Annotated in this window: 100 protein-coding genes and 4 pseudogenes (2 of these 104 running past the window's edge); 54 read left to right on the top strand and 50 right to left on the bottom strand. The window is 59.6% G+C overall.

What is annotated here, in order from left to right; translation table 11 throughout:
- Window positions 1-866, top strand: the 3' portion of a protein-coding gene (locus H8F22_RS00780; protein ID WP_027923261.1) for a membrane protein. The gene continues 64 nt to the left of window position 1, outside the view; only the last 866 of its 930 coding nucleotides appear in the window; its start codon lies off the left edge, out of view; the stop codon is at window positions 864-866.
- A gap of 309 nt (window positions 867-1,175) precedes the next feature.
- Window positions 1,176-1,715 (top strand): hypothetical protein, encoded by a 540-nt coding sequence (locus tag H8F22_RS00775; protein WP_194939619.1) that lies wholly within the window; start codon window positions 1,176-1,178, stop codon window positions 1,713-1,715.
- A 131-nt stretch (window positions 1,716-1,846) separates the two neighbouring features.
- Here the strand turns inward: H8F22_RS00775 and H8F22_RS00770 are convergent, their stop codons facing one another.
- The gene (locus H8F22_RS00770; protein WP_027923263.1) at window positions 1,847-3,658 is read right to left on the bottom strand and encodes a monovalent cation:proton antiporter-2 (CPA2) family protein; all 1,812 of its coding nucleotides are present in this window, start codon (window positions 3,656-3,658) and stop codon (window positions 1,847-1,849) included.
- Window positions 3,659-4,086: 428 nt separating this feature from the next.
- Here H8F22_RS00770 and H8F22_RS00765 point away from each other — a divergent pair, with 428 nt between their 5' ends.
- On the top strand, window positions 4,087-4,395 hold the full coding sequence (locus H8F22_RS00765; protein ID WP_194939618.1) for an RcnB family protein: 309 nt from the start codon (window positions 4,087-4,089) through the stop codon (window positions 4,393-4,395).
- A gap of 3 nt (window positions 4,396-4,398) precedes the next feature.
- Here the strand turns inward: H8F22_RS00765 and H8F22_RS00760 are convergent, their stop codons facing one another.
- Window positions 4,399-5,472: a sensor domain-containing diguanylate cyclase gene (locus H8F22_RS00760; RefSeq protein WP_059181015.1), complete on the bottom strand. Its 1,074-nt coding sequence runs from the start codon at window positions 5,470-5,472 to the stop codon at window positions 4,399-4,401.
- Window positions 5,473-5,629: 157 nt separating this feature from the next.
- Between H8F22_RS00760 and H8F22_RS00755 the strand changes: the two genes are divergently transcribed.
- The 3 genes from H8F22_RS00755 (at window position 5,630) to H8F22_RS00745 (ending at window position 7,327) form a co-directional block, all read left to right on the top strand.
- On the top strand, window positions 5,630-6,364 hold the full coding sequence (locus H8F22_RS00755; protein WP_027923266.1) for a hypothetical protein: 735 nt from the start codon (window positions 5,630-5,632) through the stop codon (window positions 6,362-6,364).
- A 35-nt stretch (window positions 6,365-6,399) separates the two neighbouring features.
- Window positions 6,400-6,918, top strand: coding sequence for a hypothetical protein (locus H8F22_RS00750; RefSeq protein WP_194939617.1), 519 nt, complete (start codon window positions 6,400-6,402; stop codon window positions 6,916-6,918).
- 70 nt (window positions 6,919-6,988) lie between these two features.
- Window positions 6,989-7,327 carry an FKBP-type peptidyl-prolyl cis-trans isomerase gene (locus H8F22_RS00745; RefSeq protein WP_027923268.1) on the top strand — a complete coding sequence of 113 codons (339 nt, stop codon included), beginning with the start codon at window positions 6,989-6,991 and terminating at the stop codon, window positions 7,325-7,327.
- Window positions 7,328-7,335: 8 nt separating this feature from the next.
- Here H8F22_RS00745 and H8F22_RS00740 read toward each other — a convergent pair whose 3' ends face one another.
- The 4 genes from H8F22_RS00740 to H8F22_RS00725 all read right to left on the bottom strand — a co-directional run bounded on the left by H8F22_RS00740 (window position 7,336) and on the right by H8F22_RS00725 (window position 10,606).
- A complete protein-coding gene (locus tag H8F22_RS00740; protein ID WP_324188009.1) occupies window positions 7,336-7,680 on the bottom strand; it encodes a pyocin S6 family toxin immunity protein in 345 nt (114 codons plus the stop codon).
- A 190-nt stretch (window positions 7,681-7,870) separates the two neighbouring features.
- Window positions 7,871-8,206: a hypothetical protein gene (locus tag H8F22_RS00735; protein WP_059181013.1), complete on the bottom strand. Its 336-nt coding sequence runs from the start codon at window positions 8,204-8,206 to the stop codon at window positions 7,871-7,873.
- The gene (locus H8F22_RS00730) at window positions 8,203-9,444 is read right to left on the bottom strand and encodes an S-type pyocin domain-containing protein (RefSeq protein WP_194939616.1); all 1,242 of its coding nucleotides are present in this window, start codon (window positions 9,442-9,444) and stop codon (window positions 8,203-8,205) included. The genes H8F22_RS00735 and H8F22_RS00730 overlap by 4 nt, the downstream gene beginning before the upstream one ends.
- 130 nt (window positions 9,445-9,574) lie before the next feature.
- On the bottom strand, window positions 9,575-10,606 hold the full coding sequence (locus H8F22_RS00725; protein ID WP_027923272.1) for a D-cysteine desulfhydrase family protein: 1,032 nt from the start codon (window positions 10,604-10,606) through the stop codon (window positions 9,575-9,577).
- 117 nt (window positions 10,607-10,723) lie between these two features.
- Here H8F22_RS00725 and H8F22_RS00720 point away from each other — a divergent pair, with 117 nt between their 5' ends.
- Window positions 10,724-10,966, top strand: a complete 243-nt coding sequence (locus tag H8F22_RS00720) for a LysR family transcriptional regulator (RefSeq protein WP_324188008.1) — start codon at window positions 10,724-10,726, stop codon at window positions 10,964-10,966.
- Window positions 10,967-11,053: 87 nt separating this feature from the next.
- On the opposite strand, the gene H8F22_RS00715 is transcribed toward H8F22_RS00720, so the two are convergent.
- A complete protein-coding gene (locus tag H8F22_RS00715; protein WP_059181010.1) occupies window positions 11,054-12,160 on the bottom strand; it encodes a cytochrome P450 in 1,107 nt (368 codons plus the stop codon).
- A gap of 82 nt (window positions 12,161-12,242) precedes the next feature.
- On the opposite strand from H8F22_RS00715, the gene H8F22_RS00710 reads away from it, so the two are divergent.
- The gene (locus tag H8F22_RS00710) at window positions 12,243-12,998 is read left to right on the top strand and encodes an ArsR/SmtB family transcription factor (protein ID WP_059181009.1); all 756 of its coding nucleotides are present in this window, start codon (window positions 12,243-12,245) and stop codon (window positions 12,996-12,998) included.
- Window positions 12,999-13,098: 100 nt separating this feature from the next.
- On the opposite strand, the gene H8F22_RS00705 is transcribed toward H8F22_RS00710, so the two are convergent.
- The 5 genes from H8F22_RS00705 to H8F22_RS00685 form a co-directional block, all read right to left on the bottom strand.
- Window positions 13,099-14,118 carry a branched-chain amino acid aminotransferase gene (locus tag H8F22_RS00705; RefSeq protein ID WP_027923276.1) on the bottom strand — a complete coding sequence of 340 codons (1,020 nt, stop codon included), beginning with the start codon at window positions 14,116-14,118 and terminating at the stop codon, window positions 13,099-13,101.
- Between the two features lie 188 nt (window positions 14,119-14,306).
- Window positions 14,307-15,692: a dihydrolipoyl dehydrogenase gene (gene lpdA / locus H8F22_RS00700; protein ID WP_059181008.1), complete on the bottom strand. Its 1,386-nt coding sequence runs from the start codon at window positions 15,690-15,692 to the stop codon at window positions 14,307-14,309.
- Between the two features lie 3 nt (window positions 15,693-15,695).
- Entirely contained in the window at window positions 15,696-16,970 is a 1,275-nt protein-coding gene (locus H8F22_RS00695) for a dihydrolipoamide acetyltransferase family protein (protein ID WP_027923278.1), read from the bottom strand.
- Window positions 16,971-18,029 carry an alpha-ketoacid dehydrogenase subunit beta gene (locus H8F22_RS00690; RefSeq protein ID WP_027923279.1) on the bottom strand — a complete coding sequence of 353 codons (1,059 nt, stop codon included), beginning with the start codon at window positions 18,027-18,029 and terminating at the stop codon, window positions 16,971-16,973. It lies immediately after the preceding gene.
- A gap of 1 nt (window position 18,030) precedes the next feature.
- Entirely contained in the window at window positions 18,031-19,266 is a 1,236-nt protein-coding gene (locus tag H8F22_RS00685) for a 3-methyl-2-oxobutanoate dehydrogenase (2-methylpropanoyl-transferring) subunit alpha (protein ID WP_027923280.1), read from the bottom strand.
- A 185-nt stretch (window positions 19,267-19,451) separates the two neighbouring features.
- On the opposite strand from H8F22_RS00685, the gene bkdR reads away from it, so the two are divergent.
- On the top strand, window positions 19,452-19,940 hold the full coding sequence (bkdR, locus tag H8F22_RS00680; protein WP_027923281.1) for a Bkd operon transcriptional regulator BkdR: 489 nt from the start codon (window positions 19,452-19,454) through the stop codon (window positions 19,938-19,940).
- 174 nt (window positions 19,941-20,114) lie between these two features.
- Here bkdR and H8F22_RS00675 read toward each other — a convergent pair whose 3' ends face one another.
- A complete protein-coding gene (locus H8F22_RS00675; protein ID WP_059181006.1) occupies window positions 20,115-20,978 on the bottom strand; it encodes an MBL fold metallo-hydrolase in 864 nt (287 codons plus the stop codon).
- 162 nt (window positions 20,979-21,140) lie between these two features.
- On the opposite strand from H8F22_RS00675, the gene H8F22_RS00670 reads away from it, so the two are divergent.
- The 3 genes from H8F22_RS00670 to nahK all read left to right on the top strand — a co-directional run bounded on the left by H8F22_RS00670 (window position 21,141) and on the right by nahK (window position 25,820).
- Window positions 21,141-21,947, top strand: coding sequence for a sulfite exporter TauE/SafE family protein (locus tag H8F22_RS00670; RefSeq protein WP_059181005.1), 807 nt, complete (start codon window positions 21,141-21,143; stop codon window positions 21,945-21,947).
- Window positions 21,948-22,093: 146 nt separating this feature from the next.
- The gene (gene nosP, locus H8F22_RS00665) at window positions 22,094-23,257 is read left to right on the top strand and encodes a nitric oxide-sensing protein NosP (protein ID WP_027923284.1); all 1,164 of its coding nucleotides are present in this window, start codon (window positions 22,094-22,096) and stop codon (window positions 23,255-23,257) included.
- On the top strand, window positions 23,187-25,820 hold the full coding sequence (gene nahK, locus H8F22_RS00660) for a hybrid sensor histidine kinase/response regulator NahK/ErcS' (RefSeq protein ID WP_081743940.1): 2,634 nt from the start codon (window positions 23,187-23,189) through the stop codon (window positions 25,818-25,820). The genes nosP and nahK overlap by 71 nt, the downstream gene beginning before the upstream one ends.
- Before the next feature lie 128 nt (window positions 25,821-25,948).
- On the opposite strand, the gene H8F22_RS00655 is transcribed toward nahK, so the two are convergent.
- The 6 genes from H8F22_RS00655 to H8F22_RS00630 form a co-directional block, all read right to left on the bottom strand.
- Window positions 25,949-26,614: a response regulator transcription factor gene (locus H8F22_RS00655; protein WP_027923286.1), complete on the bottom strand. Its 666-nt coding sequence runs from the start codon at window positions 26,612-26,614 to the stop codon at window positions 25,949-25,951.
- 56 nt (window positions 26,615-26,670) lie between these two features.
- Entirely contained in the window at window positions 26,671-27,228 is a 558-nt protein-coding gene (locus tag H8F22_RS00650) for a PQQ-dependent catabolism-associated CXXCW motif protein (RefSeq protein WP_059181004.1), read from the bottom strand.
- Window positions 27,229-27,453: 225 nt separating this feature from the next.
- Window positions 27,454-28,245: an ABC transporter permease gene (locus tag H8F22_RS00645; RefSeq protein ID WP_027923288.1), complete on the bottom strand. Its 792-nt coding sequence runs from the start codon at window positions 28,243-28,245 to the stop codon at window positions 27,454-27,456.
- Complete coding sequence (locus H8F22_RS00640; RefSeq protein ID WP_027923289.1) at window positions 28,242-28,973, bottom strand: ATP-binding cassette domain-containing protein; 732 nt, start codon at window positions 28,971-28,973, stop codon at window positions 28,242-28,244. Before H8F22_RS00640 ends, H8F22_RS00645 begins: the two co-directional genes overlap by 4 nt.
- Window positions 28,970-29,944 carry a YVTN family beta-propeller repeat protein gene (locus tag H8F22_RS00635; RefSeq protein WP_027923290.1) on the bottom strand — a complete coding sequence of 325 codons (975 nt, stop codon included), beginning with the start codon at window positions 29,942-29,944 and terminating at the stop codon, window positions 28,970-28,972. The genes H8F22_RS00640 and H8F22_RS00635 overlap by 4 nt, the downstream gene beginning before the upstream one ends.
- 41 nt (window positions 29,945-29,985) lie before the next feature.
- Window positions 29,986-31,170: an ABC transporter substrate-binding protein gene (locus tag H8F22_RS00630; RefSeq protein ID WP_059181001.1), complete on the bottom strand. Its 1,185-nt coding sequence runs from the start codon at window positions 31,168-31,170 to the stop codon at window positions 29,986-29,988.
- A 405-nt stretch (window positions 31,171-31,575) separates the two neighbouring features.
- Here H8F22_RS00630 and pedF point away from each other — a divergent pair, with 405 nt between their 5' ends.
- From pedF to H8F22_RS00565, 13 genes are all read left to right on the top strand, one after another.
- Complete coding sequence (gene pedF, locus H8F22_RS00625) at window positions 31,576-32,037, top strand: cytochrome c-550 PedF (protein WP_027923292.1); 462 nt, start codon at window positions 31,576-31,578, stop codon at window positions 32,035-32,037.
- Between the two features lie 4 nt (window positions 32,038-32,041).
- A complete protein-coding gene (locus tag H8F22_RS00620) occupies window positions 32,042-32,917 on the top strand; it encodes a substrate-binding periplasmic protein (RefSeq protein ID WP_194939615.1) in 876 nt (291 codons plus the stop codon).
- Between the two features lie 9 nt (window positions 32,918-32,926).
- Window positions 32,927-33,688: a quinoprotein dehydrogenase-associated SoxYZ-like carrier gene (locus tag H8F22_RS00615; protein WP_027923294.1), complete on the top strand. Its 762-nt coding sequence runs from the start codon at window positions 32,927-32,929 to the stop codon at window positions 33,686-33,688.
- Between the two features lie 16 nt (window positions 33,689-33,704).
- Complete coding sequence (locus tag H8F22_RS00610) at window positions 33,705-34,643, top strand: quinoprotein relay system zinc metallohydrolase 1 (protein WP_194939614.1); 939 nt, start codon at window positions 33,705-33,707, stop codon at window positions 34,641-34,643.
- 143 nt (window positions 34,644-34,786) lie between these two features.
- The gene (locus tag H8F22_RS00605) at window positions 34,787-36,562 is read left to right on the top strand and encodes a PQQ-dependent methanol/ethanol family dehydrogenase (protein WP_027923296.1); all 1,776 of its coding nucleotides are present in this window, start codon (window positions 34,787-34,789) and stop codon (window positions 36,560-36,562) included.
- Between the two features lie 247 nt (window positions 36,563-36,809).
- Window positions 36,810-38,330, top strand: coding sequence for an acetaldehyde dehydrogenase ExaC (exaC, locus tag H8F22_RS00600; protein WP_194939613.1), 1,521 nt, complete (start codon window positions 36,810-36,812; stop codon window positions 38,328-38,330).
- Window positions 38,331-38,586: 256 nt separating this feature from the next.
- Window positions 38,587-38,658: a pyrroloquinoline quinone precursor peptide PqqA gene (gene pqqA / locus H8F22_RS00595; RefSeq protein ID WP_003253598.1), complete on the top strand. Its 72-nt coding sequence runs from the start codon at window positions 38,587-38,589 to the stop codon at window positions 38,656-38,658.
- Window positions 38,659-38,712: 54 nt separating this feature from the next.
- Window positions 38,713-39,627 (top strand): pyrroloquinoline quinone biosynthesis protein PqqB, encoded by a 915-nt coding sequence (gene pqqB, locus H8F22_RS00590; protein ID WP_194939612.1) that lies wholly within the window; start codon window positions 38,713-38,715, stop codon window positions 39,625-39,627.
- A gap of 117 nt (window positions 39,628-39,744) precedes the next feature.
- A complete protein-coding gene (pqqC, locus tag H8F22_RS00585) occupies window positions 39,745-40,497 on the top strand; it encodes a pyrroloquinoline-quinone synthase PqqC (protein ID WP_027923299.1) in 753 nt (250 codons plus the stop codon).
- Entirely contained in the window at window positions 40,494-40,766 is a 273-nt protein-coding gene (pqqD, locus tag H8F22_RS00580) for a pyrroloquinoline quinone biosynthesis peptide chaperone PqqD (RefSeq protein WP_027923300.1), read from the top strand. Before pqqC ends, pqqD begins: the two co-directional genes overlap by 4 nt.
- Window positions 40,744-41,886: a pyrroloquinoline quinone biosynthesis protein PqqE gene (pqqE, locus tag H8F22_RS00575; protein WP_194939611.1), complete on the top strand. Its 1,143-nt coding sequence runs from the start codon at window positions 40,744-40,746 to the stop codon at window positions 41,884-41,886. The genes pqqD and pqqE overlap by 23 nt, the downstream gene beginning before the upstream one ends.
- Window positions 41,887-42,078: 192 nt before the next feature.
- Window positions 42,079-43,242, top strand: a complete 1,164-nt coding sequence (gene ercA / locus H8F22_RS00570) for an alcohol dehydrogenase-like regulatory protein ErcA (RefSeq protein ID WP_059180994.1) — start codon at window positions 42,079-42,081, stop codon at window positions 43,240-43,242.
- The gene (locus tag H8F22_RS00565) at window positions 43,226-44,953 is read left to right on the top strand and encodes a PAS domain-containing hybrid sensor histidine kinase/response regulator (RefSeq protein ID WP_027923303.1); all 1,728 of its coding nucleotides are present in this window, start codon (window positions 43,226-43,228) and stop codon (window positions 44,951-44,953) included. The genes ercA and H8F22_RS00565 overlap by 17 nt, the downstream gene beginning before the upstream one ends.
- A 5-nt stretch (window positions 44,954-44,958) precedes the next feature.
- Here H8F22_RS00565 and H8F22_RS00560 read toward each other — a convergent pair whose 3' ends face one another.
- From H8F22_RS00560 to copC, 6 genes are all read right to left on the bottom strand, one after another.
- Window positions 44,959-45,831 carry an aldose 1-epimerase gene (locus H8F22_RS00560; RefSeq protein ID WP_059180993.1) on the bottom strand — a complete coding sequence of 291 codons (873 nt, stop codon included), beginning with the start codon at window positions 45,829-45,831 and terminating at the stop codon, window positions 44,959-44,961.
- Between the two features lie 177 nt (window positions 45,832-46,008).
- On the bottom strand, window positions 46,009-46,899 hold the full coding sequence (locus tag H8F22_RS00555; RefSeq protein ID WP_194939610.1) for an SMP-30/gluconolactonase/LRE family protein: 891 nt from the start codon (window positions 46,897-46,899) through the stop codon (window positions 46,009-46,011).
- Window positions 46,900-46,934: 35 nt separating this feature from the next.
- On the bottom strand, window positions 46,935-47,756 hold the full coding sequence (locus H8F22_RS00550) for an NAD-dependent epimerase/dehydratase family protein (RefSeq protein ID WP_027923306.1): 822 nt from the start codon (window positions 47,754-47,756) through the stop codon (window positions 46,935-46,937).
- A gap of 246 nt (window positions 47,757-48,002) precedes the next feature.
- On the bottom strand, window positions 48,003-49,301 hold the full coding sequence (locus H8F22_RS00545; protein ID WP_027923307.1) for an OprD family porin: 1,299 nt from the start codon (window positions 49,299-49,301) through the stop codon (window positions 48,003-48,005).
- Window positions 49,302-49,458: 157 nt separating this feature from the next.
- Complete coding sequence (gene copD / locus H8F22_RS00540) at window positions 49,459-50,319, bottom strand: copper homeostasis membrane protein CopD (protein WP_194939609.1); 861 nt, start codon at window positions 50,317-50,319, stop codon at window positions 49,459-49,461.
- Between the two features lie 3 nt (window positions 50,320-50,322).
- Window positions 50,323-50,685 (bottom strand): copper homeostasis periplasmic binding protein CopC, encoded by a 363-nt coding sequence (gene copC / locus H8F22_RS00535; protein ID WP_059180991.1) that lies wholly within the window; start codon window positions 50,683-50,685, stop codon window positions 50,323-50,325.
- 138 nt (window positions 50,686-50,823) lie between these two features.
- On the opposite strand from copC, the gene H8F22_RS00530 reads away from it, so the two are divergent.
- Window positions 50,824-51,444, top strand: coding sequence for a TetR/AcrR family transcriptional regulator (locus H8F22_RS00530; RefSeq protein WP_027923310.1), 621 nt, complete (start codon window positions 50,824-50,826; stop codon window positions 51,442-51,444).
- Between the two features lie 114 nt (window positions 51,445-51,558).
- On the opposite strand, the gene preA is transcribed toward H8F22_RS00530, so the two are convergent.
- From preA to hydA, 3 genes are all read right to left on the bottom strand, one after another.
- On the bottom strand, window positions 51,559-52,833 hold the full coding sequence (preA, locus tag H8F22_RS00525; protein WP_059180990.1) for an NAD-dependent dihydropyrimidine dehydrogenase subunit PreA: 1,275 nt from the start codon (window positions 52,831-52,833) through the stop codon (window positions 51,559-51,561).
- Window positions 52,834-54,201, bottom strand: coding sequence for an NAD(P)-dependent oxidoreductase (locus H8F22_RS00520; protein WP_194939608.1), 1,368 nt, complete (start codon window positions 54,199-54,201; stop codon window positions 52,834-52,836). It abuts the gene before it with no gap.
- A 155-nt stretch (window positions 54,202-54,356) separates the two neighbouring features.
- Window positions 54,357-55,796 (bottom strand): dihydropyrimidinase, encoded by a 1,440-nt coding sequence (gene hydA / locus H8F22_RS00515; RefSeq protein WP_059180988.1) that lies wholly within the window; start codon window positions 55,794-55,796, stop codon window positions 54,357-54,359.
- 541 nt (window positions 55,797-56,337) lie between these two features.
- On the opposite strand from hydA, the gene H8F22_RS00510 reads away from it, so the two are divergent.
- The 6 genes from H8F22_RS00510 (at window position 56,338) to H8F22_RS00485 (ending at window position 62,767) form a co-directional block, all read left to right on the top strand.
- Window positions 56,338-57,822: an NCS1 family nucleobase:cation symporter-1 gene (locus tag H8F22_RS00510; protein WP_027923314.1), complete on the top strand. Its 1,485-nt coding sequence runs from the start codon at window positions 56,338-56,340 to the stop codon at window positions 57,820-57,822.
- Window positions 57,823-57,973: 151 nt separating this feature from the next.
- Window positions 57,974-59,257, top strand: a complete 1,284-nt coding sequence (locus H8F22_RS00505) for a Zn-dependent hydrolase (protein WP_027923315.1) — start codon at window positions 57,974-57,976, stop codon at window positions 59,255-59,257.
- A gap of 94 nt (window positions 59,258-59,351) precedes the next feature.
- Entirely contained in the window at window positions 59,352-59,786 is a 435-nt protein-coding gene (locus tag H8F22_RS00500; RefSeq protein ID WP_194939607.1) for a carboxymuconolactone decarboxylase family protein, read from the top strand.
- A 3-nt stretch (window positions 59,787-59,789) separates the two neighbouring features.
- Window positions 59,790-60,683, top strand: coding sequence for an RNA polymerase sigma factor SigJ (sigJ, locus tag H8F22_RS00495; RefSeq protein WP_194939606.1), 894 nt, complete (start codon window positions 59,790-59,792; stop codon window positions 60,681-60,683).
- A 137-nt stretch (window positions 60,684-60,820) separates the two neighbouring features.
- Window positions 60,821-62,317 (top strand): helix-turn-helix transcriptional regulator, encoded by a 1,497-nt coding sequence (locus H8F22_RS00490; protein ID WP_027923318.1) that lies wholly within the window; start codon window positions 60,821-60,823, stop codon window positions 62,315-62,317.
- 198 nt (window positions 62,318-62,515) lie between these two features.
- Window positions 62,516-62,767 (top strand): DUF1652 domain-containing protein, encoded by a 252-nt coding sequence (locus H8F22_RS00485; protein WP_027923319.1) that lies wholly within the window; start codon window positions 62,516-62,518, stop codon window positions 62,765-62,767.
- Window positions 62,768-63,241: 474 nt separating this feature from the next.
- Here the strand turns inward: H8F22_RS00485 and H8F22_RS00480 are convergent, their stop codons facing one another.
- From H8F22_RS00480 to H8F22_RS00435, 10 genes are all read right to left on the bottom strand, one after another.
- The gene (locus tag H8F22_RS00480) at window positions 63,242-64,009 is read right to left on the bottom strand and encodes an SDR family oxidoreductase (RefSeq protein WP_027923320.1); all 768 of its coding nucleotides are present in this window, start codon (window positions 64,007-64,009) and stop codon (window positions 63,242-63,244) included.
- Window positions 64,010-64,053: 44 nt separating this feature from the next.
- Window positions 64,054-65,121, bottom strand: coding sequence for a phosphotransferase family protein (locus H8F22_RS00475; RefSeq protein WP_027923321.1), 1,068 nt, complete (start codon window positions 65,119-65,121; stop codon window positions 64,054-64,056).
- Window positions 65,122-65,265: 144 nt separating this feature from the next.
- The gene (locus H8F22_RS00470) at window positions 65,266-66,231 is read right to left on the bottom strand and encodes a 2-hydroxyacid dehydrogenase (protein ID WP_027923322.1); all 966 of its coding nucleotides are present in this window, start codon (window positions 66,229-66,231) and stop codon (window positions 65,266-65,268) included.
- A 103-nt stretch (window positions 66,232-66,334) separates the two neighbouring features.
- Window positions 66,335-66,934, bottom strand: a complete 600-nt coding sequence (locus H8F22_RS00465; RefSeq protein ID WP_194939605.1) for a TetR/AcrR family transcriptional regulator — start codon at window positions 66,932-66,934, stop codon at window positions 66,335-66,337.
- Window positions 66,935-66,964: 30 nt separating this feature from the next.
- Window positions 66,965-67,348: a tautomerase family protein gene (locus tag H8F22_RS00460; RefSeq protein ID WP_027923324.1), complete on the bottom strand. Its 384-nt coding sequence runs from the start codon at window positions 67,346-67,348 to the stop codon at window positions 66,965-66,967.
- Window positions 67,349-67,646: 298 nt separating this feature from the next.
- Complete coding sequence (locus H8F22_RS00455) at window positions 67,647-68,318, bottom strand: DUF3313 domain-containing protein (protein ID WP_194939604.1); 672 nt, start codon at window positions 68,316-68,318, stop codon at window positions 67,647-67,649.
- Window positions 68,319-68,364: 46 nt separating this feature from the next.
- Window positions 68,365-69,291, bottom strand: a complete 927-nt coding sequence (locus tag H8F22_RS00450) for a transporter (protein WP_027923326.1) — start codon at window positions 69,289-69,291, stop codon at window positions 68,365-68,367.
- A gap of 17 nt (window positions 69,292-69,308) precedes the next feature.
- Window positions 69,309-70,337 (bottom strand): DUF1254 domain-containing protein, encoded by a 1,029-nt coding sequence (locus H8F22_RS00445; protein WP_032833495.1) that lies wholly within the window; start codon window positions 70,335-70,337, stop codon window positions 69,309-69,311.
- 156 nt (window positions 70,338-70,493) lie between these two features.
- Window positions 70,494-74,042, bottom strand: a complete 3,549-nt coding sequence (locus H8F22_RS00440) for an ATP-binding protein (RefSeq protein ID WP_194939603.1) — start codon at window positions 74,040-74,042, stop codon at window positions 70,494-70,496.
- A 76-nt stretch (window positions 74,043-74,118) separates the two neighbouring features.
- Complete coding sequence (locus H8F22_RS00435; protein ID WP_194939602.1) at window positions 74,119-74,733, bottom strand: response regulator transcription factor; 615 nt, start codon at window positions 74,731-74,733, stop codon at window positions 74,119-74,121.
- Window positions 74,734-74,946: 213 nt separating this feature from the next.
- Here H8F22_RS00435 and H8F22_RS00430 point away from each other — a divergent pair, with 213 nt between their 5' ends.
- From H8F22_RS00430 to H8F22_RS00415, 4 genes are all read left to right on the top strand, one after another.
- A complete protein-coding gene (locus tag H8F22_RS00430) occupies window positions 74,947-76,158 on the top strand; it encodes an EAL domain-containing response regulator (RefSeq protein ID WP_194939601.1) in 1,212 nt (403 codons plus the stop codon).
- 198 nt (window positions 76,159-76,356) lie between these two features.
- Window positions 76,357-76,734, top strand: coding sequence for a hypothetical protein (locus H8F22_RS00425; RefSeq protein WP_194939600.1), 378 nt, complete (start codon window positions 76,357-76,359; stop codon window positions 76,732-76,734).
- Window positions 76,735-76,745: 11 nt separating this feature from the next.
- Window positions 76,746-76,883: a hypothetical protein gene (locus H8F22_RS00420; RefSeq protein WP_194939599.1), complete on the top strand. Its 138-nt coding sequence runs from the start codon at window positions 76,746-76,748 to the stop codon at window positions 76,881-76,883.
- Window positions 76,884-77,056: 173 nt separating this feature from the next.
- The gene (locus tag H8F22_RS00415; RefSeq protein WP_194939598.1) at window positions 77,057-77,557 is read left to right on the top strand and encodes an outer membrane beta-barrel protein; all 501 of its coding nucleotides are present in this window, start codon (window positions 77,057-77,059) and stop codon (window positions 77,555-77,557) included.
- A gap of 38 nt (window positions 77,558-77,595) precedes the next feature.
- Here the strand turns inward: H8F22_RS00415 and H8F22_RS00410 are convergent, their stop codons facing one another.
- Window positions 77,596-77,805, bottom strand: coding sequence for a hypothetical protein (locus H8F22_RS00410; protein ID WP_194939597.1), 210 nt, complete (start codon window positions 77,803-77,805; stop codon window positions 77,596-77,598).
- 507 nt (window positions 77,806-78,312) lie between these two features.
- On the opposite strand from H8F22_RS00410, the gene H8F22_RS00405 reads away from it, so the two are divergent.
- On the top strand, window positions 78,313-82,482 hold the full coding sequence (locus H8F22_RS00405) for a ZirU family protein (RefSeq protein ID WP_194939596.1): 4,170 nt from the start codon (window positions 78,313-78,315) through the stop codon (window positions 82,480-82,482).
- Window positions 82,483-82,826: 344 nt separating this feature from the next.
- Here H8F22_RS00405 and H8F22_RS00400 read toward each other — a convergent pair.
- Window positions 82,827-83,797: pseudogene (locus tag H8F22_RS00400) on the bottom strand (IS5 family transposase).
- A 411-nt stretch (window positions 83,798-84,208) separates the two neighbouring features.
- On the opposite strand from H8F22_RS00400, the gene H8F22_RS00395 reads away from it, so the two are divergent.
- The 5 genes and pseudogenes from H8F22_RS00395 (at window position 84,209) to H8F22_RS00375 (ending at window position 87,944) form a co-directional block, all read left to right on the top strand.
- Entirely contained in the window at window positions 84,209-84,991 is a 783-nt protein-coding gene (locus tag H8F22_RS00395) for a hypothetical protein (protein WP_194939595.1), read from the top strand.
- Window positions 84,992-85,108: 117 nt separating this feature from the next.
- Window positions 85,109-85,333: pseudogene (locus H8F22_RS32940) on the top strand (HlyD family secretion protein); the annotation flags it as partial.
- 335 nt (window positions 85,334-85,668) lie between these two features.
- Window positions 85,669-86,046 (top strand): transposase, encoded by a 378-nt coding sequence (locus tag H8F22_RS33015; RefSeq protein WP_194939594.1) that lies wholly within the window; start codon window positions 85,669-85,671, stop codon window positions 86,044-86,046.
- Window positions 86,047-86,324: 278 nt separating this feature from the next.
- Window positions 86,325-87,005: a ZirU family protein gene (locus H8F22_RS00380; RefSeq protein WP_324188007.1), complete on the top strand. Its 681-nt coding sequence runs from the start codon at window positions 86,325-86,327 to the stop codon at window positions 87,003-87,005.
- Between the two features lie 495 nt (window positions 87,006-87,500).
- Window positions 87,501-87,944 carry an FxLYD domain-containing protein gene (locus H8F22_RS00375; protein WP_194939593.1) on the top strand — a complete coding sequence of 148 codons (444 nt, stop codon included), beginning with the start codon at window positions 87,501-87,503 and terminating at the stop codon, window positions 87,942-87,944.
- 482 nt (window positions 87,945-88,426) lie between these two features.
- Here H8F22_RS00375 and H8F22_RS00370 read toward each other — a convergent pair.
- A pseudogene (locus tag H8F22_RS00370) lies at window positions 88,427-88,597 on the bottom strand (IS66 family transposase); the annotation flags it as partial.
- A gap of 301 nt (window positions 88,598-88,898) precedes the next feature.
- On the opposite strand from H8F22_RS00370, the gene tnpB reads away from it, so the two are divergent.
- Together tnpB and tnpC are read left to right on the top strand one after the other, a co-directional pair.
- A complete protein-coding gene (gene tnpB / locus H8F22_RS00365) occupies window positions 88,899-89,183 on the top strand; it encodes an IS66 family insertion sequence element accessory protein TnpB (RefSeq protein ID WP_194939592.1) in 285 nt (94 codons plus the stop codon).
- A gap of 115 nt (window positions 89,184-89,298) precedes the next feature.
- Complete coding sequence (gene tnpC, locus H8F22_RS00360; RefSeq protein ID WP_194939591.1) at window positions 89,299-90,738, top strand: IS66 family transposase; 1,440 nt, start codon at window positions 89,299-89,301, stop codon at window positions 90,736-90,738.
- A 484-nt stretch (window positions 90,739-91,222) separates the two neighbouring features.
- On the opposite strand, the gene H8F22_RS00355 is transcribed toward tnpC, so the two are convergent.
- The 4 genes from H8F22_RS00355 to H8F22_RS00340 form a co-directional block, all read right to left on the bottom strand.
- Window positions 91,223-92,446, bottom strand: coding sequence for a lipase family protein (locus tag H8F22_RS00355; protein ID WP_194939590.1), 1,224 nt, complete (start codon window positions 92,444-92,446; stop codon window positions 91,223-91,225).
- Between the two features lie 246 nt (window positions 92,447-92,692).
- Window positions 92,693-93,079, bottom strand: a complete 387-nt coding sequence (locus H8F22_RS00350; protein WP_228758646.1) for a TraR/DksA family transcriptional regulator — start codon at window positions 93,077-93,079, stop codon at window positions 92,693-92,695.
- 94 nt (window positions 93,080-93,173) lie between these two features.
- On the bottom strand, window positions 93,174-93,362 hold the full coding sequence (locus tag H8F22_RS00345) for a carbon storage regulator (protein ID WP_194939588.1): 189 nt from the start codon (window positions 93,360-93,362) through the stop codon (window positions 93,174-93,176).
- A gap of 581 nt (window positions 93,363-93,943) precedes the next feature.
- Complete coding sequence (locus tag H8F22_RS00340; RefSeq protein WP_194939587.1) at window positions 93,944-95,374, bottom strand: DUF1254 domain-containing protein; 1,431 nt, start codon at window positions 95,372-95,374, stop codon at window positions 93,944-93,946.
- 266 nt (window positions 95,375-95,640) lie between these two features.
- Between H8F22_RS00340 and H8F22_RS00335 the strand changes: the two genes are divergently transcribed.
- On the top strand, window positions 95,641-96,684 hold the full coding sequence (locus H8F22_RS00335; protein WP_081743943.1) for an AraC family transcriptional regulator: 1,044 nt from the start codon (window positions 95,641-95,643) through the stop codon (window positions 96,682-96,684).
- Window positions 96,685-96,766: 82 nt separating this feature from the next.
- On the opposite strand, the gene H8F22_RS00330 is transcribed toward H8F22_RS00335, so the two are convergent.
- Window positions 96,767-97,801 carry an AraC family transcriptional regulator gene (locus tag H8F22_RS00330; protein ID WP_194939586.1) on the bottom strand — a complete coding sequence of 345 codons (1,035 nt, stop codon included), beginning with the start codon at window positions 97,799-97,801 and terminating at the stop codon, window positions 96,767-96,769.
- A gap of 533 nt (window positions 97,802-98,334) precedes the next feature.
- On the opposite strand from H8F22_RS00330, the gene H8F22_RS00325 reads away from it, so the two are divergent.
- The 6 genes and pseudogenes from H8F22_RS00325 to H8F22_RS00300 all read left to right on the top strand — a co-directional run bounded on the left by H8F22_RS00325 (window position 98,335) and on the right by H8F22_RS00300 (window position 108,714).
- The gene (locus tag H8F22_RS00325) at window positions 98,335-100,197 is read left to right on the top strand and encodes a DUF1302 domain-containing protein (protein ID WP_194939585.1); all 1,863 of its coding nucleotides are present in this window, start codon (window positions 98,335-98,337) and stop codon (window positions 100,195-100,197) included.
- Window positions 100,197-101,543 (top strand): DUF1329 domain-containing protein, encoded by a 1,347-nt coding sequence (locus H8F22_RS00320; protein WP_027923344.1) that lies wholly within the window; start codon window positions 100,197-100,199, stop codon window positions 101,541-101,543. Before H8F22_RS00325 ends, H8F22_RS00320 begins: the two co-directional genes overlap by 1 nt.
- Before the next feature lie 1,181 nt (window positions 101,544-102,724).
- Window positions 102,725-103,549 (top strand): annotated as a pseudogene (locus H8F22_RS33010) (methyl-accepting chemotaxis protein); the annotation flags it as partial.
- 251 nt (window positions 103,550-103,800) lie between these two features.
- Window positions 103,801-105,477 (top strand): sensor domain-containing protein, encoded by a 1,677-nt coding sequence (locus tag H8F22_RS00310; protein ID WP_194939584.1) that lies wholly within the window; start codon window positions 103,801-103,803, stop codon window positions 105,475-105,477.
- A 209-nt stretch (window positions 105,478-105,686) separates the two neighbouring features.
- Entirely contained in the window at window positions 105,687-106,967 is a 1,281-nt protein-coding gene (locus H8F22_RS00305; RefSeq protein WP_027923347.1) for an HAAAP family serine/threonine permease, read from the top strand.
- Between the two features lie 94 nt (window positions 106,968-107,061).
- Window positions 107,062-108,714, top strand: a complete 1,653-nt coding sequence (locus H8F22_RS00300; protein WP_194939583.1) for a SulP family inorganic anion transporter — start codon at window positions 107,062-107,064, stop codon at window positions 108,712-108,714.
- Between the two features lie 93 nt (window positions 108,715-108,807).
- Here the strand turns inward: H8F22_RS00300 and acnB are convergent, their stop codons facing one another.
- Window positions 108,808-111,408, bottom strand: a complete 2,601-nt coding sequence (acnB, locus tag H8F22_RS00295) for a bifunctional aconitate hydratase 2/2-methylisocitrate dehydratase (RefSeq protein ID WP_027923349.1) — start codon at window positions 111,406-111,408, stop codon at window positions 108,808-108,810.
- Window positions 111,409-111,815: 407 nt separating this feature from the next.
- Between acnB and H8F22_RS00290 the strand changes: the two genes are divergently transcribed.
- Entirely contained in the window at window positions 111,816-112,286 is a 471-nt protein-coding gene (locus tag H8F22_RS00290) for a DUF1289 domain-containing protein (RefSeq protein ID WP_027923350.1), read from the top strand.
- A 119-nt stretch (window positions 112,287-112,405) separates the two neighbouring features.
- Here the strand turns inward: H8F22_RS00290 and H8F22_RS00285 are convergent, their stop codons facing one another.
- The gene (locus tag H8F22_RS00285) at window positions 112,406-113,266 is read right to left on the bottom strand and encodes a universal stress protein (RefSeq protein ID WP_194939582.1); all 861 of its coding nucleotides are present in this window, start codon (window positions 113,264-113,266) and stop codon (window positions 112,406-112,408) included.
- Window positions 113,267-113,428: 162 nt separating this feature from the next.
- On the opposite strand from H8F22_RS00285, the gene miaE reads away from it, so the two are divergent.
- Window positions 113,429-114,037: a tRNA-(ms[2]io[6]A)-hydroxylase gene (gene miaE / locus H8F22_RS00280; protein ID WP_194939581.1), complete on the top strand. Its 609-nt coding sequence runs from the start codon at window positions 113,429-113,431 to the stop codon at window positions 114,035-114,037.
- Window positions 114,038-114,055: 18 nt separating this feature from the next.
- On the opposite strand, the gene H8F22_RS00275 is transcribed toward miaE, so the two are convergent.
- Together H8F22_RS00275 and H8F22_RS00270 are read right to left on the bottom strand one after the other, a co-directional pair.
- A complete protein-coding gene (locus H8F22_RS00275) occupies window positions 114,056-114,544 on the bottom strand; it encodes a GFA family protein (protein WP_027923353.1) in 489 nt (162 codons plus the stop codon).
- A gap of 37 nt (window positions 114,545-114,581) precedes the next feature.
- Complete coding sequence (locus tag H8F22_RS00270) at window positions 114,582-115,007, bottom strand: PaaI family thioesterase (protein ID WP_228758643.1); 426 nt, start codon at window positions 115,005-115,007, stop codon at window positions 114,582-114,584.
- 230 nt (window positions 115,008-115,237) lie between these two features.
- Between H8F22_RS00270 and H8F22_RS00265 the strand changes: the two genes are divergently transcribed.
- Window positions 115,238-115,343, top strand: the 5' portion of a protein-coding gene (locus tag H8F22_RS00265; RefSeq protein ID WP_027923355.1) for a LysR substrate-binding domain-containing protein. The gene runs 779 nt beyond the window's last position; only the first 106 of its 885 coding nucleotides appear in the window; it begins with the start codon at window positions 115,238-115,240; the stop codon falls past the right edge of the window.

The raw sequence follows: 115,343 nt of genomic DNA, 5'->3' as shown, positions 1-115,343 counted from the left end.
CCTGGGGGGCGATCTTCGCCGGGGCCGCTGCGGCGGCAGCGTTGTCGCTGATTCTGGTGCTGCTCGGTTTCGGCCTGGGTTTTTCGGCGGTGTCGCCGTGGGCCAATGAAGGTGTGAGTGCCAAGGGGCTGGGCATTTCAACCATCGTGTGGCTGGCGGTGACGCAAATTCTGGCGGCCGGGGCCGGCGGTTACATTGCCGGTCGCTTGCGGGTCAAGTGGGCCTACCTGCACGGGGATGAAGTGTATTTCCGTGATACCGCCCATGGCTTCCTCGCCTGGTGCGTGGCGACGCTGGTGACCGCGACCCTGGTGGTCGGCTCGGTCAGCAGTGTTATCAGTGGCGGCCTGCAAGCTGGGGCCAATATGGTCGGCGGGGCAGCCAGTGCGGCCACTCAAGCCGCCGGCACCGCTGCTGCCAATACCAATAGCGATCAGTACGGCTATTTCGTCGACAGCCTGTTCCGTGACGATCGTCCGGCCGCCGTCAGCGATGACGCCGCGCGTGGCACCGTAACGCGCATATTTGTGCGCAGCCTGGGCAACAACGGCTTGAGTGCCGAAGACCGGACTTACCTCGCACAAATGGTCGCCCAACGCACCAACCTGACTCAGGCCGACGCCGAACGTCGTGTTGATGAAGTCTATGCCCGTACGCAAAAAGCCGTGGCCGACGCCAAACTGGCTGCCCAGCAAGCCGCTGACAAAGCCGCGAAAGTCGCCGCCTGGACGTCGCTGTGGATGTTCATCGCACTGCTGATCGGCGCGTTTTTTGCCAGCCTTGCCGCCACTTTTGGTGGTCGTCGTCGGGACGCCGTTGTGTACGTGGAAACCGATACTTACGTCACCACCACCCCTGTCCGCTAACCCGGGAGAATCATCATGCGTTCATTACTGCTGTTCTTTCTTGGCGTGCCGATCCCGATCATTATCCTGATCGCCCTGTTCATGCATTGATCCGCTGAGGCTCATGCCTCTGCCGCTTCCGCCTCTGGTGGAAGCGGCGTTTTGCTTTGTGGCCCCCAATAAAGCGAAGATGCCCAGGCCTGTAGGAGTGAGCCTGCTCGCGATAGCGATGTAACGTTCACTGTTTGCAGCGACTGACACTCCGCTATCGCGAGCAGGCTCACTCCTACAAGTTTTGATTTGGGTTGTTTTAAGAAGGGGAGACGTGCGTTGGACAAAAAGGAAATCAAGCGGCAACTGGTGGCGGCGCTCGACGCCGGGCACTCCAAAACCGCGACGTTCAAGGCGTTCTCCGGTGGCGTGGTCAAGGACCGGGTGCTGGCTTACTGGATCGGCGCCAGGCCGGATCCGGCGTTGCGGGAAAAACATTCGCTCAAGGTCAACATTCTGCTCGCACTGACCTGCCTTCAGGCCTTGTTGGGGGCCGTCACCGGATTCTATCTGGGTTCGATGATCGGCCCCGGTGCCGTGGTGTTTTTCACCCTGTTTGCGGCGCTGGTGCCGCTGGCGTTTGCCTGGGGTTTCTACAAGAACTCGGCGCAGGTCTACACCCTTTACATGATTCTGACCGTCAGCCAGATCGGGCGGATGTTTCAGGGGTATGAGGAAGATCCGGTGATGACGGTGGTGGGTGTGGTGATCACGTTGGCCATGGTGTTTTATGTTGCCTGGTTGAAGGCGCTGCTGTTCCCGGACCTGGGGTTTGTCGGGTCGAAAAAGGTTAAGGGGCAGTTTGTGTTTTCCAACTGATGCTCGGGTGGGGGCCAGGCATTGCACCGCGTTATCGTTCATCGCGGGCAAGCCACGCTCCCACAGGGGAATGCAGTTTACTGTGGGAGCGTGGCTTGCCCGCGATGGCGGCATACCTGCCGCCACACCACTTAAGCCTTGCCCGCTTCCTGCTCCTCCAACTGATCCGACTCAAACAATTTAGCCAGTTCTGCCCGCGCTTCCTGCGCCGTCTGCAACACCTTCGCCGCATCGTCATACACCGCGTGCTGCGCCTCCAACACCTGTTCATCGTGATGCTTGAACCGTTTGATCCGCGCATCGGCCTGTGCCTGGGTCAGCCCCAGGCCAATCAGCGTGCGCCGGCTCATTTCCAGGCTCGAATAATAGGTTTCACGAATCGCTTCCGCCCCCAGGTCCACCAGGCGATGCACATGCTGACGGTTACGTGCGCGAGCGATGATTTTGATGTGCGGGTACAACCGGTGCACCACCTCGGCGGTCTTGATGTTGGTGTCCGGGTCATCGGTGGCGATGATGAAGTATTCCGCCTGTTCGACCTTGGCTGCGCTGAGAATCTCCGGGCGCATCGGGTCGCCATAGAACACCGGTACGCCGCCGAAACTGCGGGACAGTTCGATGGTTTCCACCGACGTATCGAGCGCCACAAACTTGATGTTCTGCGCCCGCAGAATCCGCGCAACGATCTGACCCATCCGGCCCATGCCGGCGATCACCACGCGTGGCGCATCGGTGTCGATGTCGCGGAATTTTTCCGGCACCACGACGGGCTGCACCTTGGGTGAATACAACCGGGCGCACAGCAGCAACAACAGCGGTGTCACCGCCATGGACAGGGTGATGGTCAGCACCAGCAAATCGTACAGGTGCGGCTCGAACAGGCCTTGATCACGGCCAATCTTGAACACCACAAACGCGAACTCACCGCCGGCCGCCAGCACGATGCCCAGGCGCAGCGCACTGACTTTGCCAAGGCCGCCGGCCAATCGGCCGACCACAAAGAGCAGCGGCAATTTGATTGCGATCAGCAGCAGGGTCAGCCCCAGGACCGCAAGCGGGGCGCTGAGCAGCAGGCTGAGGTTGGCGCCCATGCCAACGCTGATGAAGAACAGCCCCAGCAGCAGGCCTTTGAACGGCTCGATCTGCGCTTCCAGTTCATGCCGGTATTCAGAGTCCGCCAGCAGCAACCCGGCGAGAAAAGCGCCGAGCGCCATGGACACGCCGACCAGGTCCATCAGCCATGCCGTGCCGATCACCACCAGCAACGCCGTGGCGGTGGACACCTCGGGCAAACGGGTTTTGGCGACGATGCGAAACACCGGACGCAACAGATAGCGTCCACCGATGACTACCACCGCAATGCTGCCCAATACCCGCAAACCGTGATTCAAATCTTCCGCGGCGGTGGAGGTGTGATCACCCCCGGCCAGCAGCGGGACCATGGCAATCAGCGGAATGGCAGCGATGTCCTGAAACAGCAGAATTGCAAACGCCAGTCGACCGTGGGGGCTGGTCAGTTCCTTGCGCTCGGCCAGGCTTTGCAAGCCAAACGCAGTGGACGACAGGGCAAGGCCAAGGCCGAGCACGATGGCGCTGTTCAGCGGCTGGCCGAAGACGAGCAGCGCCAGCACACCGATCACTGAACCGGTCAACAACACCTGCGCCAGGCCCACGCCGAACACCGATTTGCGCATCACCCACAGGCGTCGCGGCGACAGCTCCAGACCAATGATGAACAGCAGCAACACCACGCCGAGTTCAGAAATATGGCTGACGCTTTGCGGATTACCGATCAGCCCCAGCACCGACGGCCCGATGAGGACGCCGGCAAACAGATAACCCAGCACGGCTCCCAGTTGCAGGCGCTTGGCCAAGGGCACGGTGAGCACCGCTGCGAACAGAAACACGACAGCGGCTTGCAACAGGTTGCCTTCATGGGGCATGGCTTACTCCAACACTCGATACGGCGGAGCGCCAAGGATAAAGGGTGCGGCGGGATGCGTCAGCGGTGTTGGCCGACAAACCGTGAATTCCGCTATCGCGGGCAGGCTCACTCCTACAGTCGACCGCGTATTCCCTGTAGGCGTGAGCCTGCTCGCGATAGTGGTCGGTCGGGCAACCGGGCAATCCGATAAACGCCCTGATATGCCCCATCCCCCCGTAGGCGATCAGGGAATCCAGTTCGTTAAAACCGTCAAAGGTCAGATGGCAATGTGCATGGCAATAAATCCTGAGTGTCTTCACGCAGCCTACGCCGACCCGAGGCGCGCCTCCCGGTACAAGTCCGGCACAGATTCATCGCAACGGTATGGAATGATTCAGAGCGAGCACAGTCGGAGTTCAGGTGCCATAACATGACTGGAGGATCACCATGAACCGCAAAACGCTCATCGCCGCCCTGACCATTGCCGTCGGCGTTGCCGGTATCAACCCCATCGTTCAGGCGGCCGAGTCCCCTCAGAAAACCGTTCAGCCCGGCGTCAACAACTCCCGTGAACTGGTGGTCGGCGACCGCGCCCCGGACATCTACCAACGCCGCGAAAAAGCCCTCGGCAATTGGCAGGCCAAAGGCCTGAAAGCCCCGAAGGATCAGGCGCAGTGGGTGCAGATCAATGACAAGTACATGATGGTGATGATCACCAACGGGACGATTGTGGACATCACGCCGGTGGAGCGTTAGAGCCTATTGGCTGTGAGCCCGCACCGGGCTTTCGCCGCCCAACCGATACTGATTATTGCCACTGCGCTTGGCCTCATACATCGCCAGGTCCGCAATATGAATCAGCCGGTCCATGCTCGGCGCGTGGTCCGGGTACACCGCGACACCGAGGCTGGTGCCGATGTGGCGCTGGTCGTTGCCGATGGTGATGGGCGGTGACAGTTCGACGAAGATTTTCTGGCAGATGCTGCGCGCTTCATCCTGCAGGTTGATGCCTTTGGGCAACCCTTGAAGGATGACCACGAATTCGTCACCACCGATCCGGGCGACGGTGTCGGTTGAGCGCAGGATTTTCTTCAGGCGTGTGGCAGTGGTGATCAGGACGCGATCGCCGGCCGCATGGCCGTAGTGATCGTTGATGGCCTTGAAACCGTTGAGGTCGACAAACACCAACGCCACCCGGGTCGCGCCGATACGCGCCTGTTCCAATGCCTCGGACAACCGTTCCTCCAGCACCAGACGATTGGGCAGGCCGGTCAACGGGTCGTAGTGAGCCAGGTGCTGGAGGTAACTGGCGGAGGCTTTTTCCTCGGTGATGTCGCGCACCACGCCCATCATCTTGATGGTGGCGTCGTGGTCGTTCTTGACCACATTGCCGGTCTCTCGCAGCCAGTGAACACTGCCGTCGGGCCAGACGACGCGGTATTCCTCGTCATGGTTTTCGCCGGTTTCCAGGCAGCGCAGCTCCCCGGCCCGCACGCTGGCGCGGTCCTCCGGGTGAACGCAGGCGCAAAACAGGGCGTAGGAGGGCGTCACTTCGCCGATCTTGAAGCCGAACATGCCGTAGATCGCATCCGACCAGTAGAGCTTTTCGGTGTCGACGTCCCAGTCCCAGGTGCCGATGCGGGCGAAGTATTGGCTGCGTTTGAAGCGTTCGGCATCGCCGTCCTGGCGCACGGACGGTCCCTCGGCCAGGCTGGCGATCAGCGCACGACTCTCGGCCAATTGCTGTTTCAGCGAGCGCACGCGACAGATCATCGCGATGAGCAGGGCAAACATGACTGAGCCGACGGCTGCGCTGGTCCAGACCAGATTCATTCAGGGATCGTCATTGGGCATTAAACCGAGGGATACGTTGGTGCTTATGTTAGTTCACCGCGCTGTTGGGTTGCAGTCGCTTTCTGTCTAACGAGCGCTAGACTTTCTGTGCACGCCATCTGCTTCGTGATCATCCGTCAGCCAGGAGATCCTCAGCATGACTCAAGTCAACCCGTCTGGCCCGACGCCCCCACCGCCTGCGCCGGAGAGTTCACAGTTGTCGGCGCACTTTGGTGGGCCAACGCTGCTGTTTGCGGCCTATCTGTTTTTCTATTCCTGGCTGCATTTGTTTTATTACTTCAAGACGTTCGGCATACCGCTGGTATCGCTGGATATCTCGCTCTATTTCTATCTGGCGTTTGCCTGGACTGCGGTGAAACAGTTCGGGGCCTGGATCCCCCTCATTCTGGGCGGCGGTGCCATCCTCTATGTTGCGCTTAACGGCGGCTGGTCTTCGGACCACAGGCTGTTTCGGCATTTTTTGCACAAAGCGCTATTCGCACTTTTTTTGGTCTTGGGACTTTGGGCCACGTCTGTCATGGCCGAGTACCTCGGTACGTTACAGGCCCAGCAAGTCCGCGATGGCGGTGTATTGCACCCGATTCGCCTGCACTTCGAAGAAAAGCAGGCGAAGAACTTTCCGACTGAGTTGTCGACGGCCACCGTTAGCAAGGATGGCGGGATTAAAGAAGCCGTGCTGCTGATTGAAACGGACGAGACGTACTACGTGCTGATTCAAAAGGTGCTGATGAAAACCGATAAGCAGCCGCAACGTTACGATTCATTTGGCACGGTGTACCAAGTGCCGAAGCAGCAGGTGATTTACGTTGAAATGGATGTGCCCAATATGCCGCGTGTTACCAGGACATTGTTTTTAGACGAGTTCCTGTAATCACCACGCGGGACTGGACTAATGGCAGGTGCGCTATGACCAGATGGAAAATTGCCCTGACACTCGCTCTGTTTGTGAGTGCGGCGCAGGGCGAACAGATCTTGATGATGCCCAGTGGCGATCAGTACCTGGGCAACGAAACCGTGGACCATTCGGGCATTTTTGTTGATTGCGCAAAATTTCCCCATAGTTCGGCGGACGGCAAGATCCAGCCGACGAGCCAGCGGTGTGACAACAATGTCATCGTTGTCATGGCGCCCTCGTTGATCACTCGCTCACCGCTGGAGGTGGTCAGCGTGGACCCGACCGCCAAAAAAATTGAAGTGATGGAGGGCAATACGGTCCAGACCCTAGATTTGAAACAGTTCCCGGATCTGCATTGGTTTGATTTCACCAAAGGCGACCAGATCGGCATTGTGACTGACAAGAAAAGCAGTACAGGCAAGTGGATCCTTCCAGAAGCGATCTTCGGCAAAGACTTCGCGGTCGATGCGAAGCAGAAGGAAGACAAAAAAGTCGTGGAAATGTTGACCCACCCCGATAAAGGCACCTGAACGGTTGCCAACAAGTTGATTTTCTGGGAAAACCACGACCCTCGAATTCTGCAAACAGATAAACACCGTCATGAATAACGAACTGCAAATCATCGACCTCCAGCCAGGCGATGGCAAAGCCGCCGTCAAAGGCGCGCTGATCACCACTCAATACCGTGGCTGGCTGGAAGACGGCACGGAATTCGACTCTTCCTACAGCCGTGGCAAACCTTTTCAGTGTGTGATTGGCACGGGCCGGGTTATCAAAGGCTGGGATCAGGGAATCATGGGGATGCAAGTCGGCGGCAAGCGCAAGCTGCTGGTGCCTGCACATCTGGCGTATGGCGAACGTTCGATGGGAGCGATCACGCCGAATTCGAACCTGATTTTCGAGATTGAATTGCTGGAAGTGCTGACGCGGGATGATTGACTGAAAACCTACCCCCGCAACCCTATGAAAAGGTCCAACTCAGTCGGGAGCTGCTCATTGAGCGCTATGGCGATTTGTTGGACCTGCCCGGCCGTCAGTAAACAGTCCCCGTCCTCGCTTTGATCAAGGTTCTTCCAGCCCAGTACGCCCAGTATCACGACTTCTGACTCGGGCGGAACGGTGAGTTCGTATATTAGAAAGTCACCCTCCTGATCACCTTTTAAAAATCCGCTGATCCAAAAAAAATGAAAGGGCTCCTGAGTGGTTTTCGGGTGGCCGTGGTTGTTGCAGGCGCGGTACCCATCGTTGAACGGTGGATTTTGAATCTGAGACATGTCTGTTTCGCGAGCCATGGGTGGTCCTTGTTTCATCCTTTAGAAGCGATGCGAACGCTATCTCAATGGGCAATTGATAGATGTAGGACTGTTCTGAATTTATTGTCATTGTTTCAGATGAAGCTCCTCTCCATAGCTCAGCCTGTTGCGATGCTCTGAGCTCAAGTGAGGAAAACCTCAATGGTTGTCCCTTCGTTCTCCCGGTGGGTCAGGTGAATACGTCAATATCGTCAAGCGTGTCCTCAACAACCCCGTCCAGGGACGGGAACTTGTGCTTCACCTTTTCGAGTGCTGGCAACACCGTTTCTCTGTCCACTTCGCCATGACGGCGAGCAATGTGGCCGAGAGCGGTGATAGCGGATGCTGTAACTGACTCGTTTTCACTGACGAGATATTTCAGGCAAATGCTCTGAGCCCAGATTCTGTTTTCTTCGTTCAGACCGATGGAAATCAATGCCGCAATAACATTCGCGTCCACGTCGCTGGCAAGAAGTCTCACAGCTTCATCGTGGCTTACTGATGGATCTTGATAAAGAAGGCTCACTTTTTCACTCCCGGAATTTTGCCCTTGTTGTCTACCTTCCTAGCTTTCATCAGAGCATTTTTCATATCTTGATGGAGTTTATCCCATGGCCTGACGTGGCCGTGGTAGAGGTCTCCTCCTGTACGGTCAAAGACTACAAACTCATTCGCCCCTGAATCGATGCCGATTCTGCGTGGCGATGTAGGCTTTACCTGAACTGAGTTCTCCAGCGCTTCTTGTCCGTTGGAGGGACCTTTACTTTTGACCGGGGTATCCGTCTTGCCATGGTAGCTAGCTGCATCGAATTCCAGCGCCAATACAATATAGAGAGGCTTGATACCAGAATCGGCCGGGAATACGAGAATGAAATCCCTGTATTCAGGCGGATAAATCGGGTTAACGATGATGTTATCTGCCTGTTCTGTAGGCGGATAAATCCAGATGTGCGGGGCTTGTGGGGCTGCCTCTAGCGGTGGAATTGCTGATGTGTTGGACGGGTCGACGGCGGGCGTCCAAATCAGTGTTGTCCCGTCGCCAAAGTCGGCAACTTGTCGGGCGCCTTCTGCTACGAACTGTATGACAGGAATCAACTCCCAATCGCTGCGTTTCTGGGTGTTGTATCCGTATCCTTTCAGCGTGCCATCGGCTTGTTGTTCAAGATGAAGTCGAACACGTGTACGTCCTTCTTTAAGCGACTTGAGCTGTTCTTCCGTGTACAGGGAGCTGTCGCCGAGATTCGATGGCCACAGCAGTGCAACCATTCCCAGCAAGGCACCGGCTGCAACACTGCCCGTTACTGCAGCCGCACTACTAGCAGTATTTGTCACTGTAGCGACAGAACCTGCCCGACCAAGAAGAAGCGTTCCCAGTTCAGCAGGTAGTGCGCTGCCGCTGATTTTTTTGAGAGGTATGTTCCCCGCTGTATCGGTATCGCGGCCACCTAATAAGGAAAACTCTCCGTAGTCGGTCAATTTCTCAACAGGGACAAACCCGGCGGGATTGTCATGGTTGATCAAGCCGTCGGGAAGATTGCAGCTTTTGGCGAACACGCAACCTATGACGTCGGGGTGATCCTGGTGTTGGGGTTGCCTGAGGAGACGGTCTTCAAATTCCTGTTGTCGGGCCAACATGTCGTCATAAGATTTTTGCCTGGCGTCCCGCTCTGCCAGTTCGGCGGGGGTCATGTAGCGGCTGGTGACATGATGCCGGTCGCCGGACGGAGGGTTTTGAACCCGAGGGATGTCTGTTTTACGAGCCATGAGCGTCCTTGTTTCATCCTTTAAAAGCGATGCGAACGCTATAGCAATGGACACTTGATAGATGTAGGACGGGTCTGAAACTAAGGCCGTTGTAACAAGTCGGTGCTCTGTTACAAATGATGACTAACCCTCAACCCTGAAACGTCTCCCGATACGCATACAACCCTGGTGTACCGCCAGTCATCACAAACAACACATTGTCCCCGCGTTGGAAGCGCCCATGCCGGAGATCGGCCACTAATCCGGCAAATGCCTTGCCGGAATACACCGGGTCAATCAGCAACCCTTCAGCCCGAGCCATCAAGCGCACCGCCTCCTGCATGGCGGGCGTCGGCAGGCCGTAACCGTCGCCCAACTGACTGCCGTCGATAACAATATCCGAAGCCTGAACAACCGCGCTGCTCCCCAGCAACGCCAATACCTCCTGGGTCAATTGCCGGGTTCGGGCCGCTGACGACTCTCTGTCGGACAACACCGAGTACGACTTCACCAGCGAAGTCCCTCGTTCCAACAGCTCAAACCCCGCCGCAAGACCGGCGTGGGTGCCGGCGCTGCCGTTGGGCACCACGACCTGGTTGAAGGTGAGGCCGAGTTCGCGTTCCTGTTGCGCGATCTCCGCCGCGCAGCGCGCATAGCCAAGACTGCCCAAGGGTGTCGAGCCTCCCGTGGGAATCACCAGCACCTTGTGTCCTTCAAGCCGTAGCTGTTCGGCACGCTTCTCGGCTTCAGCCAGCGAATCGCTGCCGCCGGCCAACACGCGGAGGGCGGCGCCAAACAGCTGGTCGAGCAGGACGTTGCCGTTGAGTTCGTAGTCCACTTCCGTTTTGGGCACCGAACGGGTCAGGATCAGTTCGCAGGCAATCCCGAGACGAGCGCACACGGCAGCGGTCAGGCGCGCATGGTTGGATTGGAGGCCGCCGATGGTGATGATGGTGTCGACCCCGGCTGACAGCGCTGCGCCCAGATGAAATTCGAGTTTGCGCAGTTTATTGCCACCGTCGCCGATCAGCATGTGATCATCGCGCTTGAGAAACAGGCCGATGCCTTGCGCCTTCAAACCCAGTTGCTGTTCGAGGCGTTCGGCGCGCTGGATCGGTGTCGGGCTTTGCAGAAGGTCGGCGCGGGTAAAAGAACTCAGTGACGTGTCCAGTAGGGTTTGCATCAATGACGCCTCGTTGTTCAGTGTTATGACCGCGACTCTAGGGAGAAAGCCCCGACGGATAAACGCATCGCCGGTTATTACTCCTTTAACCTGATGTATTTAATGCAAGGCATGTTCATGAGCAAACTCAGGCAAATGGAAGTCTTCGTCGCGGTGGTCGAGGCGGGCAGCTTCTCCGATGCGGCCCATGCAGTCGGCATGTCGGCGGTGATGGTCGGGCGGCATATCCAGGGTCTGGAGAAAACCCTCAACACCAAGCTGATTCAGCGCACCACGCGGCGGCAATCGATCACGGCCGAGGGGCGGCTGTTTTATGAAGAGACCAAGCTTTTTAGCGAAAAACATCTCGCGAAAGCTTGACCGTGAACAGAGTATCTACAGGGGATCTCCAGTGTTCACAAATTCCTTGTAGGAGTGAGCCTGCTCGCGATGAACGATAACTTGGACTTAAGCCAGGTCACGAAACACCGGAATCCGCCCATTCAGCGAAGGCCGATACGCCCAGGCCAACCGCCCGAGCGCAGACCGGTGCAGCAGAATTTCCCGCAACGTCGCACTGGCAATCCCCAACGCCAACACTTGCCCCGGACACTGATGCCGCCCCGCGCCAAAGGTAAAACTGCGACGCTGCGGGCGATCCAGTAGAAACTCGTCTGGACGATCATTTAACTGCGGATCGCGATTGGCCGACGCCAACAGCAGCAAAATCACATCGCCCGATTGAAGGCTCACGCCCTCGATTTCACACGGTGCCGCCACAAACCGCCGTGTATTCTGTACCGACGGGTCAAAACGCTGGGTTTCGGCAATCAGATCATCCACCCGCGCCTCGTGTAGCAATGGATTTCGCATCACCGCCAACAGCGCATTGCCGATCAGCCCTGCAGTGGCCTCGAAAGTCTGGGAAAACAAGCCGATCAGATTGGCAATCAGCGTTTCGTGGTCACCGCTGAAGCGCCCGCGAATCCCGGCGAGCAGCGCGCTTTTATTGTCCGGGTCATCCAGCAATTCAACGAAGTAACCCTGTAAATGCTCAGCGGCCGCCTGTGCAGCGTCGAGTTGCGCCTGGTTGCTCAGCGGTGACAGGCACGCCACGAACTCCGCCGTCAGCGCACTGAGCATCCGCCCCTGAGCCGGGGTGAACCCCAACAACGCTGCCACCACGCACACCGGCCCGCGAAACATGGCGTTGTACAAGCCGTCGGCGTCCGGCGTGATCAATCGCGCGGCCACCAGCGCATTGGCTTCATCCCGATCAATCAACCCCAGCCCCGGCTCAATCGCCGACCTCGGGCAACGCTGCCGTTCGCCTTCATTCATCCGCATCAACTGCCCGAACACCTTGCCCGCCATGCCACCGGCAATCGCCTTGGGCACCGGTTCAGCGCAAGGGCGGACATGGCAATCAGGATGGGCCAGCACGGCGGCGACTGTTCGGGCGCTGCTGGCCACCCACAGGTTCAGTCCGGTGTGAAACATCAGACCTCCTTGGGCACGCAATTGCGCGTAATAGGGATAAGGGTCGGCATGAGTCGCAGCGATGATCGGGTCCATGGGTCGCAGCCTTGTTCGGGGTGGGGAAAGTGTTGCTACTATCTCCAGTCCCAAAGGCCCTTGATTCGTCCGGGAGCGAAATATGAACGCAGAACAACACGACATCGGCGTCTCTCAGGTCGCGGCCGCCATCGCGGAGCCGGCCCGGACGAAAATCCTCTGTTCGCTGATGGACGGCCACGCCCGCACCAGCACCGAGTTGGCGGCGATTGCCGAAGTCAGCGCCTCAACCGCCAGCGCACACTTGGCCAAGCTCAAGGAGCAGGCGCTGGTGCGGCTGCACGTGCAGGGCCGCCACCGTTATTACAGCCTGGCGGACAAGCGCGTGGCCCAGGCGCTGGAAGCGCTGATGGTGATCGGCCAGAACAGCGCGCCGGCGTACAACTCGCGCACGCCGGATCGCCTGCAATTCGCCCGGACCTGCTACGACCACATGGCCGGCACGCTGGCGGTGTTGCTGCATGACCGGATGCTGGAAAAAGGCTGGTTGCTGGAAACCGATGAGCAGGCGTATCGGCTGAGTGACAGCGGCGAGGCGCTGTTTGAAGGATTGGGTATCGAAGTCAAGGACCTGAGCACGCTGCGCCGCCGTTTCGCCTGCCCGTGTCTGGACTGGAGCATGCGTCGGCCACACCTTGGCGGCTCGCTGGGAGCTGCGTTGCTGCAATCGGCGATCAAGCGCAAATGGGTGACGCAGGATCTGGACAGTCGGGCGCTGACGTTGACGGCGGTAGGGCGCAAGGCACTTGGCGTGCAGTTCGATCTTGTGCTGCCATCTTCAAGTGGATCTACGGTTTCTATTGATAAAAAACATCAGGATATTGCTGTTAGTCATTGATTCATTAGACTGGCTGTTGCTGGCTCCAGGCGAAAAAAGCCCGGTTATCCAATCGATAACCGGGCTTTTTGCTCAAGCTCAAGCGAACAGCAGCGTCAGATCAAACCTTGACGATCCAGCCCGCTGGTGCTTCGATGTCACCCGTTTGTACACCGGTCAGCTCCTTGTAGAGCTTCTGGGTAACCGGGCCGACTTCGGTTTCGCTGTGGAACACGTGCAGGTGGTCGTTGTAGCTAATGCCACCGATCGGAGTGATCACGGCCGCGGTACCGCAAGCGCCGGCTTCCTTGAAGTCGGAGAGCTTGTCGATGAACACGTCACCTTCGATCACTTCCATGCCCAGACGCGATTTGGCCAGCTCGATCAGCGACAGGCGGGTGATGCCTGGCAGGACCGACGGCGAGTTCGGGGTGACGAACTTGTTGTCGTGGGTGATCCCGAAGAAGTTGGCCGAGCCGACTTCCTCGATTTTGCTGTGGGTCATCGGGTCCAGGTAGATGCAGTCGGCGTAGTGCGCCTTCTTGGCCTGGGAACCTGGCATCAGGCTGGCGGCGTAGTTGCCACCGACCTTGGCCGCGCCGGTGCCTTGTGGGGCTGCACGGTCGAAGCTGGAGATCAGGAAGTTGTGCGGGGTCAGGCCGCCCTTGAAGTAGGCGCCGACCGGGATGCAGAAGATCGAGAAGATGAACTCGGGGGCGGTACGCACGCCGATGTTGTCACCCACGCCGATCACGAACGGACGCAGGTACAGCGCGCCGCCGGTGCCGTAAGGCGGGATGAAACGCTCGTTGGCGCGGACCACTTCCTTGCAGGCTTCGATGAACTGTTCGGTGGACACCTGTGGCATCAGCAGACGGGCGCAGCTGCGTTGCATGCGTGCGGCGTTCTGATCCGGGCGGAACAGGTTGATCGAACCGTCCTTGCAACGATAGGCCTTCAGGCCCTCGAAGCATTGCTGGCCATAGTGAAGGGCAGTCGAGCCTTCGCTGATGTGCAGCACATTGTCTTCGGTCAGGGTGCCTTTGTCCCACTCGCCATTACGCCAGTGCGACAGATAGCGCTTGTCTGTCTTGATGTAGTCAAAACCCAACTTGTCCCAATTGATGCTTTCGTTACCCATGACACCCTCTATCACTGAACAACCGTCGAAACGGTTCAAGGCTTCTGACGTTTTTTGGATGGGGACAACAATACTTCATTCCGAGGTGGTTTCGCAGCCTGCAATTCGATCTCTGCGACCATCGATACGTCCCGTGTAGCAGCGGCCTCGCGGGGCTCGTCAGCTGCTACAGGGTTTTGTGTCCGGTCTTACAGGTGCAGCGCATGGCCCAAAGCACGCAACGCCGCTTCCTGCACAGCCTCGCCCAGCGTCGGATGCGCATGGATGGTACCGCCGATGTCTTCCAGCCGCGCGCCCATTTCCAGGCTTTGCGCGAACGCCGTGGACAGCTCGGACACCCCGACCCCGACGGCTTGCCAGCCGACAATCACGTGATTGTCCCGACGAGCGACCACTCGCACGAAGCCGCTTTTCGATTCCAGCGTCATTGCCCGGCCATTGGCCGCGAACGGGAAACTTGAAACGATGCAGTCCAGGCCGGCGGCCTTGGCCTCGTCCGGGGTCTGGCCGACCACCACCAGTTCCGGGTCGGTAAAGCACACGGCGGCGATGGCGGTAGGGTTGAACTCACGGGTTTTACCGCTGATGAGTTCGGCCACCATCTCGCCCTGAGCCATGGCCCGGTGCGCGAGCATCGGTTCGCCGCTCAGGTCGCCGATGGCGTACACGTTGCGCATGCTGGTCTGGCAGCGGTTGTCGATCTTGATCGCCGAGCCGTTCATGTCCAGGTTCAGCGCTTCGAGGTTCCAGCCCTGGGTGTTTGGCTTGCGGCCCACGGCGACCAGGACCTGATCGGTTTCCAGGTCCAGGGTGCCGCCATCCGGAGCCAATACTTGCAGGGAGTTATTCGAGGAATCAAAACCTTGAACGCTATGTTTCAAGTAAAGCTTCACGCCGAGTTTCTTCAGTTCGTCGTGGACCGGCTGAGTCAGTTCGGCATCGTAGGCCGGCAGGATGCGCTCCTGTGCCTCGACCACGCTGACATCGGCGCCGAGCTTGCGATAGGCAATCCCCAGTTCCAGGCCAATGTAGCCACCACCGACCACGGTCAGCCGCTTCGGCACGGAGGTCGGCGCCAGGGCTTCGGTGGAGGAGATGATCGGGCCGCCAATTGGCAGCATCGGCAGGTTCACGCTTTTCGAACCGGTGGCCAGCACCAGGTGCTCGCACTGAATGCGTGTGTCGCCGACGTCGACGGTTTTGCCGTCGACGACCTTGGCCCAGCCTTGAATGACCTGAACCTTGTTCTTTTTCAGCAGTGCCGCGACACCGGTGGTCAGGCGATCAACGATGCCGTCCTTCCACTCGACGCTCTTGGTGATGTCGAGGGTTGGCGCCGAAACGCTGATGCCCAAGGCCGAATGCTGGCTGTGGTGTTGCGTCTGGTGAAACTGCTCGGCCACGTGGATCAGTGCTTTCGACGGAATGCAGCCGATGTTCAGGCACGTACCACCGAGGGATTCGCCTTCCACCAGAATGGTTGCAATGCCCAGCTGACCGGCACGAATAGCCGTCACGTAACCGCCAGGGCCGCCGCCAATGATCAGCAGCGTGGTGTTCAAAGACTGTTGCATGACTTACTCCACAAACAAGGTGGCAGGTTGTTCGAGCAAGCCACGAACGGCCTGGATGAATTGCGCCGCGTCCATGCCGTCGACCACGCGGTGATCGAAGGAGCTGGAGAGGTTCATCATCTTGCGAATCACGATCTGGCCTTTGACCACCATCGGGCGTTCGACGATTTTGTTGACGCCGACAATCGCCACTTCCGGCAGGTTCAGCACCGGGGTGCTGACGATGCCGCCCAAGGCGCCGAGGCTGGTCAGGGTGATGCTCGAGCCGGACAATTCGTCGCGGCTGGCCTTGCCGTTGCGTGCAGCGGTGGCCAAACGGGAGATTTCGCTGGCGTTGTCCCACAGGCTGCGGGCTTCGGCGTGACGCACCACCGGCACCATCAAGCCGATGTCGGCCTGGGTGGCGATGCCCACATGCACCGCGCCGAGGCGGGTGATGACCTGGGCTTCGTCGTCGTAACGGGCGTTGATCTGCGGGAAATCGCGCAGTGCGACGACCAGGGCACGGACGAGGAACGGCAGCAAGGTCAGCTTGCCACGGGTGGCACCGTGTTTTTCGTTCAGGTGCGCGCGCAGTTCTTCGACGGCTGTCACGTCGATTTCTTCGACATAACTGAAGTGGGCGGCACGCTGGGTGGCGTCCTGCATGCGCTGGGCGATCTTGCGGCGCATGCCGATGACCGGGATTTGCTCTTCGTCGTTACGCTGGGCGTAAGCAGAGGACACGGTCGATGCAATCGACTGACCTTGCGCCAGATAGGCGTCGAGGTCTTCGTGCAGCACGCGACCGGCAGGGCCGCTGCCACGCACCAGACGCAATTGAATGCCGAGGTCCAGCGCGTGTTTGCGCACGGCCGGGGAAGCCAGTGGCCGTTCGTTGGCCTCGCGAGCCACCATCGGGCCCTGGCAAACAGCAGCTCGCGGCGCGGCGGCAGCTGCGACCGGTTTGCTTTCCACCACGGCTGCCACTTTAGAGGCTGCAACCGGCGCTTCTTTAACAGGAGCAGGCTGCGCGGACTCTTTAACGTTGCCCGCGCCTTCCACTTCAATGCTGATCAGGATGCTGCCCACCGCCATGACTTCGCCCGGCTCACCGCCCAGCGCAATCACCTTGCCGTGGACCGGCGAAGGGATATCGACCATCGCCTTGTCGGTCATCACATCGGCCAGCACCTGATCTTCGACGACCATGTCGCCGACCTTGACGTGCCACACCGACAATTCAACTTCTGCAATGCCTTCACCAATGTCCGGCATTTTAATAACGTGCGTGCCCATTCAGACCTCCATAACCCGATGCAAAGCCGCGCCCACTCGGGACGGACCAGGGAAATACGCCCACTCTTGTGCGTGCGGGTAGGGAGTGTCCCAACCGGTGACGCGTTCGATAGGCGCTTCCAGGTAGTGGAAGCAGTGTTCTTGCACCAAGGCGACCAGTTCGGCACCGAAGCCACACGTGCGCGTCGCTTCGTGAACGATCACGCAACGGCCGGTTTTCTTCACCGATTTGACGATGGTCTCCAGGTCCAGCGGCCACAGGCTGCGCAGGTCGATGACTTCAGCGTCGATGCCGGTTTCTTCAGCCGCCACTTGCGACACGTAAACGGTAGTGCCGTAGGTCAGGATGGTCACGTCCTTGCCCGGACGGGTGATGGCGGCGACGTCCAGCGGCACGGTGTAGTAACCGTCCGGCACTTGAGCGGCCGGGTGTTTCGACCACGGCGTTACCGGACGTTCGTGGTGACCGTCGAACGGGCCGTTGTACAGGCGTTTTGGCTCAAGGAAGATCACCGGGTCATCGTTTTCGATGGAGGCAATCAGCAAGCCTTTGGCGTCGTACGGGTTGGACGGCATGACCGTGCGCAGACCGCAGACCTGGGTGAACATCGCCTCGATGCTCTGGCTGTGGGTCTGGCCGCCATAGATGCCGCCGCCGCAAGGCATGCGCAGGGTCATCGGGGCGGTGAACTCGCCAGCCGAGCGATAACGCAGGCGGGCGGCTTCGGAAATGATCTGGTCTGACGCCGGGTACACGTAGTCGGCGAACTGGATCTCGGCGACCGGGCGCAGACCGTAGGCGCCCATGCCCACGGCGGCACCGACGATACCGCTTTCGGAGATCGGTGCGTCGAACACGCGGGAGGTGCCGTACTTCGCCTGCAGGCCTTCGGTGCAACGGAACACGCCGCCGAAGTAGCCCACGTCCTGGCCGAACACCACGACGTTGTCGTCACGCTCAAGCATCACATCCATGGCCGAGCGCAGGGCCTGGATCATGGTCATGGTGGTCGTGGTCATGGCGGTTTCCAGCTCGATATTGTTGTTGTGGTCGTTCATGTCAGATCCCCAACTCTTGACGCTGGCGCTTCAAGTGCTCCGGCATCTCTTTGTAGACGTCTTCGAACATGGTCGCGGCGCTTGGAATCTGGCCGCCAGCGAGGGTGCCGTACTGTTCGGCTTCTTTCTGCGCGGCGATGACTTCGGCTTCCAGTTCAGCGCTGACGGCGGTGTGTTCCTCTTCGGACCAGTGACCGATCTTGATCAGGTGCTGCTTGAGGCGTGCAATCGGGTCGCCCAACGGGAAGTAGCTCCAGTCGTCGGCAGGACGGTACTTGGACGGATCGTCGGAGGTGGAGTGTGGGCCGGCGCGGTAGGTGACCCATTCGATCATGGTCGGGCCGAGGTTGCGGCGCGCACGTTCGGCGGCCCAGGCAGAGGCGGCGTAGACCGCGACGAAATCATTGCCGTCGACCCGCAGGGAGGCAATGCCGCAGCCGACGCCACGACCGGCAAACGTGGTGGCTTCACCACCGGCGATGGCCTGGAAGGTGGAGATTGCCCACTGGTTGTTGACCACGTTGAGGATCACCGGCGCACGGTAAACGTGGGCGAAGGTGAGGGCGGTGTGGAAGTCCGATTCAGCGGTGGCGCCGTCGCCGATCCAGGCCGAGGCGATTTTGGTGTCGCCCTTGATCGCCGAGGCCATGCCCCAGCCTACTGCCTGGACGAACTGGGTCGCGAGGTTGCCGGAAATGGTGAAGAAGCCATAGTCCTTGACCGAATACATGATTGGCAACTGGCGACCCTTGAGCGGATCGCGCTCGTTGGACAGCAGTTGGCAGATCAGGTCGACCAGCGGAACGTCACGGGCCATCAGGATGCTTTGTTGGCGATAGGTCGGGAAGCACATGTCGTCGACGTTCAAGGCCAGGGCCTGGCCGCTACCAATGGCTTCTTCGCCGAGGCTCTGCATGTAGAAAGACATTTTTTTCTGACGCTGGGCGACCACCATGCGGTTATCGTAGATCCGCGTCTTGAGCATGGCGCGCATGCCTTTACGCAGGATCTCGACCGGTACGCCTTCAGCCCACGGACCGAGGGCATTGCCTTGGTCGTCGAGCACGCGAATCAGGCCCTTGGCCAGATCAGCCGTGTCGGCCGGTTCAACGTCGATGGAAGGTTTGCGCACCGTGCCGGCGTCGGTCAGACGCAGGTAGGAGAAGTCGGTTTTGCAGCCAGGACGGCCCGATGGTTCGGGAACGTGCAGGTGCAGCGGTTCGTACGCTTGGTTCATGGCTTCTACGCTCGATCTTGTGAATTTCTTGTAGTGAGCTGACCGTCATTCTTCTGTGGAAGAAATCTTGTCCTACAACAATCATAGGCCCGGCGAAGAAGAATATTTATCTCTGTTTCGTTGCGCTGGCGATCATTTGAGGATAAAAAATCTGCATAAACATAAAAAACAGGTGGTTTTGTCTCATGCGCAAACTGGACCGTACCGATATCGGCATTTTGAACAGCCTTCAGGAGAACGCGCGCATCACCAACGCCGACCTCGCACGCTCGGTCAACCTGTCGCCGACGCCGTGCTTCAACCGGGTCAAGGCGATGGAAGAATTGGGGCTGATTCGTGAACAAGTGACGCTGCTGGACGCTGATCTGCTGGGGCTGCACGTGAATGTGTTCATTCATGTGAGCCTGGAGAAACAGGTGGAAGAGGCATTGCAGCATTTCGAGGAAGCGATCTCGGATCGCCCGGAAGTGATGGAGTGCTATTTGATGGCCGGCGACCCGGACTATTTGATTCGGGTATTGGTGCCGACCATTCAGTCGCTGGAGCGCTTCATGATGGACTTCCTCACTAAAGTCCCCGGCGTGGCGAACATTCGCTCAAGCTTTGCGCTCAAGCAAGTGCGCTACAAAACTGCGCTGCCGTTGCCGGCCAATGGCTTGACCCTTTCCAGCTAAACCCCGAAACCCCTTTAGCAGCTGTCGAGCAACGCGAGGCAGCGTTCGGCGGCGCAGCCGTCGCAAACCTGACAATCGGGTTTTGTCAGGCAGACTGCATTCGCAGCCTCGCGGTGCTCGTCAGCTGCTACGGAGAATGATGATCGCCCCAATGTTGTGGGAACGATCGAGATCTCAGAGTTTGTTGATGGGGATTTTCAGGTAGGTCACGCCGTTACTCTCGGCGGGTGGCAGATTCCCGGCCCGCACATTCACCTGAATCGCTGGCAGCAACAGGGTTGGCATGCCCAACCCGGCATCGCGTCGGGTGCGCATGTCGACAAACGCCGCCTCATCAACGCCGTCATGCACGTGAATGTTGCTTCGGCGTTGTTCGCCGACGGTAGACATGCACCGGGATTCCCGGCCTTCAGGTGGGTAATCGTGGCAGACGTACAAACTCACACTGGCCGGGAACGCCAGCAGTTTGCGAATCGAGGCAAACAACTGATTGGCGTTGCCGCCCGGAAAATCGCAACGCGCGGTGCCCACATCAGGCAGGAACAGCGTGTCGCCCACCAGAATCTGCTCACCGTCAATCAGGTAAGCCATGTCCGCCGGCGTGTGGCCGGGCACATGCAGGGCGGTGGCCTTGAGATTGCCGATCATGAACGACTCGTCCGGTGCGAATAGATGATCGAACTGCGAACCGTCAACGCGAAACGCCGGCTCAAGGTTGAACAGGCTTTTGAACACCCCCTGAACCTTGCTGATCGACTGCCCGATCGCGATCTTGCCCCCCAGCTCGCGACGCAGATAAGGCGCGGCAGACAAGTGATCGGCATGGGCGTGGGTTTCCAGCAGCCATTGCACCTGCAACTGATGTTGGCGAACAAAGGCGATGATTTTGTCGGGCTGAACGGTGCCCGTTCTGCCGGCCGCCGGATCGTAGTCGAGCACCGGGTCGACGATGGCGCACTGGCCGCCATCGGCTTCGTAGATCACGTAGCTGTAGGTCGACGAGGCAGGGTCGAGGAAAGCTTCAATCAAGGCAGGCATGGTGAATATTTCTATCTGAACAAGCACTGAGGGTAGATTCATTCTCCCTGCATTGGCCAGCACTGCATCAATTCATTTGATGAAAAAATCTGCGCGGGCTCTATCCTGTCAGTCATCGAAACCGGGCGCTCCCGGCCTTGTTGAGCTGATTACGAGTGCTTTATGTTGCTGGCGAGTTTTTTTGGGGTGGTCATGGGCCTGGTCCTCGGGTTGACCGGGGCGGGCGGCGGGATTCTTGCGGTGCCGGCCCTGGTCCTGGGGCTGGGGTTGACCATGACCCAGGCGGCGCCCGTCGCCTTGTTTGCGGTCGGGAGTGCGGCGGCGGTCGGGGCGATTGACGGCTTGCGGCATGGGCTGGTGCGGTATCGCGCGGCGCTGTTGATCGCGCTGCTCGGCGCGGTGTTTTCACCGGTGGGCATTTATTTTGCCCATCAGTTGCCGGAAAAAATCCTGATGATTCTGTTCAGCCTGCTCATGGTCATGGTCGCCTGGCGAATGCTGCGTCGTGAGCGCCAGGACGAGGGGCCGAGCGATCACGGTCACGCCAACTGGGGGCAGAAGAACTGCATGCTCGATCAGCAGACCGGGCGCTTTTCCTGGACCGCCAAATGCACCGCGACGCTGGCGGCGCTCGGCGCGGTGACGGGCGTGGTGTCAGGGCTGCTGGGCGTGGGCGGCGGTTTTCTGATTGTCCCGGCGTTCAAGCAACTGACCGATGTGCAGATGCGCGGGATCGTCGCCACGTCCTTGATGGTGATCAGCCTGATTTCCGCGATCGGCGTGGTCGGCGCGTTTCACGCGGGCGTGCGCATCGACAGCCTTGGGGCATGCTTCATCGGCGCCAGCATTGTCGGCATGATCATCGGCCGCAAGCTGTGCGCCCACGTGCCGGCGCGAGCATTGCAAATCGGCTTTGCCAGCGTCTGCCTTGTGATTGCCGCTTATATGCTGTTCAGGGCTGGCGTCTAAAGCAACACCTGCCTGTGGGCCGGGGCGGATCCACACCACCGCTCTCATCCCATTGAAGCGTCTGACTGCTACCCAAGTAGCATTCGTTGCACGCCACGGGTTTCGTAAACTCCCTGCTCAACCATACGCACCTGCGGGAGGCGACGATGCAGCAGGTCCAGGGTGAAGGTGTCGTCAGCGCAATGTCCCAGGCCACCGATGCCCGGCAAGTGGCGCAGGAACTGGCGCGTCAATTGCTGCATCCGCATCTGGGCTTCGTGCTCTTTTTCTGTTCCGCCGAGTATGACTTGCAGGCACTGGGGCAAGCCCTGCAAGACAGTTTCGGGGGGATTCGCCTGGTGGGTTGCACCAGCGCCGGGGAAATCACCCCGTTGGGCTATGGACGCAATTGCGTGACGGCGGTGGGGTTCGATCACCGGCACTTCTCCATTGCGCTCGAGTTGATCGACGAGATGGAGCGCTTCAGCCTGATCGATGCGCAGCAGATGGTCGAGCGTCTGGTCAGTGGCTGTCGCAGTAACACCCTGGCACCGATCAAGGGCAACAGTTTTGCCCTGACCCTGCTCGATGGTTTGTCCAGCCGTGAAGAAATGGTCCTTGCAGCCTTGAGTGCGGCATTGGGCGACATTCCGCATTTCGGCGGTTCCGCTGGCGATGACAATTACCTGACCCACACCCATGTCTACTTCGACGGCGAGTTCCACAGCGGCGCGGCGGTCGTCGTGCTGGTCAATACCTGGCTGGATTTCGAAGTGTTCACCACCCACCACATGCTGCCCCGGGCCGAAAAACTGGTGGTTACCGGGGCCGACAGCGCCTCGCGCCGTGTTTATGAACTCAATGCGGAACCCGCCGCCGCCGAGTACGCGCGGCTCATCGGCGTGCCGGTGAATGAACTGGATCACCGGATTTTCGCTGCGCACCCGTTGGCCGTGAGGATCAACGAACAGTATTACGTGCGGGCCATCCAGCAGGTGCACGCGGACCTGAGCCTGAGTTTTTACTGCGCCGTGGAGAATGGCATCGTGCTCACCGCCATGACGCCGGGCCCGATGTTGCCGAACCTGAAAAGCCTGTTCGAAGGATTGGAAGAACGCTTGGGTGAACTGTTGCTGACCATCGGTTGCGACTGTTTTCTCCGGCGTCTGGAGCTGGAGGACGACGGCAGTCTCGACGAGATCGGGACGTTTTTGCGCGAGCAACGGGTGATGGGTTTCAACACCTACGGAGAACAGTTCAATGGCATGCACATCAACCAGACCTTCACCGGCGTTGCCATTGCCCGCGGCCGTGCCCCAGGACATCGCTGAGCTGCAGGCCGAACTGGCCAGCCTGCGTCACGACAACCACAAGCTGCAGCGCATCAACGCGGCGCTGATCGAGCGTATCGAGTCGGGCATCACTCGGGGCAATGACCCGTACGCGGCGTTCCAGCACTCGGTGGTGCTGGCCGAGCAGGTCCGTGAGCGCACCGATGCCTTGAACCAGGCCATGGCCGAACTCAAGGCCGGTAACCATTTGCTCAGCGAGGCCCGCCTGCGCGCCGAGACCGCGCATCGACACCTGATCGATGCCATCGAGAGCATTTCCGATGCCTTCGTATTGTTCGACGCCGAGCAGCGCATCGTCTTGTTCAACAGTCGCTTCAAGGCGTTCTGGCGCAACAGCCGGGTGCGGATCAACGCGGGCATGCGCCTGGCCGAGGTCAAGCGCCTGATGATGAGCAATGGGCTGTTCACCGAAGAACCGCGCGGGCATGCCGACGAGAGTCTGCTGTATCGCTTGCAGAACGGGCGTTGGCTGCAAGTCAGCGAGCGGCCGACCCAGGAGGGTGGGCGGGTGATTCTGTTCACCGACATTACCGAGGTCAAACTCAGTGAAACCGTACGCCGCGAACAGGCTGTGGCGCAGAAGTCGCATTTGTTACAGCGGGCGGTCGATAATCTGTCCCAGGGTGTGGCCATGGTCAATGCCGAGGGCATTCTGGAATTGTGGAACCGGCGTTTTCTCGAATTGAGCGGGTTGGCGCCCGTCGCGGCCCATCGACCGTTTGCTGAAGTGATGGTGGACAGCGAATTGAACCTGCTGACCCCGCTCAGTCACGATGGCAATGGGCGGCCAGTACAGGAATGCGAGCAACGCCTCGATGACGGACGAGTCCTGGAAATCCGCACGCACCCGTTGCCGACTGGCGGTTTCGTCAACACCTTCACTGACATCACCGAACGCTACCAGCACGCCCAGACGCTGAGTGAAAGCGAGCGCTGGATTCGCCTGATCACCGACCACGTGCCGGCATTGATCGCCTACCTCAATGCCGATCTGGTGTACGAGTTCACCAATAAGGTCTATGAGGAATGGTATTGCTGGCCCCGAGGCGTGATGCTCGGCCAAAGCCTGCGCGAAGTGCACAGCGAACAGCACTACCAGCGTCTGGAGTCTTACGTGGCGAGAGCGCTGGCCGGCGAGAGCGTCACGTTCGAGTTCGCCGAGACCAACGTCAATAACCAGGAGCGCTACATGCTGCGCTCCTACGTGCCCAATCGCCTGGCCACCGGGGAAGTGGTGGGGATTTTCGTGTTGATCCGCGACATCACCGAGCGTCGCCGCACTGCCGAGGCGCTGCATCAGGCGTATCAGAATCTTGAGCTGCGGGTGCGTGAACGCACGGCGGAATTGACCACCCTCAATGATCAATTGTTGCGTGAAATCGAAGAGCGCCGCCAGGTGGAATCACGTTTGCGCGAGGCCAAGCTCGAAGCCGAGCACGCCAATCTGTCCAAGACCAAATTTCTGGCGGCTGTCAGCCACGATTTGCTGCAACCACTGAACGCCGCCCGTTTGTTTACCAGTGCGTTGCTGGAGCGACGTGAACCGGTCTGCAACGAGGTTCTGGTGCGTAATGTCAGTAATTCCCTGGAAGATGTAGAGAACCTGCTGGGCACGCTGGTGGACATTTCCAAGCTCGATGCCGGGGTCATCAAAGCCGATGTCGCGCCGTTCGCCCTGAGCGAACTGCTGGAAAATCTCGCGGCTGAATACACCCAGGTGGCACGCAGTGAGGGCCTTGAACTGCATTTCATTGCCTGTTCCGCGCTGGTGCGCAGCGACATCCAGTTGCTGGCACGCATCCTGCGCAACCTGCTGAGCAATGCGATTCGCTACACCTACAGTGGACGGGTGGTGCTCGGGTGCCGGCGCCTGCATCAGCGCTTGTTGATCCAGGTCTGGGACACCGGCATGGGCATCGCCGACAATCGCCTGGAAGAGATTTTCCAGGAATTCAAACGCGGTGACGTACAGCGTCCGGACCAGGATCGTGGGCTGGGGTTGGGCCTGGCCATTGTCGAGAAAATCGCCGGCATCCTCGGGCATCGGATTCATGTGCGCTCATGGCCGGGAAAGGGCTCGATGTTCTCGGTCGAAGTGCCGTTGAGCGCAACGGCCCCCAAGCCGTTGCCGGCCTTGCAGATGAGCGAGCCGATGCTTGAACGCCTGCGCGGGGCAAGGGTGTGGGTGCTGGACAACGACGCCACCATTTGCGCCGGCATGCGCACCTTGCTCGAAGGCTGGGGCTGTCGGGTGGTGACGGCGCTGTCGGAAGAGGACCTGGCGCGAAAAGTGGACAACTACCACGCCGAGGTTGACCTGTTGATCGCCGATTACCATCTGGACAACGATCAGAATGGCTTGGACGCCGTGGCCCGGATCAATGCCTGTCGCACGTCACCCATCCCGGCCTTGATGATCACCGCCAACTACAGCAACGAACTCAAACAGCAGATCCGCGAACTGGGCCACACCCTGATGCATAAACCGGTGCGGCCGATGAAACTTAAAACGGCGATGAGCCATTTGCTCGGCAGGCCTTGAGGCGCATCTGCGTTAGTACCACCGTCGTCGCGGGCAAGCCCGCTCCCACAAGGGCAGCGCCGTACCTGTGGGAGCGGCGGTGCGGCGATCCGACTTGCCCGCGAAGGGGGCGCCAAAGTCTTGCTGTCTCAACGTCGCATGTAAGACCCGAAATCAATATCCCCGGCACTCAAGATCGCCTGCACTCGATTGTGCACATTGAGTTTGCGCAGGATCGCCGAGACGTGAGCCTTGACGGTGGTCTCGGCGATTTCCAGGGTGTAGGCGATCTGTTTGTTCGATTCGCCTTTGGTCATGCGTTCAAGCACCTGCAATTGCTTGCGGGTCAGGGCCTGGAGCAGTTCAGGGGGAAAGCTCGGCGTGTCGTTCATCCGGCGGGGAGTGTTGGTTCGGGTGGTGCGGATAATGTCCGGCGGCAAATACACGTTGCCATTGAGGATTTGCTGGATGGCCTCGGTCATTTGCGTGCGCGGTGACGACTTGGTAATGAAACCTACCGCGCCGTAGGTAATGGCTTGCAGGACGATCTGTTTGTCCTGCTCGGCCGAGACAATCACTACCGGAATGGTCGGGGCTTCATTGCGCAGGTTGATCAAGCCATTGAGCCCATGCATGCCGGGCATGTTCAGGTCGAGCAGGATCAGGTCCAGGTCGTCGTGTTCCTGGGTCAGGGCCAGGGCACTGTCGAGGTCGGCGGTTTCCATGACTTCGGAGCCCGGGAAACCGTCGCTGATGACGTTATGAATCGCTTCGCGAAACAGCGGGTGATCGTCGGCAATCAGAATTTTGTACATAGCCTTTCACCTCATTATTTTGTTTAGGGTGTGGCAACAACACGCCAGCGTAAAGATCAGGGGAAAGGCTCGGGCCGGGCCGGTGTCACGGCAAGCCCGGCCGCTTGCCAGGCATCAAGGCCGTCGCGATACCAATACAGTGTCTTATAGCCCATGACGGACGCTCGTTTGACGGCGTTCCAGCTCAGCCAGCAGTCGGCGCGGCAATAAAAGACCAGCGGTCGTGCCGAGTCCCCGGCGGTCAATGCCTTGAGGTTACGCGCAAAATAGCCTTGCCAGTCGGGCGTCAGGTCACCGTCACCAGTATTGGCCAGCCAGTGGCTGCCGGGCAGGTTTTCATGGGGCTGGTCTTCGATGAACTGGCCTTGCAGCCATTGGCGACGGTAGACATCGATCAGCACCGGTGGCGGCGTTTGACTGAGCAGTGTTTGCAAGGCCGGGGTGTCAACGATGGTCGCGCCTTGCAGGCTGTCCGGCGTCGGGCTGCGGTACAGGTTGATGCGATAGCCTTCCGCGGAAAACAGCGGTGATTCGGCGTGCGCAGCATTCAGCAACAGGCAGAGCGGCAGCGCTGCGAGAGAAGGGCGCAACAGACAACGTCGGGCACGCGGCATGGGTTCGATCCTTATAGTTATGGATCTATTACAGGCCAGGCGGGGTGCTTTGTGAATGCGACGATAGACAGGGAAACCAGTACTAAAGTAGTAATTTCTCCCCTGCTCATGGAGATCAATTGTAGGAGAGAGCCTGCTCGCGATAGCTATCCGTCATTCAACATCAATGTCATCTGATACACCGCTATCGCGAGCAGACTCACTCCTAGAGTTGGATTTGGGTGGTCAGGTGGATTTGCGCAGGGCTGCGTGCTGAGGGTTGAAGGTGAGTACGGCGAGTAGCGCGAACACTACGGTCAACCCTGCACACACCGCCAGCGCCAGCGGATTGAAGCGTTCATAAAGGGCGAACCGCACCAATTCCACCGCATGGGTGAACGGGTTCACCGCGCACAACCAGTACAACCACTCGCTGGCTTCATGCATTTTCCACAGCGGATACAGCGCCGAAGACAGGAAAAACAGCGGAAAGATCACGAAATTCATGACCCCGGCAAAGTTCTCCAGTTGCCGAATGGCGTTCGACAGCAACAGGCCCAACGCGCTGAGCATCAACGCCACCAACAGTAATGCCGGCAACACGATCAATAACCCCATGGCCGGCGGTTGCACGCCATAGAGCCAGGCGATCGCCAAAAACGCATACACCTGCAACAGGGAAATCAGCGACGTGGCCAACAGCTTGCTGCACAGCAGAAAAGTCCGGGGCAGCGGGCTGGTCAGCAGCACGCGCATGCTGCCCATCTCGCGGTCGTAGACCATCGACAGAGAGCCTTGCATGCCGTTGAACAGCAGGATCATGCAGGCAAGACCCGGGATGATGTAGACCTCGTAAGGAATGTAGGTGTCATAGGGTTCGATAATGGCGATCCCCAAGGCTGCCCGGAAACCGGCCGCGAACACCAACAGCCATAACAGCGGCCGCACCAGGGCACTGAGAAACCGCGTGCGCTGCAACACAAAACGTAGCCATTCGCGCAGCACGATGCCGCTGAAGCAATGCCAGTACGCATTCATCGCGCCGCTCCTGAAGTGGTCAGGTGAGTGAAGGCTGAACCCAGATCACCGCCATGTTCCAGGCTCAGTGCATCGGCCTGTCCGCTGGCCACCAGCCGACCTTGATGGAGGATCAGCAAATCGTCGCTGGACTGCACTTCATCGAGCAAATGCGTGGTCCAGAGCACGCTGATGGCGTGGTCGCTGCACAAGGTGCGCAGGTGTTGATTGAGCGCCAGGCGACTGGCGGGATCGAGGCCGACACTGGCTTCGTCAAGCAGCAACAGGCGCGGCTCATGCAGCAGGGCCCGGGCGATTTCCACCCGGCGGCGGTGGCCGCCATTGAGTTCGCGCACCCGTTCGCGGCGGCGTTCGGTCAGGGCTTGACGGGCCAGTTCGGCGTCAACCCGGACACTGCTCTGGCGCCGGGACAGACCATGCAGCGCGGCGTGATACCGCAGGTTCTGCTCGACGCTGAGGTCCAGGTCCAGGGTGCTTTGCTGGAACACTACACCCAACTGCCTGAGCGCCGGTCGGGGCGCATCGCGCAATGAACAGCCGCCGACCCGGATGTCGCCGTGCTGAAGATCATAAAGCCGGGTCAACAGGGCGATCAGGGTCGATTTGCCGGCACCATTGGGCCCCAGCAATGCGGCGAAACGCCCCGGAGCCAACTCGAAGTTCACGTGACGCAAGGCTTCCCGAGTCCCATAGGCAAAACTCAGGTCGCTGACTTCCAGGGCGTTCATGGGGTCACCACCACGCCCCAGGGGTAGCGTCCGACTTTCACCGATTTGCTCACCTTGAGGCTGTCGACATCAATCACCGACACGTCACCGCTAACGCCGTTGGTGGCGAGCAGTTGCTTTTGATCGGGGGTGAACGCCAGCTGCCAGACCCGACGTCCGACCAACAGATAGTCGAGAATCTCGAACGTCCTGGCATCGATCACCGCCACATGGTTAGCCGGGCCCAGTGCGACGAAAGCGTACTTGCCGTCGGCGCTGAGCTTGATGCCCACGGGTTGGACCTTGTCCGGGTGCACGCCTTTGATCTGGAAGTTCAGGGTCTTGAGGGTCTTGCGGCTGGCGACGTCGAGAATCGTCACCGTGCCGCCGATTTCCGCTGACGCCCAGAGCTGTGAACCGTCCTGATTGAATTCGACAAAGCGTGGCCGCTGGTCCACCAGCGTGCTGTCGGCCAGGGTCTGGGTGCTGGTGTCGATCCAGTGCAGCATGTTCGTGGTTTCGCTGGTGTTCACGGCCCACTTGCCATCGGGACTGACGGCCATGCCTTCGGGCTCGACGCCGACGTTGATCTGGCTGAGCACTTTGGAGGTTTCGGTGTCGATCACCGTGACCAGCGCATCGTCTTCGTTGGAGACGTACAGCCAGCGGTTGTTGGGGTGCAGGGCGAATTGCTCGGGGTCTTTGCCCGAGGGCAGTTCCTTGATGATCTTGCGGGTGGCCACGTCCATTACCTGGACCCGGTCCGAATCGCTGGCGCAGATGTACAGCAGCTTGTTGTCATGGGACAGCAACAAGCCGCGTGGGCGCTGGCCGACGGGCAGGGTGTCGGTGACTTGCAGGGTCTGCATGTCGATCAGGCTCAGGCTGTTGTCCTTTTCGTTGGAGACCCACGCGGTGCTGGCCGCGGCATGCCCGGCGGCGAACAGCAGGGCCCCGGAAAGCAGGGAGCGGCAGAGCAGGGTGCGGCGCATGGCAGATTCCTTTTTTGTTGTCGTTCTTGTGGACAGTTGGATCAGGGAAAGCGGCAGCTGACCTCGGGTTTGTCGTAACCCAGGCTGTCCATTTCGTTGAAGGGATGCAGAAAGCCGTCCTGCGGCGACGTGCTGACCAGGGCGCGGGGCTGGACGATGGGAATCGGTTGGCGCAACTGGCCGTTCCACGCGCGATAACTGAGCTTGCGTCCCTTGAAACCATCCAGCGGCAGTTGATCGCTGAGTTCCAGCTGACGGATCGCCATCGGCTCGGTCTGGCGCAATTTGCTCACCGCGCTGGCGACGCTGCGCACGGCCATCCAGGCCGCGAAATCGCGGTCGTTCATCCAGCGACCGGTCAGGGCTTCAAAACGCTTTTGCAATTGCGCGGCGCCGTAGGTTTCCACGGTTTTGTGCCAACCCACCGGGGTCAGCCCTTGCGTGCCGGCGACGGGGCGCGGGTACCAGGTCTGGTAGGGCACGTATTCGCCGAAGTCGCCGCGTTCATCGGCCACCAGCACCACGTCATATTCGGCGGTCTGGGTGAACAGCGGCATGTCCGCCTGAGCACTGCGACGTTGGTCGTTATCAAAGCTCCAGGCCTTTTCCGCCACCAGTTGCAGGCCGAAGCGTTTTGCCGCGCGGCGCAGGGCAGCAGCGTAGGCTTGATCGTCGGCGGTCGGGCCAACGATCAGCAGCGCGCGTTGCCATTTGCGCACCACCAGAAATTGCGCCAGCGCATCGGCGAGCATCGCGCGACTTGGCAGGGTGTGCAGCACGTTCGACAGGCAATCGGTGGTCCGCAGGCGATCGTCGGGACTGCCGGCGTTGAATATCAGGCTGTCGGGCAGGGCGGCGCTGAGCTGGCGCAAGCTGTCGGCCGGGGCGTTCACCACAAACAGCCGCAGACCCTGCGCGTGCTGGGCGTTGGCCGCATCGAGCAAGGCTTCAGGGCTGTCGACGCTGGCGCTGACCAGCGCGTAGCTGTGGTTGAGAAAACGTCCGGTGCTGTTGCTGTCGGTGATCGCCAGTTCGGCGCCGCGCAGTCCGGCATCGCTCGGTTCGGGAATCACGTTCGACAGGAGCGGCCCAGGATCGGGCCGATAACCCAGGTAGCCGATCCGCACCTCCAATGGCGCCTGCGCAGCCTGGCTCTGAGTAGCCACGCCGGCGGCGCAGGCAATCGCCAGCAGGTAGAGCAAGGCGTAAGGGGCAAGCAGGCGCATAGGGCACTCCTTTACAGGTAGCGCCAGCATAGGAAGCCTGTGGAGCAGAGGAAATATGCAGAAAGTAGCGGAGAGCCAGTACCAAGGTAGTAACCCCTGCGTACCTGCGCGGTTTTAGCATGGAGCGACAACGGTCATCGCCCCGGAGGAGAACATCCGATTTCAGCGGTAACACAATTTTTGTAGCCGCTGGTGTTATGGCTTAACTGGCCGTTACTGACGCTGCCCGCTTCGCCGGGACACCAGGCCTGTTGGCGACGTACCCGAGGTGTGCATCCATCGCCTTACTACCAAGGGACTAGAAGGCGACCACCAAAGCAGCATGGGGTGTTGGCGATGCCGTTTCTAAGATGAGTGCCATAGCCTCTGCCAAGAGGTTTTGCGTGCAATCCTGAGGGCATAACAATGACAACAAAACGCAACGCCTTGCTCGTCGTCGGTCTGCTGGCCGGCTTTATCAGTGCAGGTTCCGTGTGGGCTCATGGCAACGTGGTGCCGCAAGCGGTTGAAACCCAGGGCCTGACACCGATCAAGGACGCCGGTGTAACGGTGGATGGCGATGGCTGGGCCGCGGCCAACCCCTATCGAGCCTCCCCGGAACACGACAGAGCCCTGGAAATCGGCTCGTCGGCCTACAACCAGAACTGCGCGGCGTGTCATGGCCTGGAAGCCAAGTCCGGCGGGATCGCCCCTGACCTGCGCCTGCTTGATGTCGGCGAGGCGGGTGACGAGTGGTTCGTCGAACGCGTGCGTCATGGCGCCGTGCGTGACGGTCGGGTCTACATGCCGAAAATGGCTGATTACCTGAGCCAGGAAGCGTTGTGGGCAGTGCGCACTTACCTGGACAGCGTTCACGTCGAGGAGTGATTCCATGCGTCTGCTCGCGGTGTTGATCAGTGCGCTGTGGCTGTGTTGCCAGACGGTGCAGGCGCAGGTTCGAAACTATGACGAAATGATTGCTGCCGGGGAGCTGAAAGTGGCGGTTTACAAGGACTTCGCCCCCTACAGTTTTGAGCAGGCCGGCCAGCCCCGAGGCGTCGATGTCGAACTCGCCGAGGCGCTGGCCAAGGCGCTCGGCGTACACCTGACGCTGATCTGGGCCCCTGCCGGGGAAAAACTCGATGACGATCTGCGTGATTACATCTGGCGCGCCAGTGCCTTGCACAACCAGCAGTTGGCCGACCTGATGATGCGTGTGCCCTATGACCGTGACTACGCCCAGAAGCGCAACGAGTTTGGCGAAATGGAAAACGGGCATGTGGTGATGTTCGGGCCCTATCAGACCGAACAATGGCAGGTGGCTTACGATCAACGCCGATTGGACAAGGTCGGCAGCGTGGCCGTGTTCGACTCGCATCCGATCGGCGTCGAGGTCGACAGCGTGCCGTCGTTCTACCTGACGTCGGTGTTCAACGGCATGCTCGCGGGCAAAACCCACCACTACCCGGGCGTACCCCAGGCCTTTGCGGCGATGAAGGCCGGTGAGGTCGACGCGGTCATGGCCATGCGTGGCGAAATCGACTGGCAAGTGCATGAGGCGGCCGACCCGCAATGGGCGTTGGCGCAAAACGCCTATCCGAACATGGGCAAGCAACTCTGGGAGATCGGCATGGCCGTGCACGAAAGCAATCGGCAATTGGCGTATGCCGTGGAAGAGGCGCTGGAAGGCCTGATCCGCGAGGGTTCCGTGAAGACGATCTACAGCCATTACGGCCTGCGGTATGACGTGCCGGAGATGTACCAATAGGAGCGGGTGATGAGCTGGCGAATCAAGTGTCTGTTGGCCTGCTGGTTACCTTTGGCCGCGCACGCCGCGAGTATCGATCCGGGCAAAGACCCGGTGCCCTCGGTGATGTGGGCGTTCTATCACAAGCAAATGCTCGGCGACGCGCCTTTTGTCTTCGATGACCGGGTCAAGCTGCTGGCGCCGCCGTTCGCCGAAGATGCCCGGCAGGTGCCACTGGAAATCGATGCGCGAGCGTTCAAGGGCGAGGTGGTGAAAATCCTCGCCTGGGCCGAGCTCAATCCGCTGCCGAAGATTGTCGACTTCCAGCCGCTGGATCGCGTGTTGCCGTGGTTGTCGATCCGTATCCGGATTGAACAGGCCACCCCTTTACGCGCCGCGGTCCTGACGCGCGATGGGCTGTGGCATGTCGGTTCGACCCTGATCGATGCGGCGGGCGGTGGTTGCACCGCACCCAGTGTGGTGCGTACCCAGCCCGGCTGGGAGGAACACCTCGGCGAGGTTTTAGGCGCGCGCTATCCGCGCACTGACTTCAGCCGTTTGCGCGTGCAGGTGGCGCATCCGATGGACAACGGCATGGTCAACGGCATCCCGGAATTTTTCATCAACCATGCCGAACTGCGAAGCGCGGATGATCAGCTGTTGGCGCGGCTGGAGCTGTTTCCTGCCGTCAGTGAAAACCCCAACCTGGCCTTCGACATCGAAGGGGCAGGGCAGACGCGTCTGATTATCCGGGACAACAGCGGCAATGAATTTGATGCGTCGATTCCCTGAGCCAAAGGAGCCTTTCATGCGCTGGATATTGCTGATGGTGTTGAGCGTCAGCCTGCCGGCCATGGCCGACCTTGAGTATTCGCTCAAGCCCCGGCAGATCGCCGAAGACACCTGGCTGCTGGAAGGCAGTACGGATAATTTCGCCAAGGCCAACGGCGGCAATATCGTCAACACCGCGTTCATTGTCACCGAACGTGGCGTGGTGGTCATCGACACCGGGCCGTCGAAACGCTACGGCGAGGCGATGCACCAGGCGATTGCCGAGATCACCGATAAACCGGTGGTTCAGGTGTTCCTGACCCACCATCATCCGGACCATGTGCTGGGAAATCAGGCGTTCGCTGACGTGCCCATCGGCGCGCTGGCGGGGACGACCGAGCTGTTGCATCAACAAGGCGATGCGATGGCCGAGAACATGTATCGAATGGTGGGTGACTGGATGCGTGGCACCGAAGTGGTGTTGCCCAATCAAGTCGTGACGCCAGGCGTACGCAGTTTTGGGAATCACGATTTACGCTTGCTGGGCCTGGGTGGGCATACGGGAGCGGATCTGGCTATTCTCGACCAGCGAACCGGCGTGCTGTTTGCCGGGGACCTGGTGTTTTATCAACGGGCCTTGACCACGCCCAACAGCCACGGGCTGTCTGTGTGGCTGGCGGACATCGCGACCCTGCAGGGCTTGCCCTGGACGCTGATCGTGCCGGGTCACGGCCCCGTGTCCAGCGACCCACAACCCTTCGAACAAATGCGCGACTACCTGACCTGGCTCGACCAGTTGCTGCAAGCGGGTGCAGCGAATGGCAGCGACATGGCCGAGATGATCCGCAGTCCGATCCCCGAACGTTTCGCCGGGATCACGCTGAGCCGTTATGAATTGATCCGCAGCGTCAGTCATTTGTACCCGCGCTACGAGCGTGGGCAGATGACCCGGGTGGATTCCGGCGCAGCCAGATAATGCTTGAACCCATGCGACCCGCTACTAAGGGATTAGGAATCTCCATATTGCGGGTAATTGTTGTCGGGGCGACGGCGCCCAAGAATCTGCACTACGCCGGGAAACTCTCCCGCGAATAACAAAAAACCGCAGAGGTAGCCGTCATGACTCAACCCGCACGTCGCCAGCCCTTCGTCTTGAGCCTGCTGCTCAGTGCCATGCTGTTGTCTGGCCAGGCATTGGCCGCGGTCACCGACCAGGACATTCTCCAGGACCCGAAAAACCCGGAGCAAATTGTCACCAACGGCCTCGGCGTCCAGGGGCAACGCTACAGCCCGCTGGATATTCTCAACGTCGACAACGTGAAGGAGTTGCGACCTGCCTGGGCATTCTCCTTCGGCGGCGAAAAACAGCGTGGCCAGCAGGCACAGCCGATGATCAAGGACGGCGTGATGTACATGACCGGTTCTTACTCGCGGGTGTTCGCGGTCGATGCGCGCACCGGCAAGAAGCTCTGGCAGTACGATGCGCGCCTGCCGGATGACATCCGTCCGTGCTGCGACGTGATCAACCGTGGCGTGGCGCTGTATGGCGACCTGGTGTTCTTTGGCACGCTCGACGCCAAGCTGGTGGCCCTGAACAAAGACACCGGCAAAGTGGTGTGGAGCAAGCAGGTGGCCGACCACAAGGAAGGCTATTCGATCAGCGCCGCGCCCTTGGTGATCAACGGCAAGCTGATTACCGGCGTGGCCGGTGGCGAGTTCGGTGTGGTGGGCAAGATCTCGGCGTACGACCCGAAAAATGGCGATCTGTTGTGGGTCCGCCCAACCGTCGAAGGTCATATGGGCTACGTCTACAAGGACGGCAAGGCCATCGAGAACGGCATCTCCGGCGGTGAAGCCGGCAAGACCTGGCCGGGTGACTTGTGGAAGACCGGCGGTGCCGCCCCGTGGCTCGGCGGTTACTACGACCCGGAAACCAATCTGCTGCTGTTCGGCACCGGCAACCCGGCACCGTGGAACTCGCATTTGCGTCCTGGCGATAACCTCTACTCGTCGTCGCGCCTGGCGCTCAACCCGGACGATGGCACCATCAAATGGCACTTCCAGAGCACGCCCCACGACGGTTGGGACTATGACGGCGTGAACGAGCTGGTCTCGTTCAACTACACCGAGGGCGGCAAAGAAATCAAAGCGGCGGCCACGGCGGACCGCAACGGTTTCTTCTACGTGCTGGACCGTACCAACGGCAAGTTCATCCGCGGTTTCCCGTTTGTGGACAAGATCACCTGGGCCACCGGCCTGGATAAAGATGGCCGGCCGATCTACAACGAAGCCAGCCGCCCTGGCGCTCCGGGTTCCGAACCCAAGGGCAGTTCAGTCTTTGTAGCGCCTGCGTTCCTGGGCGCGAAAAACTGGATGCCGATGGCCTACAACCGCGACACCGGCCTGTTTTACGTGCCATCCAACGAGTGGGGCATGGACATCTGGAACGAGGGCATCGCCTACAAAAAAGGCGCGGCATTCCTCGGCGCCGGGTTCACCATCAAACCGTTGAATGAAGACTACATCGGCGTGCTGCGCGCCATCGACCCGATAACCGGCAAAGAAGTCTGGCGCCACAAGAACTATGCGCCGCTGTGGGGCGGGGTACTGACGACCAAGGGCAATCTGGTATTCACCGGCACGCCGGAAGGTTTCCTCCAGGCGTTCAATGCCAAGACCGGCGAGAAAGTCTGGGAATTCCAGACCGGTTCCGGCGTCCTCGGCTCGCCCGTGACCTGGGAAATGGACGGCGAACAGTACGTGTCTGTCCTCTCCGGCTGGGGCGGCGCCGTACCGTTGTGGGGCGGGGAAGTGGCCAAGCGCATCAAGGACTTCAACCAGGGCGGCATGCTCTGGACCTTCAAGCTGCCGAAAGACCTGGTGGCCAAGCACTAACCCCCAGTCCACCGCATAACCCCTGTGGGAGCGAGCTTGCTCGCGATAGCGGTGTCTCAGTCACAGCAGTTCTGACTGAACAGACGCCATCGCGAGCAAGCTCGCTCCCACAGTGTTTTGTGTGAAACCTACGACCAAATAACGAGAGCCCTCCTGCCAACGGCGCATTCGTCCGGCACGCGGGGCTCTCTAGTATCGGTTCATCGCTTGTCGGCCCGACAGGCATCGACCCAGACAGAGGCCCACCATGATCTACGCACAACCCGGAACCCCAGGCGCCGTTGTTTCCTTCAAACCGCGCTATGGCAACTTCATCGGCGGCGAGTTTGTCGCGCCGGTCAATGGCGAATACTTCACCAATACCTCGCCGGTGAACGGTGAGGTGATTGCCGAGTTCCCACGCTCCAGCGCCGCCGACATCGACAAGGCCCTCGACGCGGCACACGCCGCTGCGGATGCCTGGGGCAAGACCTCGGCCCAGGACCGTTCGCGGGTGCTGCTGAAAATCGCCGATCGCATCGAACAAAACCTGGAACTCCTCGCCGTCACCGAAACCTGGGACAACGGCAAGGCCGTGCGCGAAACCCTGAACGCCGACGTGCCATTGGCTGCCGACCATTTCCGCTACTTTGCCGGGTGCATTCGCGCCCAGGAAGGCGGCGCTGCGGAGATCAATGAACTGACCACCGCCTATCACTTTCACGAGCCTCTGGGCGTGGTCGGGCAAATCATTCCATGGAATTTCCCGCTGCTGATGGCGGCCTGGAAACTTGCCCCGGCCCTGGCCGCCGGTAACTGCGTCGTGCTCAAACCGGCAGAACAGACGCCACTGTCGATCATGGTCTTCGCTGAGCTGATCGCCGATTTGCTACCGGCGGGCGTGTTGAACATCGTCCAGGGCTTCGGTCGTGAAGCCGGCGAAGCGCTGGCCACCAGCAAGCGCATCGCCAAGATCGCCTTCACCGGTTCCACCCCGGTCGGCGCGCACATCATGCATTGCGCCGCCGAGAACATCATCCCGAGCACCGTCGAACTGGGCGGCAAGTCGCCGAATATCTTCTTCGAAGACATCATGAACGCCGAGCCGCAGTTCATCGAAAAAGCCGCTGAAGGCCTGGTGCTCGCATTCTTCAACCAGGGCGAAGTCTGCACCTGCCCATCGCGGGCGCTGGTGCAAGAATCGATCTACGAGCCGTTTATGGCCGAGGTGATGAAGAAGATCGTCAAGATCAAACGCGGCAACCCGCTGGACACCGAAACCATGGTCGGCGCCCAGGCGTCGGAGCAGCAATACGACAAGATCCTCTCGTACCTCAAAATCGCTCAGGAGGAGGGGGCCGAACTCCTCACCGGTGGCGCCGCCGAACGGCTTGAAGGTGACCTGTCCAGCGGCTATTACATCCAGCCGACGCTGCTCAAGGGCCACAACAAGATGCGCGTCTTCCAGGAAGAAATCTTCGGTCCGGTGGTGGGTGTCACCACCTTCAAGGACGAAGCTGAAGCGCTGGCGATTGCCAACGACAGCGAGTTCGGCCTCGGTGCCGGCCTCTGGACCCGCGACATCAACCGCGCCTACCGCATGGGCCGGGCGATCAAGGCCGGGCGCGTGTGGACCAACTGCTATCACCTGTACCCGGCGCACGCCGCGTTCGGTGGCTACAAGAAGTCCGGCGTCGGTCGGGAAAACCACAAGATGATGCTCGATCACTACCAGCAGACCAAGAACCTGCTGGTCAGCTACGACATCAATCCGCTGGGGTTCTTCTAACCCTCGAACACACCGTAACCCCTATGGGAGCGGGCTTGCCCGCGATGAGGCCTGCACATTCAACATTGATGTTGACTGTCACGCCGCCATCGCGGGCAAGCCTGCTCCCACAGGGGTACTTCGGTGAATTTGAAAGTCCCGTACACCCCCTACCAACGCACCCCGCCATCTCCTTCGAAAGTAGCATTCGGGCGCCCGATGCCCCGTGCATTAATGGCTTTACCGGAATCGCCCGGCACAAGAAGAGGATTGACCCATGTGGACTAAACCCGCGTTTACCGATCTGCGCATTGGCTTCGAAGTGACGATGTATTTCGCCAACCGTTGATTGCTCACCCGGCCAGCCGTCGGGTTGGCCGGGCCTGCCTTTGGAGCCTCATTCATGCACATTCGCATTCTCGGCTCGGCTGCTGGTGGCGGTTTCCCGCAGTGGAATTGCAATTGCCACCAATGCGCCGGGATGCGCAATGCCAGCCTGCGGTCACAACCGCGCACCCAGTCCTCGATTGTCCTGAGCGACAACGGTGTGGATTGGGTGCTGTGCAATGCTTCGCCGGACATTCGTGCGCAGCTTGCGAGTTTTCCGCTGTTGCAACCGGCTCGCCAGTTGCGTGACAGCGCCATCGCGGGTGTCGTGCTGCTCGACAGCCAGATCGATCACTGCACCGGCTTGCTGAGCCTGCGCGAAGGCTGTCCGCATGCCGTCTGGTGTACCGAACGGGTTCACCAGGACCTGAGCAGCGGCTTCCCGCTGTTCAACATGCTGCGCCACTGGAACGGCGGGCTGCAGTGGCAACCGATCGGCCTGGATCGTCAGCCGTTCAGCATTCCTGCCTGCCAGCACTTGCGCTGGCGGGCGATTCCCTTGGTGAGCAACGCACCGCCGTATTCACCCAATCGCGGCCATCCGCAACCGGGCGATACGATCGGCTTGTTCATTGAAGACCGACGCAGCGGTGCATCGCTGTTTTATGCGCCGGGGCTGGGGCAAGTCGATGACGAAGTGCTGGGCTGGATGCAGCGTGCCGATTGCCTGCTGCTGGACGGCACTTTGTGGCGTGACGACGAAATGCGCGTCTGCGAAGTCGGCCAAAGTCTGGGCAGCGAAATGGGCCACCTGTCGCAAAGCGGCCCCGGCGGCATGCTTGAGGTGCTTGAAGGTTTTACCCGCCAGCGCAAGGTGCTGATTCACATCAACAACACCAATCCGATCCTCGATGAAGACTCGGCCGAGCGGGCCTTGCTGGAACGGCGTGGAATCGAAGTGGCTTATGACGGCATGAGTATTGAGCTGTAGCGGATGGCCCCATTGCGGGCAAGCCACGCTCCCACAGTTGATCGCGTGAACCTGTGGGAGCGTGGCTTGCCCGCGATGAGGCCAGACCCGGCAGCACAAATCCATCGGAGAACCGCAATGACCGGCACTGCAATGACCCCCACCGAATTCGAAGCCGCCCTGCGCGCCAAAGGCGCCTACTACCACATCCATCACCCGTTTCACCAAGCCATGTACGCCGGCCGCGCGAGCCGCGAGCAGATTCAGGGTTGGGTCGCCAATCGCTTCTATTACCAGGTGAACATTCCGCTCAAGGATGCTGCGATCCTCGCCAACTGCCCGGACCGCGACGTGCGCCGTGAGTGGTTGCAACGGATTCTCGACCATGACGGCGTGCCCGGCAGTGAAGGCGGCATCGAAGCCTGGCTGCGTCTGGGCGAAGCGGTGGGGCTGGATCGCGAACAGATTCTGTCCCAGGAACGGGTGCTGCCTGGCGTGAGGTTCGCCGTCGATGCCTATGTCAATTTCGCCCGTCGCGCCTGCTGGCAGGAAGCGGCGAGCAGTTCGCTGACCGAGCTGTTCGCCCCGCAGATCCATCAGTCCCGACTCGACGCCTGGCCGACGCATTACCCGTGGATCGACGTTGCCGGTTATGACTATTTTCGCAACCGTTTGAGTCAGGCCCGACGCGATGTGGAGCACGGCTTGCGCATTACCTTGGCGCACTACGTCACACGCGAGGCGCAGCAACGCATGCTCGAGATCCTGCAATTCAAACTCGATGTGCTGTGGAGCATGCTCGACGCCATGAGCATGGCCTACGAGCTGGAGCGTCCGCCTTATCACACCGTCACGGCCGATAAAGTCTGGCACCGGGGGATTGCCCTGTGAGCCTGATCCAACGCGGGTGGTTGCCGTCGTTGCGCCAGGGCTTTCGTTTGCAATGGGAGCCCCGCCAGGACTGTCACGTGCTGCTGTACCCCGAAGGCATGATCAAACTCAACGCCAGCGCCGGGCAGATCCTCGATCTGGTGAATGGCCGGCGCAGTGTCTCGGCGATCATAGAGCGACTGACCGCGAATTTTCCCGGCGTACCGGGGATTGATGAGGATGTGCTGGCATTCCTGGAGGTGGCCCATGCGCAATTCTGGATTGAATGATTCACCCGTCGGCCCACCGCTGTGGCTGTTGGCCGAGCTGACCTACCGTTGCCCGCTGCAATGCCCGTATTGTTCCAACCCGCTGGATTTTGCCCGGCATGGCGAGGAGCTGAGCACCGAGGAGTGGATTCGGGTGTTTCGTGAGGCCCGCGAAATGGGGGCTGCGCAATTGGGGTTTTCCGGCGGTGAGCCATTGGTGCGACAGGACCTGGCCGAACTGATCAAAGCCGCGCGAGACATGGGCTACTACACCAACCTGATCACCTCGGGCATCGGCCTGACCGAGCAGAAAGTCCGCGACTTCAAGGTGGCCGGGCTGGACCATATCCAGATCAGCTTTCAGGCGGCTGACGAAGCGGTCAATAACATGCTCGCCGGCTCCCGCAAGGCCTTCGCCCAGAAACTGGCCATGGCCCGCGCGGTGAAAGCCCAGGGGTATCCCATGGTGCTGAACTTCGTCACCCATCGGCACAACATTGATCAGATCGCGCAGATCATCGACTTGTGTCTTGAGCTGGAAGCGGATTTTGTCGAGTTGGCCACGTGCCAATTCTACGGCTGGGCCGAACTCAATCGCGTCGGCCTGCTGCCCACCCGCGAGCAACTACAGCGCGCCGAGCGCATCACCAACGAGTATCGCGCGCGGCTTGAGGCCCAGGGCCATCCGTGCAAGCTGATCTTCGTCACCCCGGACTATTACGAAGAGCGCCCCAAAACCTGCATGAACGGTTGGGCCAATCTGTTTCTCGACATCACCCCGGACGGTACCGCGCTGCCTTGCCACAGCGCCCGTCAGTTGCCGGTGCAGTTTCCCAATGTGCGAGAGCACAGCATTGAGCACATCTGGACTGATTCGTTTGGCTTCAACCGTTTTCGTGGCGATGACTGGATGAAGGAGCCGTGCCGCTCGTGTGATGAAAAGCACAAGGACCTGGGCGGCTGCCGTTGCCAGGCGTTCATGCTCACCGGCGATGCCGCCAATGCCGACCCGGTGTGCAGCAAGTCGCCGCACCATGGCGTGATCCTCAAGGCCCGGGAAGAAGCCGAAGCCGTGGGGCAGGGCATGGAACACCTGACGTTGCGCAACGAAAAGGCTTCGCAGCTGATCTACCGCGGATGAATCTGGCAACACCAATCCCTTGTAGCAGTGAGCCTGCTCGCGATAGCGGTTTAACATTCAGCATCTTTGTTGGCTGACACTCCGTCATCGCGAGCAAGCTCGCTCCCACAGTGTTCTTTGGTCTGATTGCATTCGCAGCCGGATGGTTTAGTGTGGGTTCTATCTTCCAAAACAATAAAAACAGGCTTTCCAATGAGCCAGAGTCTCAGCCAGCTGCGTAAGTTCGTGTCTCCAGAAATCATCTTCGGTGCCGGCTGTCGGCACAATGTCGGTAACTACGCCAAGACCTTCGGTGCCCGCAAAGTCCTGGTGGTCAGCGACCCCGGGGTGATTGCCGCCGGTTGGGTCGCCGACGTCGAGGCCAGCCTGCAAGCGTTGGGTATCGATTACTTCCTGTACGCCGATGTCTCCCCCAATCCGCGGGTCGAAGAAGTGATGCTCGGCGCCGAGCTGTACCGGGAAAACCATTGCGATGTGATCGTCGCCGTCGGCGGTGGCAGCCCGATGGATTGCGGCAAAGGCATCGGCATTGTCGTTGCTCACGGACGCAGCATTCTCGAATTCGAAGGCGTGGACACCATCCGCGTGCCCAGCCCGCCCCTGATCCTGATTCCGACCACCGCCGGCACGTCGGCTGATGTGTCGCAGTTCGTGATCATTTCCAACCAGCAAGAACGCATGAAGTTCTCCATCGTCAGCAAAGCGGTGGTGCCGGACGTCTCGTTGATCGACCCGGAAACGACCCTGAGCATGGACCCGTTCCTGTCGGCGTGTACCGGCATCGATGCGTTGGTGCACGCCATCGAAGCCTTTGTCTCCACGGGCCACGGGCCACTGACCGATCCCCATGCGCTGGAAGCGATGCGGTTGATCAACGGCAACCTGGTGCAAATGATTGCCAACCCGACAGACATCGCCCTGCGCGAGAAGATCATGCTCGGCAGCATGCAAGCCGGGCTGGCGTTCTCCAACGCGATTCTCGGCGCTGTGCACGCGATGTCCCACAGCCTGGGCGGGTTCCTCGATCTGCCCCATGGCCTGTGCAACGCGGTGTTGGTGGAACATGTGGTGGCGTTCAATTACAGCTCGGCGCCGGATCGCTTCAAGGTAATCGCCGAGACCTTCGGCATCGATTGCCGTGGCCTGAACCACCGTCAGATCTGCGCGCGACTGGTGGAGCATCTGATTGCGCTCAAACACGCAATCGGCTTCCACGAGACCCTTGGCTTGCACGGGGTCAGTACGGCGGACATTCCGTTCCTGTCGCAACACGCCATGCACGACCCGTGCATCCTGACCAATCCGCGCGAATCCAGTCAGCGTGATGTCGAGGTCGTCTATGGCGAAGCCCTCTGACGATCAGCAACGGGCACTGGCGGGGTTACTCGGGTTAGGCAGCCATTCGGCGCGCAAGAGCCATTACCCGGAACTGGCCGCGCGGCTCGACGAGCTGGAAGCCGAGCGCAATCGCTACAAATGGTTGTTCGAAAACGCGGTCCAGGGGATTTTCCAGGCCAGCCTGCACGAAGGCATGCGGGCCGCCAACCCGGCGTTGGCGCACATGCTCGGCTATCAGGACCCGCAAGAGGTGCTGTTTTCCCTGGCGGACCTGGCGAGCAACCTGTTTGTCGGCGGGGCCAGTGAGCTGGAAAACATCGGCGAAATCCTTAAGCATCAACGCAGCCTGCACGGCTATGAAACCCAGTTGCGGCGCAAGGACGGCAGCAGCCTCGATGTCTTGATGAACCTGTTGCTCAAGCCCGATCAGGAAGGCCTGGTTGAGGGGTTCGTCGCCGACATCACCGAACGCAAACAAGCCCAGCAGCGTTTACAACAACTCAACGATGAGCTGGAGCAACGGGTCGCCGCGCGCACCGATGAGTTATTGGAAGCCAACCGCAACCTGCAACAGCAGATCACCCAGCGCAAGCAGATCGCCGAGGCTTTGCGCGATGCCCGCGACGCCGCTGAGGCCGCCAATCGCAGCAAGGACAAATACCTCGCGGCGGCCAGTCACGACCTGCTGCAACCGCTTAACGCTGCGCGCTTGCTGATCTCGACGCTGCGTGAACGAAAGCTGCCTGACGTTGAACAGGTCCTGGTCGAGCGTACTCATCAGGCGCTGGAGGGGGCCGAAGATTTGCTCACTGATTTGCTGGATATATCCCGGCTCGATCAGGCGGCGGTCAAACCCGACGTTGCCCTTTATCGTCTCGACGAATTGCTCGGGCCGCTGGTGTCCGAATTTCAGTCGGTCGCCGAAGCGGCAGGGTTGAACCTGCGCGTGCAGGTGGGCGAGTACGCCATCAGCACCGACCTGCGCCTGATGACGCGCATCCTGCGTAACTTCCTCAGTAACGCCTGCCGCTACACCGACGAGGGCAGCATCCTGCTGGGCGCAAGGCGTCGCGGCGAGATGCTGCGCCTGGAGGTCTGGGACACCGGGCGTGGCATCGCCGCGGACCGACTGGATTCGATTTTCCTGGAGTTCAACCAACTCGACGTCGGACGCGCCGCCGACCGCAAAGGTGTGGGGTTGGGGCTGGCCATTGTTGAGCGCATCGGCAAGATTCTCGGTTATCGGATTGGGGTTAAATCGGTGCCGGGACGAGGGTCGATGTTCAGCATCGACGTACCGATTTCCCATGAGGTGCCGCTGCCGATCAGTCAGGCTGCGCCTCAGTTGACCACGGGCAATCCCTTGCCGGGCCGACGCCTGCTGGTGCTGGACAACGAAGTCAGCATTCTCGAGAGCATGAGCGCGCTGCTTGGGCAGTGGGGGTGCGAGGTGGTCACGGCCACGGATGAATCCTCGGCGCTGGCGGCGCTGCGTGGGCAAGCGCCGGAACTGATCCTGGCGGACTATCACCTCGATCATGGCGTAGTGGGCTGCGATGTGGTCAGGCATTTGCGTGAGCATTACGGCCAGGTGATTCCGGCGGTAATCATCACGGCGGACCGCACGGATCAGTGTCGACGCTCATTGCAGCGACTCGGCGCGCCGCTGCTGAACAAGCCGGTGAAACCCGGCAAGCTGCGTGCGGCGCTGAGTCAGATGCTCGGGTAATGGCGTTATCCGAGCGCGCGATACTGCAGGCTGAACCCAAGCTCCGCCGACTGACCTTGCTCCAGCAACCGTAACCCTGGCCGGCCGGGCAGGTGATGCGCGTTGACGGGGTGGCTCACCGGTTCGATGCAGAAAAACTCCAGACCGACCGGGCAGTAGAGCAGGTAATAATCGCTGCCGGTGGCCTGGCATTCCAGCGCATAACCGAGGTCGGGTTGCTGGATCAGGCAATGGCCGTCCCAGTGGCAGAAACCGTTGTCGACCAGGGAGGCGGGTAAGGCGCGCGGTTGACGGAAATCCCAGTCAGCGGGCAACTCGATCAACTCGGTTGGCAGTTTCGAACCATCGCATAACCAGACTTTCTCGGCCTTGGCCTGTAGCTGCGTGTTCGACGTGCGCGGACAGTAGGGGTGCAAACCGAGGCCATGCCACGCGGCGCGGTCGGCCAGGTGGGTGACCTGTAATTCGATGCTCAACTGGCCCTTGCACAGATGAAACCGCTGCCGGGCGCGATAGGCGAACGGCGTGCTGCTGTCGAGTTGCAGGACCACTTCGTTGGCCGATTGCGACACCACTTGCCACGGTTGCTGCCAGGCGCTGCCGTGAATGGGCAGCGGATCGGTGAGGCTATTGGGCGTCAACGCCAGCCAGCCCTCGGGGCAATCGAAACCACCCTCGGCGATGCGGTTGGACCACGGCACCAGGGGATAGCAGCCGAGTTTGCCCGGCAGGCCGGTGTTCAGCGCATGGGCGTCAGTGTGACGGAGCAGCGGTTGGCCGGTGCTGCGAACCGTCCAGTTGACGAGGCTGCCGCCGAGCTCGGGGGCGAGGGTGAGGTGGGTCAGTTCGTCTTCGAGTTCGAGAAGCGTCATTGTCATTGTGAAATGCCTGGCTCAATGGGGACATTGTGGCGAGGGAGCTTGCTCCCGCTCGGCTGCGAAGCAGTCGCCAATACAGCTGCCTCGATACAAATGAAAGATTGTCGGGGCCGCTGCGCGACCCAGCGGGAGCAAGCTCCCTCGCCACATGGGAAGGCGCTTATTTTCTTCATTCAGTCAGGGAACATTGAACAGCGGTTCCGGCAACCCGGTAACACCCGGATCGAGGGCAAACACGCCACCGGCCAGGGACTGCTCATCTTGGTCGTCACCGGGGCGAATCGAGGTCACAAACAGCGTGTCCAGGCGGCTGCCACCGAAGGCGCACATGCTGGGTTTCTTCACCGGGACGGCGAGGGAGCGATCCAGTCGGCCGTCAGGGGTAAAGCGGTGAATCAACCCGGCGTCATTACCGCAGATCCAGTAGCAACCGTCGGCATCCACCGCCGCACCGTCAGGGCGACCGGGGAACTGGTTCATGTCGACAAACAGCCGCCGATTGGACGGCGTGCCGCTGTCGATGTCGTAGTCAAAGGCCCAGATTTTCTGAACGTGGGGATGCGAGTCGGACAGGTACATCGTCCGCCCATCCGGGCTGAAACCCAGGCCGTTTGGAACGATAAACCCGCCGAGTTGTGCCTCCAGCGGCCCTCGTTGACCGGCGCTGTAGCGGTAAAGCGTGCCGTCAGCCGCGTTGGCGCCCATGTTCAACACCATGCTGCCCGCCCAGAAACGCCCCTGACGGTCGCAACGACCATCGTTCAGGCGCATGTCCGTGCGGGCGTGGTCGACGTGGGCGAGCAATTGACTGTCGAGGCTGCCGTCGGTGTGCGGGTGCAGATGGAAAAAGCCGCTTTCCATCCCGGCTACCCAGCCACCGTCACGGTGGCGGGTGATGCACGCGAGCATTTCCGGCGCGGTCCACGCATCGACGTGTCCGCTGGCGGCACTCCAGCGTTGCAGGGCGCCGGCAGGAATATCGACCCAGTACAGGGCGTTTTCCTCGGGGACCCACACCGGGCATTCACCGACAGCGTTTCGGGCATCGACAATCAATTCGGCTTGCATGGCCACTCATTCCCTTGGTTTTTTGTTGTTGGGGGTCAGTCGCCGAACGGGCCCGACGCGACAAACGCACCACCTTGGTAAACCATCGCCGGGTCATCAGCGGCCGGCATCGGTTGGGTCTCGATTTTTTCGCGGAATACTTCGGAGTTGTCCTGTGGTTGATAACCCAGGCCGGATGCGAAACGGTTGTCCCACCAAACGTGCTTGTTGTCGGACACGCCATACACCACGGTGTGGCCGACGTTCGGGGCGTACAAGGCGCATTCCAGCAATTGGGTCAGGTCGCCGAAGCTCAACCACGTGCTCATCATGCGGCGGTTTTGCGGTTCCGGGAACGATGAGCCGATACGCACGCTGACGGTCTCGATGCCGTAGCGATCGAAGTAAAAACTGGCCATGTCTTCGCCGTAGGACTTGGACAAACCGTAGTAGCTGTCCGGACGACGTGGGGAGTGTGCGTCGATGACCTGGTCTTGCTTGTAGAAACCGATGACGTGGTTGGAGCTGGCGAAGATCACGCGCTTCACACCGTGGCGGCGCGCGGCTTCGTAGATGTGGAACACGCCGCAGATATTGGCGCCGAGGATCTGCTCGAATGAGTGCTCGGTCGACACACCGCCAAAGTGCAGGATCGCATCCACGCCTTCGACCAATTGATGCACGGCTTGCTTGTCTGCCAGATCGCACGGCACGATTTCTTCGCGGTCATCGATCGCCGGAGCGAGGTCGACGATGTCCGACAGGCGAATCACATTGGCATAGGGGCGCAGGGTTTCGCGCAAGACTTTACCCAGGCCACCGGCGGCACCGGTCAGCAGCAGGCGATTGAAAGGGAGGCGGGTGGTCGTAGTAGTCATGGGAATCCTGGACAAACAGTTGTTGTTATTGAGTCGTTGTAGGTTGTCGTACGACTTTGCTGAAGTATCGTAAGGGTCTCAGGGTCTTGTCAACGCGACGTTGGTTGAAATGGACGGAGGGTCAATTCCTGATTGGAAAACCATCCTTGCAGGAGTGAGCCTGCTCACGATGGCGTTGGATCAGTCAACCAAAGTGCTGATTGAACGATAGCTATCGCGAGCAAGCTCGCTCCCACAGGGTCGGTGTTACAACAGCGAAATCGGGTAGTTGATGAAAATGCGGTTCTCATCGAACTCGTTGGTGCTGAAGCTCTTGCGAATGCTCGCGTTGCGCCATTTCACGTTGAGGTTTTTCAACGGCCCGCTCTGTACGGTGTAGGCCAGTTCGGATTCACGGCCCCATTCTTCGCCGTCGGTGATCTTCCCGGTGTGCACGTTATCGCCGCTGATGTAGCGGTTCATCAGGGTCAGGCCAGGAACGCCGAGGGCGACGAAGTTGTAGTCGTGACGCACCTGCCAGGATTTTTCCTTGGCGTTATCGTAGCTGGAGTTGTAGCTGTCGTTGGCCAGGGTGCCGCCGCTGGTCCCGTTGACGCGCATCCATTGATCGTCACCGGTGAGTTTTTGCAGGCCGACGTAGAAGGTGTTGCCGCCGTATTTGGCCGAGAGCAGGGCGAACGCGGTTTTGTTGTCGAGATCGCCGGCCAGGGCGCTGCCGTTTTCCTTACCGATGAAGTAACCAAGGTTGGCGCCGAGGGTCCAGTCGCCAAGCGGTTGGGTGTGGTTCAGGTTGAAATACTGTTGCTGGTAGATGTCGCTGAGCTCGTCGTACCAGACGCCGATCTGGGTGTGTTTGTCGTTGAACGTGTATTCGCCGCCGCCGAAGTTGAAACGATCTGAAGTAATGGACGCGGATTTACCGTTCATGAACATGTCTTCCATGCTCGAGTCATTGCGCGGGCTGTTTTTCTGGAACTGGCCGCCATACAGCGTCAGACCGCTGATCTCGCTGGACGTCACCTGGCCACCGCGGAAGGTTTGCGGCAGGGAACGACCATCATCGGAGCGCAGGATCGGTAGCACCGGCATCCAGTCACCGATCTTCAACTCGGTCTTCGACAGCCGGGTCTTAAACGCTACGTCGGTGCGACCGAAGGTGTCCGCCGGGCGGCCATCATGGTCCAGCGGCAGCAGTTGGGTACCGCCGGTGCCTTTACCGCCATCGAGCTTGACCGAGTACAGTCCCAGCACATCCAGGCCGAACCCGACGGTGCCCTGGGTGAACCCGGATTTGGCGTCGAGGATGAAGTTTTGCGTCCACTCTTCAGCCTTGCCCTGCGGATACGCCGGGTTGGTGTAGTTGCGGTTGAAGTAGGCGTTGCGCAGGTTCAGCGTGGCCTTGGCGTCGTCGGTGAAACCTTCGGCATGGCCGGCCATCGGCAGGGCGAGGGCCAGGCCGCTGCAACCAATGAGGCCCAGGGTATGACGGCGTTTGAACATCGGATGTGGGGTGCAGGCGGACGAATTGCGGACGAGCTTGCTCACAGTAACGCTCCCAGACTTCTTGTTGTTTTTATTTTTGTTATACGTCGTCGTACAACATTGGCGGCGATTATTTGCGAGGGTTTGAGGGCTTGTCAATCAGAAGTTGTACGATGACATGGCGCCATGGGTCAGGACGCCGAAAAACCTGTGGGAGGGGTCAGCTGGAGATCATGGGGGGCAGGGTGCCGAGGAGGGACACTGCTGCGACTGCACCCATCCCCAGCATCCATTCGAGGATTACACTGGTTTTGAGTGTCGACAGACGCTGCTCGCTATCGTTGATGCGCAGGCGATTGAACAGCGCCAAACCGAGCATCGCCGCAATCAGCGCCACCTTGATTAACAGGATCAACGCAAAACCAGTGAACAACGGCGTCGGCCAGAACACTCCGGTCAGGACCCGAACGTTGATCAACCCGGTGATCAGCAGCCCCGCCACCAAGGCGTAACCGACACCACTAAAGCGCTGCAATATCGCTTTGACGGGCTGCTCTGCCGGTTGACGCAAGATCATCACCAACAGCATCAAACCACCGAGCCAGGCACCCACGCAGGTCAGGTGAACGACTTGATTGAGCATCAACAACTGGCCATTGAGCCCGTCCAGCATGGCGCCGTGACCGACCGGTGCGAGGGTCGCCAGCAACAGGCTGGCGAGGCCGATTCGCAGCGACTTGTTGGCCCGCCAAGGGCTCATCAGCAACGCCACCAGCATCCCATTGAGCAACAAGTGCCAGCGCCAGACCTGGCCAAAAAACGTGTTGCCCAACACCAGGTGCAGGGTCGACGGATCAAATGCCGCTTCCCATGCTCCGGCCATGCTCGCGGTGATCAGCAGCAACCAGGCAACGCCGCTGGCCAATGCCACGGCGGCCAGCCAGCGACTGGTCAACGCCAGCTTGCGATCAAGGTGCTCAGCGTTGCCATTGAGCAGCAAGGGCCGAAACACCCACGCCCCGAACAGCATCAGCACCATGGTGAAATGCACAAAGCGACACAGCACCATCGCGCTCGTCATGAATTACTGGCCAACCTTGAAGCTGTAGGCGCCTTCGCTTTTGTGGGTGTCGACGGACACCGCGTGCCACTCGACTTTATAGGTGCCTGCGGTCAGCGGTGCGGCAGGCGTAACGACCAGGGTTTTCTTGTCACTGCCTTCGGTGGCGAGACTCTTCACCGGGACTGCGGCGCCGTCCTTGGTGAGCGTGACCTTGGTGAAGGTCGCTTCAACGCCTTCGGAAAACTCCAGGCGCAACTCCGCTGGCGCGCTCACGGTGCTGTCGGCGGCCGGGGTCTGGCCTTTGAGATGGGCGTGAGCCCACACCGATGAAGCGGCCAGCAGCGAGCCGAGGAGGGCGGTGGTGACCAGGGCTTTCTTGAGCATCGTGAATACCTCTGAGGCAGGTTCGAAGTGGCGCCAGTTTACCCGCCGACAGCTGAGTGTCGAAGTTTCGTTTTAGCCTGTCGCCCTGACGTGGAGCCGGATGCTAGTCTTGGTCAACGCTGGCGTCAGGGAGCCCTCATGGGCAATCACAAGATCGGGATTCGTCGCAGTAACGTCGAGAAAATTCTGCTGGGGGCGGAAAAGGTCTTCGCCGAAAAAGGCTTTGGCGGCACCGCCATGGCCGACATCGCTGCCGAAGTGCAACTGCCACGCTCCAACCTCCATTACTACTTCAGCACCAAGACCGAGCTGTACAGCGCCGTGCTGTTCGATCTGCTGGAAGTGTGGAAGCAGGACGCGTTGTGCTTCGAGATGTTCGACGATCCGCGCGTGGTACTCAGCAGCTACATCCGCGCCAAGATGAACCACTCACGCAGCCGGCCTTACGGGTCGAAAGTCTGGGCCAACGAAATCATCCACGGTGCGCCGACACTCGGTGAGGCGCTGGACGCCAGCCTGTATGACTGGGCGAAGATGAAAGAAGCGAAAATCCGTCAGTGGGTGGATGACAAACGCATCCTGCCGGTGGAGCCTTCGAGCCTGCTGTACATGATCTGGGCGTCGACCCAGCACTATGCGGACTTTGATCATCAGGTGAATATCTTGAATGATCACCAGCCGCTGTCGGACATGCAGTTCGAGCGGGCGGTGCAGACGGTGACCAGCGTGATTTTGCGGGGGATCGGGTTGGAGCCTTGAGCCTGTGGTGATGCTGCCGGCCCCATCCCGAGCAGGCTCACTCTTACCTTGGAACGCATTTCAACTGTAGGAGTGAGCCTGCTCGCGATGGGGCCAGTTCAGGCTCAGCAAATCTCAGACCGCTACATGGTACGGATTCCTCGGATCATGATTCCAATCCAGAAACGGCTTGCCCGTGTCCATCGGCACCATCTCGATGCAGTCCTGCACCGGGCAAGTGATCTGGCACAGGTTGCAGCCCACACACTCCTCATCAATCACTGAATACTGATGCGTCCCGTCCGCCTGCTTCACGCTGGCAATCGCCTGGTGCGACGTATCCTCGCAAGCAATGTGACAGCGACCACACCCGATGCACGTCTCCTGATCAATCTTGGCGATCACCTGATAGTTGATATCGAGGTACTTCCAGTCCGTGGTGTTGCCCACCGCCCGCCCGGAAAATTCCGAAATGCTGGCGTAGCCCTGACTGTCCATCCAGCGTGACAGACCGTCCTTCATCTCCTCTACGATCCTGAAACCGTGCAGCATCGCCGCCGTGCACACCTGCACCGAACCGCTGCCCAGCGCAATGAATTCCGCCGCATCGCGCCAACTGCCAATGCCGCCGATGCCAGAGATCGGCAGGCCCTGGGTCTGCGGGTCACGGGCGATTTCGGCGACCATGTTCAGCGCAATCGGCTTGACCGCCGAGCCGCAATAACCGCCATGAGTGCTTTGGTTGCCCACGACCGGGTTGGCGACCATGCGCTCCAGATTCACGCTGGTGATCGAGTTGATGGTGTTGATCAGCGACACCGCATCTGCGCCCCCGCGATGGGCCGCGCGGGCGGCGACGCGGATGTCGGTGATGTTCGGCGTGAGCTTGACGATCACCGGCAGCGAGCAATACGTCTTGCACCAGCGGGTCACCTGTTCGACGTACTCCGGCACCTGGCCGACCGCCGCGCCCATGCCGCGTTCCGGCATGCCGTGGGGGCAGCCGAAGTTCAGTTCGATGCCGTCGGCGCCGGTGGCTTCTACCAGTGGCAGGATGAATTTCCAGGATTCTTCGACGCAGGGCACCATCAGTGAAACGATCAGCGCGCGGTCCGGCCAGTCCTTTTTGACCTGAGTAATTTCCCGCAGATTGATCTCCAGCGAGCGGTCAGTGATCAGCTCGATATTGTTGAAACCCACCACCTCACGGTTGGCGCCGAAATGCGCCGAGTAGCGCGATGACACGTTGACCGCCGCCGGGTCTTCACCCAGGGTTTTCCAGACCACGCCACCCCAACCGGCCTCGAAGGCACGGACCACGTTGTAGGCCTTGTCGGTCGGTGGCGCGGAGGCCAGCCAGAACGGATTGGGGGCTTTGATGCCGGCGAAGACAATCGAGAGATCGGCCATTTACGCAGCCTCCACGTTGAGCATCAGTTGAGCGTTGATCGCCTCGGCGGCGCGTTTGCCGTGTTGCACCGCTTGCACGGTGAGGTCCTGATCGAGGCTGGTGCAGTCGCCGCCGGCATACACGCCGGGGATGCTGGTGCGCAGCTGTTCGTCCACTTCAATCCGCTCGCCCTGACGCTTGAGCTCACGGGCCAGCGGGTCGGCGAGGGCGCTGCCGTCAAAGGCCTGGCCGATGGCTTTGAAGATGGCGTCAGCGGCCAGTTCGAAGGTTTGCCCGGTGGTTTGCAGGCGACCCTCCACCAGATGGGTGCGGGCGAAGCGCATGCCGCGCACCTTGCCTTGGTCGTCGAGCAGCACTTCTTCCGGCTGCGCCCATGTCAGTAAACGCACTTGATTGGCCTTGGCGATGTCCTGTTCGTGACCGGTGGCGCCCATGTCTTCCACGCCACGGCGGTACACCAGATTCACATCGCGAGCGCCGAGACGGGCCATTTGCACGGCCATGTCGATGGCGGTGTTGCCGGCGCCGAGGACGATGCAGTGGTCCGCCAGCGGCAGTTGAGTCAGGTCATCGGCCTGGCGCAGTTCGCGAATGTAATCGGTCGCCGCGATCAAACCGGGCGCCTCTTCGTGGGCCAGGCCGAGTTGTTTGCTGGCATTCAGGCCGAGGCCGAGAAACACCGCGTCGAATTGTTGATGCAAGTCGCTGAGGCTCAAGTTGTCGCCGAGCTTTTGCCCGTGGCGGATTTCGATGCCACCGATTTGCAGGAGGAACTCCAGCTCCTTCTGCGCGTAGTCATCCACCAGTTTGTACTTGGCAATCCCGTATTCGTTGAGGCCACCGGCCTTTTCCCGGGCTTCGAAAATCACCACGTCATGGCCGTGCATGGCGCTGCGGTGCGCACAGGACAAACCGGCCGGGCCGGCCCCGACCACGGCGATGCGTTTGCCGGTTGAGGGCGCACGCGGGAAAGGGTGTTCGCTGAAGTGCGCGTTGTCGACGGCGTAGCGTTGCAGCAAGCCGATCAAGACCGGTGCGCATTCATGGTCGTTGTTGCGCACGCAGGCTTGCTGACAAAGGATTTCCGTCGGGCACACCCGAGCGCAACTGCCACCGAGGATGTTCGCCGAGAGGATTTTCTGCGCGGCGCCCTGAACGTTTTCCTGATGGATATTGCGGATGAAAGACGGGATGTCGATCTCGCTGGGACAGGCGTTCACGCAGGGCGCGTCGTAGCAATACAGGCAACGCGAGGCTTCCAGATGGGCCTGGCGGTCGTTGAGCGGCGGCGCCAGGTCGGTGAAATGGCCGGCGAGGGCGGCGGCATTCTCGTAAGGATGCGGAAGGTGGTTCAGGGTCTTGATCACGGTAGTGGCCTCACGGTGATGGAGGTGCTGCCTCTGTCGGGCATTGGTTTTTGTGTTGTCAGGGCTGCCGCCATCGCGGGCAAGCCACGCTCCCACATTTGAAATGCATTCCCCTGTGGGCGCGTGGCTTGCCCGCGATAGGCCGAAGGCCGCTTTCAGCGTTTCACAGCAGTAGGCCTGTTCAACTCAGCCCGCTTGCTCAGCAAATCAAACACCGCCGGATACGCCGGCCGTTCGACATACCGCCCCGCCCCCCGCTCGGCGCGCAAGTCGCCATCGGCCCAGACCACGCGGCCCTGGCTGACGGTGTGGCTCGGCACGCCGCGCACGGTCTTGCCTTCAAAGATGTTGAAGTCGACCTGCTGGTGATGGGTTTTGGCTGAAATCGTCCGCGTGCCTTCCGGGTCCCACAGCACCAGGTCGGCATCGGCACCGACCCGAATCGCGCCTTTGCGTGGGTAGAGGTTGAAGATCTTTGCGGTGTTGGTGGACGTCAGCGCCACGAAGTGCTGCATCGACAGGCGCCCGGTGTTGACCCCTTCATCCCAGAGCACCGCCATGCGGTCTTCGATACCGGCGGTGCCGTTGGGGATTTTGCTGAAGTCGTCGCGGCCGGCGGCTTTTTGTTCGGCGCAGAAGCAGCAATGGTCGGTCGCGGTGGTGTGCAGATTGCCGGACTGCAAGCCATGCCACAGTGCCTCTTGATGGCCGCGAGGACGGAAGGGCGGGCTCATCACGTAACCGGCGGCGGTCTGCCAGTCCGGGTGTTGGTAAACGCTGTCGTCCAGCAGCAGATGCCCGGCCAGCACTTCGCCGTAGACTTGTTGACCCTTGCTGCGGGCGTAGGTGATTTCGTCGAGGGCTTCTTTGGTCGAGACATGCACCAGGTACAGCGGCGTGCCCAACGTCTCGGCAATGCGGATCGCCCGACTGGCGGCTTCGCCTTCCACCTGCGACGGACGCGACAGTGGATGCGCTTCCGGTCCGGTGATGCCCTGCGCCATCAACTTGCGTTGCAGGTGATAGACCAGTTCGCCATTTTCGGCATGCACAGTGGGCACCGCACCCAATTCCAGGCAACGCTCAAAACTCGCCACCAGCGTGTCGTCGGCGGCCATGATCGCGTTTTTGTACGCCATGAAGTGCTTGAAGCTGTTGACCCCGTGGTGGTTGACCAGCTCCGCCATCTCCTCGCGCACCTGCTCGCTCCACCAGGTGATCGCGACATGGAAGCCGTAATCCGACGCCGACTTCTCGGCCCAGCCGCGCCACTGGTGAAACGCTTCCATCAGCGATTGCTGTGGATTGGGAATCACGAAGTCAATGATCGACGTAGTGCCACCGGCCAGTCCCGCCGCCGTGCCACTGAAAAAGTCTTCGCTGGCCACGGTGCCCATGAAGGGCAATTGCATGTGCGTGTGCGGATCGATGCCGCCGGGCATCAGGTACTGGCCGCTGCCGTCGAGCACTTCGGCACCTGCCGGAACATCAAGATTATCGCCAATGGCTTTGATCACGCCGTCGGCGCAATAGACGTCGGCGCGATAACTTTCATCATGGGTAACAACGGTGGCGCCACGGATCAACAGAGACATTCCGAGTTCCTCGCAGGCAATGACCGGCTTATGCCGGTTCTAGGTGTTTTATATGAAACTGTCGCCAACAGGTGTATTCCTGTCAGTGCTGTCAGGAATTGAAGCTAGTCTGAGTTTATGAATTCAGCAAGAATATTTTTTATAAGCTTATGACTGTTTTAAATAATTGATTAATAACGATTAAATCAATAATTCACCAAAATGGTGAGGCTTCTCACCATTTTGACGCACTTGACAGGTTCCAAAAATAGACGAGATTTTCTATGTGAAATCAGCCGCTTGAGGATGGTCTATGGTTGATGCGCAACGTTTCAAAAAAGTTTGATGCACCAGTTTGAGTCCTGACGGTTCGGACAACGTGGCTGGCAAGCAGCCTGAGTGAACAGGCATACCGTCCGGGACTTGCCGGATATATGAATAAAAACAGTTGGTTGTAACGTTTTATGGAACTGCCCGATGCGTAATCGAATGGCCCGGCACGTTTATTGATGCCCCGGCTGCTTGATGAGCAAAAAATAATTCAAAGAACAGTGGAGCGGCCATGCAACAGATCAGATCGCAAGTGACCGAGCGTAACGGCTTGTATGAACTCGAAGCCGGTAGCGACGTTCTCGACAGTCCCCGTTACAACCACGACATGGCACCGACCAAGCTGCATGAGCGAACCTGGAACAAATGGCACATCACCGCGCTGTGGATCGGCATGGCGATTTGTGTGCCGACCTACACCCTGGGCGGCGTGCTCACTGCGTATTTCGGGCTGACCGTGGGTGAGGCGCTGCTGGCGATCCTGTTTGCCAACATCATCGTGCTGATCCCGCTGACACTGAACGCTTTCCCCGGCACCAAATACGGCATTCCGTTTCCGGTGTTGCTGCGTTCCAGCTTTGGCGTTCTCGGTTCCAACATTCCCTGTCTCATCCGCGCCCTGGTGGCGTGTGGCTGGTTCGGGATTCAAACGATGTTCGGCGGGTTGGCCATTCACCTGTTCCTGGGCTCGGTGTTCGAGGGCTGGAAGTCGTTGGGCGGCACCGGTGAAGTCATCGGTTTTATGGTGTTCTGGGCGCTGAACCTGTGGGTGGTGATTCGCGGCGCCGAGTCGATCAAGTGGCTGGAAACCCTGTCCGCGCCGCTGTTGATTTTGGTCGGTGCGGGTTTGCTGGTGTGGGCGCTGCCGAATGTGTCGATGACCGAGTTGCTGGCGATCCCGGCCAAGCGTCCTGAGGGCGCGAGCGTGGCGGGTTACTTCGCCGCCGGCCTGACCGCGATGGTCGGTTTCTGGGCCACCTTGTCGTTGAACATCCCGGACTTCAGCCGTTACGCCAAAAGCCAGAAAGACCAGATCATCGGGCAGATTATCGGCCTGCCGCTGACCATGTTCCTGTTCGCCTCGCTGGGTGTGGTCATGACCGCCGCGTCGGTGAAACTGGTGGGCGTGACCGTCTCCGACCCGGTGACGCTGATCGGGCATATCCAGAGCCCGGTCTGGGTGGCGCTGGCCATGGCGCTGATCATCATCGCCACGCTGTCCACCAACACCGCGGCCAATATCGTCTCGCCGACCAACGATTTCCAGAACGTCGCGCCCAAGTTGATCAACCGTACCAAAGCGGTGTTGCTCACCGGGGTGGTGGGGCTGGTGTTGATGGCGCATGAACTGCTGAAAAAACTTGGGTTGATTGTTTCGGACCTGAGCCTGGAAACGGTCTATTCGAACTGGCTGCTGGGGTATTCCAGCTTGCTCGGGCCGATTGCCGGAATCATGGTGGTGGACTATTTCCTGATCAAGAAACAGCAACTGGATCTGGCCGGGTTGTATCGCGATGACGTGTACCCGGCGTGGAACTGGTTCGGTTTTATCGCGTTCGGTGTGCCGGTGGTATTGACGCTGTTGTCGCTGGGCAGCGATGCGTTCAGCTGGTTCTACAGCTACGGCTGGTTTACCGGCTCGGCGTTGGGCGGGGTGATTTATTACGGGTTGTGCTCGTTGCGGCCTAGCCCATCCGTGGCGAAATCTGCGGTGTAAGTGATGGCCCCATCGCGAGCAAGCTCGCTCCCACAGGGTTTTTGTGAGCACTAAAAATTCCCTGTAGGAGCCAGGCTTGCCCGCGATGGCGGCCTTAAGAACACCCAGAAAATACCTGAATAACCTATAACAACTGCCTGAGGAGATCACCATGAACGCAGCCGTAGACGTTCTGCAATCCACCCATCAGCACATCAACCGCGACCGCCTGTGGCAATCCCTCATGGAGCTCGCCAAACTCGGCGCCACGGTCAAGGGCGGCGTCTGTCGCCTGGCCCTGACGGACCTCGACCGCCAGGCCCGCGACATTTTCGTCAACTGGTGTGAAGAGGCCGGCTGCACCGTCAGCGTCGACGCCGTCGGCAACATCTTCGCCCGCCGTCCGGGCCGCAACCCGAGCCTGCCACCAGTCATGACCGGCAGCCACATCGACACCCAGCCCACCGGCGGCAAGTTCGATGGCTGCTTCGGCGTGCTGGCCGGCGTCGAAGTGCTGCGCACCCTCAACGACCTGAACATCGAAACCGAAGCGCCGCTGGAAGTCGTGGTCTGGACCAACGAAGAAGGCTCGCGCTTCGCCCCGTGCATGATGGGCTCCGGGGTCTTCGCCGAAAAATTCACCCTCGAGGAAACCCTGGCCAAGGTCGACGCCGAAGGCATTACCGTGGGCCAGGCACTCAACGCCATTGGTTACGCCGGTCCGCGTCAGGTCAGCGGGCATGCGGTCGGCGCTTATTTTGAAGCCCACATCGAGCAAGGCCCGATCCTCGAAGACGAACACAAAACCATCGGCGTGGTGATGGGCGCGCTCGGCCAGAAGTGGTTTGACCTCAAACTGCGCGGCGTCGAAGCCCACGCCGGTCCGACCCCGATGCACCTGCGCAAGGACGCCCTCGTCGGCGCCGCCGTGATCGTCGGAGCGGTCAACCGCGCCGCGCTCGGTCATCAACCCCACGCCTGCGGCACCGTCGGCTGCCTGCAAGCCTACCCCGGCTCACGCAACGTCATCCCCGGCGAAGTACGCATGACCCTCGACTTCCGTCACCTGGAGCCGGCACGCCTGGACTCGATGATCGCCGAAGTCCGCCACGTCATCGAAACCACCTGCGATGAACACGGCCTGACCTTCGAACTCACCCCCACGGCAGACTTCCCGCCGCTGTACTTCGACCCAGGCTGCGTCGACGCGGTGCGCAACGCCGCTCAAGGCCTGGGCCTGTCGCACATGGACATCGTCAGCGGAGCGGGGCACGACGCCATCTTCCTCGCCGAACTCGGTCCTGCCGGGATGATCTTCGTGCCGTGCGAAGGCGGCATCAGCCACAACGAAATCGAAAACGCCGCGCCGGATGATTTGGCGGCGGGGTGTGCGGTGTTGTTGCGGGCGATGCTGGCGGCGTCGGCCGCGATTGCCAGCGGTGAACTGGCGGCCTGAAACACCTGACGTGCGCTGAAAAAATCAGCGCACGTCACAAACCCCAATCCTCAATCGTCATCCTGTTGAACCCTTTAAACAGTGGAGCAATACGATGTCGTCCAACACCCAACCGGTCAACTTGCTGCAATCGATCCCACAGGTTTTCGAAAGCCTGACTCAGGTCCACGTCACCCTCGATAACCACGACCTGGCACCCACCCTCAAACACCTGATTCATCTGCGCGCTTCGCAGATCAACCAGTGTGGTTTCTGCGTGAAAATGCACACCCGCGAAGCCCGTGAGGCCAATGAACGCAACGAGCGTCTCGACCGCTTGATCGTCTGGCGCCACGTCAGTGATTTCAGCGCCGCCGAATGCGCTGCGCTGGCCTGGACCGAAGCCCTGACCGTGCTCGATGAAAAGACCGATTACGCCCGTTTGCGCGGTGACTTGCGTGAGCACTTCACTGACGCGCAGATCGGTGCCTTGACGGCCGAGATCGGCATGATCAACCTGTGGAACCGTTTGCAGGTGTCGAGGCACTGATCGATGAATTGCGCTGAAAACGCCGCCGCTGTGTTCGAGCAACGTCGGCCCTTTTTGCTCGGTCTGGCGTACCGCATTCTCGGCTCACGCGCTGAAGCCGAGGATGTCGTGCAAGAGCTGTTCATCAGATGGCTGGAGGCTGATCGGGCCTCCATTGCCACGCCGGCCGCCTGGCTCACCACAGCGTGCACCCGGCACTGCATTGATCTGCTGCGGTCGGCGCACAAGTCGCGGGTCGATTACATTGGCACCTGGCTGCCGGAACCGATTCACACCACCCATCAGGATTCACCCGAGCACATGCATGAACTGGCCTCGTCGCTGTCCACGGCGTTCCTGTTGTTGCTCGAACGGCTGACCCCCAAGGAGCGTGCGGCGTACCTGCTCTACGAAATATTCGACATGGATTACGCGCACGTCGCGGATGCGGTCGGGGTTCAGGAAGCGGCTTGCCGAAAACTGGTGTCCCGGGCCAAAACCAGCCTCGGCGCCGGGCACGCGCGCTACCAACCGGAGCCGATGCGTCAGGATCAACTGTTGAACGCCTTCCACAGCGCCATCGCCAGCGGCTCGACCACAGCGTTGACCGCGATGCTGAGCGAAGACGTCGAACTTTGTGCGGACAGTGGTGGCAAGGCCTCGGCCATCCGCGAAACCCTGCTGGGCATTACCCGCGTTGCTGATTTCATTGGCCAGTCGCTGCACGCCTATTGGCAGACCTGCGAATGGTTGCCGATGGAAATCAATGGGGCCCAAGGTGTGATCATCAAGGCTGACGGGGTTATCACAGCGTCAATGACCTTCGGTTTTGACGAGGTGGGGTGCGTGAGCCGGATTTTCATCATGCGTAATCCGGACAAGCTGGCGGGGTTACAGAATTCGTTGCACTTGCAATAACCGGCCCAACGGATACCTACAAAAACCTGTGGGAGCGAGCTTGCTCGCACACAGGTTCTTTGCACGATCCCGCTTCTGCGTGGTCGTAATCTTCACTGGGCGCCGTGCATGGGTGCCGCTAAATGTGTGGAGATCCAATGAGTCAGGACGTCCTGAGCACCGAAACCAATCGTCGCCAGTTGCAACAGATTATTGCCGGTTTGTCCGACGGCGTGATTCTGCTGGAACTCGATCAGACGATCCTCTGGGCCAATGACGCCGCGCTGGCCATGCACGGTGTCGAGCAGATCAACGAACTGGGCGCCAATGCCCGGGAGTACGCCAAGCGCTTCGCCTTGCGCTATCGGAACAATCACCCGGTGCCGAAGGACAATTACCCGGTCAGCCGCGTCGCCCGGGGCGAAACGTTCAGCGATGTGCTGGTTGAAGTCAGTCCGACCGACGATGAAGAGCACATGTGGGTGCACCGGGTGCGCAGCTTGGTGGTGGCCGACAGCGCCGGTGAGCCGGAGTCGCTGGTGCTGATCATGGACGACGTCACCGAATGGGCCAGCGCCGAGCAGCGTTTCGAAAAGACCTTCAACGCCAACCCGGCCCCGGCGGTGATTTGTCGCCTCAGCGATTTGCGTTACATCAAGGTCAACGGCGGTTTCCTGGAGATGACCGGTTTTACCCGCGATCAGGTGATCGGCGTGTCGACTTATGAATTGGACATCCTCGAAGGCGCCGAAAAGAAAGACCTGGCCATCGAGCGTCTGCGCGAGCACGCCACGATTCCACAGATGCAGGCCGAGCTGCGCTTGGCTGACGGTGGCAGCAAACAGGTGATCGTTGCGGGGCAGCCGCTGGAGTTGAACGAAGAAGACTGCATGCTGTTTTCGTTCGTCGACATGGAGCCCCGGCACAAAGCCGAAATTGCCCTGCGCCAGAGCGAGGAGCGCTTCGCCAAGGCCTTTCGCCTGACACCGGTGCCGACGCTGGTGTGCAGCGCGCAGGATCAGGTGGTGATCGACGTGAACGAGGCCTTTCTCGACACCCTCGCGTATCCCAGCGAGGAAGTGCTCGGCAAGACGCTCGCGGAGATCGACTTCATCGACGACAAGGCCGCGCGCACGCAGCTGTTTGCAGCGCTGGAGAAGGCCGGGAGCCTGGACCGCGTCGATGTCAGGATCCGCAAAAAAGACACGCTCCTGATTGACTGCACGATCTCGGCTGACACCGTGAATATTCAGGACAGTCCTTGTTACCTGCTGGTGTTGATGGACATCACCGAACGCAAACGCACCGAGCTTGAACTGGTCGCGGCCATCGAGGAGGTGATGAAAGACGCTTCCTGGTTCAGTCGTACGCTGATCGAAAAACTCGCCAACGTGAAAAGCGTCAACTCGCCGAAGTTACCCAGCGTGTCCTTCACCGACCTGACCGCTCGCGAGCGCGATGTACTCGGCCTGATCTGCGAGGGACTGGCCGACAAGGAGATCGCCGTGCGCCTGAAACTGGCGCTGAACACGGTGCGCAACCACGTGTCGACGGTGTATTCCAAGCTTGGCGTTCACAGTCGCAGCGAGGCGATTGTCTGGTCCCGCGAGCGCGGATTGTTCTCCAGTGAATGGCGCCCCAAGGGCCAGCGCTAGGGTGCAAATGCACTAGTGGAGGCAGTGCAAATGGACGTGTTGGGACCAGACGCCAGTCCTTAGGCTGTAAGGGTGCGAAAAGGGGGCTTTGACCCCTTCGCGTCCTCTACGAAACAGCTCAAGGAATTGCCCTATGCGTCGCCCACTTAATTTCGTTTCTATCGACGAGGTTGCCAGCCAGCTTAATGGGGAATCGCAATGATTTACCTGACGCAATTGCGTGCGCTGCTGGAGCAGCACTTTTCACCACGCGCCTGCGAATGCAGCGTGTCGGGAGACAACTCGGTGACGGTAAAGCTGTATCACCCGGAGTCGGGTGAGGTTGACCTGGTGGTCAGCGGGTTGAAGGTGTCGAGCCTAAATTCGCCACAAGCGCTGGCGTCGCTGATTGAAGAGCTGCGTTACGAGTTGCAGAGCAATAGTTTGCATCACCCAGGCGAGAATCAATAAGAGCTGTCGTTTTTCGGGGTAAAAATCGGCTTGAGTGGCTTATTTGCTGGCATTGGCCGGTGACTGGGCTATAAGAAATGCGAGGGTAAAATTTTCTGTGACCGGTCCGCGACTTCGCGGTGTTGTCGTCGAGTCGCGGAAAACATCGATTACTTACCGCAGGTCAGCCTATGAACAGTCTTGGAAAACGTGCTTTTTCGCCGCTGTCGCTTGCCTTCTGCATTGCGATCCTCAGCGGCTGCTCCAGTCCACCGCCTCCGCCGCCACCGTTACCCCCGGTAGAACGCCACTGCGAAACCATCGACAAGACCGAAGTGTTGGGTGATGCGAGAGCGGAGGGGGAAGTGAAGCGGATGACCACGACCACGCGCTGCATTACCCAATAGACCCCAAACACAGAACCTGTGGGAGCCGAGCTTGCTCCCACAGGGTTTGTGGTGTGCCAACCCTTAACAGGGTTGCTGACGAATCAAATCAGGACAAGTACCCACCGTCCACATTCAACGAAACCCCAGTGGTGTAGCTCGACGCCTCACTCGCCAGGTACAGCACCGCGCCGGCCATTTCACTCGGATCAGCAACACGCTTGAGCGGAATCTGCTGCAACGCGGTTTTCAGAATCGCATCGTTCTTGACCAGTGCCGAGGCAAACTTGGTGTCGGTCAGGCCTGGCAGCAGGGCGTTGCAGCGGATGCCGAACTGTGCGCATTCCTTGGCGAATACTTTGGTCATGTTGATCACGGCGGCCTTGGTCACCGAGTAAATGCCCTGGAAGATACCCGGCGAGACGCCGTTGATCGAGGCGACGTTGATGATGCTGCCGCCACCGTTTTCGCGCATGATTTTGCCGGCTTCCACCGACATGAAGAAGTAGCCGCGGATGTTGACGTCGACGGTTTTCTGGAAGGCGCTGAGGTCGGTGTCCAGCACGTTGCAGAACTGTGGGTTGGTCGCTGCGTTGTTGACCAGAATGTCGAGACGGCCGAACTGTTCCTTGATACCGGCGAAGACCTGGCTGATCTGCTCCATTTCACCGATGTGGCAAGCGACGGCGGTGGCTTTGCCGCCGGCGGCGATGATCGCGTCGGCCACATGCTGGCAACCGTCGAGCTTGCGGCTCGAGACGATGACGTGGGCGCCTTGCTGGGCCAGGAGTTTGGCGATGGCTTCACCGATGCCACGGCTGGCGCCGGAAACGAAAGCGATCTTGCCGTCGAGGTCGAACAACTGAGTCTTGGACATGGGGTTCTCTTATGGAAAGTCTTGTTATTGGGCCAGGCGCGTAATCAAAGGCTGGATTTCTGGATGACTTGCAGGCTCATTTGCTCCAGCAGTTTGTTCATGTGAATGAACTGCGCGAAGCGTTTGTCCTGGGTCTGACCATGGAAGAAGCGGTAGTAGATTTGCTGCACGATACCGGCCAGGCGGAACAGGCCGTAGGTGTAGTAGAAGTCGAAATTGTCGATCTGGATGCCCGAGCGTTCAGCGTAGTAGTCGACGAATTCACGGCGGGTCAGCATGCCCGGTGCATGGCTGGGCTGGCGGCGCATCAGTTGCACCGGTGCCGGGTCGCTGGCTTCGATCCAGTAGGCGAGGGTGTTGCCCAGATCCATCAGCGGGTCGCCGAGTGTGGTCAGTTCCCAGTCGAGCACACCAATGATCTGCATCGGGTTTTGCGGGTCGAGGATCACGTTGTCGAAGCGATAGTCGTTGTGGACGATGCTGGACGTCGGGTGATCGGCCGGCATTTTGTCGTTGAGCCACGCTTTGACCACGTCCCACTGTGGCGCGTCCGGGGTCAGGGCTTTCTCGTAACGATCACTCCAGCCTTTGATCTGGCGGGCGACATAACCTTCGGGTTTGCCGAGATCACCCAGGCCGTAGGCGGTGTAGTCGACACGGTGCAGTTCAACGAACTTGTCGATGAAGCTTTTGCACAGGGCCTCGGTTTTTGCCGAATCCAGACCCAGTTCCGGCGGCAGTTCGGAGCGCAGGATGATCCCGTTGACCCGTTCCATCACATAGAACTCGGCGCCGATCACCGATTCGTCGGTGCAGTGCACGTAGGCTTTGGGGCAATACGGGAAGCCGTCCTTGAGCTGGTTGAGAATGCGGAATTCACGGCCCATGTCGTGGGCGGACTTGGCCTTGTGGCCAAATGGCGGCCGACGCAGGACAAATTCCTGTTCGGGGTATTCCAGCAGGTACGTCAGGTTCGATGCGCCGCCGGGAAACTGGCTGATCTGCGGCAAACCACTGAGGCCCGGAATGTGTGCCTTGAGGTACGGATCGATCAGGCTGGCATCAAGTTCTTCGCCAGAGCGGATACGGGTGGACTGGTCAGTAAGCGCCATGCTTATCCCTTCTGCTTATTTTGGAGGCCTGCGACTATTGGCTAATCTAATCCGCGCACCCGGCACCCACAACCATGAACGGCCCTTATAGGTGAGCGTGTTGCCGGGCAATCATTGCTTTTGATACACCTGTTTGAATGAACTTCAAATCGCAGCGCTGCTCAGCGATGACGGCAGTTCGATGGGGGTCAAGACCGGGTGGCCGGAGAAGAACGCCATCAGATTGCGTCCCACCAGTTCGACAGTGCCTTGAGTCGCCTCCGGGGACAAACCCGCCACATGAGGCGTCAGGATCACGTTGGCCAGCGACTTGAGCGCCTCCGGCACATGCGGTTCGGCATCGAACACGTCCAGCGCGGCCCCGGCAATGCGTCGTTGTTCAAGCGCACTGATCAGGTCGGTGCTGACGATCACGCTGGCGCGGGCGATGTTGACGAGGAACCCGTTGGGCCCCAAGGCGTCGAGGACTGGCTTGTTGATCAAATGTCGAGTGCCTATGCCGCCAGGGGTCGCGATGATCAGGAAATCCGAGGTGCGCGCCAGTTCGGTGGGCGTTGAGCAGAAGGTGTACGGCACATCGCTGCGATGCTGGCGGTTGTGGTAACTGACCGTCATGTCGAAGCCATTGGCGGCGCGTTTGGCGATGGCCATGCCGACGGCGCCGAGGCCCAGGATGCCCAGGCGCTTGCCGGCCAGGGAAGGGCGCATGATCTTCGGCCACTCACCACGACGCACTGCCGCATCACAGCGGGGGATGTCACGCACCAGCGCGAGCAGCATGGCCATGGCGTGGTCGGCGACTGATGAGGCATTGACGCCGGCACCGTTGGTCACCGTGATGCCGCGGTCAGCGGCGGCCTGCAGGTCGACGTGTTCGTACCCGGCACCGATGACGCAAATAATCTTGAGATTGGGCAGGGCGGCGATTTCATCGGCGTAAAGACCCAGCGGGCCGCGTGTCAGCACAGCATCGATCTGCGCTCCATGACGGCTGATGGCCGCCGCGCGTTCGGCGGGTGTGGGGGCAAGAATCAGGTGAAAACCCTGATGTTCGAGAATCGGCAAGTAATCATTGATGGTTTCAACCAGTACCAGAACGGTTGCAGGCATGTTGCGCTCCTGTGGGCATCGAAATTGTCGGGGCTCGAACGTTGCTTCAGATTGCGGACTCCCGAACAGTTTAGCAACGGCCAACAGTCGCACACGCGGATGTTCAGTTTGATGAACCTTTTGACGTCAGAAAGGTGCGGGCGGCGTCGAGAATTTCATCCGATACGGCCTCACCGCGGGTGGCGCGGGCGAGGGTCAGGGCGCCCACCATCAGCGAGTACTCCACCAGTGCCTGTTGCCGATCGGCATCGACATCGCCCGAATCGAGCAGCGAACCATAGGCTTTCAGCAGCCGGTTGAGCCCCTCCATGAAGGTCTGGCGCAAACCACTGTCGGCCGCTTCGTGGCACATGTCCCCGGCAAAAGCCGCCACCGGGCAACTGTCACCCGGGTTGTCGCGGCTGGCTGGCGACAGGTAAGGCTCGATCAGCGCACGACGGGCGGCGTCCTTGTCGTCGACATGGGCGGCGATCCGTTCCCGCCAGCGTTCAGCCGATTGCTCGAACGCCCGACCACTGGCTTCCTGCGCCAATGCCTCCTTGGACTCGAAATGCCCATAGAAGCCGCCATGGGTCAGGCCTGCGGCGCCCATGACGTCGACGACACTGATGCCGTGTACGCCTCGCTCGCGAAACAGCCGCGTGGCGGCCTCGACGATGATTTCGCGGTTGAGGTCGGCTTGCTTGCGGGAAACTCGCGGCATCAGTGGCTCACAGGTATGAAAGGTGGGGAATCAAAGGGCGTATTGGGCAATCCCGTTGCCGAACGACCAGTTCTCTTTTTTAACTTCCACCAGATTGATGAACACATCCTCCAGGCGTACCGCCAGCTCGCGATTCAGGCTCTCGGCGATGGTTTTGTAGAGCAGCTTTTTCTTCTCGTCCGTCCGGCCTTCGCTCAGCGTGATCTGGATGATCACCAGATTGTCGGTGCGGTTGATGCCCAGGTATCCAGGGTCGAAGATGAAATGGTGTTCATCGTGTTCCGTCAGGATCTGGAAGTTATCGTTCTCCGGTACGGCAATGGCGCTGTGCATGGCCGCGTAAATCAGCTGGCCGACGCGTTTGGCGAAGGTAGGGTCTTGGTGTTTTTTGATGTCGACACGAACCAGTGGCATGGGATGTCTCCAGAAAAAAGGCCGGTCAGTTAAAAATACATGACGGAGGTCCTTTATCAAGTCAAAGCTGTCATCTGGCGATGAAACATCCACAGGCTTGGCGTTGTTGGCATGTCGAGGTCGCCGGCCTGCTTGTTGGGTCTCGGCGCCTGGCGCCACTCGCCTCAAACACCGGCCGTGCGCCCCTCGACTTGCGGCGAGGGACCTTCGGCGTTTTGATCCATAAAAAGACCGTCCCGTGAACGGGAACGGTCAACACGAAGCGGTTCTACTATGGTGCGGGCGGTGCAGTTTGGACTCAGCGCTGCCTGAGCATCTGCAGGGAGCGCGTCATGTCGACCGCCCAGCCGTCCAGCACGGCCTTGACGTCCTGGGCGTGCATCGTCTGGGCATCGTTCTCCAGGTCCTTGCCGGTGCCTTTGCGCACCACTTCGGCGACCGTGCGCCGACTACCGCCGTCGAGGAATGCCGCCTCGCTGGCCAGGCGGGTTTGCTGGTCGCGAATGCCGGTGGCGCTACTCACCTGGGCGGCCACGAACATCAGTGGCAGGTATTCGTACGGGCGCAGGTCCTTGTCCGAGGCTTCGACGGCGGTGATCGCGGGGCGCACCACCAGGGTGCCCGGCCCTGGCTGGGCGGCCAGCGGCAGGACCTTGGCGAGTTCGCGCTGCAGCGCCTGGTCATAGTAGCGGGTGATGTCCCGCAGCGTGTCCTGCGAAATCTTCTCGCTGGGCGGCGGTTGCGGGTAGAGCCGGCTCGGCTCGATGTAGACGCGGGTATAGCGCTTCGCGTCGAGGCCGTCGTCGAGCCAGTACAGCACCTCCGTGCCGGACGCCGACTTGCCCTGTTTCAGCACGCTGTAGTCCTTGAGGAACCCCGAATACTGCTCGGGCTCGACGTACTTGCTGGCGCAGCCGGAGAGGGCGAGGGCGGCCACACAGAGTGAGGCCGCCAGACACTTCGATTTCATGGTGTTGCTCCTTGGGGGCGATTACGGAAGGGCGTTGCGGGGTGGCTCAGAACAGCACCGAGAGGACGATGCGGCCGAGCCAGCCATCGACGCCATCCTCGTTACGTTCCACGGCCTCGCCATAGGTCATCTTCAGCGAGCTGGTGCGGTTGAGGTTGACGCCGGCGGTCACGCCGAGCGACAGCGAGCGCTGCTGGTTATCGTCGTCGACACCATCGGTGCGGGTTTCACCGCCGCGCCAGAACAGCGCGTCGGCGGACGCCCAAAAGGCTGGGCCGAAGTTGTGGGTGAGGTGCGCCTCGCCACCGTATAAGGGCTTCTGGCTACTGCGGTCGGCGCCGTAGGGCGAGTCGTTGTCGCCATAGACAATAACCGCTGGTAGCAGCTCGAAGGTGGTCAACGACGGATCGAGATAGGACTCGCCCAGGGCATAGGACGTCGGCAGGCCCAGCTCGAGGGCATAGCGGTGGGTGCCGAGATTCACCGCCTTGTGCGAGTCGTACTCGCCGGTGGGCAGGAACAGCTTGCCGAGTACGCCCAGGGAGAAGCCCGGCCGTTGTTGGACGTACTGCTCCGGTGTCAGCGCAGGCGAACCGATCAGGCCGTAGGCAATGCCCAATTGCGCATCGCCCAGGCCCTTGCTGGTGCTCGTGATGTCTTGCCCAGGCAGCTTGACCGTCGCCTTCACCTCACCGTACGGGAGCACGCCGAACAGCGCCGTTGCATGGCCGCCCACATCGAATACCTCGGTGTACTGGACGACGCCCACCTGCACGTCGACATCGCTGCCGCGGATCACCGATCCGGGCATGGTGGACTGGTTGCCATGGGTGACGATGCCGTAGGCGGTGAGCATCTGCGTACCTACGGGGGCGAGCTGATAGGCGCGGGCTCCGTCGTCAGCGGCGTGGGCCGCGGCGAGCGGGAACAGCAGCGACAGGCTCAGCAAAGCGATCTTGGTGTGCGGATACATGCGTTTTCCCGGAGCCGTCACAGCTGCGATTTGGCAGCGGGGAAGGTCCAGCGACCGTCGAGGATCTCCGCGCGCGGCCGGTACAGGCGCACCACGTAGTTCCAGCCGGGTGTCACCGCCAGGCAGTTCGCCGTGGAGGGTTCGCAACCGCCGAACTGCACGGTGACGACGCCATTGGCGTCCTTGCGCGCGGTCAGGTTGTTCAGCGACACCGCGCCGGGGCCGTTCTTCTCGAAGTAGCCGGCGCCGTTGTACACGCTGATCGACCAGAAACCGTCTACCGGCACGTCGCGGACCCTCAGGCGGTGCACGGTGTGTCCGTCGTTGCGTTGGGGATAGACACTGACGTATTTCGCCGCGTACTCGGGGTTGCCGCCCCAGCCGGTGGCGGTGCCCAGCAGGTGGGCAATGGGGTTCACCTGCTCTCGCGTGCCGAAGCGCACGCCGTCGCCGCCAAGGGCGCTCAACGTGTTCAGCGCGTCACGCACCTTGTCCTGCGAGGCACTGTCCCAATGGGCTGGCTCGTATTGTCCCTTGCCGGCCTGGCGGACACTGATCGCGTCTTGCAGCTTCTGCGCGGCACGGATGTCGTTCTGGTCTTCGGGGTTGGCGAGGGTCCGCACGATCACGTAGACGTAGCGTGTGCCTACCTGGTCGCGATTGTAGGTATGCGGGCCGGGGGTATAGGTGACGTCGGTGACGTAGTGGTCCTGGGAGAACACCTGCATCGACATGAAGCGCTGGCCGGCGTCGGGCAGGGAAAGGGTGACGGGCCCGGCATCCAGGTCGAACACGCCCGAGGAGTAGAGGGTGTCGCGGTTCATGCGCACCACGGTCTGCTTGTCCTGCGGCGTGGGTTCGCGGTCGTGCAGCAACCGGCCGAAGCCGCCTTCGCGGACGGTCTTGGCGAAATACTGATCCGTTTCGGCACGGATGAAGTTGAGGGCATTGACTTTGGTCGGGGTTTCGCCGGCCTGTACAAGAGGGGCGCCCAGGCCGAGCACGAGGCTTGCGGCGAGGAGGGTGCGACGAGAGGGAAACCGCATGAATCGCTCCGTGAAGATTGGCGGAATAAAGCACGCGAGTTTGAGAAGCGCCAGATCGCCAAACAACTCCGCAGCGGACAAAAAGTTGACCCGGAGGGTGGCGTCAGGAATTCCCCGAGGCGGCCTCGGTAATCCCTGAGCGAGCCACCCCGCAGGTCAATTGCCGACGCTGGATTCGAGCGCCTGCAGCGCCTCGCGCAGTTGCCGGAAGCTATCCTCGACGGTGTCGAACGAGGGCGTCTCGGAACGGCTCTCGCGCTCCAGTGCCTCGCAGCATTCGACGATGGTGCTTGCCGCGATCATCTGCGCAGGCCCCTTGATCCGGTGCGCGAGATCGGAGATGGCGGGCAAGTCGCGCTGCTCGATGCGCGCCTGCAGCGCGAGCAGGTCGGCTCGGCTGGTCTGCACCATGGACTGCACCAGCGCACGCATGAGTTCGGCATCGTAGTTGGCGAAGGCAGGCTTGGGCGCGGGTGAGGGGGGCGAAGGCTCGGCGGGGAGCAGGCGGGCCAGGCAGTCCTGCAGATCGTCCAGACTCAGCGGCTTGAACAGGCAGGCATCCATGCCGGCGGCCAGGCATTTCTCGATTTCCTCCTGCTGCGCATTGGCGGTGTAGGCGACGATGGGGCAGCGCGGCGTGCCCGTCTCCGCTTCCCGTGCACGGACCTGCCGGGCTAAGTCGTAGCCATTCAGGTTGGGCATGTTGCAGTCGGTGATGATCAGGTCGACCGCGGCGCCATCAAGCACTGCCAGCGCGGCGTAGCCGTCCTCGGCCTCCAGGAGCGAGTGGCCCATGTGCTGTAGTTGCTGGGTGACCAGCAGCCGATTGGTCGGGTGGTCGTCGACCACCAGCACGCGCAACGGTCTGGCGGGGCCGGTCCGGAGGCTGGCCTGGGGAGCCGCCGTTGCTTCAATCTGCGCATCCGTGGCCAGGGGCAGCGGCAGCTCCAGGTGTACGACGGTGCCCTCGCCCAGGGTGCTTTCCAGGTACAACTGGCCGCCCATCATTTCGCTGATGGAGCGGCAGATCGACAGTCCCAGCCCGGTTCCGCCGCGCGCCGCATGGCCCGGGGCGACGACCTGGGTGAAAGGGGCGAACAGGCGGTCCTGATCGGCGGCGCTGATGCCGATGCCGCTATCGCGCACGCTCAGGTGCAGCAGGATCGCGTCCTGTCCGGCGGGGCGGGTACTGGCGCTGATGCCGACGCTGCCTTCGTCGGTGAACTTGATGGCGTTGCTCAGCAGGTTGGAAAGCACCTGCTTGAAGCGCAGCGCATCGACGGACACGCAGCGGCGCACGCTGTCGTCCAGCGCCAGGTCCAGTTGCAGGCCCTTCTGCTTGGTCAGCCCGTCGAAGACCCGGACCACCGAGAGGATCAGTTCGCCGAGGTGTTCCGCCGCGGGTTTCAGGGTCATGTTGCCGGCCTCGATCTTGGAGATGTCGAGGATGTCGCCAATCAGTTCGAGCAGGCCGTGGGAGGAGTCGTAGGCCACCTCGATCGCCTTGCGGTCGGTCTGGCCGGCATCCAGCTTGCGTAACGCCAGTTCGAGCATGCCGATGATGGCGTTCATCGGCGTGCGGATCTCGTGGCTCATGGTCGCCAGGAAGGTGCTCTTCACCCGGCTGGCCTGGTCGGCCTGTTCCTTGGCCGAGCGCAGCGCGTCGACCAGACGCAGGCGCTCGCCGATATCGATCAGGCCGCCGATGATGCCGCGGATCTCGCCTTCGGCATTGCGGTATGGGTGGATCCAGTGGAAGAGGTGGTGGACGGCGCCATTCACGTGCAGTTCACGGTCGCTCTCCTGGGCCGCCCCGCTGGCGATGACCTGTTCGTACTCACGCTCGAGCATCCGCTGCTCTTCGGCGGGCAGCGTGGTGATCGCCCGGGTGGGTTGGCCGATCACCTGTTCCCGGGACATCTGAGTGAGCTCCAGGAGCTTGTCGTTGCAGCTCAGCAGGTTGCCGTTGCGGTCGCGGACATACACCGGCTGGGGAATGCCGTTGATCAGCGACTGCTTGAACGCCAGCTGCTCGGCCAGCGCCGCCTCGGCCCGTTCGCGCTGGCGGATCTGTCGGCGCAGGTAGATGGCCCAGAGCAGGGTGAGGGCGAGGAAGGCTGCCGAGGCGATCAGCATCTGCAGGAACAGCGGCTTGTAGCGTTGCCAGGTGGTTTCCGTCTGCGCGGCGTTGGTACGCCAGCGGGTGGCGAGGGTATTGATCTCGTTGGGCGGAACCTGCAGCAGGACCTGGTCCAGGACGCCGATCAGGGTCGGGTCCGGGCTGGCGAAGGCGAGCAGGGCATCGGGCGCATCGACCAGCCCGCCGATACGCAGATTCGGGCTGTTGAGGACATTGAGCAGGTACTGGGCCGTGGTGATGCCGGCGACGGTGAGGTCGGCATCGCCGGCAGCCACCGCTCGCAGCGACTCGCGCAGGCTGTCGGTACCGACCAGTTGCAGATCCGGATGACGGGTGTGGAAGAAGCTTTCCAGCGGGTGGCCGCGAGACAGCGCCAGGCGCCGTGGCGTGCTGCCGTCCGAGTCTCCATCGGTGCGGCCGATGTAGACATAGGCGCCGGCGACGAACGGGTGGGTGTAGTGCAGGCCGGGTATGTGGCTGGTAGGCGAGGTGACGACCAGTTGGGTCTTGCCAGTCGCCAGGTCCTGGGTCATCTCGCTGGTTTGGGCATGCCGGCGCAGCTCGAATCGGATGCCGGTCTGCGACGTGGCTATGTTCAGCAGGTCGGCCACCAGGCCGCTGTAGCGGCCGTACTCGTCGTAAAAGGAAATGGGCGGCAAGTCCTCGACGGCGCCGAAGACGATCGATGGGTGGCGGGCCAGCCAGTTCGTCTGCAACGAGGTGAGGTGCAACTGGGTATCCGCGCCGAAGTCCACGCCGCCGATCCAGCGCCGGGCAATTTCCTCACGGCGGTCCTCGGTGATGCCGGCCAGGACAGCGTTGATTGCATGCAGCAACAGGCCGTCATCGTCGCGCACGGCGAAACCGATGCCGCGCAGCGGAGGTATCCGGTAGGCCAGCGGACGAATGTAGTTGTAGTAGCTGCGATTGATCACGTAGCCGGCGCTCAGTGAATTGCCAAAGTACAGGTCCAGGTTGCCGAACGCGACGGCGGCGATGGCCTGTTCATCGGTCTTGAAGAAATGCAGGTTGGCCCCGGGGAACAGCTGCTTCGCCTGGTCGGGGGGCAGGTAGCCGGCCCTCATCGCGATGGAGACGCCCACCAGGCGATCGAGCTGGCGCAGCTCGTTGGTGCGATTGAAGAGGTGGGGGCTGTCCTGGCTGTAGGCGTCGCTGAGCCGGGCCCGGTGGCCGGCGACCTGCTCGGGCGTGATGGTGCTGAGCAGGTCGATCTCGCGCCCGGACAGTGCCGCGAAGGCGTCTTTGAGACTGTCGAACGGGCGTATCTTCACCTCGACGCCCAGGGTGTCCTTCACGATGGCCAGGTAGTCCGCCGACAGGCCTTCGTAGGCCCGCCCGTCGGTGGTGATGTCGAAGGGGCGGAAATCCGGCCGGACCACGCCGACGACGATCCGTTGCCGGGCGGACATGAGTTGCAGGGTCAGCGGATCGTTCAGCGCAAGGCGGTAGTGCGTGCGGGCCAGCAGTTCGAGTTCGTCGGCGCCGGCGAGGCTGGCGGCAAGGGCGACGGCGAGGAACAGAAGTGGGCGAAACAGTCGTTTCATCGTCAGTCCTACAGGCGAGCGAGTGGGAGGCTGTCGTCCGAGGCCATCGCTCGGCGAGCGAGCGCCGAAGCCAGCATCAGGCCAAGCCGTTGCGCCGTGCGCAGTCCACCAGTTCAACGTTGTTGCCCACGCTGAGCTTTTGCATGATCCGCGATTTGTAGGTGCTCACGGTCTTGTCGCTGAGCAGCATGGTGGTGGCGATGTCCTTGATCTTCACGCCGCGGACGATGGCCTGCAGCACCATCATTTCGCGGTCGGTCAGCGAGCCGAAGGCCTCTTTTTCGTTGTTGTGTTCGCGATCGTAGAGGGCGTCCCGCGGGAAAAAACCGTAGCCGGCGGCCACCGCCTTCACCGCGCTGACCAGCTCCTCCAGGTTGTCGCTCTTGTTGATGTAGCCGGACGCGCCGGCGCTCATGCAGCGGCTGGCGAAGAGCGAAGAGGGCCGCGAGGTCAGTACCAGGGTGTCGATGCGCAAGCCGATGCTGCGCATGCGGCCGATGACGTCCAGCCCGTCGAGCAACGGAATGCCGATGTCGATGATGGCGATGTCCGGCATCGCCTCGCGGGCCAGCTTGATCGCGTCGATGCCGTTGTCGGCCTCCGCGACTATCTGGTGACCCTCGCGCTCCAGGATCACCCTGACCGCCAGACGTACAGTGGGATGATCGTCGACAATCATTATCTTACTCATGGTCACCTCGAAGGCTGCACGCCAATTCACTTTAATCCAACTCACTTTAATCCAACCCGCCGCAATGGGTAGGGGAATGCTGCATATTTTCTCGGATTATCCCGAGTGCTGAAAGGCGATTTCCCGGAATAGGGAAAACCCTACAAGGGCTTAGGGGAAGTCTGCTCCGGGTATTGTGTAGCTTTGCCGGCATGCAACCTATGGGGACAAATCATGCAAACCGGCAAGGTCATTCTGCTCGAGGACAATCGTTTTCAGCGTGCCGTCCTGCGCGCCGCGCTCGGGTTGATCGGCGTTACCGACGCGCTGGAAGCGGGCGACGGGGCGGAGGCGCTTGCGCTGTTGCGTGCCTGTGGTGGTGTGCGCCTGGTGATCTGCGATCTGCAGATGGCAGGCATGGATGGCCTGGCCTTCCTTCGGCGCGCCGCGCAAGAGCGGCTGGTGGAAGCGGTGATCATCTGCAGCGATATCGAGCCCTCACTACGCCGGGGTGTCGCCGCCATGGTGGCGGGGCTGGGGCTCGCCTATATCGGTGACCTGGGCAAGCCGTACACGTTGCGCAAGATCGGTGCACTGATGGAGCGTGCAGCGGCAAGCACCCCCCTCCCGACTGTGGTGCCTGGCGTGCCGCCTGCACAGCCTGGGTTTGCCGAAGTGCGGCGTGCCCTGCTGGAGGATGAGTTCGAGCCCTTCTTTCAGCCCAAGCGCGACATCCAGCTCAACCGCGTCGTCGGCGTCGAAGTACTGGCGCGCTGGCGTCATCCGCAGCAGGGGCTGCTCGGTCCGGCGGCGTTCCTGCCGGTCATCGAGGCGTACGGCTTGCTCGACGAACTGTTCTGGGCAATGTTCCTGCCTAGCCTGAAGTTCCAGTGTTCCCTGCGTCAGCGCGGTATTCACCTGCCCATGGCGTTTAACGTTCACACCGCGCAACTGGAATCGCAGCATCTGGTCGAGCGCATTCGTGCCGCGCTGGCCGAACATTGGCTGCCGCCGGGCGCCATCACCCTGGAACTGACCGAGACCGGCGAGATCGCCGACCTGCCCGCCGCCCAGGAAGCGCTGCTGCGCCTGCGCATGCTCGGCTGCAAGGTGTCGATGGACGACTTCGGCTTGGGCTTTTCGTCGTTGAACCGGTTGTGCGAGCTGCCGTTCAACGAGGTGAAGCTCGATGCTGCCTTCATTCGCGCCAGCGATCTGCAGCCACGTAGCGTGGAGGTTATCCGGTCCGCGGTGGACATGGCGCGCGCCATGGGCGTCGAGCTGGTGGTGGAGGGCGTCGAGACGCCGGCACAACTGGCCTTGCTGTGCTCGCTCGGTTGCCGCTATGCCCAGGGCTATCTGCTTGGCCGGCCGATGGCGGCGATCGATATCGCGGCGATGGCTGAATTGAAGGCCGACGTGTTGCCCGAATTGCTCCAGCAGTGACGAGTCAGCCCAGTACCGGGTGCCCTGGCGCAAGGGGTGCGGCGCCCGGTCCTGGCACCTTTTTTCGCACTCGTGCCGGCGGTGCTGCCCGTCGCGAACCCGAGTGCCTTTGCAGATGAACAATGAATACCGATGCCGCGTATCCGTCGGCACGGCCATTTTCTTTAGGGCTCAGTTGGGCCGCAACCGAGGGGAATCATGCGTTTCGCAAAAACCATCATGGTCATGCTCTTTCTGTCCGGTGCCACGATCGTCACGGTCGAACAGGGCGGCCTTCAGGAGGACGCCGGAGGCGCTCGCGGGGAGCGTGAGGAGGGGCGGGGCGGGCAGCCCGACCTGTCCCTGCGCGGCGCGCTTGCCAAGCTACGGCGGGACGAAGCGAAGCAAAACCGGCTTCAGCGCCTGAATCGCCAGGCCGATGTCGAGGCGGGCTTCGCGCTCGGTCAGACGGTGGGCGCTACCGTCGAGTCCTCCTGGCAGGAGGGTGTCGATCTGCATGCTGACTTTCGTGAGGCGGATGCTTTTCGTGGCATCGCTGCGGAGCAGGACGGCGCCTCCTCCTACCGGGGCTTCTGATGGGGCGGGGGGTGGAAGGGGTTGAACAGGCCGTCGGGTCGCGGGAAGGCGGACTGCGCTTTTTCCTGATGACGATAATGAGTTTTTTTCTGATGACGATATTGCGCGTTTTTCTGATGACGATATTGCTGTTCCTGCTGCTGTGCTGAGCGGTAATGCGCGGCGAGTTGCCCGCCGATCTCATCGGTTTCACATCGCCGGTGTCGATGGTTGTTTTATCCATGTTTTGGGTGCTGCGCAATCACTCCGCAGTCTGCTGGGGATGACGTTTTTTAGCGAGTGACCAACGGCTTTTCGAAATTTACAAGTAATGGGAGTAGGTATGCGTTTGTCGAAAATAATTTCCACGATTGTTCTGCTGTCCGGTTCGGCCTTTGCTCTAGCCGACAGCGGCCTGTTTGTCGGCGGCGGCATTGCCCGCTTCGAGGTCGACGAGCGCGAGCTCGACGATTCCGATGAGAGCTACAAGGTCTATGCAGGGTATCGCCTCAATGACTACCTGGCCTTCGAGGGCGCGGTGGTGGACTTTGGCGAACTAAGCGGCGGTCGCGAGAGTTTCAGCGGCCAATCAGCCCAGGCAAGTGCGCAACTGGGGTTCCCGCTGGGGCAGCGTATCCGTGTCTATGGCATCGCAGGGTTGCATGCCTGGCGCAGCGATGATGACGATGTTACTGGTTCGTCCGAGGACATGGACACCCTATATGGCTTCGGTGCCGAAGTGGATGTGGTCGGCGGACTGGGCCTGCGCCTGGAGCAGGTGGCCCTGAAGGTCGGCGATCTGGACGTCGACCAGACCACAGCGTCGGCCTACCTGCGCTTTTAACCGAGCGCAGGATGCTGCGCGGTTTCGTAAGAGCCTTTTCATGGGGGGGCTTTTTTCTGATAGCGATATTGCTGTTCCTGCTGCTGTGCTGAGCGGTGTTGCACGGCGAGCGCCCGGTTATCGAGCGGCGGGATGTTTCCAGCGGTCAGTAGGGAGCGGCTCCCCACTGGCCGCTTTTTTGATTCCTCACTGTATTCCGGGTAACCAAAAAAAGAACGGTGATCTGGTTGAATATGTTTGTACAGCACGGTCTCTAATCCGAATCCGAATCCGAATCCGAATCCGCTGTGCTGATGCCGAAAGCTACTGCTTTCCCCCCCCCCCGTTTGGGAGGGGCGGTTGTATCGATCAATTCCGATGCCCACACCCTGTAAGTCGAATTGGCGCCTACTCCGTGGCATCTGCCCCGCCAGTTGGTGCCGGGGCCAGTCTGTGTGCCTGCTGGCTGCTGCCGCCCGCGCAATGGGCTACCCGCACTATCGCAGGCGCAGTGCACGAGTGTTTTCGAACTCTGCGGAAATACCTTAAACAATCCGTGCAATCGAGGAGGGTCAAGGTTGCCTTCCCTTGGTAGTCCGTGAAGAGCCTTTTCTATTCCTATGTTCGAGCAGTCGCTGATTTAGCGTTTTGGTGGTTTGGAGTGGGGACAAGAATGGGTAAATCCCTACAGGAGAATAAGGGGTTGCAGGGAGGGCAACCGTGGTGTGACTTGAGATTATTACCGCCATCGTAATTTCCGAGAACGGTAATCTCAAGTGAAGAAGCACAATGCTTTAGGTAAAAGTCTTGGTAAGTCTAGTCGAGTAACAGTAGGTCTCGACACTTTTTCTAAGTATAAGAAAGGGCGCTCTTTGGCCGCCAGCGTAGTCCTCGCGCTCTATGGGTATGAAACGATGGCGATGCCGTTTGCTGCGGCGGCAGCACGTGTGGATGTGCAAGAGCGCGGCGTCAAAGTGGCGGTGGAGAAAACCTATCTTCTTTATGTCCCGCAAGGTGAGACGGTCTCTCAGGTGGCGCATCGGTTTGCTGTGAGTGAAGCTGCGCTCACGACGCTGCATACGCAGATGGCTGCTCTGGGGTGGTCTGATAAAGTATGGCTTGTGCCTCAGGAGAAAACTGGCAGCAGCGAAGCTGCGCTCTATCCAGGCTATGTGTTTTACACGCTGCGAAAAGGCGAGTCTTTGGCATCAGTGGCCTTGCAAAGCAATCGCTCGCAGCGCGAACTCACTCGTTTGAATGCCTTGATGATGGGCGAGAAAGGCGTTGCCGGCTTAAAGGCTGGTGACACTATCATTAAACCTGTGCCTAAGGCTAAAGGCGCCAAGGCCGACTCGGCAACCGAGGAGAACAGTCGCGAATTTGAACAACGCTTGGCACAAACTCTATCGCAGTTAGGCCAGGGTCTGTACTCGGCGCAGGAGTCTGACAGTGGTAGGGGGGCCGGTGATGTGTTTGCGCAGCAGGCGGCAAGTGGTGCGAGCAGTGCTTTGTCTCAGCAAGCGGAAGAGCTGCTGAGCCCGTACGGCCGAGCCAAAATTAGTGTGCAGGCTAACATTGAAACCAATGACGTCAACCTTGCGCTTGATTATCTGCACCCTCTGCTTGAGGGGCATGATGACATTCTGTTCGGACAGGTGGCCGTGCGCCAATTCGACGAGCGTAATATCGGCAACATCGGCCTAGGTTATCGCAAGCAAGTCAACGATGAGCTGATGTTGGGTATCAACGCCTTTGTTGATCAGGACTTTAGCCGAAGCCACACGCGTGGTGGGTTAGGTATGGAAGTCTGGACCGAACAGGCTCGTCTGTCTGCCAACGCCTACGCGCCAATCTCCGGCTGGAAGAAGTCGGATCAGGATCGTTTGAATCCCGATACTGAGCGCTATGATCTGTATGAGCGTCCGGCTTCTGGTTGGGATGCGCGTGTAGAAATTGCCTTGCCGGGTGCACCAAAAGTTGCGGGTACTGCCAAGTATTTCCAATGGAAAGGTGAGGGTGTTGATACTTTTGGTGGGGGTAAGCTGGAGCGAGACCCGAAAGGTTACAGCTTGGGCGTCAAGTGGCAGCCGGTTCCGTTGGTGGGGTTCAATGCCGAGCACGAACAAATCACTGGTGGTGACGGTCAATTCAAAGTCGGTATGAACCTGACTTGGAGCTTTGATCGCCCACTCTCGTCGCAATTCGAACCAGGCAGTTCCGCTGCGCTCCGTCCATTGGCAGACGCTCGCAAAGACTTCGTATCGCGTGAATATAATGTTGTGCTCGACTATAAAAAAGAAGAGAAGGTAGCCACAGTGCCTTTTGCTTTCGTTGAACCAACCATGAGCCTGACGGCACCAAGTGGTCGTGCAGCCAGTCCTTTGGTCAGCCCCAGCCCTGCGCTGCAGGGTGTCGATCCTGCTGGCCAGGTGAAATATGAAAAAGGCGCCGTCACGTTGGTCGAGACAACGGCTACCTTCAAAGCCAACAAGTTGCAGGTGACGGTTGATCCGGTGAGCGGATATGTCACCATTCCTGCCGGTATTACAGCGCGTTCGGTCGAGGTATTTGCACATCAAGAAGTTAATGGCCGTTCGACTACTACAGCGAGCTATAAGCTGATCGTCGCAGAGCCAGTCGATACCGATGGTGAAGGCTTGACCGACGATGAAGAGGCTATTTATGGCACAGATCCAGCTAAGCCAGACACCGACGGCGATGGTTGGACCGATAGGGAAGAGGTGGATGCAGGTACCGATCCGCGGGATCCAAATATCTACCCGGGTAGGGGTAAGCCGATCATTGACGTGACCGACATCAAGGGTGTGTTGCAGGTCGGCCAGACCCTGACCGGTGCGTACAGCTTCAATGCCAATGGCGGTAACGGCACCGACGCCTCGGTGATGACCTGGAAAAACGGTGGTCATGCCGACGGCGATGCAAGCTACGTGCTGGATGCCAGCGACGTGGGTCGGGTGCTGACCTTCGAAGTGCAGGCGAAGAACGGTGCGAACGAGGTTGGTAACACCGACAGCCTGAGCACGGCCAGCGCCCCAGGCGTGAGCGGTGGCGGCACCACCCCGCCGGGCTCGATCATCGACCCGGTGGCGGGTGCGCCGATCGTTGACGTCACGGACATCAAAGGTGTTCTCCAGGTCGGCCAGACCCTGACCGGTGCGTACAGCTTCAATGCCAATGGCGGTAATGGCACCGACGCCTCGGTGATGACCTGGAAAAACGGTGGTCATGCCGACGGCGATGCAAGCTACGTGCTGGATGCCGGCGACGTGGGTCGGGTGCTGACCTTCGAAGTGCAGGCGAAGAACGGTGCGAACGTGGTTGGTAACACCGACAGCCTGAGCACGGCCAGCGCCCCAGGCGTGAGCGGTGGCGGCACCACCCCGCCGGGCTCGATCATCGACCCGGTGGCGGGTGCGCCGATCGTTGACGTCACGGACATCAAAGGTGTTCTCCAGGTCGGCCAGACCCTGACCGGTGCGTACAGCTTCAATGCCAATGGCGGTAATGGCACCGACGCCTCGGTGATGACCTGGAAAAACGGTGGTCATGCAGACGGCGATGCAAGCTACGTGCTGGATGCCGGCGACGTGGGTCGGGTGCTGACCTTCGAAGTGCAGGCGAAGAACGGTGCGAACGTGGTTGGTAACACCGACAGCCTGAGCACGGCCAGCGCCCCAGGCGTGAGCGGTGGCGGCACCACCCCGCCGGGCTCGATCATCGACCCGGTGGCGGGTGCGCCGATCGTTGACGTGACGGATATCAAGGGTGTGTTGCAGGTCGGCCAGACCCTGACCGGTGTTTATAGCTTCGATGCCCATGGCGGTAACGGCACCGACGCCTCGGTGATGACCTGGAAAAATGGTGGTCATGCCGACGGCGACGTAAACTACGTGCTGGATGCCGGCGACGTGGGGCGGGTGCTGATCTTCGAAGTGCAGGCGAAGAACGGTGCGAACGTGGTTGGTAACACCGACAGCCTGAGCACGGCCAGCGCCCCAGGCGTGAGCGGTGGCGGCACCACCCCGCCGGGCTCGATCATCGACCCGGTGGCGGCACCGATCGTTGACGTGACGGATATCAAGGGTGTGTTGCAGGTCGGCCAGACCCTGACCGGTGTTTACAGCTTCGATGCCCATGGCGGTAACGGTACCGACGCCTCGGTGATGACCTGGAAAAACGGTGGTCATGCTGACGGCGATGCAAACTACGTGCTGGATGCCGGCGACGTGGGTCGGGTGCTGATCTTCGAAGTGCAGGCGAAGAACGGTGCGAACGTGGTTGGTAACACCGACATCCTGAGCACGATCCGCGCCCCAGGCGTGAGCGGTGGCGGCACCACCCCGCCGGGCTCGATCATCGACCCGGTGGCGGCGCCGATCGTTGACGTGACGGATATCAAGGGTGTGTTGCAGGTCGGCCAGACCCTGACCGGTGTTTACAGCTTCGATGCCCATGGCGGTAACGGTACCGACGCCTCGGTGATGACTTGGAAAAACGGTGGTCATGCCGACGGCGATGCAAACTACGTGCTGGATGCCGGCGACGTGGGTCGGGTGCTGATCTTCGAAGTGCAGGCGAAGAACGGTGCGAACGTGGTTGGTAACACCGACACCCTGAGCACGGCCAGCGCCCCAGGCGTGAGCGGTGGCGGCACCACCCCACCGGGCTCGATCATCGACCCGGTGGCTCCACTAACAGTGCTGATCGACGGCTTTGTCAACGGGTATCCGCAGGTTGGATCACCGCTCACTAGTCGGGTTACTTGTGTGGCGACTTGTGCGCCGGGCTTGACCTATCGGTGGGAGATTGAAAAGGCAGTAGGTGGTGGTGACTACCAGGTCATTCCTGGTGCCACGAATGACAGCTATACCCCGGTGAAGGAGGATCAGCGCCGCATGATTCGTTTAATAGTGAGCAATCCTTGAGGCCCATTTGGCAGCGGTGGACGACGCTGTCCGTCACTACGAATACCATCACTAACTTGGCTGTTGATGATGTCCTGGTTGATTTGCGCCGGGGCATCATGGACGGGCCGGTGATCAAAGGAATGGTGGTTAATAACCAAAATAATCAGGGATTTGGTTTGCGCAAGGGTAATAATGAATAAGTGTTTTTATATGTCAGGGATGGTCTGAAGTAGTCATGTGTTTCTGGCCAACTGCGACCACCGCCGATTCTAAAATTCGCAAGTCGATCCAAGATACTCAGATCCCTGCTCATTCCCGTTTTTTTAGCCGCTGCGAACACCTCGCAGAGGCTATTTCCCGCATTACAGGCGCACCTCTCCTGCATTTCTCAATAAATGTCGGCGAGCCATCCACAGATTCGACAGTGCAAACAGCGTCACCCGTTGCGCTGTGTTCTTGGCCAAGCCACGCAAGCGTGTTTTCACATAACCGAACTGGCGCTTCATCACCCGTAACGGGTGCTCGACCTTCGCCCTGACTTGCGCCTTGGCTTTTTCGATCTTGCGTTTGGCTTTGTGCAGCGCGCTGCGGTTGCCCAGCTTCTGGTAGGTGCTGCGCCGGACGGCAATCTGCCAGATGACCTGGCGACCTTCATGCTCGGGGCGCTTCTCCACTCCGGTATAACCGGCATCGGCATAAACCATGTTTTCGTCGCCGTGCAGCAGCTTATCGACCTGTGTGATATCGGCCACATTGGCTACGGTGCCCACCACGCGACGCACCAAGCCCCGACTCTTCGTCCACGCCGATATGGGCCTTCATACCGAAGTACCATTGATTGCCTTTTTTTGGCCAGGTGCATTTCCGGGTCGCGTTTGCCGTCCTGGTTTTTGGTCGAACTCGGTGCATGAATCAGCGTGGCATCGACGATAGTGCCCTGGCGCAGCGACAGGCCGCGATCACCCAGATAGCCATTGATCACGCCCAGAATTCCCGCTGCCAATTCGTGCTTTTCCAGCAGTCGACGGAAGTTGAAGATGGTGGTTTCATCGGGAATGCGCTCCAGATCAGCCCAGCAAACTGGCGCAGAATCGTCGTCTCGTACAGAGCCTCCTCCATCGCGGGATCGCTGTAACCGAGCCAGTTTTGCATCAGATGGACACGTAACATCGCCATCAGCGGAAAGGCCGGACGACCACCAAGTGCCGATCGATCAGAGCAATCAAACCCTCCCACGGCACCACCCGATCCATCTCTCGATCAGGAACAACTCTTTACGGGGCTGCTTGCGTTTGCCGGGGTACTCGGCATCGGCGAAAGCCGTTTGCTTAATCGGGAAACTCGGCGGGTGAAGTCTGGGCATTTTGCCAAAATCAGGAAGTTTTCTTCAGGGTTGCCTTAGCTTTCGCCGTTTGCTTGAGGTCGGATTGAGGGGATTCCCTACGTGGTTTTAGGGTGTCCCTCGATGTCCTTACTGTGGAGGTTTGGTATGATTCACCTTGATAGTTGCTGGGGGTGTCGGTGTGTTAGGCGTCCATTTGACTTGCCAGCAGAGTGATGGGGCACCGGACATGAAGCCTTCCAAGCATACTTATCTCAAGGCTTACGTTTGAGCATGTTAGTGGCGCGTCTTGTTTGATGCTGACGCTTGAAAGGAAATGAGCATGGCTGGCTGGGCAAGGTTGAATAAGGGAATTTATATTTGCGCCTTTTTTTGCTCAGTATGAAATTTGAGGTGTTTGAAATGAGCAATTTCACCTTGTCTAGTGTGGCTAGTGCCATACTGCTTGCGGCATTGGCTAGTGGTGCACAGGCAGCAGTCGAAACGACGACGTCCGAAGTCAAGGGGCAAGCACCGGTGGTTAGTGCGTTGACCATTACCAATAAGACGTATCCTGGTAGACAGCCCGAGGTTGGCGATGAGCTGAGTGCTGATTACACCTTTGCAGACGCTGATGGCGATGCGCAAAGCGGTACTGTTATTCAGTGGCTACGGGGGGGCAGCAACATTGGTACAGGAGCTTCTACCTACACGACCGTTCCTGCTGACACCGATCAAAGTGTTTCGGTACAGGTGACACCGCAAACGGATCCCGCCATTACGGATCCGTTCACTGGAATATTGGTTGCGTCACCTGCCGTGATAGTGACTGCAGAAAAAGTTGATATTGGTGACTTTTTGACTCCAGACGACGTAGAACGTACGTGGTCAGCTGCGAATAATTACTGTATAGGGCAGGGTGCGCGCTTGCCCACGGTGGATGAATTGCAGAAACTTTTTGTGAATGCTACTTCTTCGCCGACCTTTGAACCTAATTCTGGCTACACGCGCAACAACGAAATGTGCTCCAATTATGGGTGGCCGCTCAGCGACAAGTGCGGGGGCAGAAGCGACGACTACTGGGCCGTCTCAAAGACCCACACGAGCAATGGGGATAGTGCCCACGACCAGGTCGACATGACCACCGGCCTCGACGGCGGCGCGTTCGACACCGACACCACCGTTCAGACGGTATGTGTCCGTTGAGGGTTTTAGTGTTTAGTTTTTAAATTTGCTTTTTGATTTTTGAACTGGAAGAGCAATAGAGTGAATATGGAGAATAGTGAGCGGTTGTAGCTCAGTGAGCCCGCTTTTTGCTTTGCGCTGTTTAAAATCTTCCGTATTCCCCTGAGCAAATGGGCTGTCTTGATGATTGGGACGATGATATTCACGATGAACTATAATCACCCTATTCGGAGTTCGCGCGCTCGTATTTTATCTCGAGCCCCGTAGTGCCTATAGTCACCGGCCCTCGACCAGGTCATTGAGGTGCCGGTGCAGGCTAACAATCCGCTAGAGTCGGGCGACCTGCTCTTTCCAAAGTCACCTACTCGACCTCAGTCTTAAGGGTGATGGTGTCCACCTATATACGGGGACACCACCGCCCTTATCGTCAGGATTCCATGTGTTGATGAATCTATTGCCCCAAAATCTTTAAAGCCCATGTCGTCCAGGAATGCCTACAATCTGGCGTGTCGATGGCCAGCGTAGCCTTGCGCCGTGGCATCAACGCCAACCTGGTTCGAAAGTGGAACCATCAAAGCCCGGTTTCGACACCCCATCGGCGGGTTAATTACATTCGCCTCTTTATACCGTAACCGTCCGGTCAGCACCCACTCCTAACCGCTCTCCAAATTAGCCAAGATAGTGGACACCATTTTTTAGTGGACACTATCTTGGATATAGCTCCTGCTCGTTGCCCCGGTCGTTGCCCCGGTCGCTGCCCGAACTTCCCAACCGTATTCAAACGCAAGGTCGTCGAAGCCTCATACCAACCTGGCTCTTCAGTGTCGAGGATTGCTCGCGAGCACGACGTCAATGCCAACATGGTCTTTCGTTGGCGACAGCAGTACCTGGGCGGGGCATTCGGCCCGGTTAGCCAGAGCGCAACGCTCTTGCCTGTCGAGGTGATCGACGCACCTATCTCTATACCGACTCTGACGCAGTCAATGCTGCGCCTTTTACTCAGTGCTCATCCCTTGGGTTCTTTCCGTCGGCAGCTTGAGGGGGGGCTGTTCGTCTGGACAAACGGCTGCCCCTGATTTGGTTTGTTTTGGGGGCGCAGCAACGGTTGCCGTCTGTATTTTATGGTTTGCCTTGGGGGGTTCCCTACGCGATGTTAGGGCTTTGCTTATTTGAGTTTGCCACCGGATATCGGAAAATAACTCGCGAAGCAACATTTACGTTGCGTGTTCTGCGAGGAAAGTTCTCTTGGCAGAGTTGGCCTGTGTTGCTAGGAATTAAGCGTCCGATGGGCGAAAAAATCAACTATGACTATCGCCTGCGATGGTCGATTTTATGTTGTAAAAGGTGAGTGCAAGTGAATACATTTAAATTGAAAGCATCGCGTCAGTTGTTGGGCTTGGCGATGGGGTTTGCAGTGAGTATTTCAGCGTTTGCAGCAGTGACGTCGGATCCGACGACTACGGTTAAGGGGCGGGCGCCGGTAATGGCTGCACCGAGCATTACTTACGTCGACACCAACGGTAACGACATAGTCGATACGGGTGATACCCTTACAGCCGTCGCTGGCGCGATCACTGATGCCGATCTCGATACGCCTATCGCCTCGACCTATCGCTGGAATGATGGCGCGGCTAACATCGGCACGTCTTCGAGCTATACCATTAGCAGTACCGACTTGGGTAAGACCCTGACCCTGTTCGCGACTCCACATACCGATGGGGCTATTACCGATCCAGCTGATGGTTTGGAAGTGGCAGGTACCATTGGTTCCGGTGGTGAGATTGTTGTAGTGCCAGGCAACCAGCTGCTATCTGTAGCGGTTGCCGGTTATGTTGCTGGTAACCCGCAAGTCGGCACTGCTCTGACCGCGACCCCAACGTGTGTGAGCGCTTGTGGGACGGTTACTTATCAGTGGGAAATCGAAACAGCACCGGGTAGCGGTAGCTACGCCGCTATCGATGGTGCGACCACTTCTACCTACACCCCGGTTAAAGGTGATCAGCGTCGCATGATTCGTGTAGTCGCAGATCAATAATCGAATCAGGTCGATCCGGGAGGGCTGGTGATCGCGTTCTTTAGATTGCTAGCTTTCACGGGCGAAAAGTGTTGCGGGCTGATATTTGCAGCAAGGGAGTGAACTGTAGTCGTGCTTCGGAAATCCGCGGAGTCCGCGAGTTGCAAGGGCGAATATTAGTGGTCGACGGGGCTGGCTGTAAGCGTGCGAGCGGTCACTCTTGTTAGAGTGGCGTGAGTGGGGGGGGAGTTCTCCAGAGCACTTTTGGAATACATTCCTTATTTTCCTTAAATTGTTAATCTCACGGAAATTGATGCAGTTGAGCGCCAAGGTCGCTGATTTGCGAATACACCCGCTAGTGTAAATAATCCGTGACCCATATTTTCTGATGGAGAGGTGCTAGTAAATACTCTAGGCGGGTTGAATGTCAGTGAATGCTGTGCGCTATTTGGGCTGTGGCCTAGTTTAAGCGCTGGATTCTGCTTCAGTTTTATTTGATTGTTTAAGGTACGGTTAATGACTAAGGGTGCCGTTTTTTCATTATTTGGCTTGGTGCTGGCTGCAGGGTATTGCATACCGGGATGGGCCGCCGGAGAGCTGCATTTGAGCTTCCATATGGGAGGCTCAGGTGGCGGGCAGTCATTTGTAGGCGGCACTTTGATCAACAGTGGTGATGCGCCGGTGGTGCATAGTTATGTGGTAGTGACATCGCTCGACGGTCAATGTAAGCCGACAGGTAGTATGTTGGAAAGTTTCGGCAGCATTGCACCCGGGGAGCAGTTGAGTTTTCGGATTCCGGTTAAAAGTGGCCTGAAGCGCTATCGGCTCGCCAGTATCAAGGGTTTTGATGCTGAAGGTTTTGAGCTGCTGGCTGTAGATGATAATGCGCGAATTTTGAAAGGGCGAGAGGCGCAGGAGCGCGAGTCTTGCGCGAAGGCTCAAGAGATAGAGGTGCCTTAGTATTCTAGCCAGGCTGTTGTGTAGCATCACGGCGTAACGTATTTGCTGTTTCTAGATAGTTGAGATAGTCAATCCTCCTCGAGAAATGGTTGTTTTATCTTGTCATCCTGGCTGTCGGTGCGACGAGTTACAAAGTTGCGCAGAAAAATCGCTTAGGCTCTCGCCATAAGTTTTCAAGTGAAATTTCGAGGCCTAAAGTTTGTAATGACTCACGAGTGTGTTGTTTTTATATGATTCCACTAGTTGATCAGCTAAGTGGCTGCTTGTTGTCCCCGTTCCAAAGTAGTGCAAAAAAGGCTAAATCAAGCACGGATGGGCAAATTGCAAGCAGCGCTTCCCAAGACTTGGCTTTCGGCCGATAGGCAGAGCGAATCTGTTTGGTGCATTAATGATTCGAGTGAAGACTGGTTGTTATGAGCCACGATGTCCAACTGCTCACTGTTGTTTCACGAAGGCATGTTTACAGCAACCAAGACACCGGTTAGTTCATGTATGACTTCAGTGCGAGGTAGATCAGGAGGAAGCGGTTTGTGTTTGCCAGGGCGTTTGGTCGGTGCAACGACTTCTTCTTCCTCAGCGTCATCGACAAGAGGCATCGGTTCGCTTTCGACTTCATTGAGTAACGCCAGTTGCGGAGTATTGGGGTCGACCGTTTAGGGGGGAAACCATTCAAACTAAGAGTTTCCCTACAGGTCGAGAAGTTCACGGGGCGACGATTTCCACCGTAGCCATCCATCACGGCATCAACGCCAACGTTATCCGCAAGTGGCTACCGATTTACCGGGATCAATCACCCGCAACTCTGCCGGCCTTTGTCCCCGTACAAGCCGCACCCAAGCGCACAATAGAAGAGACGGTGATCATCTCGCTGCCTCTGGGCGATAAATCCATCACCGTAAAATGGCCAGCGTCAGATCCGGACGGCTGCGCTTGTTTTATGCGTGGCCTGGCCCAATGATTCGCATCGATTCCATCTGGCTCGTCACCCAGCCCACGGACATGCGCGCCGGCACCGACACGGCACTGGCCCGGGTGGTTGCCGTGTTCGGTGCGGCGAAGCCGCACTGTGCCTACCTCTTTGCCAACCGCATGAAGGTGCTGGTGCATGACGGCGTCGGTATTTGGCTGGCGGCGCGGCGCCTGAACCGGGGCAAGTTTCATTGGCCGGGTATCCATCGTGGGGCGGAGGTCCAACTCGACCCCGAACAACTTCAGGCGCTGGTACTTGGATTGCCCTGACAACGAGTCGATGCAGGTGGCGCAATTACATTGCTATAAAACCTGGCTTTTAGCGGTGACAGGAGGGCCGCTTTGGTAAAATCCACGGCAGACTTCCTTTCCCGATCTCGACCAAATGCCCCCCGAACAACTGCGCACACTGGCTGCGCAGTTGATGTCAAAGGTCGACGCCCAGAGCAGAAAGATCCATCGCGATGAAATGATCATCGAACAGCTCACTCACGAGATCGCCATCCTCAAACGCCACAAGTTCGCCAAGCGCAGCGAGCAGATCAGCCCGGCGCAAGGCAGCTTGCTCGATAACCTGCTCAATACCGACCTTGGAGCCATCGAGGCCGAGTTAAAAGCCCTTCATCCAGCGCCCGCCCAGGCAGAACCACGCCAGCAACCCAAGCGTGCGCCTTTGCCGCCGCAGTTCCCGAGCACCGTGATCCATCACGAGCCGGACAACACCCCGTGCGCTTGCGGCTGCCAGCTTCAGCGCATCGGTGAAGACGTCAGCGAGAAGCTGGACTACACGCCGGGCGTGTTCACCGTCGAGCAGCATGTGCGTGGGAAATGGGCCTGCCGGCAGTGCGAGACGCTGATCCAGACGCCGGTGCCACCGCAGGTGATCGCCAAGGGCATCCCCACTGCCGGCCTGCTGGCGCACCTGATGGTGGCCAAATTCGCCGACCACCTGCCGCTCTATCGACAGGAAAAGATCTTCGGCCGTGCCGGCCTGGCCATCCCGCGCTCGACACCAGCGCAGTGGGTGGGTCAAACCGGCGTGCAGCTTCAGCCCTTGGTCGATGCGCTGCGCGAAGCAGTGCTGGCCCAGCGTGTAATCCACGCCGATGAAACGCCGGTACAAATGCTGGCGCCTGGCGAGAAGAAAACGTACCGCGCTTACGTCTGGGCCTACAGCAGCACGCCATTCTCGGCACTCAAGGCCGTGGTCTATGACTTCAGCCCCAGCCGTGCCGGCGAACATGCGCGTAACTTCCTGGGCGCGTGGAACGGTAAGCTGGTCTGCGATGACTTCGCCGGCTACAAGGCCGGCTTCGAGCTGGGCATCACCGAAATCGGCTGCATGGCCCATGCGCTCCGCAAGTTCTTCGACCTGCACGCGGCTAATAAAAGTCAGTTGGCGGAGCAGGCGCTTCACTCGATTGGTGGGCTGTACGAAGTCGAGCGACACGCCAGGGAAATGAGCGACGAAGACCGCTGGCGATTACGGCAGGAAACAGCGGTGCCCATCGCTGAAAAACTGCATGAGTGGATGTTGGCCCAAAGCGAACTTGTGCCCGAGGGTTTGGCCACAGCCAAGGCCCTGGATTGCAGCCTTAAACGCTGGGTAGCGCTGACGCGCAACCTGGAACATGGTGCTGTACCCATCGACAACAACCAGATCGAGAACTTGGTCCGATCGTGGGCGCTTGGGCGGTCGAACTGGTTGTTTGCTGGGGCGCTGCGCAGCGGCAAGCGGGCGGCGACGATCATGAGCCTGATCCAGTCGGCGCGTATCAACGGGCATGATCCGTATGCCTATCTTAAGGATGTGCTGTTGCGGTAGCCGACGCAGCGGGCGAGCAAGATCGAGCAACTGCTGCCCCATCAGTGGATGCCTGTCTGATCTGTGCAAGGTGTGTTCGCTGGCCGCTTACGGTAAGAGCGCGTTGTGCAGAAGTGGTTTTTTTATAAGGATGCCCATAAAGATAAAGGCGGTATTGAATAATTAAGAGCGTGAGTCCAAGAATGTGGCGCTTCATAAATAATGCTCAAGCCCTGTCTTTATTAAGTATGGCGAGCTTGAAGGCTCGTCAAATAGGGGAATGATTATCCGAATAAGGGAAATCCTGATATCTGCTTTTCGCTCGATCTTTCAGGTCGGACCAGCGGAAAAGGGGCGCAAGGTGAAATGATGCTTAGCATGGCTGCTTAACTCTGCTAGAGCGATTCGGGGGACTCTTGAGCGCCGAAAGTCGCCGGGTAGTTTTCTGAGACCGGCCCGTTATGGGCCGGTCAGTATCGCTCGATCTAGGCGAGTAACGCTTGCTTTACAACGGTTTGGTCGAGCAGCCCTGAGCCTGCGCCTTGCCGTCGAAACGTGCCTGGGTCCAGTCCATCAGCGGCTGCTCCAGCGGGGTTCCCGGGCGTACGATAGTGCCGTGGTCACGTTCGGCGACGGTCCAGTACTCCAGGTGCTGGCTGGCCTTGCAGCGTTCGTCGACGTAGCGCTGGGTGATCGACGGCAGCACCACCGGGTCGGCGAGGCCCTGGATGATCAGTTCCGGCATGGGGATCGGCTGGTTGGCGGTGTTCTGCTCCAGCCGGGCCGCAAGGGCCTTGTCCGCCGGCAGGTTCAGCGACGGACCTTCGAAGGTCTTGGTGAGCGCCTGGATACGCTGTGGGTCTTGCGGTGGGAAGAAGCCGCAGAGCCCGGCGATCTCATGGGCGGCGACGCGCGCCTCGGGGCGGATTGCCTGGTCGAATTTGACGTCCGGGTAGAAGCGGCTGTAGGCCTGGGCGATGTACGGGCCGAGACGTTTGTTCACCGCAACGTTGTTTTCCAGGATGTCCTTCATGTTCGCCGCCGGGGCGATGCCGACCACGCCCAGCACCTTCACGTCGGGTGCGTAGCGCGGCGCGACTATGCCGGTCCAGAGCGCCGAGTGGCCGCCCTGCGAGTGGCCCCAGACCACGGTGCGCTCGTCCAGGCTCAATTCGGGCATCTGCCGTGCCGCCCGGGTGGCATCGAGGGCCGCGCGGGCTTCGCCTTCGCCGATGATGTAGGGGTGCGGGCCGCCTTTTTCGGTGAACGAATAGTCGGTCGCCACCACGACCCAGCCGGCCTTGACGATCTTGTCGCGGGCGGGAATGCCCTCAGTCGGCACCGAGATCAGTGACGGCATGCAGCGTTGCACCAGGCCTGTAGTGCCGTGTTCCCAAGTGATCACCGGGCGCGGTCCGGCCGGCATCTCGGTCGGCGCGAAGACGGTCGCCACGGCGGTGGCCGGGGTGTGGTCGTCCACCGAGGTGCTGTACTGGATGCGCCAGCCGCGCATGCCGGCGGGAAGGCTTGCTTCGGCCAGGGGCTCGCTGCGCAGCAACACGCCGGGTTTGGCGGGTGGGTTGGCGGGCGGATCGTAGAAGCTGTCCGGTGCGCGCACCTCGACGGCCGGCGCCGTCGCGGCCAGCGTCTGCGGCGATGTGGACGCAGCAGCGATCAATAGGGAGGCCTGCAGCATGGCAAGGCTCAACAAGCGTATGGAGTGGGGCATGGAGTACCTCGGTCGTGTTGAAGATCCAGGGATCACGAAAGGGCCTTGCGCAGTGGATTCGCAGCCTGGCCAGCCTCCCAGGGGAGGGAAATTCAACTGGCGGTGGCGGGTGCGTTTCTATGCAGGCACCAGTCTATCTGGCAATCGGAACAGGGTTTTCTGATCTTGCACCGATAGCAGTAAAAAACGATTAAACGCGCCCGCGAATTCGCGGGCTGGCCGCGACGGACGGCCACTGCGCAGTGGTCACAGTGCCGCTCCCTTGGCCATCTGCGCTAACCGCTTCTCCCACATGTCCTGATGTTCGATACAGCGCTCTGCGATCGGCTGTGACAGCAGGCGCGCCAGGCCAATAGGTTCGTCACAGATGATGCACCAGCCAAAGTCCTTGCTCACGATTCGCTCACGGGCTTTGCGAATAGCACTCAGGTTGTTCTGGTCATGATTTATCTGGCGCAGGATTTCAATGCGTGCTTCTTCCAGTACTGCAAGATCGACGGGGTCGGCCGACGACCCGAGTTCCAGAATGAGCGTTCGCGCTTCGGCGACACGGTCTTCCAGTTGTTCTTGCTGATCAGCAAGCATGGACCAGTAGAACTTGAGCTGGTCCGGGTTCATGTACTCGTTACTCAACACTTGTAAATCCCTTCTCTCGGATATTCGATGCGTGACATTTAATGGCGGAGCTCCCCGTGGAATCGCCGCGCTGCGGGAGATAAGTTCTCGATTAATCACGGTCAATGATGTTCTGGCGCTCTTGGGTCTTGATCTTGCCGTGCACTTCTTCACGGTATATACGGACGTCCTTTGGCGCTGTGATTGCTAGCGTGATCTCCCCGTTCTGCATCCCGGTGACGGTCACCCGTATGCTGTCAATTCGGAACTCCTCGTTGATCTTTCGCGTAAATACAAGCATCTAATGCTCCGTAATCATTACCAACAGAAACTAACTTTCACCGTACGTGAACGCGTCAAGGGCACACGTCGGTATCCCCGCACAAAGTTAAGTTATGGTCAGTTCAATTTTTATATAAGACTTGAGTCTGCACTCGCGTAGAACGGTGCGCGAAACTATTAGAAATTCGCGCCGATATGTCCCAGGGTGAAGTTCAGAAAGGTCTTGCTGCACCCTCTGCCGGTAACGGCAAGAAAACAGCTCGCCGAATACCGGCTCGAGAGGCCACCCACCGGCGGCAGAAGTTTACCGTGGGGCGTGGAGCAGGCTTTCCGCAAGCTCGAGTAAGAAAATCCTTAATGCAGCGCTACGGTCAGGGCTCGCCCTCTGCCGACAACTCTGTCGGTACATGCCCTGTTAGCCACTAATACATGCACAGGTACAAATGTGGCACATGGAGGTGCGTGGGAAGCCTGCAGGCCCCGATATTGCTGCACTGCAGAGATTCTCACTTCGGGCATAAACAAAAACGCCGACCATTCCATGGTCGGCGTGGCCTTGCCATGACGGCCAAGGCCGGTTTCCCCTCTGTTACACAAGGATCAGCCGAGCTTGATCAGCTTCGGCCCCTCCCAACGCAACTCTTTCATCAGGCCGCGGGGCTCATAAGCGCGCACCATCAGCCAGAAAATATCGCCTCTTTTGACCGGCAACCAATTGGAACGCTTGTCCTCTCCCGGGTCTTCGGCCTGGACATAAATGTCCAGACTGCCATCGCCGCCATACTTCAGGCTGGTCGTGCGATCACCAATGGCGTATCGATTGATCGGATTGTCGATCACCGTGTATTTACTGTTGTAGGCATGCAGCGACCAGAACGCCTCGGCATCGGGAATCTGGTCAGCCGGGAAATGCAGGCTGTAGCGTGAGTCGCCATTGAGGAGGGCGCCGGAGTCATCCATTTGCAGTAAGTGATAAGGGTTCTCGGTCACCGGCAATGCAATGGTGCCGGCCAATGCCACCGAAGCGCGATAGAGATAGTCGCTGTCGGTGTAGTAGCCCAGGCTGGGTTTCGGTAAGGTCCAACCGTTGGCCGTGTGCTGCCCGGCGAGCGCCCGCGAAGCCTTGATCACTGCCTGGCGTCCATCCTGTTCGGCACGTTTGAGACCTTTCTGGACTTCTGGGGTGAGCTGTTCGAAGCCGTGCTGCCCTGGAGCCAATCCCAGGCGGGTAAAACGGTTGGCGACGGCAGCATCTTCTTTCGAAACTGCGCACTCCTGCCACATGTCCTGCAGAACCTTGAAATCGGCGAGCGGATCTTCCGCCGGCAGGGGAGGCCTGGAGAGTTCGGCAGCCACGCCGGGAACGGCGTCCCGGCCGGCGAGGAAATCCGACAGAGGCGCGACGACAAAGCGTTTCTGATAGTCGATGGCCTTCAGGCGGTCGTCGTTATTGGCGAAGAACATACGCAGGACATTGAATGTCTGCGGGATTTTCGCTCTGAGCACAAGATCGATGCCAACAGGCAGCAGCCCGTTCCAGTCGGGACCGACCACTGCTACACGCCCGCCTTTGGAAAAGCTGCGGCGGCTGGGTAGGCCGAAGGTCGACCCGAAAAAATCGCAGAACTGCATGCTCCAATAGCGATCGTCCATTTGCGGAATGGTAACGATGTAAGGCTGCGCACGCAGATCCAGCCACAAGGTTGAGTACAGCGTATCGGTTTGCGGAGCTCCGGGGATTTCAGGCGTCACGGGTACATTGCGATGTAGCCACTGCCCCCGGTTTTGTCGGATCTTCATCATCGGATCGCCTTCCATCATGCGCGTGTAGCGCAGGCGGGCGAAGTAAATCAATGGATAGCCATACACGTAGGCTTGCATGCCAAGCTGATAGGCCGCGTCCTCATCCAATGTCAGGGCGTTTGCCCAAAGATTCGCAGCGGGCAGGCTGGCCGAGACACCCGTTGCCCCCAGGACCGCCAGCGCCTTGAGCATGTCGCGCCGGCAGAACATGCTCGGATTGAGGTTCATCCAGTTACTCGAATCCATCTTGCCCTCCACAGAAAATCAATAGGTTCGTTCCGTCCGCTCACAAGTGGGCGTCGGCTGAATTAAGTGGATGGTTGTGGTTGGGAATGGCGCGAAGGCGTGCCGGTCCCACCTGAGGGCAGCAAGTTGATTTATGCTTCATTTCCTTGATTCACCTGTTATTTTTGTTTGGGCGTGAAGGGAGTGAGTCCCCGAGGTCCCGCAGTCGCGCGACCCTGAAGCAACATGCAGGCAATAGACGAGCAACCATGAATCCCTGGCTGACAAATAATTATCCCAATCACCGAAAACGCCTCTCGCTTTCACCTTCAACGGTTCTGGCCGGCATCCGCCTGCTGGAGTCGCGCGGGATACCGTTGTCCGAGTTGCAGCAACGCTGGAACTTTCCCCTGTCGGCGTTCCGCCAACCCTATCTGCGTTTGCCAGCGTTCCTTTCCCGTCATTTTTGGGTGTGCGCGCGTACGTTAGATAATGACCCTGCCATCGGCCTCGCTGCCGCAAGGCCCGCGGATCTCGGTCAGCTGCTCGGTTTGAACTACCTCATGCAACTGGCACCGACACGCATGGAGGCCCTGCAAACCATGCAACGTTTCTGGCCATTGGTGGCCAGTCACATTGATCTTCGTTTCGAGCAGCAGGGCGACACGCTGCGCTTTGGCCTGCAAGCACCGGCGAAGCTGCGACCGGCTGTGGAGGAGGTGGACTACTGGTGCGCCAGGCAAATTCATCACCTGCGCAGTTGGGTGTGTGCACCGAACCCGATTATCGAAATTCATCTGCGGCGTCCGCGTCCGGTCGATCCCGGGCCCTGGGAGCGGTTAGCGGACAGGCCGGTGTTTTTCTCGGCGCAACGAGACGAAATGCTTTTGGATGTTCAAGCGCTGCATGTCGATCGCCCGGCGGGCCCTTCCAGCGTGCGCCTGGCACTGGAAGAGTCCATGGAGGACTACGCCTGCCAGACCGCCAGGGGCAGCCTGATAGAAATGGCCAGCAGTGCCATGCTGCAGGAGTTGCGCGGTGGACTGAATCTGGAAGACATGGCCGATCGCTTGCACATGACCGCCCGCACCCTGCATCGGGCTTTGCTTCGCGACGGCTGGAATTTCAGCGACCTCATCGATATTCATCGACGCTATCTGGCCCATGACCTGCTGCTGGACAGCACGCTGTCCGTTGCCGAGGTCGCCGATAGTCTGGGGTATAGCGAAGTCAGCAGTTTCACCCGTGCAATCCGTCGCTGGTATGGCACCACGCCCAGCGAACTGCGCGAAGAAAACCCACGGCTGGGTTAATTTTCGTCAGTTACCGACTCGCGCTGATACGGGGCGAGCATTACCTGACAAAAACGATACCGGCATGAAGCGGCGACCGTCGTTAATCGAGTTGTTTTCGGTAACTCAGAGGGGTGATGCCTTTCCATCGTCGGAACGCCCGAATCAAGCTGCTCTTGGAGCTGAACCCCGCGCGGCTGGCGATCTGGTCCAGGGTCAAGTCGGGCATGGCCAGCAGGTTCAGGGATTGAGCCTCTCGGGTTTGATCGAGCAACTGCGCGAAGGTCGTATTTTGTGCAATCAAGGATGACGTCACGCAGTCCACAGGCAGTGCCAGGGTGTTGGCGAGGTGTTGCGCACTGACCTCTTGGCCGAGTATTTCGGCCAGGCCCGCGCGCAGGGCACTCAGCGGCAGAGGGGCGCCAAGCCGGGCCAGGTGCTGCAGGATCGGTTGTTCGACCCGGGCAAGCCAGCGGGCATTGGCACCCGGCAGGGGGCTATCCCAGGTCTCGCGTTTGAAAACCAGTGTCGCGCATTCCTGTCCGAATAGAACCGCAATGCCCAGCTTGAGCCAGGGTGTCGGGTCGGATGGCTGCGGGCGCGGAATTTCAAGGCGCCGCAGAAACTGCGGGGCTTTCAATCCCGATTGGCGTTCGAACAGTTTCACATTGTGATAATTGAAGCAGTCGCGCGCCGCATCGGCTGGCACGCGAGCGCCTGTGAGTCGGGTTTCCATTCGCCAGTCACCCGATTCGTCCTGGACCAGCCGCATGCGGGTAACGGTTGTAATCAATGGAAGAAATAGCACGTAACGTCGTACGGCATCGCCAATCGTAGCGCTGGTGTAGAGCGCCAGATCAATGCCGTAGAGGTCGGCGGGGCCGAGGTTTCGGGCCACGCAAAGACCAAAGTTCGCGTCACCACTGAGTTCGACTGCACGAAGCCACAACGGAGTGATATCGGTCAGATCCAGGCGCAACTCATTATCGTGCAGGATGGCCGGGTCGAAACCCAGACCCGTCAGCATGGGTAACGGATCGATGTCGTATTGCGACTTCAGCGTTTTGGCAATGGCGCGTGCAATCGAAGCCAGGGTGGTTCTGGCTGCGGTGGCGGGGTTGGTTGGCATGGTTTGCATCGCTTGCGCCTGCTGATAGCGACAAAATTCATGATCAGCATGCCGGGCCGCGTTAGCGTGCGCAATCAGCAATGGATGAGATCAAAGCGCTTGCAGGCTTGATAAAAAAAACATCCCAGGCAAAAAGGCGAGGGGCGATATAGAGCAGCGCTCCAGTCGATGATGCTTTTGTCATAGAGCACTCGGGCTCTACAGCGCGTGAAAGCCGGCTCAAGATGCGCTCATTTGCCTGCAGCGGGTGAGTCATTGACTGACAAATAGTTTCCCCGTAACCCGGTCATCGTCTGGCCGCCCTGTGCTTTGTCCACTCCCCAGCGTCCATGACCGGATCGGCAAATACATTTCGGTCGTCTGATCGCGGCGGGGAAACTATTTGTCAGCCAATGACTCATGCACGACCCCTGTTTACTCACATGGTGGCCGCCGAGCATTCGCTTCAGGCGTAGCTCACGCCTGCCATCGGGCAACGCCAAGTGCCCGGTGGATTCGCGAAAGCCTCATCGCCAATAAAAAAATAACAGGTGAGTCAACACATGAAGCATGTCTCAACCATCCGTAGTGCACGCCGTCAAACACCGATTCTTTACCCGCATCTGCTTGCTTTGGGGGTCGCAGTTGGCTGTCAGTCCGCCCATGCCACCACCTGGCAGGTCAACGACGACTGGGGGCTGACCACCAACACAACGCTCAGTCTGGGGACAAGTTGGGCGCTGCAGAATGCCGACAAATTTCAAATGACGGCTGCCGACGCAGCCAGCATCGGGAAAACCGGCACTGGCGTTAACTACAACGCCGACAACGGCAAGCTCAACTTCAACAAGGGCGACACCATTTCAACGGTGTTCAAGGGGCTGACCGATTTTGATTTGAACGATGGCTCGCAGGGGGCGTTCGTTCGCTTCAAATACTGGTATGACCACGCTCTGGAAACCGGAAATGGCGACTTCGAGAAGTTCAATGACTCCGGCTGGCAGGACCTGGCCCGATTCCAAGGGTTCGAAGTGCTGGATGCGTATGTCTGGAAGGACTTCAACGTGGCCGACCACTCGTTGAACGTCAAAGTCGGCAATCAAGTGTTGAGTTGGGGCGAAGCGCTGTTCATCCAGAACGGTGTGAACGTGATCAACCCCCTGGATGTCTCGGCCTTCAACCGGCCGGGGGTTGAACTCAAGGAAGGGCAGTTGCCCGTCGAAATGGTCAGCTTCAACTTTGACCTGAGCAACTCAGTCAGCCTGGAAGGGTTCTGGCAGTACAACTTCCGTCCTTCTGTATACGATGGCTGCGGCACGTTCTTCAGCATTGCCGACAACCTGCAGGAAGGTTGCCAGAACAATTACATGATCGCCGGTGGCACCGGTACCACTGCTCAAAGCCTGCAGGACTTCAATCCCGCCGCAGGAGCGGCCAACGCACAGCGCGAACGTTACCTGCAACGCACCTCAACAGACTACCCGAGCGACACTGGCCAGTACGGATTGGCCATGCATTACACCATCGAGTCGCTGCACGACGCCGACCTTGGGTTGTACTACATCAACTACCACAGCCGTACACCGCAGCTTCAGGGGGTTATTGCTCGCCAGGCGCCTGTCGGGGCTAACGTCAACATCAATACCGGCGATTACTCGAACGTTTACCCGGAAGACATCAGGCTGTTCGGCGCGAGCCTGAGCGGCGTCATTGGCACCACCGCCACCTTTGGCGAGCTGAGCTATCGCCCCAACATGCCGCTGGCCTTCAACGGCGCAGACTTCGTCGGGCTGCTGGCCGGTTCCGGGACCACACCGATCATGCCTTTGACCCCAGCCCAATTGGCGGCGGCCCGTGGCTCTGAGGTCGAGGGTTACGCACGCAAACCAATCTGGCAATTCAGCCTCGGTGCGGTTGATACGGTATCCAACGTGATGGGCGCCAATCGTCTGTCGCTGGCCGGCGAAATGGGTTTCAACTGGATTGAAAACATCGACGGCGATCGTTTCGGTCGTGCCGGAGGATTCGGTCGCACCTTGCCTGCCACAGGTGTTGCAACGTCTTGTGTCGGCGCTGGGGCAGGGGGCATGAGCGCGGCCCAGGTAGCGCAAATGAACGCCGATTTCTGTAACACCGACGGCATCTACACCGATTTTTCCTGGGGCTATCGCCTGCGTGCGGGCCTTTCCTACGAGCAATTGTTGCCGGCCACCGTCATCACGCCGGCCATCAACTGGCGACACGACGTCGAGGGCTACGGGCCCAACTTCCAGGAAGGTCAACAGGCGCTCGGCCTGACACTGACCTTCGACTATCGCAACGATTACTCGTTGGAGTTCGCTTACAACGAATTCCTCGGTACCAACAAATTTTCCACGATCGATGATCGCGATTTTGCCTCGGTGAACCTCAAGGTGAGCTTCTAATGAAAAACTTCACAAAAACATTACCTCTCGTCATGGCAATGATGGTTGCCTGCACCATGGCGCAGGCCAAGCAGGACGACCCTGGTTTAATTGGCTCGAAACTGACACCCATGGGTTCCGAGAAAGCCGCCAATGCCGACGGCAGTATTCCCGCCTGGACTGGAGGCATCGCCGCCAACGCCGCCATCGTCAGTTCGAACGGTGATTACGCCGATCCATTCGCGGGCGAAAAACCGCTCTATACCGTGACCAAGGACAATGTCAGTCAGTACAAGAACGTTCTGACGCCAGGCCAGGTGGCTATGTTCGGGCGCTTTCCCGACTACCGCATGCCGGTGTATCCCACTCATCGTACCGCCAACCTGCCCAAGACCGATCAGGATGAAGCGAAGGCGAACCTGGGTAAAGTCGAGCTGGCCGACGGCGGCTATGGTCTGAAAAATTACAGTTTCGGCGTTCCTTTTGCCGAGCCCACAGAGCCACTGGAAGTGCTCTGGAACCACCTGACCCGTTACCGTGGTGGTTCCTTCGTACGTGAGATCGCCTCGGCAACCGTTCAGGATCAAGGGCAATCCACGGTCGTGACGTACAATCAGGTCGCCGCTTTTCGCGACCGGATCAAGGACCTTGATCCGCAGGAAAACCTGCTGTTTTTCTATCGTGCCCAAACCCTGACGCCTTCCCGTTACGCTGGCGAAGTCACCTTGATTCACGAACCGATGAACCAGGTGACTGAAGCGCGTGCGGCCTGGCAATACCTGCCGGGGCAACGTCGCGTGCGGCGGGCGCCGACCGTCTCCTATGACAGCAGCGCGCGCTATAGCTTTGGCCAGATCACCAGTGACGGCACCGATGGCTTCAACGGTGCGCCGGACCGATATGACTGGAAACTGATCGGCAAACAGGAACTGCTGGTGGGATACAACGCCTACAAACTCAATAGCAAAACCTTGAAATACGCTGACCTGCTCAAGCCCGGTCACCTGAACACGGATCCGTTGCGCTACGAAAAGCACCGCGTGTGGGTAATCGAGGCGACGCTCAAGCCTGACGCGCGCCATGTCTATGGCAAGCGCCGCTTCTATATCGATGAAGACTCCTGGCAGATCCTCGCTTCGGACATGTATGACAGTCGCGGTGAGCTGTGGCGTCTGTTCGAGGCGCACTACGCGATGCTGTACGACGTACAAGTGCCGACCACTGTTGCCGAGACCACCTACGACCTGATTTCGGGCCGCTACGGCGTTTCGCAGATGACCAATGAGGTCAACCAGAAGGTCGCCTATGGCGCGCCGATGGTCAAAGCCGATTTCACGCCGGCGGAAATCAGACGTCTGGGCAAGTGAAAAAACAGCGGGCTTACCCAGGTGAGCCCGCTGTTTTCGATCGCCTGTCGGTAGCGATCCCCGCATCGGGGAGGCAAGTCACTCGGGAGCCGAACAGCAACAGGTGCACGGGCCATGACCACAACCTGATTGGCCTTCCTTCCCAAACCCGAATAACTGCGCTCAGTACCATCCCCGGATCCTTCCTCCGGCACGGCGCCGCGCGCCTTTGCGATTGCTGCTTTATAGACATAAGAATCTACAAACCAGGAACAGTAGAAATGAAAGTAGCCAACACTTCGAGAGCGATTCAGTACGCGCTGGTTGCGATAGTCGCGACGTTCTCAGGTCTGCTGTACACCTTTGTGGCGCTCAAACAGGCGGCCCAGGAGGCACGCGAGATCAGCGAGAGGCGTTACCAGTCTTACTTGCTCGCCGATGAGTTGCGCCAGAGTTCCGATGATTTGACGCGTCTGGGCCGCACCTATGTGGTGACGACGAACCCGGAATACGAGCGCGAATATCTGAAGATTCTGGATATTCGCAATGGCAAGGCACCCCGCCCGAAGGAGTATCACCGCATCTACTGGGATTTTGTCGCCGCGGGTAACGAAACGCCTCGCCCTGACGGCGAGGCTGTGGCCTTGGAAACGCTGATGAAACAGGACGGCTTTACGGACAGGGAGTTTGCCAAGCTCAAGGAAGCGCAGGCCAATTCCGACAGCCTGGTACAACTCGAAGTCAAAGCCATGAACGCGGTCAAAGGCAAGTTTGTCGATGCCCAGGGTCAGTACACGGTCAATGGCGAGCCTGATCTCGCACTGGCGCGCAAGCTGGTGCACAGCGAGCAATACCATGCCTTCAAAGCCCAGATCATGAAGCCGGTGGACGAATTCTTCGAGTTGATGGAGCAACGTACTTCGCAGGAAGTACTGCTGGCAAACAACGCGCTGAGCTTTGCACAGAACCTGTTCGTCACCATTTTGCTGATGTTGATCGGTGAGATTGGCCTGCTGGTCTATCTGGGGCGCAAGCAGATCCTTCAACAATTGGGCGGTGCACCGGCCGAGCTCGATCGGGTCCTGAATGAAATTGCCGGCGGCAATCTGGGCGTGTCGATTCCCCAAGCGCCCGATAAAAGTGCCTTGGGTAGCGTACGGGTAATGACCAATACGTTGCGAGCACTGATTGGAGCGATCACTCAAACCAGCGAGCAGTTGCGGGTTGCGGTGGTCCAGGTGGCCCAGGTGGTTGAAGACACCGCCGTGCGGGCATCTCAACAGCATGAAATGACTGATCTGGTGGCCACTGCGGTACATGAGATGGGCCTGACCGTTCAAGAAATTGCCCGCAATGCCAGTGGTGCGGCCGAAGCTTCTCAAGTGGCAAAAGACGAAGCCCATCAGGCGAGCGGTATCGTCGGTGAGTCTACGGTACACATCGAACGCATGGCCGAGGAAATCGGCATAGCGGACCATTCCGTGGGGGAACTGGCCGATCACGTGTTGTCCATCGATCAGGTGCTGGCGGTGATTCGCGGCATTTCGCAACAGACTAACTTGCTGGCGTTGAATGCGGCTATCGAAGCGGCACGAGCCGGTGAGTCGGGCAGGGGATTTGCGGTGGTGGCGGATGAAGTCCGGACATTGGCGGGGCGCACCCAGAATTCGACGGATGAAATCCAGCACATGATTCAGGGGCTCAAGCTGGGGGCGGAAACCGCCGTCAACTCGATGCGAGCCGGCCAGGCGGCGACGCAAACAGGCGTACAGGCCAGCCAGCGGACCAATCAGTCGCTGGAGGCCATCGCGTCGCAGATTGAGCGGATCAGCGATATGAACAGCCAAGTGGCCACTGCGACGGAAGAGCAGTCATCGGTCACAGAGGAAATCAATCGTAATGTCCAAGGGATTGCCGACCTGGCCCATTCCACATCCAGTGACTCCCATCGTTGCCAGCAGGATTGCCAGACATTGCGACGAGTGTGCGATGAGCTGACGCTACAGATTGGCAATTTCCGTTTGTAGTCGGCAGCTACGGATCAATAGCCCCCAGACGGTATATGCCCGGAAGACTTCCTGGCTGTATCGGGGATTTTAAGGGGTAGCAGGCCAGAGCATTGCCGTGATTAAACAATCGCATTCTCTCGAAGCAGATTTGTGAACGTTTGTATTTTCTTTATGACGCGATTACCTGAAGGTCACATTCGATGATAGGGGATAAAAACAGTGCCTCGGCCGGCAGGACAGATGACTCCCCAATAGTCCTGGACTTGTCCATGTTCGACGCCATTACCGATGCGTCGCCCAATACAGTTCTGGTCATCGATGAGCGCGGCATCATCCAGGCCGTAAGCCGTTCTTCATTGCAGAACTTCAACTTTGCTCAGATGGAGTTGCTGGGGCAGAACATCTCCCTATTGATACCCGAGGCGTACAACAAAAACCAACCCGGTTACCTGGAGTCTTTTCGCAATGTCGGTGAACACCGGAACATGGGCGGCGGGCGTGAAGTGGTCGGGCAGCGCAAGGATGCTTCCTATTTCCCCATGCAATTTAACGTCAATGAGTTCCGATTGGGCGAACAACGTGCCTTCGTCGGCGTTTGCTACGACATCAGCGAGCACCATCGACTCAATAAACGCATTACCCAATTGGCTACTTATGATGATCTGACCGGTTGTATCAATCGCCGTCAATTTGTGGAGATGCTGGAAAAAGCCTTGCTCAGTTGTCAGCAGGCGGAGGGTCGACTGGGGTTGCTTTTTATTGATCTGGACGGTTTCAAACATATCAACGACAGCTATGGCCACGGTGTTGGTGATCGACTGCTCAGAAAGGTAGCCGAACGTTTGCGCGTTGCTCTCAGGGGCACTGACATGCTCGGGCGGGTGGGGGGGGACGAGTTCGTGGCGTTCCTTATGCTCAACGAAGACGACAAGGCCGATCTCATTGCAGAGCGCCTGATCGAAAGCCTCAAAGAACCGTTCAGCATCGATGGCATTCCGTTATTGGCGTCAGCCAGTATCGGAATCAGCATGTTTCCGGAGCATGGCAGCTCGGCTGATAAGTTGATAAACGCCGCAGATATCGCCATGTATCGGGGTAAGGCGGATGGCGGAAGCGGAGTCTGTGTGTTCAGCCAGGAAATGCGCGAGGAGAACGAGCGTAGCTATCGCCTTGTCTCTTGCTTGCGTGATGCGCTTGAACTGGGGCAACTCGAGCTTCACTACCAATTGCAGTTCGATACGCGGACGTATCGGCCTTCGGGTATGGAGGCGTTGTTACGCTGGCGCAATGGAGATGAACTGGTAATGCCTGACCAGTTCATCTCCATTGCCCTGAAGTATCGTCTGATGCCGGCTATTACTCGCTGGGTCATCAACCAGGCCTGCATTGACAACGCCTGGCTTATCGAGCTGGGAGTACTGGACGTGCCGGTAGCGGTGAATGTCTGTGTTGACTCTTTTGTGGATGAGAACTTTGCCCAAATGGTTGAGCAAATTATCAAGGATACCGGACTACCCTCCGGGAGATTGGTACTGGAAGTTACTGAAGATGTGGCGATGAAAGGGGCGGAGCAGGTGATGCGCAATTCGTTGGCATTACGGAGTGCGGGCATTCATCTGGCCATGGATGACTTTGGGACCGGTTACTCTTCACTGGGACGTCTGCGGAGTTTGCAGTTTCATAAATTGAAGATTGATCGCTCATTTATTGCAATGCTGCCCGGCAGCACGGCCGAACAGGAAATTGTCCGTGCCACGCTCAGCATTGCACGTGCATTAGGCATGGAGGCAATCGCTGAAGGCATTGAAACTCAGGCTCAGTTGGCTTTTCTGCAGGCCGAAGGCTGTAACGAAGGGCAGGGATATTGGTTTGCCAAGCCGATGCCTCTGGAAGCACTCATTACATGGCTCGAGGTAGGGGGCCCAAAGTTTCGAGAGGTACTCTAAATTCAAAAAATAATGAAAACCTACGGCAGCCCTGCTCCTGCGTAACACCCTGAACACTGATCCACACAACCATTCTTCAGCTAAGTCTTTGCTTCTGTTGATTAATCCCGGACAATCGCGCCCCTGTTTCGGCCAGGGCGCTGCCTGTCGGGTTTTTCCGACTCGTCCTGGCCGGGTAGCAACTGACCGGAATGCGGAGATCCCACCGGATGAATGATCAGGCCAATAGCGTCGACAAACGCTATGTAGCGGCGGCACCAGCGACTCTTTCGAGCTGGAATCGTCATGACACCACCTGGATGCTGGGCCTGTTTGGCACGGCCATCGGGGCCGGCACGCTGTTTCTGCCGATCAATGCGGGGCTGGGCGGCTTCTGGCCGTTGCTGGTCCTGGCGGTGCTGGCGTTCCCCATGACTTTCTACGCGCACCGTGGCCTGACCCGCTTCGTGCTGTCCGGACGCGAAGGCGCGGACATCACCGAAGTGGTGGAAGAACACTTTGGCATCAAGGCCGGTGCGCTGATCACCTTGCTGTATTTCTTTGCGATCTTCCCGATCCTGCTGATCTACAGCGTGGCACTGACCAACACCGTGGGCAGTTTCCTTGAGCATCAACTGCACATCATGCCGCCCCCGCGCGCGGTGTTGTCGTTCGTGCTGATTCTCGGTCTGCTGGCGGTGGTGCGTTGCGGCGAACAGGCGATCGTCAAGGCCATGAGCCTGATGGTGTATCCGTTCATCGTTGCACTGCTGTTTTTGGCGGTGTTCCTGATCCCGCACTGGAACGGCGGCATTCTGTCCACCGCCAGCACGCTGCCTGAACCGTCGGCGCTGCTGCACACCTTGTGGCTGGCGATTCCGGTGATGGTGTTCTCGTTCAACCACTCGCCGATCATCTCGGCGTTTGCGGTCGACCAGAAGCGTCGTTACGGCGAACACGCCGAAGAGCGCAGCTCGCAGATCCTGTCCCGCGCCCACCTGTTGATGGTGGTGATGGTGCTGTTCTTCGTCTTCAGTTGCGTGCTGACCCTGTCGCCAGCACAACTGGCCGAAGCCAAGGCGCAGAACCTGTCGATCCTGTCGTACCTGGCCAACCACTTCAGCAACCCGACCATCGCCTTCGCGGCGCCGTTGATTGCCTTCGTGGCCATCTCCAAGTCGTTCCTGGGCCACTACATCGGTGCCAGCGAAGGTCTTAAAGGCCTGATCGTCAAAAGCGGCAAGCGCCCGGCACCGAAGACGCTGGACCGCATGACCGCTGCGTTCATGCTGGTGGTGTGCTGGATCGTTGCCACGCTCAACCCGAGCATTCTCGGGATGATTGAAACCCTCGGTGGCCCGGTCATCGCATCGATTCTGTTCCTGATGCCGATGTACGCGATCCGCAAGGTGCCGGCGATGGCGCGTTATCGCGGGCAGGCGTCCAATGTCTTCGTGACGGCGGTGGGCCTGGTGGCGATTACAGCGTTGATCTACTCGCTGACCGCGTGATCGTTCGGCCTGCTCGCGCAGCGCCGGATTGACAGCTACAGTGGCCGCTGCGCGTATTGCGCGCAGCGGTTTTTTTTCGCCTGGAGACACCGGATTGCCCAGCGCCTCACCCCAAAATTTCACTGAACAACCCAATCGCTGGCAGGACCTGCTGGCCGGGTTGTCGATTGCCGGCCTGTTGTTGCCGGAAGCGGTCGCGTATTCAAGTATTGCCGCCGTGGCGCCGCAGGCCGGGGTGATCGCCTTGTTTGCCGGTTTGCTGTGTTACGGGCTGTTCGGCACCAGCCGTTTCGCCATTGTCTCGGCGACATCGTCGTCGGCAGCGGTATTGGCTGCCGCCACCGCGACGCTGGCCAACGGCGATCCGCAACTGCGCTCTGCCCTGGCCATCGGCCTGGTGCTGGTGACTGGCGCGTTCTTCCTGCTGGCCGGGTTGTTCAAGCTGGGCAGCGTGACTTCGTTCATCGCAAAACCGGTGCTGCGCGGCTTTGCCTTTGGCCTGGCGCTGACCATCATTCTCAAGCAAGTCGCCAGTGTGGTCGGGGTGCCCCTGACCAACGGCATTCTGGTGCACTTTCTGCCGCAATTGCTGGAGCAACTGCCGCAATGGAATTGGGTGGCGGCGGGTGTCGCCGCCGTGGCGTTGGCCTTGCTGGTGCTGTGTGCAAGGTTCCGGCGCTTGCCGGGCGGCTTGCTGGTGGTGGTGATCGGCATTGCGGCGAGTCAATGGCTGAACCTGCCGGCGTATGGCGTGAAGCTGATCGGCGTGATCGATCTGAGCCTGGAGGTACCGAAGCTGCCAGAGTTGCCTTTCACTGACTGGTTGCGCCTGGGTGAATTGGCCTTTGCCATGGTGATGATCCTGTACGCGGAGTCTTACGGCTCGATCAGCGCCTACGCGCTCAAGCACGGCGACCGGATCTCGTCGAATCGCGATTTGCTGGCACTGGGGGCGTCCAACCTGTTGTCCGGGTTGTTTCATGGCATGCCGGCGGGGGCAGGGTACTCGGCAACGTCGGCCAATGAAGCGGCCGGCGCCACGTCGCGATTGGCGGGTGGCGTGGCGGCGCTGGTGGTGTTGCTCATCGTTTTGACCGTGTTGCCCTACATCGCCCTGACCCCGGAGCCGATTCTCGCCGCCATCGTCATCCATGCTCTGGCGCGAGGCTTGAGCCTGCAACCGCTGGGACGCTATTTCATCTGGCGACGCGATCGGTTGCTGGTCATTTGCGCGGTGGCCGCCGTGCTGGTGCTGGGTGTGCTGGACGGGTTGCTGCTGTCGGTGGCGATCAGCGTGGTGTTGATGCTCAAGCAAATGTCGGCAGCGGACATTCAGATCCTCGGGCGCATTGATGGCGGTCACGACTTTGTCGACCTGCACCTTCATCCGACGGCGCAAACAGTGCCAGGGGTTTTGATCGTCCGGCCGGGGGAGGCGTTGTTCTTTGCCAACGTCGAGCGGATTCTGGGCAGCACGTTGCACTTGATCCGTCATTCGCAGACGCCGATTCATTCGGTGGTTCTCAGCCTGGAGGAGTCGCCGGACCTGGATGGCACCAGTATTGAGGCATTGCAGGAATTTTTTGTGCGGGTGCGGGGGGAAGGGAAGCAGCTGGTGCTCGCCCGGCTCAAGGATTCGGCGCAGGCCGCATTGGCGGCGTTGCCGGAAGTGCAGGATACACAGGTGATCCTCAGCGGTTTGAGCGTGGATGGCGCGGTGCAACAAGCCCTCAGGACCAGCGCATAACCCTTGTAGGAGTGTGTAAGGGCATAGCCATCGCAGGCATAAAAAAACGCCGCTCATCTCACGATGGGCGGCGTTTTCTATTGCGTTGCAGCGTTAGGCTTGAACGACCGGAATGTTGGCGTTCGCAGCAGCTTCACGGAACTCGGCGATCTGGTCGAAGGACAGGTAGCGGTAGACATCAGCCGCCATGCTGTCGATCTTGCCAGCGTATTCCATGTACTCCTCGACGGTCGGCAGGCGACCCAGGATGGAAGCCACGGACGCCAGCTCAGCCGAAGCCAGGTAGACGTTCGCGCCGTCACCCAGACGGTTCGGGAAGTTACGGGTCGACGTCGACACCACAGTCGAATTCGGTTCTACGCGAGCCTGGTTACCCATGCACAGCGAGCAGCCCGGCATTTCCATGCGTGCGCCGGCCTTGCCGTAGATGCCGTAGTAGCCTTCTTCGGTCAGCTGGTGAGCGTCCATTTTGGTCGGTGGCGACAGCCACAGACGGGTAGGAAGCTGACCCTTGACCTGATCCAGCAGCTTACCGGCCGCGCGGAAGTGACCGATGTTGGTCATGCACGAACCGATGAACACTTCGTCGATCTTCTCGCCAGCAACGCTGGACAGCAGACGGGCGTCGTCCGGATCGTTTGGCGCGCAGAGCACAGGCTCTTTGATGTCGGCCAGGTCGATTTCGATGATTTCAGCGTATTCGGCGTCAGCATCGGCCACCATCAACTCAGGGTTGGCGATCCAGGCTTCCATCGCTTGAGCACGGCGTTCCAGAGTCCGTGCATCGCCGTAGCCTTCGCCGATCATCCAGCGCAGCAGGGTGATGTTGGAGCTCAGGTACTCGGTGATCGACTCTTTCGACAGCTTGATGGTGCAACCGGCAGCCGAACGTTCGGCCGAGGCGTCGGACAGCTCGAAAGCCTGTTCGATGCTCAGGTTGTCCAGGCCTTCGATTTCCAGGATGCGACCGGAGAAAGCGTTCTTCTTGCCTTTCTTCTCAACGGTCAACAGGCCAGCCTGAATCGCGAAGTAAGGAATGGCGTGAACCAGGTCACGCAGGGTGACGCCCGGTTGCATCTTGCCTTTGAAGCGCACCAGGATCGATTCCGGCATGTCCAGCGGCATAACGCCAGTGGCTGCGGCAAACGCCACCAGGCCGGAACCGGCCGGGAACGAAATGCCCATCGGGAAACGGGTGTGCGAGTCACCACCGGTACCGACGGTGTCCGGCAGCAGCATACGGTTCAGCCAGCTGTGGATGATGCCGTCGCCCGGACGCAGGGAAACGCCGCCGCGGGTCATGATGAAGTCTGGCAGGGTGTGGTGGGTGGTCACGTCGATCGGCTTAGGGTAAGCCGCGGTGTGGCAGAAGGACTGCATCACCAGGTCAGCGGAGAAGCCCAGGCACGCCAGGTCTTTCAGTTCGTCACGGGTCATTGGACCGGTGGTGTCCTGGGAGCCGACGGTGGTCATCTTCGGTTCGCAGTAGGTGCCAGGACGCACACCGGCTACGCCGCACGCCTTGCCGACCATTTTCTGCGCCAGGGTGAAGCCCTTGGTGCTTTCGATCGGGGCATCCGGTTTCTTGAACAGGTCGAACGCTGGCAGACCCAGTTCGGCGCGAGCCTTGTCGGTCAGGCCACGGCCGATGATCAGCGGAATACGACCGCCGGCACGGACTTCGTCCAACAGCACCGGGGTCTTCATTTCGAAGGTGGTGATGACTTCGTCGGTACCGTGCTTGCAGACTTTGCCTGCGTGCGGGTACAGGTCGATCACGTCGCCCATGTTGATGTTGGTCACATCAAATTCGATCGGCAGGGCGCCGGCATCTTCCATGGTGTTGTAGAAGATCGGAGCAATTTTGCTGCCGAAGCAGAAACCGCCAGCGCGCTTGTTCGGTACGTAAGGAACGTCGTCGCCGAAGAACCACAGCACCGAGTTGGTCGCGGATTTACGCGACGAACCGGTACCCACTACGTCACCGACGTAGGCGATCGGGAAGCCGCTGTTGCGCATTTCTTCGATCTGCTTCATCGGGCCGATGGAGCCTTGTACGTCGGGAACGATGCCGTCGCGGGCCATTTTCAGCATGGCCAGGGCGTGCAGCGGGATGTCCGGGCGGGACCAGGCGTCCGGAGCAGGGGACAGGTCGTCGGTGTTGGTTTCGCCGGTGACCTTGAACACGCGCAGGCTGATCTTGTCGGCCAGTACCGGGCGGTTTTTGAACCACTCGCCGTCAGCCCAGGATTGCAGCACGCCTTGTGCGTGAACGTTACCGTTCTTGGCGCGTTCAGCGACGTCGTGGAAGGCGTCGAACATCAGCAGGGTGTGCTTGAGTTCTTTGGCAGCCACTGGCGCCAGTTCGGCGTCGTCCAGCAGGTTGACCAGGGTCACGATGTTGTAGCCGCCCTGCATGGTGCCGAGCAGTTCTACAGCGCGCTTCTTGTCGATCAGGGGGGATTTGGCTTCGCCTTTGGCGAGGGCAGACAGGAAGCCGGCCTTGACATAGGCTGCTTCGTCCACGCCAGGTGGAACGCGATTGGTGATCAGGTCAACGAGGAAAGCTTCTTCGCCAGCCGGAGGATTCTTCAGCAGCTCGATCAGGCCTGCAGTTTGTTCGGCGTTAAGCGGCTGGGGAACGATACCCAGTGCTGCACGCTCTTCGATATGTTTGCGGTAGGCTTCAAGCACAGTTATTACCCTCATCAGTGGTCCCAAATGGGTGTCCGGGACGCTCATCCCGAAATTGCCGTACTCATGCGCTGCGTGGCGTTGTGGGCCACTTAGCCAGAATTACCGACAATTCCTTACAGAAGCTGCTTTCAAAGTTTTACGCCTGCAGAACGGGAGCTGATGAGGGTTGGCGTTGGGCTTTTCCCCGCTGGAAAAACCCTTCGCCAACACCGCTCTGAAGGAACGACTGTGCTCGTGACGCTTTGAAAACAGCTTCTAACGGACATTGGCGCCTTAAAAGGCTGGCTGATTCTACGGCAAAAAAAAATTAAAGGTAAGTTAGCCCCCGAATTTTGAGGGGTGATCAATGTTAGACAAAGGGCTAACATGCCGACCTGTTCTGCTTTCCCGTGTTTTGCCTACCTATGCCCAATCAGACCATCAAGACTCCCTGCGTCGGCCTCTGCTCCACCGTTTACGGTGACCTGGTGTGCCGCGGCTGCAAGCGTTTCCACCACGAAGTGATCAACTGGAATGGTTACAACGAGGAGGAGAAGCGCGCGGTATGGCTGCGTCTTGAGCAATTGCTGTCCCAGGTGATGGCCAGCAAGCTGGAGGTTTTCGATCCCCAGCGCCTGCGCTTGCAACTGGAGCAACGCAAGATTCGCTTCGTGCCGCATCAGTCGGAGTATTGCTGGGCGTATCAGTTGATAGCCCGTGGGGCGCGGGTGATCAATAACCTGGAGGCTTACGGGATGGTGCTGATGCCGGAGTTTCGTGACTGGAACCTGCCGGAATTGCGTGATGCCATTGATCGGGAATTCTTTTTGCTGTCTGAGGCGCATTACCAACGGTACATCGCACCGGGCTTTTTAAAAGACGCCTTCGGCGCCTGAAAGCATCGTCGGAACGCCGCCCGGACCCAGCCCGGCTCCTACAGTCAAGCTCCGGTGCCCACAAAACTCTGTGGGAGCCGGGCTTGTCCGCGATGGCGTCCGACCAGGCGCCACAGATTTCAGTGCTGAGCCAACTCGTCAAGGTGATCCTCAATCTCCTGCGGTTTGAGCACCAACACATCACTTTCCACCGAATCGAGCACCACTTCCGCCGTATTGCCGATCAACGCCCCCGACACCCCCGACCGCGCCACGGTGCCGATCACGGTCACCGCCGCCTGCAGCTTGTGCACCATGAACGGAATCAACACATCCGCCGGACCTTCCTCGATATGCAAATGCGCATCGTCGATGTCGAACTCCGCCTGGAACGCCTTGCATTGTTCGCGATAGCGCGCCTCGATGGTTTCGCTGAGTTGAAACGTCGGGTCGGCCGCCGACAGCATCGGCGATGGATGCGCGCTGATCACGTGCAGATGCGCCTTGGCCAGACTGGCGATGTCATAGCCGTAATCGATGATGGTGTTGTGCAGGTGACGGTGCTCACCGTCGGTGTTGCCCACATCAATGGCGGCCAGAATGACTTTGTCTTTCCAGGAACCGGCCGTTTTCACCAGCAGCACCGGTGTCGGGCATTTACGCAATAATTTCCAGTCGTCCGGGGTCAGCAAAGCTTTTTTCAGCGGGCTGTCCGGGTAATGCTGCTTGATCACCAGCCCGCAGCCTTCGGCTTGCTGCACGTCGATGATGGTTTGGTACAGGCTTTCGTTCCAGGCCTGTTCGGTGGTGACGCTAAAGCCGTCCGCCAACAAGGCTGCCTTGAGCACGCCCAACATAGCGCTATGGTCATGTTTGCGGTCACCGACCAGCAGGTGCAAGTGGGCCCGGGTCACTCTGGCAATCAATTTGGCCCGTTTGAGCGCCAGGCTCTCCGAGTGTTCGGGTTCGAGGACCACCAGGATGCTGCGAATGGCTTGCATGAGCGGGATCTCCATAAACGGCTAAAAAGCACGGCGTTGCACAACTATAGTTCCTGCTCGCCAACCAGGTACTTGATGCATATCAACGGTTGGCGACTGGTGGTCTGGCGGCAGGCCGGTATAATCGGCGCCCTTCGTTTTGACCATTTATCCGTGAGCCCCATGATCCTTCCCGAAATTCACGAGTTCCTCGGCTGCCGCACCCCTGACGGCTGGGTGCAGGCCGCACTGGCTGATCAGGAAACCTTGCTGATCGACCACAAGAACTGCGAATTCAAGGCCGCCAGCACCGCGCTGAGCCTGATTGCCAAGTATCACTCCCACGTCGACCTGATTAACCTGATGTCGCGCCTGGCCCGGGAAGAACTGGTGCACCACGAACAGGTCATGCGCCTGATGAAAAAGCGCAAGATCGAGCTGCGCCAGTTGTCCGCCGGGCGCTACGCCTCGGGCCTGCGCAAAGTGGTGCGCAGCCATGAGCCGGTGAAACTGGTCGATACGCTGGTGGTGGGGGCCTTCATCGAAGCCCGCAGCTGCGAACGTTTCGAGGCGCTGGTGCCGTATCTGGACGAAGAACTGGGCAAGTTCTACTTCGGCCTGCTGAAAAGCGAAGCCCGGCATTTCCAGGGTTACCTGAAGCTGGCTTACCAGTACGGCGACGCCAAGGACATCGCCCACGTGATCGACAAGGTGCGCGCGGCCGAGCAGGAACTGATCGAGTCACCGGACGTGGAATTCCGTTTCCACAGCGGTGTACCGGCTGCGGCCTGACACAACCGGAGAGGCGCTTTAGCAGCTCAAACCCAACCGTTCGTGCCATTCGGCAATGGACTCCTCGGGATAAACCTCGAACTGCTGATCACCCGCGTGCGCCTCAACCTCTACCCACGGTGCTTTTGAACCGAGCATCAAGTGCGTGTGCTCCGGTGGTACCGGCAGCGCAGTGTCGATGGCGGAGGCGAACGGGTGGATCAGCTCCGGCCATTCCGGGCTGAACAGCCACAGTCCCGTCCCGCACAGCGAGCAGAAATGCCGCTCGGCGCTGCTGCTGTGCGCCCGTTTATCGCCTTCGTCCTTCAGGCGCGCATGATAGATCGCGATGTGTTTGCGACCGCGAACCTTGAGGCTTGCGGCCTCACCGCCGAGGTTGATCGCAAACCCGCCACCGCCCTGGGTCTTGCGGCAGATCGAGCAATAGCAACGCTGATAAGGGTAGGGGTGGGCACTGTTCAAACTGAACGACACCGCCCCGCAATGGCAGGAACCTTCGAGTTGCATGGCAACCTCCGACTGGTCTGGGGTTTATCCAGACAGACTAGACCGGCACCAGAATCGCATCCCCCGTCGCCACCAGCTTGAGTTGATCACCGCTCTGGGCAAACAGCTCGGCGCGGGCGAATACCTGTTTCTTGCCGGCCTTCACCACCCGGCCGCGAGCGAAGAACACTTCACCGACAGCGGGCGCCAGGCAGTTGACCGAGAAGTGCGAGGCCAGCACGTTGCCGGCGACCGTGCCAGCAGCAAAACCGCAAGCGGTGTCGAGCAGCGCGCCGATCAGGCCAGCGTGCAGAAAGCCTGCGTATTGCGCCATATCGGTGTCGCGAAAAGCCATGCTCAGCTCGGCTTCGCCGCTGGCGGCATGGGTCACCTCAAAACCGGCCCAGCGGTTGAAGGCTGAGGTTGAGTTGATCTGTTTGAGTGCGTCGAGCATCGCGAATCCCTCCAGTTGAGGCACCAACATGCGCCCGGTCTGGAGGGAAGTCATGGTGGATAAGGGAGGGTGATGGGCCTAGGGATTTGTGGTGAATGGGCTGCCGCCATCGCGAGCAAGCTCGCTCCCACAGGGGATTTTGTGAACGCCCGAGGTCCCCTGTGGGAGCGGGCTTGCCCGCGATGAACGATAACGCGGTCCTGCTGGACGCCCGCGAATGGCCAAGGCAGCATGGGCGCCTCCATCACCGGGGCTGAATCATGCGACGACTACCCTCTCTGGCCGCACTGCGAACCTTCGAATGCGCCGCCCGCCACGCGCATTTCGGCCGGGCCGCCGCCGAGTTGTGCGTCACCGACAGCGCCG

It is taken from the genome of Pseudomonas mucoides (genome assembly GCF_015461845.1).
Classification (GTDB): Bacteria; Pseudomonadota; Gammaproteobacteria; order Pseudomonadales; family Pseudomonadaceae; genus Aquipseudomonas; species Aquipseudomonas mucoides.
This window is presented reverse-complemented; position numbering and strand designations above follow the sequence as displayed.

Coding starts and splice junctions, on each gene's coding strand:
- H8F22_RS00285 (WP_194939582.1), bottom strand. CDS start 113,266: ATGCAAGCCATTCGCAGCATCCTGGTGGTCCTCGAACCCGAACACTCG.
- preA (WP_059180990.1), bottom strand. CDS start 52,833: ATGGCCGATCTCTCGATTGTCTTCGCCGGCATCAAAGCCCCCAATCCG.
- H8F22_RS00550 (WP_027923306.1), bottom strand. CDS start 47,756: ATGACTACTACGACCACCCGCCTCCCTTTCAATCGCCTGCTGCTGACC.
- H8F22_RS00465 (WP_194939605.1), bottom strand. CDS start 66,934: ATGCCGCGAGTTTCCCGCAAGCAAGCCGACCTCAACCGCGAAATCATC.
- hydA (WP_059180988.1), bottom strand. CDS start 55,796: ATGTCTCTGTTGATCCGTGGCGCCACCGTTGTTACCCATGATGAAAGT.
- H8F22_RS00555 (WP_194939610.1), bottom strand. CDS start 46,899: ATGCAAGCCGAATTGATTGTCGATGCCCGAAACGCTGTCGGTGAATGC.
- H8F22_RS00765 (WP_194939618.1), top strand. CDS start 4,087: ATGAACCGCAAAACGCTCATCGCCGCCCTGACCATTGCCGTCGGCGTT.
- H8F22_RS00650 (WP_059181004.1), bottom strand. CDS start 27,228: ATGCCGCGTGCCCGACGTTGTCTGTTGCGCCCTTCTCTCGCAGCGCTG.
- H8F22_RS00635 (WP_027923290.1), bottom strand. CDS start 29,944: ATGCGCCGCACCCTGCTCTGCCGCTCCCTGCTTTCCGGGGCCCTGCTG.
- pqqE (WP_194939611.1), top strand. CDS start 40,744: ATGCGCAATTCTGGATTGAATGATTCACCCGTCGGCCCACCGCTGTGG.
- H8F22_RS00330 (WP_194939586.1), bottom strand. CDS start 97,801: ATGCAAACCATGCCAACCAACCCCGCCACCGCAGCCAGAACCACCCTG.
- H8F22_RS00730 (WP_194939616.1), bottom strand. CDS start 9,444: ATGGCTCGTAAAACAGACATCCCTCGGGTTCAAAACCCTCCGTCCGGC.
- H8F22_RS00760 (WP_059181015.1), bottom strand. CDS start 5,472: ATGAATCTGGTCTGGACCAGCGCAGCCGTCGGCTCAGTCATGTTTGCC.
- H8F22_RS00645 (WP_027923288.1), bottom strand. CDS start 28,245: ATGAATGCGTACTGGCATTGCTTCAGCGGCATCGTGCTGCGCGAATGG.
- H8F22_RS00620 (WP_194939615.1), top strand. CDS start 32,042: ATGCGTCTGCTCGCGGTGTTGATCAGTGCGCTGTGGCTGTGTTGCCAG.
- pqqC (WP_027923299.1), top strand. CDS start 39,745: ATGACCGGCACTGCAATGACCCCCACCGAATTCGAAGCCGCCCTGCGC.
- H8F22_RS00435 (WP_194939602.1), bottom strand. CDS start 74,733: ATGAGTAAGATAATGATTGTCGACGATCATCCCACTGTACGTCTGGCG.
- nahK (WP_081743940.1), top strand. CDS start 23,187: ATGGCATGCACATCAACCAGACCTTCACCGGCGTTGCCATTGCCCGCG.
- miaE (WP_194939581.1), top strand. CDS start 113,429: ATGATCCTTCCCGAAATTCACGAGTTCCTCGGCTGCCGCACCCCTGAC.
- H8F22_RS00670 (WP_059181005.1), top strand. CDS start 21,141: ATGTTGCTGGCGAGTTTTTTTGGGGTGGTCATGGGCCTGGTCCTCGGG.
- H8F22_RS00530 (WP_027923310.1), top strand. CDS start 50,824: ATGGGCAATCACAAGATCGGGATTCGTCGCAGTAACGTCGAGAAAATT.
- H8F22_RS00720 (WP_324188008.1), top strand. CDS start 10,724: ATGAGCAAACTCAGGCAAATGGAAGTCTTCGTCGCGGTGGTCGAGGCG.
- H8F22_RS00705 (WP_027923276.1), bottom strand. CDS start 14,118: ATGGGTAACGAAAGCATCAATTGGGACAAGTTGGGTTTTGACTACATC.
- H8F22_RS00690 (WP_027923279.1), bottom strand. CDS start 18,029: ATGAACGACCACAACAACAATATCGAGCTGGAAACCGCCATGACCACG.
- ercA (WP_059180994.1), top strand. CDS start 42,079: ATGAGCCAGAGTCTCAGCCAGCTGCGTAAGTTCGTGTCTCCAGAAATC.
- copD (WP_194939609.1), bottom strand. CDS start 50,319: ATGACGAGCGCGATGGTGCTGTGTCGCTTTGTGCATTTCACCATGGTG.
- H8F22_RS00425 (WP_194939600.1), top strand. CDS start 76,357: ATGCGTTTCGCAAAAACCATCATGGTCATGCTCTTTCTGTCCGGTGCC.
- H8F22_RS00440 (WP_194939603.1), bottom strand. CDS start 74,042: ATGAAACGACTGTTTCGCCCACTTCTGTTCCTCGCCGTCGCCCTTGCC.
- H8F22_RS00480 (WP_027923320.1), bottom strand. CDS start 64,009: ATGTCCAAGACTCAGTTGTTCGACCTCGACGGCAAGATCGCTTTCGTT.
- H8F22_RS00270 (WP_228758643.1), bottom strand. CDS start 115,007: ATGTTGGTGCCTCAACTGGAGGGATTCGCGATGCTCGACGCACTCAAA.
- H8F22_RS00470 (WP_027923322.1), bottom strand. CDS start 66,231: ATGCCTGCAACCGTTCTGGTACTGGTTGAAACCATCAATGATTACTTG.
- H8F22_RS00725 (WP_027923272.1), bottom strand. CDS start 10,606: ATGCAAACCCTACTGGACACGTCACTGAGTTCTTTTACCCGCGCCGAC.
- H8F22_RS00430 (WP_194939601.1), top strand. CDS start 74,947: ATGCAAACCGGCAAGGTCATTCTGCTCGAGGACAATCGTTTTCAGCGT.
- tnpB (WP_194939592.1), top strand. CDS start 88,899: ATGATTCGCATCGATTCCATCTGGCTCGTCACCCAGCCCACGGACATG.
- bkdR (WP_027923281.1), top strand. CDS start 19,452: ATGCGCAAACTGGACCGTACCGATATCGGCATTTTGAACAGCCTTCAG.
- H8F22_RS00355 (WP_194939590.1), bottom strand. CDS start 92,446: ATGCCCCACTCCATACGCTTGTTGAGCCTTGCCATGCTGCAGGCCTCC.
- lpdA (WP_059181008.1), bottom strand. CDS start 15,692: ATGCAACAGTCTTTGAACACCACGCTGCTGATCATTGGCGGCGGCCCT.
- H8F22_RS00475 (WP_027923321.1), bottom strand. CDS start 65,121: ATGGCGCTTACTGACCAGTCCACCCGTATCCGCTCTGGCGAAGAACTT.
- H8F22_RS00305 (WP_027923347.1), top strand. CDS start 105,687: ATGAATGATCAGGCCAATAGCGTCGACAAACGCTATGTAGCGGCGGCA.
- H8F22_RS00455 (WP_194939604.1), bottom strand. CDS start 68,318: ATGAAATCGAAGTGTCTGGCGGCCTCACTCTGTGTGGCCGCCCTCGCC.
- H8F22_RS00345 (WP_194939588.1), bottom strand. CDS start 93,362: ATGCTTGTATTTACGCGAAAGATCAACGAGGAGTTCCGAATTGACAGC.
- H8F22_RS00675 (WP_059181006.1), bottom strand. CDS start 20,978: ATGCCTGCCTTGATTGAAGCTTTCCTCGACCCTGCCTCGTCGACCTAC.
- H8F22_RS00750 (WP_194939617.1), top strand. CDS start 6,400: ATGACCAGATGGAAAATTGCCCTGACACTCGCTCTGTTTGTGAGTGCG.
- H8F22_RS00460 (WP_027923324.1), bottom strand. CDS start 67,348: ATGCCACTGGTTCGTGTCGACATCAAAAAACACCAAGACCCTACCTTC.
- copC (WP_059180991.1), bottom strand. CDS start 50,685: ATGCTCAAGAAAGCCCTGGTCACCACCGCCCTCCTCGGCTCGCTGCTG.
- H8F22_RS00510 (WP_027923314.1), top strand. CDS start 56,338: ATGCAACAGATCAGATCGCAAGTGACCGAGCGTAACGGCTTGTATGAA.
- H8F22_RS00375 (WP_194939593.1), top strand. CDS start 87,501: ATGACTAAGGGTGCCGTTTTTTCATTATTTGGCTTGGTGCTGGCTGCA.
- H8F22_RS00505 (WP_027923315.1), top strand. CDS start 57,974: ATGAACGCAGCCGTAGACGTTCTGCAATCCACCCATCAGCACATCAAC.
- pedF (WP_027923292.1), top strand. CDS start 31,576: ATGACAACAAAACGCAACGCCTTGCTCGTCGTCGGTCTGCTGGCCGGC.
- H8F22_RS00695 (WP_027923278.1), bottom strand. CDS start 16,970: ATGGGCACGCACGTTATTAAAATGCCGGACATTGGTGAAGGCATTGCA.
- H8F22_RS00615 (WP_027923294.1), top strand. CDS start 32,927: ATGAGCTGGCGAATCAAGTGTCTGTTGGCCTGCTGGTTACCTTTGGCC.
- H8F22_RS00340 (WP_194939587.1), bottom strand. CDS start 95,374: ATGAACCTCAATCCGAGCATGTTCTGCCGGCGCGACATGCTCAAGGCG.
- H8F22_RS00290 (WP_027923350.1), top strand. CDS start 111,816: ATGCCCAATCAGACCATCAAGACTCCCTGCGTCGGCCTCTGCTCCACC.
- H8F22_RS00325 (WP_194939585.1), top strand. CDS start 98,335: ATGAAGCATGTCTCAACCATCCGTAGTGCACGCCGTCAAACACCGATT.
- H8F22_RS00770 (WP_027923263.1), bottom strand. CDS start 3,658: ATGCCCCATGAAGGCAACCTGTTGCAAGCCGCTGTCGTGTTTCTGTTC.
- H8F22_RS00320 (WP_027923344.1), top strand. CDS start 100,197: ATGAAAAACTTCACAAAAACATTACCTCTCGTCATGGCAATGATGGTT.
- H8F22_RS00485 (WP_027923319.1), top strand. CDS start 62,516: ATGATTTACCTGACGCAATTGCGTGCGCTGCTGGAGCAGCACTTTTCA.
- H8F22_RS00560 (WP_059180993.1), bottom strand. CDS start 45,831: ATGACAATGACGCTTCTCGAACTCGAAGACGAACTGACCCACCTCACC.
- H8F22_RS00715 (WP_059181010.1), bottom strand. CDS start 12,160: ATGGACCCGATCATCGCTGCGACTCATGCCGACCCTTATCCCTATTAC.
- H8F22_RS00415 (WP_194939598.1), top strand. CDS start 77,057: ATGCGTTTGTCGAAAATAATTTCCACGATTGTTCTGCTGTCCGGTTCG.
- H8F22_RS00445 (WP_032833495.1), bottom strand. CDS start 70,337: ATGCGGTTTCCCTCTCGTCGCACCCTCCTCGCCGCAAGCCTCGTGCTC.
- H8F22_RS00395 (WP_194939595.1), top strand. CDS start 84,209: ATGAGCAATTTCACCTTGTCTAGTGTGGCTAGTGCCATACTGCTTGCG.
- nosP (WP_027923284.1), top strand. CDS start 22,094: ATGCAGCAGGTCCAGGGTGAAGGTGTCGTCAGCGCAATGTCCCAGGCC.
- H8F22_RS00275 (WP_027923353.1), bottom strand. CDS start 114,544: ATGCAACTCGAAGGTTCCTGCCATTGCGGGGCGGTGTCGTTCAGTTTG.
- H8F22_RS00685 (WP_027923280.1), bottom strand. CDS start 19,266: ATGAACCAAGCGTACGAACCGCTGCACCTGCACGTTCCCGAACCATCG.
- H8F22_RS00310 (WP_194939584.1), top strand. CDS start 103,801: ATGTTCGACGCCATTACCGATGCGTCGCCCAATACAGTTCTGGTCATC.
- H8F22_RS00490 (WP_027923318.1), top strand. CDS start 60,821: ATGAGTCAGGACGTCCTGAGCACCGAAACCAATCGTCGCCAGTTGCAA.
- H8F22_RS00500 (WP_194939607.1), top strand. CDS start 59,352: ATGTCGTCCAACACCCAACCGGTCAACTTGCTGCAATCGATCCCACAG.
- H8F22_RS00610 (WP_194939614.1), top strand. CDS start 33,705: ATGCGCTGGATATTGCTGATGGTGTTGAGCGTCAGCCTGCCGGCCATG.
- H8F22_RS00755 (WP_027923266.1), top strand. CDS start 5,630: ATGACTCAAGTCAACCCGTCTGGCCCGACGCCCCCACCGCCTGCGCCG.
- H8F22_RS00335 (WP_081743943.1), top strand. CDS start 95,641: ATGAATCCCTGGCTGACAAATAATTATCCCAATCACCGAAAACGCCTC.
- pqqB (WP_194939612.1), top strand. CDS start 38,713: ATGCACATTCGCATTCTCGGCTCGGCTGCTGGTGGCGGTTTCCCGCAG.
- exaC (WP_194939613.1), top strand. CDS start 36,810: ATGATCTACGCACAACCCGGAACCCCAGGCGCCGTTGTTTCCTTCAAA.
- H8F22_RS00640 (WP_027923289.1), bottom strand. CDS start 28,973: ATGAACGCCCTGGAAGTCAGCGACCTGAGTTTTGCCTATGGGACTCGG.
- tnpC (WP_194939591.1), top strand. CDS start 89,299: ATGCCCCCCGAACAACTGCGCACACTGGCTGCGCAGTTGATGTCAAAG.
- sigJ (WP_194939606.1), top strand. CDS start 59,790: ATGAATTGCGCTGAAAACGCCGCCGCTGTGTTCGAGCAACGTCGGCCC.
- H8F22_RS00630 (WP_059181001.1), bottom strand. CDS start 31,170: ATGCGCCTGCTTGCCCCTTACGCCTTGCTCTACCTGCTGGCGATTGCC.
- H8F22_RS00740 (WP_324188009.1), bottom strand. CDS start 7,680: ATGGCTCGCGAAACAGACATGTCTCAGATTCAAAATCCACCGTTCAAC.
- H8F22_RS00745 (WP_027923268.1), top strand. CDS start 6,989: ATGAATAACGAACTGCAAATCATCGACCTCCAGCCAGGCGATGGCAAA.
- H8F22_RS00655 (WP_027923286.1), bottom strand. CDS start 26,614: ATGTACAAAATTCTGATTGCCGACGATCACCCGCTGTTTCGCGAAGCG.
- H8F22_RS00565 (WP_027923303.1), top strand. CDS start 43,226: ATGGCGAAGCCCTCTGACGATCAGCAACGGGCACTGGCGGGGTTACTC.
- H8F22_RS00710 (WP_059181009.1), top strand. CDS start 12,243: ATGAACGCAGAACAACACGACATCGGCGTCTCTCAGGTCGCGGCCGCC.
- H8F22_RS00605 (WP_027923296.1), top strand. CDS start 34,787: ATGACTCAACCCGCACGTCGCCAGCCCTTCGTCTTGAGCCTGCTGCTC.
- H8F22_RS00450 (WP_027923326.1), bottom strand. CDS start 69,291: ATGTATCCGCACACCAAGATCGCTTTGCTGAGCCTGTCGCTGCTGTTC.